Source organism: Streptomyces sp. NPDC097640 (genome assembly GCF_040302705.1).
Lineage (GTDB): Bacteria > Actinomycetota > Actinomycetes > Streptomycetales > Streptomycetaceae > Streptomyces.
Window position 1 is genome coordinate 54,116 of record NZ_JBEOSB010000028.1, and the last position, 101,723, is coordinate 155,838.

Here is a 101,723-nt window from a genome sequence, read left to right on the forward strand (position 1 = left end):
CGAGGACTCGGCGACCGCGGCCAGATGCCCGGCGGCGATCACGGTCACCGCGGTCGAGGCGACGGCCGCCGTCAGGCCGTACAGGCGCTCGTCGGGCGAGGCGTGGCTGCGCAGCTGGAGGATCAGCACCAGCAGCAGCCAGACGCCGAGCGTGCCCATGAGCACCGTCGGGGCGTGCGAGCGCTCGGTGGCGAGCAGGCCGATGTCCGCGGCCAGGCCGCCCGCGAAGGCCAGCGCGATGCCCTGCCGGGCGGGCCACATCCCGTTGAGCCGGAACCAGCCCGCCGCGGTGACCGCTTGGAGCAGCACCACGACGACGGCGACGGCGGGCCGGGCCAGCGGCGCGGTGGCCGCGAGGAGCGCGGCGAGCACGGCGGTCAGGGCGGCGGGGGTCAGCCCCGGGGAGAGGATCATCGGGCGGCCCTCGGCGCGGGCCTGCTCGGCGGCGGTGAGCGGCTTGGCGGGGGTCTCGGGGGTCTCGGGGGCCGCGGCGGGGGCGGTGGCCCCGGCGGGCTCGGCCGGAGCCGAGCGCGGTGGCGCGGCGGCGGCCCGGGACGCGGCGGCCCGGGGCTCGGCGGGGCGGGTGGCGGCCGAGAACTGCATGGTGGCGTCCGAGGCGGCGGCGTACGGCTCCTGGTGCCCCTGGTACGCCTGCTGGCCCTGGTACGCCTGTCCCTGGTAACCCTGCTGGACCTGGTTCTGGCCCTGGTTCTGGTAGGCGGCCTGGCCGCCTTGGTGGTGCCACTGCTGCTGGTACGCCTGCTGCTGGTATCCCTGTTCCGGGTACGCCTGCTGCCCGTCGTACGCGGACCCGTCGTACCCCTGCCAGGCGCCGGGCTGCTGCCCCTGCTGGTCGTACTGCCCCTGCTGGCCGTACTGGCCCTGGGGGGCGTAGGACCCGTACGCGTCCTGCTGCGCCTGTCCTGCGTATCCCTCGTAATCTCCGTAGCCCTGGTACGGCGGCTCGGCCGACCCGTTCGGCCCATAAGGGTCGTACGGATTGCTCCCGGGTTGCTGCGGCTGGTTGCTCATGACGTCGGGGTCACCCTCCTGCGAACGGCGGGAGCACCTCGACCGTGCCGCCCTCGGCCAGTTGGACCGTCTTGTGATCACGGGTGCCGACGGGGTCGCCGTCGACCAGGAACGAGCACCGCCCCAGCACCCGCGCGAACTCCGGTCGCGCGGTGTGCCGCTGCCGGGCGGCGTCCAGGGCGTCGGCGAGCGTGGCCGCGGCGTACGGCTCCTCGGCGGTGCCGGCGGCCGCCTTGGCCGCGGCCCAGTACCGGATGGTGCCGGCCGGCGGCCCCGCCGTGTTCTTCATCGCCATCGCGATCCCTCTCCCGTCATCTGCCGCCCCCCATGATGACGGGGTCGGGCGGCAGACCGGTAAATCCCCGGGTGCGCTCCGGGGCGCTCGCTTAGGGTTTCGGTGTGCTGGTCCGACTTATACGGGCGTACCTGAGGCCCTACACCCGATCGATCGCTCTGATCGTCGCGCTGCAACTCGTGCAGACGCTGGCGACGCTCTACCTGCCAACGCTCAACGCCGACATCATCGACGACGGTGTCGTGAAGGGTGACACCGGTTACATCCTTGAGATCGGCGGTGTGATGATCGCCGTCACGCTGGTGCAGATCGTCTGCTCCATCGGCGCCGTCTACTACGGCGCCCGGACGGCGATGGCGCTCGGCCGCGATGTGCGCGCCGCCGTCTTCGACCGCGTGCAGTCCTTCTCCGCCCGTGAGATGGGCCACTTCGGCGCGCCCTCGCTCATCACCCGCACCACCAACGACGTGCAGCAGGTCCAGATGCTGGCCCTGATGTCGTTCACCCTGATGGTCTCGGCGCCGATCATGTGTGTGGGCGGCATCATCATGGCGCTCAACCAGGACGTGCCGCTCTCCGGGCTGCTGCTGCTCATCGTCCCGACCCTGGGCATCATCGTCTCGCTGATCGTCCGGCAGATGCGCCCGCTCTTCCGGGGCGTCCAGGAGCGCATCGACACGGTCAACCGGGTGCTGCGCGAGCAGATCACCGGCATCCGCGTCATCCGTGCCTTCGTCCGCGACGAGCACGAGCGGGGCCGTTTCACCGAGGCCAACACCGAGCTGCTGGATGTTTCGATGCGGGCCGGCCGGCTGATGTCGCTGATGTTCCCGGCCGTGATGATGGTGGTGAACCTCTCCAGCGTCGCCGTCGTCTGGTTCGGCGGGCACCGCATCGACAGCGAGGACATGCAGATCGGCGCGCTGACCGCGTTCCTCAGCTATCTGATGCAGATTCTGATGGCCGTGATGATGGCCACCTTCATGTTCATGATGGTGCCCCGCGCCGAGGTGTGCGCCGAGCGCATCCAGGAGGTGCTGGAGACCGAGACCAGCGTCGCCCTGCCGCTCAAGCCCGTCCCGCCCCTGGAGCGCCGGGGCCTGCTCGAGCTGCACGGCGTGGAGTTCCGCTACCCGGGCGCCGAGGAGCCCGTGCTGCGCGAGGTCTCGCTCGTCGCCCGGCCCGGCCAGACCACGGCCGTCATCGGCTCCACCGGAAGCGGCAAGTCCACCCTGCTGGGTCTGGTGCCCCGCCTCTTCGACGCGACCGACGGCAGTGTGCACCTGGACGGCGTGGACGTACGCGACATGGATCCGGTCCTGATGGCCGAGGCCATCGGCCTGGTGCCGCAGAAGCCGTACCTCTTCTCCGGCACCGTCGCCTCAAACCTGCGGTACGGAAAGCCGGACGCGACCGACGACGAGCTGTGGCAGGCCCTGGAGACCGCCCAGGCCCGCGAGTTCGTCGAGCGCATGGAGGGCGGTCTCGAGGCCTCCATCGCCCAGGGCGGCGGCAATGTGTCCGGCGGCCAGCGGCAGCGGCTGGCGATCGCCCGCGCGCTGGTCCGCAAGCCGTCCGTCTATCTCTTCGACGACTCCTTCTCGGCCCTGGACTACGCCACGGACGCGCGGCTGCGGGCCGCGCTCGCGGATGAGACGGAGGACGCGACGGTGATCATCGTCGCCCAGCGGGTGTCCACCATCCGGGGCGCGGACCGGATCGTGGTCCTCGACGAGGGGCGGGTCGTGGGCACGGGCACGCACACCGAGCTGATGGAGAACAACCAGACGTACCGGGAGATCGTGCTCTCCCAGCTCACCGAGCAGGAGGCCGCGTGAGCGTGTCTTGGCGCGCTGTGCGGGCTGGACTGAGGAGCCGCGCAGCGACGAAGGAGCGAGCAGTGACGAGGGAAGCCCGCGCGTTGGAGCGCGCCGAGACTGAGCGGGTGGGAGGGGCATGAGCGAGAAGAGCGCTCCGGCACCCAGCACCCCGGAGCCCAGTACCCCGGCGCCCAGCGCCGCGGCGGCGCCCCGGAGAGGCCCCGCGCCGGCGGCCGGCCCCGCGCGCTTCATGGGCGGCCAGCCGGCCGAGCGCAGCATGGACTTCAAGGGTTCCAGCCGCCGTCTGCTGGCGACCCTTCAGCCCGAGCGCGGCCTGTCGATGGTGGTGCTCGCGCTGTGCACGGTCAGCATCGCGCTGTCGGTGCTCGGCCCGAAGATCCTCGGCCAGGCCACGGACCTGATCTTCGCGGGCATCATCGGGCGGCAGCTGCCCGCCGACGCGACCAAGGCGGAGGCGGTCGAGGGGCTGCGGCGGCAGGGCCAGGACACGGTGGCCGACATGGTCGCGTCCATGGACGTGGTCCCCGGCCAGGGCATCGACTTCGGCGCGGTCGGGACCGTGCTGATGTGGGTGACCGCGATTTACGTGATCTCCTCGCTGTTCAATCTCTTCCAGGCGCGCGTCGCCACGGTCGTGGTGCAGCGCGCGGTCTTCCGGATGCGCGAGGACGTCGAGCGGAAGCTGGCCCGGCTGCCGCTGTCGTACTTCGACAAGCAGCCGCGCGGCGAGGTGCTGTCGCGGGCCACCAACGACATCGACAACATCCAGCAGACGCTTCAGCAGACCCTCAGCCAGCTCATGGCCTCGCTGCTGACCATCGTGGGCGTGCTGGCCATGATGTTCTGGATCTCGCCACTGCTGGCGCTGGTCGCGCTGGTGACCGTGCCGGTCTCGGTGGTGGTCGCGACGAAGGTGGGCAAGCGGGCGCAGCCGCAGTTCGTGGCGCAGTGGAAGACCACCGGCAAGCTCAACGCCCACATCGAGGAGATGTACACCGGCCACTCGCTGGTGAAGGTCTTCGGCCGCCAGAAGGAGTCCGCCGAGCTCTTCCGGGCGCAGAACGAGAAGCTGTACGAGGCGGGCTTCCGCGCCCAGTTCATCTCCGGGATCATCCAGCCCGCGATGATGTTCATCGGCAACCTCAACTATGTGCTGGTCGCCGTGGTCGGCGGGTTGCGGGTGGCGAGCGGGGCGCTGTCGATCGGCGACGTCCAGGCCTTCGTCCAGTACTCGCGCCAGTTCAGCCAGCCGCTCACCCAGGTCGCCTCCATGGCCAACCTGGTGCAGTCGGGTGTCGCGTCCGCCGAGCGGGTCTTCGAGCTGCTGGACGCGCCGGAGCAGGAGGCGGACGCGTCCCCGTCGGCGCGGCCGGAGCAGGTGCGCGGCCGGGTCGAGTTCGAGGACGTCTCCTTCCGCTACGAGCCCGACAGGCCGCTGATCGAGGACCTGTCGCTGTCGGTGCGGCCGGGCCAGACGGTGGCCATCGTCGGCCCGACCGGCGCGGGCAAGACCACCCTGGTCAATCTGCTGATGCGGTTCTACGAGGTCAGCGGCGGGCGGATCACGCTGGACGGGGTGGACATCGCCGCCATGAGCCGGGAGGAGCTGCGCTCCAACATCGGCATGGTGCTCCAGGACACCTGGCTCTTCGGCGGGACGATCGCGGACAACATCGCGTACGGGGCGGAGGGCGCGTCGTTCGACAAGATCGTCGAGGCGGCCAGGGCCACGCATGTCGACCGCTTCGTACGGACCCTGCCGGACGGCTACGACACGGTGATCGACGACGAGGGCTCCAACATCAGCGTCGGCGAGAAGCAGCTGATCACCATCGCCCGGGCGTTCCTGGCGGAGCCGGCGATCCTGGTCCTGGACGAGGCGACGAGCTCGGTCGACACCCGTACGGAGGTGCTCATCCAGCACGCGATGGCCTCCCTGCGGACCGGCCGCACCAGCTTTGTGATCGCCCACCGCCTGTCGACGATCCGCGATGCGGACGTGATCCTCGTGATGGAGGCCGGGCGGATCGTGGAGCAGGGCACGCACGAGTTGCTGCGGGCGGCGGGCGGAGCGTATGCGCGGCTGTACGAGGCCCAGTTCGCGGAGCCGCTGGCCGAGGCGGAGTGAGCCGGGCCGGGCCGGGCTTGCTGTGGGGGAGCGAGCCGGCCCGGCCGTCACGCGCGGCTCGTCGCCCAGGCGGCGATCCGGTCGAGCAGCTCGGCGTCGGCCGCGTTCTCCGCGTGGCCGAAGCCCGGCTCGATCCACAGCTCTGTGGATGACGGATCCGCCGCCTCCGCCAGCGACCGCGGGTGGTCCAGCGGGAAGTACGGGTCCCGGTCGCCGTGGACGATCAGCAGGGGCGTGGGCGCGATCAGTGGGGCGGCGGCGACCGGCGGGAGCGGCTCGGGGTCCCAGCCGCGGGCGTCGATGCGGGTGCGCAGCCCGTAGCGGGAGACCAGCCGCCCGGCCGGCCGGGTGATCGCCCAGTGCACCCGGCGCATCGGGGCGGTTCCCCGGTAGTACCAGCGGGCAGGTGCGCTCACCGCCACTGCGGCGTCCGTGTGCGCCCCTTCGCGCTCCCCCGCGCCCCTTTTCGCTTCGAGTGCCCCCGCGCCCGCCCCTGCCTCGGTGCCCGCCCCGTACAGCGCCGCGTGCCGCAGCACCACCGAGCCGCCCATCGAGAACCCGACCGTGGCGACCCGCCGGTGTCCGAGCCGGCGCGCCCACCGCACCGCGGCGGCCAGGTCCAGGACCTCCCGGTCGCCGACCGTGGAGCGCCCGCCGGACCGGCCATGGCCTCGGAAAGAGAAGGTCACCACGGCCGCGTGCCCGCCCAGCGCCGCCGCGGCGCGCCGCAGCGCGGGGCGCTCCAGGGCGCCCGTGAAGCCGTGCGCGACCACGATCGCCGGGCCGCTCACGCCCGCGGCCGGAGCGGATGGGGACGGCTCGGCCGGGGGCTCCGCAGGGGGCTCGGCAGGGGGCGCGGCGAGGGGGCCGAACGGCTCATACGCGGCCTCGATCGCCACCCCGTCGTCCGTCAGCAGCACGGCCCGCTGCCAGGTCTCCTGCCTGGTCTCTTGCCTGCTCCGGCGCCCCCGGTCGGTGATCAAGGAAACAGAAGACGGCGCGGATGCAGCCTTAAGCCCACGTGTCATGTGGGTTATTCTTCTGGGAAGAGGATCCGGGCAAAGCAGCCCCCGGGTCCTTTTGTGCATTCAGGCGCGTTCCGCGCGTTTGAGCGCACACGCGCTCCAGGGCGCGGAGCCGCAGCCGACACGACGTAGTGCCGAGCCGCAAGAAGTGCAGTACGAGCCAGTCAGGTACGAAGCAGTAGCCGCATACTCCCCCAGGCTCGGGCCTGGGAGGTGCCCCCTCTCGCAGGGACCGAGGAGGAACCGACGTAATGGGCGAGCGAAGCGTGTCCGACCGCAAGACGACGGCCAGGGCGGGTGATGACCGATGAGTTCCCTCCTGCTGCTGACCAACGCGCTACAGCCCTCCACCGAGGTGCTCCCCGCGCTGGGACTCCTGCTGCACAGCGTGCGAGTGGCTCCGGCCGAGGGCCCGGCTCTGGTCGATACCCCCGGCGCCGATGTGATCCTGATCGACGGCCGGCGTGATCTGCCCCAGGTGCGCAGCCTGTGCCAGCTGCTGCGCTCCACCGGGCCCGGCTGTCCGCTGATCCTCGTGGTGACCGAGGGCGGCCTCGCCGCCGTCACCGCGGACTGGGGCATCGACGATGTGCTGCTCGACACCGCGGGCCCGGCCGAGGTCGAGGCCCGGCTCCGGCTGGCGATGGGCCGTCAGCAGATCACCACGGACGACAGCCCGATGGAGATCCGCAACGGCGACCTGTCGGTCGACGAGGCCACGTACAGCGCGAAGCTCAAGGGCCGTGTGCTGGATCTCACATTCAAGGAGTTCGAGCTCCTCAAGTACCTTGCGCAGCACCCCGGCCGGGTCTTCACCCGGGCGCAGCTGCTCCAGGAGGTCTGGGGCTACGACTACTTCGGCGGCACCCGCACGGTCGATGTGCACGTACGGCGGCTGCGGGCCAAACTCGGCCCGGAGCACGAGTCCTTGATCGGCACCGTACGGAACGTGGGCTACCGGTTCGTCTCCCCGGAGAAGGGCGACCGCGGCACCGAAGAGGCGAAGCGGAGGGCGGACGCCGCGAGGGCGGAGCGCGAGGAGGCTCCGGCCGACGGGGCGGCGCTCGCGGAGAACGTGAAAGCCGGTGCCGCACGCTCGGCCAACACATAGCTGGACCCGCGTAGACTGCCGCGCGTGGCCAAGGTGACGCGGGATGATGTGGCAAGGCTGGCGGGGACTTCCACCGCGGTCGTCAGTTACGTCATCAATAACGGACCAAGGCCGGTCGCCCCGGCCACGCGCGAGCGGGTACTCGCCGCGATCAAGGAGCTCGGCTACCGGCCGGACCGGGTCGCGCAGGCGATGGCCAGCCGGCGGACGGACCTCATAGGGCTGATCGTCCCGGACGCGCGCCAGCCGTTCTTCGGCGAGATGGCGCACGCCGTCGAACAGGCCGCCTCCGAGCGCGGAAAGATGGTGCTGGTCGGCAACTCCGACTACCTCGACGAGCGCGAGGTGCACTATCTGCGCGCCTTCCTGGGCATGCGGGTGTCCGGGCTGATCCTCATCAGCCAGGGCCTGAGCGAGAACGCCGCCGCCGAGATCGAGGCGTGGGACGCCCGTGTGGTGCTGCTGCACGAGCGCCCCGAGGCGATCGACGACGTGGCGGTGGTGCTGGACGACATCGGCGGCGCGCAGCTGGCCGTGCGGCATCTGCTGGAGCACGGATACGAGTACGTGGCGTGCATCGGCGGCATCGAGATCACCCCGACCGTCGGCGACCCTGTCACCGACCACGTCGAGGGCTGGCGCCGGGCGATGCTGGAAGCCGGGCGGTCCACGGAGGGACGGCTCTTCCAGGCCCCGTACAACCGCTACGACGCCTACAAGGTCGCCCTGGGGCTGCTGTCGGGCCCCGACCGTCCGCCGGCCATCTTCTGCGCGACGGACGACCAGGCGATCGGCGTCCTGCGGGCGGCGCGCGAGCTGCGCCTCGAGGTGCCCGGTGAGCTGGCCGTCGCCGGCTTCGACGACGTCAAGGAGGCGGCGCTGACCGACCCGCCGCTGACCACCGTCGCCTCCGACCGGCCCGCGATGGCCCGCGCGGCGGTCGACCTGGTGCTGGACGACGCGGTGCGGCCCGCGTCCTCGCGGCGGGAGCGGGTGCGGCAGTTCCCGTCGGCGCTGGTGGTACGGCGGTCCTGCGGCTGCGCGTAACCTCCGCGCGATCCGGCCCGGCCGTCCTTATCTCGGGCATACCGACTTCTGTCGGGCTTCTCAGCGGGCACTCAGAAAGTTCTCATACTCGCTGAGCACAGTCATAGGCATGACGGAGAACACGCCCCGCAGCGGCGATCACGAGCCCCCGCAGCACCCGCAGCCCCCGTACGGCGGGCACTCGTACGGCGCCTGGTCCGGTGGCTACCCCACGCCGCCCCCGCACGCGCCCCAGCAGCCCGTCACCACCCCGTCGGGGATCACCGTGTGGCCCGGGAGCGCTGACGGGAGCGGAGGCGGGAGCGCTGGCGGGAGCGGCGGTCGCCGCAAGCGGCGCGTCTCCAGGTCCGCCCTGCTGATCGCGGCGGTGGCGGCGGTCTCGGCGCTCGTGGGCGGCGGGGCGGCGGCGCTGGTCACGAACGCGGCCCAGAAGTCGGACAGCTCCACCACGACCACCGTCGTCAACGCCACCTCCAGCAAGGTCGGCGGGGTCACCGCCGTCGCGACGGCGGTCAGCCCGAGCATCGTGGAGATCAGCGCCACGTCCAACAGCGGTCAGTCCACCGGCTCCGGCGTGGTCATCACCAGCGGCGGCGAGATCATCACCAACAACCACGTCGTCGCCGGCGCCGACACCATCAAGGTCACCTTCAGCGACGGCAGCAAGAGGAGCGCGACGGTGGTCGGCACGGACAGCGGCAAGGACCTGGCCCTGATCAAGGTCTCGGGCGCGAGCGGACTCAAGCCCGCCACGCTCGGCGACTCCAGCGCCGTCCAGGTCGGCGACCAGGTCGTGGCCATCGGCTCGCCCGAGGGGCTGACCGGCACCGTCACCAGCGGCATCGTCTCCGCGCTCGACCGCGATGTGACCGTCTCGACGGACGAGAGCCAGGGTCAGGGTCAGGGGCAGGGGCAGGGGCCGGGCGGCAACGGTCGCGGGCAGTGGCCGTTCGAGTTCGGCGGCGGCCAGTACAACGGCGACGTCGGCTCCTCGACCACCACCTACAAGGCCATCCAGACGGACGCCTCGCTCAACCCCGGCAACTCCGGCGGCGCGCTCATCAACATGAAGGGCCAGATCATCGGGATCAACTCCGCCATGTACTCGTCCGCCGCCAACCAGGGCTCCAGCAGCGCGGGCAGCATCGGCCTTGGCTTCTCCATCCCCATCAACACCGTCAAGGCCGACCTCGACAACCTGCGCAGCGGCGGCAGCACCAGCAACAGCTGACCGGCCCGCGCCCGTCCACCTGGGATCATCAGGCCCGTCCCCGTCCGCCCGTGCGAGGCTGAAGGCAGCGGATCCACCCACCGCTCCGCCCTACCGCTGCCGCGTTCCGTCGACTCCGAGTGAGGAACCCGTTCCATGAGCCCCGCCGAGCACGGCGACCAGCCCGCCCGCATCCTGATCGTCGACGACGAGCCGGCCGTCCGCGAAGCCCTTCAGCGCAGCCTCGCCTTCGAGGGCTATGTGACCGAGACGGCCCTGGACGGGCTCGACGCGCTGGAGAAGGTCGGCGCGTACGACCCCGAGCTGATCGTGCTCGATGTGCTGATGCCCCGTATGGACGGGCTGACCGCCGCCCGGCGGCTGCGCGCCACCCAGGTGACCGTGCCCATCCTGATGCTCACCGCGCGCGACACGGTCGGCGACCGGGTCACCGGGCTCGACGCGGGCGCCGACGACTACCTCGTCAAGCCGTTCGAGCTGGACGAGCTGCTGGCCCGGATCCGCGCCCTGCTGCGCCGCAGCTCGTACGCCGCGGCCGCGGGGGCCGTCCCCGAGACCGGGGACAACGAGCTGACCTTCGGCGATCTGCGGATGAACCTCGCCACGCGCGAGGTGACCAGGGGCGGGCGCCGGGTCGAGCTGACCCGCACCGAGTTCACGCTGCTCGAGATGTTCCTGGCCCATCCGCGCCAGGTCCTCACCCGCGAACAGATACTCAAGGCCGTCTGGGGCTTCGACTTCGAACCGTCGTCCAACTCGCTGGACGTGTATGTGATGTATCTGCGCCGCAAGACCGAGGCGGGCGGTGAGCCGCGGCTCGTGCACACCGTGCGCGGCGTCGGCTACGTGCTGCGCGCGGCCGGGGGCGGCACACCGTGACGAACCGCTTCCGCAGGCTTCCGCTCCGCTCGCGGCTGGCGCTGCTGACCGCGGTGGCGGTGGCGGTGGCGGTCGCGGTGGCGGCCTTCGCGTGCTGGTTCCTCACCCGCCAGGAGCTGACCGGCGCGCTGGACCAGAAGCTGCGCGACAGCGTGTCCCCGGACCGCATCCAGCGACTGGTCGGCCTGTCTTGTTCGTCCCAGCCGCAGACCACCGACCACCTGGGGCCCGGCGCCGCCGGGGTGCAGTTCGTCAGTCAGGACGGCGAGCGGTGCGTCATCGGCTCGACGGCGGTGAAGGTGACGGACCAGGACATCGCCGTCGCGGACGGTCGGCTGCGGGAGGTCATGCGCAACGGCACGACCACATCCGGCGACGCCGTCCGCGTCTACACGAGGCAGATGCCGGTCCGGGTGGACGGCGGCCCCGGCGTGCTGACCGTGTCCGTCTCCCGTCCCCTCGACGAGGTGACCGGTCCCCTCAACACCCTGGCGCTGGTCATGCTCCTGGTCGCGGGCGCCGGTGTCGTCGGGGCCGGGGCGGCCGGCCTGTGGATCGCCAGGACCGGGCTCAAGCCCGTGGACCGGCTGACCGAGGCGGTCGAGCATGTGGCCCGCACGGAGGACCTGGCCGTACGCATCCCCGCCGAGGGAGACGACGAGATCGCCCGGCTGTCCCGCTCCTTCAACTCCATGACCGCCGCCCTCGCCTCCTCCCGCGAACGGCAGCAGCAGCTGATCGCCGACGCAGGCCACGAGCTGCGTACGCCGCTCACCTCGCTGCGCACCAACATCGAGCTGCTCGCGCGCAGCGAGGAGACCGGCCGTCCGCTGCCGCCCGACGACCGCAAGGCGCTGATGGCCAGCGTCAAGGCGCAGATGACCGAGCTGGCCGCGCTCATCGGCGACCTCCAGGAGCTGTCCCGCCCGGACGCCCTGCCCGGCACCGGACCGCTCCAGGTGGTCGGGTTGCACGAGGTGGCGGGGGCCGCGCTGGAGCGGGCGCGGCTGCGCGGCGCCGACCTCACCATCAACGCCTCGCTGGCGCCCTGGTACGTACGGGGAGAGGCGGCGGCGCTGGAGCGGGCACTGGTCAATCTGCTCGACAACGCGGTGAAGTTCAGCCCTTCGGGTGGTGTGATCGACATCGTGCTCAAAGACGGCGACTTCACGGTCCGCGACCATGGCCCCGGCATCCCCGCCGACGAACTGCCGCATGTCTTCGAACGGTTCTGGCGCTCGCCGTCCGCCCGCGCCCTGCCCGGCTCCGGCCTCGGCCTGTCCATCGTGGCCCGCACCGTCCAGCAGTCCGGCGGCCAGGTGGGGCTCCAGCCCGCGCCGGGCGGCGGGACGGTGGCCTGGCTCCGGCTCCCGGGCGCGCCCACGGAGCCGCCGGAGGGACTGGAGCCGTCGGGGCCCTGACTTCCTCACGCCCCGACCACGCCCCGACCACGCCCCGACCTCTCAGCCGACGTACACGCCTGACTCAGCGTGCGCACAGGCTCGGGCGCGAGGTTGGAGCCCATGCATGAGACAGCCCGGATTCTGGTCGTGGACGACGACCCCGCGGTGCGCGACACGCTCTCCAGAACCCTGAGATCCGAGGGGTACGCGGTCGACACCGCCCAGGACGGCCTGGAAGCCCTGGACCGTCTCGGACAGGACCCGCCCGATCTGGTGCTGCTCGATGTGATGATGCCCGGCCTGGACGGGCTGACGGTCGCCCGCCGCATCCGGGCCGGCGGCGACACCGTGCCGATCATGATGGTGACCGCGCGGGACTCGATCGGCGACCGGATCGTCGGCCTCGACAACGGCGCCGACGACTATCTGACGAAGCCCTTCGCGGGCGAGGAGCTCCTGGCCCGGGTGCGCGCCCTGCTGCGCCGCGGCGCCCATCGCCCCGTGCCCTCCCCCGCCCTCGCCCCTGTCCTCGTACCGGCGGCCGGTGCCGCGCCGCAGCCGCCCTCCCGCCTGTCCTTCGAGGACGTGATGCTGGACCCGGGCACCCGCCAGGTCACCCGGGCCGGGCGGCTGCTGGAACTCACCAAGACCGAGTACGCGCTGCTGAAGCTGTTCCTCACCCGCCCCCGCCAGGTGCTCACCCGGGCGGTGATCCTGCGCGATGTGTGGGGGTTCGACTTCGAGCCGGCCTCCAACACCCTGGACGTGTATGTGATGTACCTGCGGCGCAAGACGGAGGCGGGCGGCGAGCCGCGGCTGCTGCACACGGTGCGGGGGGTCGGCTATGTGCTGCGCGCCCTGGTGGGGGAGTAGCGCCGGATGCCGGATGCCGAACGCCGGGCGGGCTGGATGGTTCTCATCCAGCCCGCCCGGCGTTCGGCGTGGTGTCAGCTCCCCGCGAGCGGGGCGGGGAACTGCCCCGTGTCGGTGGGTTCCGCGAGTCCCGTGCCGTTTTGCGAGCCGTGCAGCCGCGCGTACGCCCCGTCCAGGGCCAGCAGCTCCCGGTGTGTACCCGTCTCCACCACCCGCCCGTGGTCGAGGACGAGGACGCGGTCGGCGTCCGGGGCCAGGTTCAGATCGTGCGTGATCATGATCGTCGTACGGTTGGACATCAGCCGCCTCAGCGGCCTGACCACCCGCCGCGCGGCCAGCGCGTCGAGCCCGGTGGTGGGCTCGTCCAGGACCAGGACGGGCGCGTCCCGCAGCATCGCGCGGGCGATCGCCACGCGCTGGAGCTGGCCGCCGGACAGCCGCGCGGTGTGCGGGTCGATGCGGGTGTCGTAGCCCTCGGGCAGGGCGGTGATGAAGTCGTGGGCCGCCGCGTCGCGGGCCGCCTGGACGATCTCGTGGTCCGTGGCCCCCGGCCGGCCGCAGGCGATGTTCTCGCGGATGGTGTCGTGCAGGATGAGCGTCTGCTGCGGCAGGAGCGTGACGTTCTCGCGCAGGAAGGTGAGGGGCATGGTGTGCAGCGGCACCCCGTCCAGGCGTACGGAGCCCTCGGCGGGGTCGTAGAAGCGCAGCAGCAGCTTCGAGACGGTCGACTTGCCCGCCCCGCTCGCGCCGGTGATCAGCACGAACTCCCCCGGCCGGGCCGTGAGCGAGACCGCGGCCAGGGTGCGCTTCCCGGCGCCCGGGTAGCGGAAGCCGACCCCGGTGAACTCCACCGTGCCGTGCACCCGCCAGGGTGCGACGGCCGCTCCCGGCGGCGGGTCGGCCACGGCGGGCTCGGCGTCGAGGATGTCCAGCAGCCGCTCGGCGCCCGCGGTGGCGGCGGTGAGGGTGAGGCCGAGCTGGCCGAGGTTGCGGATCGGCGGGTAGAGGTAGCCGAGGAAGGCGGCGAACGCCAGCAGCTGTCCGATGGTCATCCGGTCCTGGGAGATCTCCCAGGCGCCGAGCCCGATGACGGCGAGGACGCACAGCGTCTCGATGACCTCGACCAGCTGCTCGTACAGCTCGCTCATCCGCGCCCCGGCCACCGACGCGCGCATCCAGGCGCGCGCCTCCCGTCGCAGCCGCTTCTCCTCGGCGGCCTTCCGGTTATAGGCCTGGGTCAGCACGATGTTGCCCAGCGACTCCTCGACGACCGAGGTGATCGCGCCGTCGGCGACACGCTCCTCGCGCGCCACGGTCTTGATCCGCCCGGAGAAGCGCCGGGCCGCCAGCCAGAACAACGGCGCCAGCACAAAGGTGGCCAGCGCCAGATCCCAGCGCAGCCAGAAGGCGGCGGCGGCGAAGAAGACCGTGCTGAACAGGGCGGACACGGTGCCCACGACGCCGGAGACCACCATCTGCTCGATGGCCTCGACGTCCCCGGTGAGGCGCTCGACCAGATCGCCCTGGCGGTGGCGCTGGAAGAAGTGCGGCGGCAGGTCCTGGACATGGCCGAAGACGCGGGCGCGCAGGCGCAGCACGAAGCGCTCCGCGGTCCACACCGCGAGCGAGTTGCCGGTGTATCCGACCGCCGCGCCGATGACCGCCACGGCGAACCACTGCCCGGCGGGGGACCAGAAGGCGCTGAGCGAGCCCTCTTGGAGGGCGTGGTCGGTCAGGTCGGAGAACAGCAGGATCGCGGCCGTCTCGGCGAGCGCGGCGGCCACCACGCAGGCGCAGATCAGCACCAGCCAGCGGCGGTCGCCCCGGGTCAGCGGCCAGAAGCGGCGGAAGGCCTGGCGCGCGGGCAGCTGGGGGGTGGTCTGCTCCGTCGGCTCGTCCTCGCCCGCGCCGCCCTCGTAGGCGTACGGCTCGGCGTGGTCGGCGTGGCGGCCGTACGGGCGGGGCCGCCCGGAGCGCCGGTGGCGGCCGCGCCCGGGGGCGGGCTCGGCGCCGACCGCCCGCAGCTGCATCGTCGGCTGGTCCGGCGGTTGTCCTGAGGGTCGTCCTGAGGGTCGTACTGGGGGTCGTACGGGGGGCACTGTCGAGGTCACTGTCTCTTCCGCTCCTGGCGTCGGCCGGCTTCCGGGCCGGCTAGCCGGCCCGCCTCGGCCGTGCCGGGGCCGGACATGGCCGAGGCGGGCCCGTGGCACAGTGCCGCGGGCCCGCCTCCGGTATGTGGGTCAGCCACCGATCGGGCGCCGGTGCTGGTGCTTCTTGTGCTTCTTGGGCGCCGGCTTCGCGGGCTGGTGCTTCTTGTCCTCGGGCTTGCGGGCGGGCTTGACCGGAACGACCTTGCGAATGCTCATGGTGATTTCCTTTCGGGTTTTTCTTTTTCGGTGTCTCGCCGTTCGGCTTCGACACGGAAAACATTAGGAGGGGTTTCCGTGAGCGGGATCGGAGGAGCCTGTGTGTTTGCCAAGACCCGCATGAATGAATTCTCAGGCGATTCCTGGAACCGTGGGCCGGACGGCTGCGTCCACGCGTGTACGCGCACGTCGAAGGGGCCGGTGGCGTGTGCCACCGGCCCCTTCCGTGACCTGTCCCGACCTGGGTTCAGATCGGCCCTGCCTGCGCTCAGCCCTCGATCGGGCGGCGCGGGGGCTTCTTCGGGCCCTTCTTCGGCTTCGGCAGCGGCTTCGGGAGCGGCTTGCGCGAGTGCTTGGGCTTGGGCAGCGGGGCGACCTTCTTGAAGCTCATTTCAATTTCCTTTCCCATGTTCCTCTTCCGCACCTGTCCGGCGCGACAAGAAAGACACTACCGAGGAATTCGGCAACGGAAAGCCAAATGCGATGAGACCTGGTTAAGGAAACAATGAGCTTCCTTCATGTGCCGTTTGAGAATCCTCATCGAGGATCAGCGGTCCGCCCGGCGGGCGGTGCCCACGGCCAGCCCGGAGCCCGTCAGGTCGGCCCGGATGCCCTCGCGTTCGACGGTGATGTTCCGCAGCCGCAGGCCCTTGGCCTGCTTGGGGAGGTGGAAGGAGAACGCGACCCGCTCCGACAGCTCCCGAACCGGCAGCCGCATCAGGGCCCGGGCCGCCACCGGGTCGACGCCCGCCCCCTCCAGCGCCTCGGGGTGGTCCGAGACCAGGTCCACGAGGTTGGCCCGCATCAGCCTGTCCGTGAACCCCGGCCGTTCCATGATCCGGCTCAGCGCCTTGTCGTCCCGCAGCGCCAGGCGGGTGGCCTCGGGCGTGACGCCGAGCTGCCGCGCCACCGACTCCACCTCGAGCAGCGCCCGCGCCTTCGTCCTGTCGCGGCTGATCCGTTCCGCCGCCTCCGAGTGCAGCCGCAGCCGGGCGGGCCGTCCGGGCCGGTAGGTGGCGATGCCGGGGACGTCGAGCCACATGCCGCTGACGCTGGTGGCGACCCCGCGGTCGCCGTCCCGCCGGAGGTGCGCCAGGGCGTGGATGCGCACCTGCCATCCGGCCACGGGCAGCTCGCCGGCCGCCCGCACCGCGTTGCCGTCCAGCGCGCTGAACCGCACGTGCGAGGCGCCTATGTCGCGCTCCAGGTCGTCGAAGGAGAGCAGTACGTCCCCGTCGACCTGGGCCGCCCTGGCCCCGTCGACGGGCAGCGGCAGGTCCCCGAACAGGCGAATGTCCGTGGCCTCGGCCCGTATCTTGGCGAGCGACACCTGGTCGGCCGGTACGTCCCGGAGGGTGACGTCCACCCCGTCCAGGCGCTTGCCCAGCACCTGGGTGAGGAACGGGAACCCGTGGATGTTCACCTCGGGCGCCGCCGCCAGCCCGAGCTTCCGCTGGAGCGTCTGCTCCGCCCGCTGCTCGGCGTACAGCACGGCGCAGCGGTCCACGAGCACCAGCAGCGCGGCGCCCAGCAGCAGCCCGATGGCCACCTTTCTGGCGCGCGGTACGCGGGCGAACCCCCGGTGCACCTTTCGCTCCGGGGCCGGGTGGTCGCTTTGGGGGGATTGGCTGGACTGCGGTGAGAACATGCGCACGGGGGATCGCATCACTCCATCCCAACACGCACGCCCGGCTTGAACGCAAGCTCTGCCGGAGGTTCGTGGCGAACAGCACGGAGCCGCCGGCGTCAGTCCGGGCCCGCGTCGTCGGGCGTGCCGTGCGCCAACTCCGCCAGCACGTCGAGCGCGTGGGAGAGGGTGTCCGTGGGCGGTGAGGAGAGGGCGAGCCGTACGGCGTTGGGCGCGTGGCCCGGCCCGACGGCGAACGCCCCGGCCGACGACATCGCCGAGTCGGTGCACTGGGCGACCTCGCAGCCGGCGCACGTCAACATCAACACCATCGAGCTGATGCCCGTCGCCCAGAGCTTCGCGGCGTTCCAGGTGCAGAGGGCCTGAGGGCCTGAACGGGCGGGGCGAGTAGCGTGTCGTCCATGGCCCGTTCCAGCCCCACCCGTCGGCTCGTCGTCGGCGCCGACACCTACCTGTGGTCGGTGCGCCACCTCCACGAAGGCGGCAAGCGGCCGGACATCTCGACCTGCCGGGAAACCCTGTCCCTCCGCCGGGAAGGCAGCAGCGGCCGCCTGGTGCTCGCCTTCCACGAGCCCCCGGGCATCGGCCCCACGAGCACGGTCGGTGACCCCGACCGCGGCGGCTGGCTGAACCTCCACGAGCCGGGCGTGGTCCGCGCCTTCCTCGACGCGGCCCTCGCCCAGGGCTGGCAGCCCGGCGCGAAGTCGGGACAGGAGATCGACGGCTGGACCCTCTTCCCCGAGGCGCTGCGCGCCCGCCGCGCCCAGAGCGACGGCGGGGCGGGCACCCCCTAGCTGCCGCCGTCGCTGCCGGGGGCCGGGAGTTGGGCTTCGAGTCCGGCGAGGAGGGCGCGAAGGCCGCGTTCGAGGGTCTGCTCGGGGGCGGCGGCGTAGTCGGCGGCGTACGGCTCCGCCAGGCGCGCGCGAAGGCGGGGGAACTCCTGGGCGACCTCCGCCGCCTTGGCCATGGTGGCCCCGATGAGTTCCTGCGCGTCCTGGCCGTCCCGGGTCAGGCGCCGGTTGAGGGAGACCATGGCCGCTCCGCCGAGCGCGTTGCCGAGTACGTAGGTGAAAACGGCCGCGGCGACCTGGTCGGCGTCGCCGGGGGCGAACCCGGCCCGCTCGTACAGGGCGAGGCAGTGGTCGTCGTACCGTGCCTTGCCCGGGCCGTGGAAGAGGTACGAGCCGAATGCCTGCACCAGCCACGGGTGGCGCTCGAACATGGCGTGCAGATCGACGGCGAGTGACACGGCCGCGGAGCGCCAGTCGGCCGCGTCCGGTTCCGGCAGCCCGATCTCGTGCCAGACCAGGTCTCCGGCCAGCAGGACGAGATCGTCCTTGTTCTTGACATGCCAGTAGACCGCCGTGGCCGCGCTGTCCAGGCGCTTGCCGAGGCTGCGCATGTTCAGGCCCTCGAGGCCTTCCTCGTCGAGCAGTTCGACGGCGGTGCGAACGATCTGATCGCGGGTGAGCGTGTTGCGTGGCATGGGCCCACGATAGGGCGGCCCCGGTCTCTTGCACAAAGTTCAGGAACCTTCTTGCACTTAGTTCAAGTCCCTGGCTAATCTGTACTTGCACTTAGTTCAAGAACTTGGGCGCCGAGACCGGCGCACCGTCCCGAGGGGGAACCAGCCATGAACGCCTTCATCGCCGCCCTACAGCTGTCCGTCGCCGGCGCCTTCGTCAGCATCCCGGTCGTCCGGGCCCGCTTCGGGGCGATCGCCACCTCCGCCGCCAAGGCCGAGCTGAACCGTCAGGGCGTGCGCACCACCGTGCTGGAGGAGAACGGGATGCGCTTCGACGCCGGCGGCCACGAGACCTGGGCTCCGGTGTCCATCGCCGCGGTCCTGGCCGCCGCCGCGGTGCTGAACCTCATCGGCAACTCCTGGGCCGGAATGCTCAGCTGGATCGTTCTGGGCCTGGTCCTGGCCATCAACTGCGTGATCCTCTACAGCAACCTGACCGCCACCGCCTCGGTCCAGGCCGCCTTCGCCCGCAAGGGCGACCCGGAGCTGGCCCGCATCGACGTCGCCGCCTTGCTGAAATCCGCGGAGTCCGGCTTCCCCCGCTGGGTCTGGGTCCTCCAGAACGCCCGCCACGTCATCGTCTTCGGCGCCGGCGGCCTCGCCCTCGCCGCCCTCGCCCTCGTCTGACCCCGCCTCGTGACCCCCCCCGTGATCCCACCCCGGTGCCCGCCCCGCCGCGCGAAAAGCGATGGTGGGGCGGGCTTTCAGGGGTGAGGATGCCGCCATGAACAAGAAGCGGCTCACGTATATACCGGCTCCGGAGGGCGTCGCACCCGGGACGGGCTACACCAACGTCGTCATGGGCTCCGGCCGCCTGGTCGCGGTGTCCGGGCAGGTGGCGTTCGACGCGCAGGGCGAGCTCGTCGGCGCGGGCGACCCCGCGGCGCAGGCCCGGCAGGTCTTCGAGAACCTGCGTCGCTGCCTGGCGGCGGCGGGCGCCACCTTCGACGACGTCATCAAGCTCACCTACTACGTCACCGACGTGGCCCACCTGCCCGCGATCCGGACCGTACGCGACACCTTCGTCGACATGGCGCACCCGCCCGCCAGCTCCGCCGTCCAGGTCGCGGCCCTGTTCCGCCCCGAACTGGTCCTGGAGGTCGAAGCCTTCGCGCTCGTGGCCGAGCCGCCAGCGGGCTCAGGGCTCAGGTGAGGGCGGCGACCAGCAGGGCGAAGGCGGCGATGATCACGGCGACGCGGACGTAGTGGTAGCGGTCCCAGCGGTTCATCTGCTCCTTCCAGTCCTCGGGCCGGTTCTCGGGGGTCCACGTCTTGCCCTGGTTGTTGATCGGGACGAGCAGCAGGATCGACATGATCACGCTGAGGATCAGCAGCGCGCCGGCGGTGACGACGAGGCCGGCGCCGTGGTGGTGCCATCCGGCGACGGCCCAGACCGCGACGAGGACGAGCGAGCCGATGTACCAGAAGGGCATCACGGCGCCGAGCATCCGGCCCCCGTGGGCGCGGCCGAGTTGGCCACTGTCCTCGGGGAGTGCGTTGAAGATCCGGTTCATGACGAAGGCGACGGAGAACTCCACCCCCACCATCACTCCGACGACCACGGTGGTGAAGACCTCGAGCGCGTCGAGCATGACGACCCCTCCTGGGATCTAGCGTTGATAGCTGATGTGGCAACGCTAGTACTACCGCAGCTTGATTGTCTAGCGGTGCTAGGATCGAATCATGTCGGTACAGGAACGCAAGCAGCGCGAACGGGTGGAGCGTGAGCGCCTCATCGTGGCGACGGCCCGCGAACTCGCCGAGCAGCAGGGCTGGGACGCGGTCACCACCCGCCGGCTCGCCGAGCGCATCGAATACAGCCAGCCCGTCCTCTACAGCCACTTCCGCGGCAAACGGGAGATCATCGGCGCCGTCGCCCTCGAAGGCGCCGCCGAATTGGCGGGGGCCGTGCGGGCCGCGACCGCCGCCGCGGACGGCCCGCGCGCGCGGGTCGCCGCCCTCGCCCGCGCCTACCTCGACTTCGCCGAACGCAACCCGGCGGTCTACGACGCCATATTCCAGCTCGACGGCGGCCTGGCGTACGCACAGGAGGACACCCCGGAACCTCTCAAGGACGCCTTCGCCGCCCTGCTGGAGACCCTCGACGAGGTCGCCGGGGACGGCGTCCACCCGGGGCTGTTCACCGAGACGTTCTGGGCGGCCCTGCACGGGCTGGCGACCCTGACCCGGACGGGACGGCTGCCGCCGGAGGACGCCGAGTGGAGGACGGAGCTGCTGGTGGACCGGCTCGCCATGCTCTGACGCATCGCAGCCCCGGCGGGCACGCAGCCGGGGCCGCGATGCTCATCGATCACGACCCGATACGCGCCCTAGACGGCCGCCCGCCAGCCCAGCGCCGGGCCCAGCCGGGTGGCGATGTCGGTGAGGATCTGCACGTAGTCGTCGTGCTCGAAGGTGAACGGCAGCGCGAACGCCACCTCGTCGACCTCCCGGAACCCGGCGTGCGCGTAGAGCCGTTCGGCGATCTCGGCCGAGGTCCCGACCAGATCGGGCGCGAACATCATCCGCGCCGGCCCCTGCGGCGCGGCGGTGCGAGGCGTCCGCTTCCGGGCGTACGCCTCGTACTTCGCCCGCTGCTCCGGCGACGCGGTGTCCGTCGGGATGACGACGAGCCCCTGGGACACGCGGGCGCGGTCGCCGTCGGGGTGGTGGGCGCGGAAGGCCCGGATGTGCGACAGCTGGATCTCGGCGAAGTCCTCGGACTCCTCCGCCTTGACGACGCTGCTGGTCAGGAAGTTCATTCCGTGCTCACCGGCCCACTTCGCCGACCGCAGGCTCCCGCCGCCGTACCACAGGCGGCGGCCCAGGCCGGGGGAGTGCGGCTGGACCCGATTGGAGAAGGCCTCGAAGCCCTCCACGCCGCTGAAGCCGGTGGCCGGTTCGCCGCGCACGAAGCCCAGCAGCCGCCGTACGCGCTCGAAGCTGAAGTCCTCGCTGTCGGCGGTGTCGGGATACAGGGCTCCCTTGACCCCGTCGTAGCGCATCGGCGGACCGACGCTGACCCCGGGGTTGAGGCGGCCCCCGGACAGGAGGTCGACCGTCGCCAGGTCCTCGGCGAGCCGGAGCGGGTTCTCCCAGCCGAGCGGGATGACGGCCGTGCCCAGCTCGATGCGGCTGGTGCGCTGCGAGGCCGCGGCCAGGACGGCGACGGGGGAGGAGATGCCGTACTGGAGATGGCGGTGGCGCACCCACGCGCTGTCGAACCCCAGCCGCTCGCCCAGCTCGATGATCTCGAGGGTGGACTCATGGCCCCGGCGGGGGTCGGCCTCGTCGAACAGCCCGATGGTCAAGAAGCCCAGCTTCCGCAACGGCTCCGAGGTCAGCGGCACAGGGCCCTCCATCGTCCGCGGTGTGCTCTGCCGTACACCGACGCCGTCCCGATTCTCGCAGCCGGTTGTTGCACGGGCCTGTCTAAAACATGTCCGGGCCCGCCGGGGACGCGGTGGCGGTCAGGTCGGCGAGCAGCCGCAGCGCCGCCTCGGACGGTGAGCCGGGCTCGGCGTTCATCACGGCCACCCGCTGCCCGTCGTCCTCCGGGAGCGCCAGCAACTCGCACATCAGCGTCATGGTGCCCACCACCGGGTGGCGGTAGGTACGGGTGGCGGTACCGCAGTCGCCCACCGTGTGCGCGACCCACAGCGTGGCGAACTCCGTGCTGCCCACGGTCAGTTCGCCGATCAGCCCGGTCAGCGCGGGGTCGCCCGGGTATCGCCCGGCGATCAACCGCAGGTCGGCGACGGTGGCGCGGGCCTTGCGGATCCAGTCGGCGTACAGCTCGCGCGTGTGTGGGTCGAGGAACAGCATCCGGGCGATGTTGGGGCGCTCGGCGGGGCGGTTCGGCGAGTCGAAGTCGAGGTGTCCGGCCATCAGGGCGTGGGCCATCGGGTTCCACGCGAGGACGTCACAGAAGCGCCCCATGACCAGCGCGGGCACATCCCCGAACGACTCGATCATCACGCGCACCCCCGACCGCACCCGCTCCGGCCTCGCCGCCCGGCGGCGGGCCCGCGGCTTCGGCCGGGCCAGCGAGTACAGATGCGTGCGCTCCGCCTCGTCCAGCCGCAGCACACGGGCGACCGCGTCCAGCACGGCGTCCGAGGCGTTGGGGCTCTGCCCCTGTTCGAGCCGCGTGTAGTAGCCGGCGCTCACCCCGGCGAGCTGCGCCAGCTCCTCACGCCGCAGCCCGGGCACCCGGCGGCGCCCCCCGTACGAGGGAAGCCCCGCGTCCTCGGGCCGCAGCCGCGCCCGCCGCGACCGCAGGAACTCCCCCAGCTCCTCACGCGTGTCCATACGCCCCAGTCTCGTGGACCCGCGCCCGCGGTGCCTGCACCTGTCAGGTGTAGTCACCACAGGTGTATCCCCGGCAGGGGCCTGGGTACGGCCCGCCGCCCCCCGCAGTCTGAGCGGGTGAAGATTCTTGTGATCGGCGCGACGGGAACCATCGGCGGCGCGGTCGCCGACGCGTTGGCGGAGCGCCACGAGGTGGTGCGCGCCTCGCGCCGCGGCCCGGTACGCGTGGACATGGCGGACACCGCGTCGATCGACGCCCTGTTCGCGGCCGTCGGGGACGACCACCTGGACGCGGTGGTGTGCTGCGCCGCGAGCGGGGGCCTCACCCCGCTGGACGCGGCGTCGGACGACCGGTTCTGGAGCGGGCTCGACGGCAAGCTGATCGGGCAGGTCACCCTCGTACGGCGAGCGCTCGCCCATGTACGGGACGGCGGCTCCGTGACCCTCACCAGCGGGCGGTTCACCGAGCCCATGCCCGGCAGCTCGCTCGGCTACCTGGTCAACGCGGGCCTGGAGGCGTTCGTGTACGCGGCCGCCACGGAGATGCCGCGCGGCATCCGCCTCAACGCGGTCAGCCCCGGCTGGGTCCGCGAAACCCTCGTCACCCTGGGCATGGACCCGTCCACCGGCACCCCGGCGGCGGACGTCGCCCGCGTTTACGTGGACGCGGTGGAGGGCGACGCCCATGGTGGGAAACTTTCTGTGCCGAGGATCGGAGGGACGGTTGCTGGAGGATTCCGGAGCGCCGCGGCACGCGTGGCGGATTGAGAGCCGGGAGTACGCCCGGCAGGAGCAGCGTCGTGGCCGCCGGTTCGCCTTCACACACCTGGTCCCGGCCCGCACCGCGCTTGTCGTCGTCGACATGGTGCCGTTCTTCGTGTCGGAGAATCCGTACTGCCGCGGCATCGTCCCGAACATCGCCCGCCTCGCCGACGCTCTTCGTACGGCCGGCGGCACCGTCGCCTGGGTCCTGCCGGAAGTGGGCGAACGGACGGCGGTGGCCGACGAGTTCCTCGGCCCCGAGGTGGCCGAGTCGTACCGCACCTCCGGGGGCACCGGGCCGCCGGCCGAGCGGCTGTGGCGGGACTTCACCGTGCAGCCCGGCGATCTCCTGGTGGAGAAGTCCGCTGCCAGCGCGTTCTTCCCGGGGCGCTGCCCCCTGCCGGAGCTGTTGAAGGACCGCCGGATCGACACCGTCCTGATCACCGGCACTGTCACCAACGTGTGCTGCGAGTCATCCGCGCGCGATGCCGGCACGCTCGGCTTCCGGGTCATCATGGTCGCCGACGCGAACGCGGCACGCCGGGATGAGGACCACAACGCCACCCTGTACACGATCTATCGGTCGTTCGGCGACGTCCGGCCCACGTCTGAGGTGCTGGACCTGATCCATTCCCAGCCACGGTCGTGTTAGCGGGATGTTAGTGGGGCGGCAGTGGTGCGGTAGTGGGCCCGGTCAGAGTTGTTGTCGTACCGAGCAGACGACGACACCAACCGCCCCTGGGGGACCCGAAATGCGCTCCAACACCACTGCCCGCATCGCCCGCCGCCGCTCCTTCCGCGTCGCCGCCGCGGTCCTGACCGCGGCCGCCGCGCTGACCCTGACGGCCTGCAACGGTGACGCGAAGTCCGCGGGTCCGGCTGACACGGCCCCGGCCGGGTCCAGCAGTTCTTCCGGTGGTGCGCAGGGTTCCGACGCGAAGGGCAAGGGTGGCGAGCAGGCGGCCGCCGAGGGTGGCGGCAGGGCGCACGCGGGTGTCGAGCGGTGCCGGACCGAGAACCTGGAGGCCGCGTTCGCCACGGGTGAGGACGCGCTCCCGGTGCCGGAGGAGGACGGGGGCTCGACGACCGCCTCGATCGTGCTGATCAACAAGAGCACCAGCTCCTGCCGGATCGGCGGTTTCCCGGGTGTGGATCTGACCTCGATCAACGGCGGCGAGCGCTGGTCGCTGGCCCGGTCCTCGGAGAAGTGGAACTCCTTTGAGCTGGAGGGCGGCCAGAGCACCTCGTTCACCCTCAACCTCGCCTTCACCAACGAGGAAGAGGGCTTCTACCAGCCGGCCTGGGTCGAGATCACCCCGCCCAACGAGACCAAGTCCCTCAAGATCGAGTGGCCCTGGGAGAACGACTCCCTCGTCGACCAGCGCGGCGCCACCCGCCCCGCCACCTTCGTCAACCCCATCGGCTGACCAGCCCACATCCGTGCCATCAAGGTCCGCTGCTCCGGTGCGCCACACCAGGGCAGCGGACTTATTGCTGCCGGCCGCACCAGTTCAAGCGACTCCGCATCGTCGCTGCTCAGTCTCGGAAGGGCTGCTTCACCCAGCCCTGGTCCCAGTTGGATACCTGGTGGGTGCTCCCGCGAAGCTCCTGGAAGTACCACTGCCCGTCGCGCTTCACGAACCGGTCGGTGTAGTCGACCGTGAGGATCACGGCGTCCTGCACGTCGGCGTCGTCCGTGTGCGCGATGGTGCACAGGCACAGAAGCCGGAAGTCACCGGTCGCTGACAGGCCGTCCTCGGCGAGTTCGACCTGCGGGTTGATGATGTAGTGCTGGGCCCACGGGATCTTCTTCGGGAGGTTCTTGAAGTGTTCAGCGATCTCGGCGTGGCCGGTGCTGCTGCCTCCCTCGCCGTCGACCACCCAGCGGCCGTCGGGCGTGAAGAGGGATGCGATGCCCTGGGCGTCGTAGGAGTTGTCGCAGTGGGCGGCGTACCGGTACTTCAGTTGCTCGACGGCGCGAGCGTCTTCGAGCCGGTTCAGGCGGGCCTCAAGCGCGGCCAGGGCCCGGAGGGCTTCGTTGGCATCAGACATGCCACCGAGGCTAAACCCTGACATCAATGTAAATGTCAAGCTATGGGTGCGCGCGATTGACTCAGGCGCTCTGGCTGGCGACCGCCAGGTAGGCGCGGATGGCGTCGCGATTTCGCGTCAGCGTGTCGATGCGCCGCTCGATCTCGCCGAGCTCCCGCGCCAGGTTCGTTGCGAGCGCCGGGTCGACCATGGGGCGCAGCTCGGCGCCCGCGCCGACGAAGCAGGGCACGATCTCGCGGATGACCTCGGTGCTCAGCCCTGCCTGGAGCAGGTCGCGAATCTGCTGGACGCGCTGGACCGAGCTTTCGGGGTAGTCCCGATAGCCGTTGGGGAGACGGCCGGGGTGGAGCAGGTCCTGCTGTTCGTAGTAGCGCAGGAGCCGGGTGGCGACTCCGGTGCGGCGGGAGAGTTCACCGATCTTCATTGTGGTGTACATCACCCCATTTCGGCTTAACCTTGACATTGATGTCTAAGTTTAGCATCGGTCACGTAAAGCCCAGGTGCGAGATGCCGGGCGGCCCATGAGGCGGGCCTGGCGGGTCCTGGCCGCAGGTGGCCGCCGCCACCAGGCCCCGACATTCGTCCGGCGGCCGAGATCGCCAAACGCGAGAGCCGCGACTCAACTCAGGTGAGGAAGAACTTCCGGACGTCCTCGGCGAGCAGCTCGGGCACCTCCATCGCGGCGAAGTGGCCGCCGCGCTCGAACTCCGACCAGTGCCTGATGTCGTACAGCCGCTCGGCCAGCGGCCGCACCGACAGCGTGATGTCGTGCGCGAACACCGCCACGCCCACCGGCACCGGGCACGGCAGGGGCCCACCCCGCGGAGCATCGTGGTGCAGTCGCGCCGAGGACGCCGCGGTGGCCGTCAGCCAGTACAGCGAGATGTCCGTGAGCATCCGGTCGTCGCTGATCTGCGAGCGCGGGTCGGTCCAGTGGGCGAAGCGCTCGGCTATCCAGACCAGCTGGCCGACCGGTGAGTCGGTCAGCGCGTAGCCGATGGTCTGGGGCGTGAGGGCCTGGAGGGCCTGGTACGGCGGGCGGTTGGCCATCAGCTGCCTGACCTTGTCCAGCCGGGCCTCATCCGTTTCGGACAGTTCGACGCCGGCGTCCGGGTCCGGCCGGGTCGGCAGGTAGTTGATGTGGGCCCCCACGACCTGCTCGGGTGCCACCGCGCCGAGCGCCAGGGAGATGCCCGCGCCGAAGTCGCCGCCCTGCGCGCCGTAGCGCTCGTATCCGAGACGGCGCATCAGCTCGGCCCAGGCCCGCGCGATCCGGACGGCGCCCCAGCCGCCCTCATGGGTCGGCCCCGAGAAGCCGTACCCCGGGATGGACGGAATCACCAGGTGGAAGTCGCGCGACAGCGGCTCGATCACGTCCAGGAACTCCAGGAACGAACCCGGCCAGCCGTGGGTGAGGATCAGCGCGAGCGCGTCCGGCTTCGCGGACCGGACGTGGACGAAGTGGATGTTCTGGCCGTCGATCTCGGTGGTGAAGTGCGGAAGCTCGTTGAGCTCGGCTTCCTGCGCGCGCCAGTCGTAGCCGGTACGCCAGTACTCGGCCAGCTCCTTCAGCCGGGCCAGCGGAAAGCCGTAGTCCCACCCGGCGTCGGCGACCTCGTTGGGCCAGCGGGTGCGGGAGAGGCGGTCGTTCAGGTCGTCGAGGTCGGCCTGGGGGATGTCGATGCGGAACGGCTTGATCATGGTCTTCGCTCCAGGGAGATTCGTTCGCCACATAAACGTTTGCGGCACTAACGAAGGTAGACTGTTAGTGGAACTAACGCAAGAGACGGAGGATCTCCCATGAGCCCGACCCCCGAACCCGTCCCGGCCCGGCTGCGCGCCATCCCCAGCCGCCTGCTCGCCGGGGCCGCGCTCGTCGCCGACCGGCTCGTCAGCGAGCGCCTGGCCGCCGAAGGCGCTCACAAGTGGCACTTCGCCGCACTGGTCGCGCTCGCCGAAGCCGGCGCCGCCAGCCAGGCCGAACTCGGCCGCCGCACCTGCATCTACCGCAGCGACATGGTCGCCGTCCTCAACGAGCTGGCCGACGCCGGATGCATCCGCCGCGAACCCGACCCCGTCGACCGCCGCCGCAACGTCATCACCCTCACCCCCACCGGCCGCCGCCGCCTGGAGCGCCTCGATACGGTCATCGCGGACACCCAGCGCGAACTCCTCGCCCCCCTCACCCCCGCCCAGCGGAACGAACTCCCCCGCCTGCTGGCCGCCCTCACCGAGCACCACCGCCCCCCGCACCCCCGGGGTCAGGAGCCGCGCGGGGCTGCCAGGCCGGATTCGTAGGCGAAGACCACGAGTTGGGCCCGGTCCCGGGCGCGGAGCTTGGTCATGGCCCGGTTGATGTGGGTCTTCGCCGTCATCGGGCTGATCACCATGCGGCCCGCGATCTCGTCGTTGGACAGGCCCTGCGCGACCAGCACGACGGCCTCGCGCTCGCGGCTGGTCAGCTCCTCAAGACCGGTGCCGACGCCGGTGGTGAGCGGCATGGTCACGTACCTGTTGATCAGCTTGCGGGTGATCGACGGTGCCAGCAGGGCGTCGCCGCGCGCCGCGACGCGGACGGCGTGCAGGAAGTCGTCCGGCACGATGTCCTTGACGAGGAATCCGGCGGCACCGGCGCGCAGCGCGTCGAAGATGTACTCGTCCAGGCCGTAGTTGGTCAGGATGACGACATGCACCCCGGCCAGCGCCGGGTCGGCGGCGATGCGCCGGGTCGCCTCGATGCCGTCGACGCCGGGCATCTGGATGTCGATGAGAGCGACGTCGGGCAGATGCTCCCTGGCCAGCTCCAGGGCCCGTTGCCCGTCGGCGGCCTCCGCCACCACCTCGATGTCCTCCTCGAGGTCGAGGAGCGCGCGGAATCCGCTGCGGATGAGCGGCTGGTCGTCGACCAGCAGGACACGGATCACGAGGTCCGGTCCACGGGGAGGTGGGCCTGGACGGTGAAGCCGCCCTCGCCACGCGGTTCGGCGCGCAGCCGGCCGCCGAGGGCGGTGACCCGTTCGCGCATGCCGAGCAGCCCGACGCCGGGCGTCGGGGCGACACCCGGCGTTGCCTTGCCGTCGTCGTCGATGTGGACCACGAGGGCGTCGGGACGGCAGTCGATCCGGACCGACGCGGTGGCGGCGTCCGCGTGACGGGCGATGTTGGTGAGCGACTCCTGAACGATCCGGTAGACGGTCCGGCCCACCGCGGACGGCATGTCGTGCCGTTGCCCCTCGATCGTCAGCGTCGCGTCCAGCCCGAACGTACGGGCCCGCTCCACCAGTTCCGGAACGTCGTCGAGGTCGCGCGGCGGGGCCGTGTCGTCGTCGCGCAGCGCCTCCAGCGTCGCGCGCAGCTCCCGGGTCGCCTCACGTCCGGCTTCCTGGATCGCCAACAGGGCCTCCGGCACCTGTTCGCCACGCTTGCGGGCCACATGGACGGCGACCTCGGCCTGCACCTTGATCACCGAGATCTGATGGGTGAGCGAGTCGTGCAACTCCCGCGCGATCCGCAGCCGCTCCTCGTCGGCGCGGCGCCGCGCGGTCTCCTCACGGGTGCGCTCGGCCTCCTCCGCTCGCCGCTCGGCCTGCCGCAGCGCCTCCCCCGCCGCGCCGGCCGCGATCAGCCAGGCCAGTTCGAGCGCACCCCGGGCCCGCGCGAACGCCTCGCCGGTGTCGTGCAGCCCCGAGGCCATGGCCGCGAGGGGGAGAGTGGCCAGCACGGTCACGCTCGCCGCCACCGCGATGGTGCGGCGTCCGGCCCGCACGGCCGCGTACACCGCGAACAGGTACGCGACGGCAGGCACGTCGAACCCGGCCGCCTGGTAACCCACCGCGCACAGCCCGGTGACGGCCAGGACGGGAACCGGAGCCCGGCGGCGCGCGACCAGCGCGAGACCGCCGGCCGCCAGCAGCGCGTACCCGAGCAGGTCGAGGCTTGTGAGCGAGTGCCGTCCCGACTGCCCGGTGACCAGCAGCGTCGCCGCCATCCCGGCGGCGAGCACCCAGTCCATGACACCGACCCCGACCCTCATGCGCGAACCCTAACCGGGTGGCCGCGCGGGCGATTCCTGCGCACGGACGATCGGCCGACTACCGCGAACGCGGTACTTCCGCGGCTTCTCCGGCGTCCGCGGTAGCCGCTACGGCGTCGATGGCAGCGCGGATTGCCTTCGCCTGCCGGACGACCGGGGACGGGTCCGACGGACATGCTCAGGAAACGTCCACGTGAAGTATGAAGAGGGAGTACCCCATGTCCGTCCGACGTACGTTTGCCGTGGTCGTCGCGGTCCTCGGCGGAGCTGTCGCGCTCGCCGCCCCGGCGGCCGCCGACGCCTCGGCCCAGCCGATCGCCGCCAGTGTGTACACCCTGAGCGCCGGGCGGCTCGGTGCCATCGCGGCGGCGCTGCTGGCGCTGACCGGCGCGGTCACCGGTGGCCTGGCGCTGGCCCGCTCCACCGGCCGTACCAGCACCGGTCCCGGGCGACGCGGAGCCACCATGGCCCTGGGCGGGGCACTGATCGGCATGGCCCTCGGCGCCGTGGTGGCGGCGACCGCCTCCGGCGGCCTCGGCACCGGCAACGGACTGGGTGGGGCCATCGTCGCGCTGATCGTGGGGGTGATCGGAACTGCCCTCAGCGGGCTGGCTCTGACCCGTTCCCGCCGCGCCGGCTGATCTACGCAGCGATGTCGAACGCGCTGCGGTGCGGGGTGAGCTCGAACCACAGCAGCTTTCCGCTGATGCCGAAGACGTCGTCGGCGAGCGGGTAGCCGCCCCAGTTGTCCGCGCAGAGCCGGACGATGAGCAGGCCGCGGCCGTTGGTGTCGTCGACCTTGGCGGCGGCTTCGGTGAGGGCGGTGAAGCGGTCGAGGCGTCCGGGCGGGGTGTCGAAGGGCGCGGGGATGAGTGGGTTGGTGTCCCAGATGCTGACCCGGAGGCGGCTCTCGCAGAGGTGGCGGAGACGGAGTTGGGCGGGGCCGTCGGAGTGGCGGAGCGCGTTGGTGACCATTTCGCTCGTGAGGAGCTCCGCGGTCTCGGCCAGTTCAGCCATGCCGTGGCCGGAAAGGACCGCCCGGAGAGTGACCCGCGCGACCCGGGCGGCGCGGGGGTCGTTGGGCAGGCGGAGGGTGTAGGTCCAGGGCTGGTCGGTGTCGTCGGATGCGCCGGGGTTGGGGCTCTGCGGCGAGACGGTTGCCATGCGTGTCTCTCCCTCGGTCGGGTGGAGTTGAGTGGCTTGGCTCACACGGTAGAGCAGTTGGTGGTAGATCTAGCCGGAGTTCGGTGAGATGGCTCTCGATTAGACCCGTGTGGGTTACAAGGGGGATCAATGGCGACGACCAATAGCCCGACGCTCAAACCGCGACGACTTGGGGTCGAGCTGCGCAAGCTTCGTGAGCGCGCCGGCCTGTCCTCAACTGCGGCAGCGGCTGTCCTCGGTGTGCAGCAGGCTCGGGTGAGCATGATCGAGGCCGGCCGGTACGCGGTAAGTGGAGACCGGGTACGGGCGATGGCCCGGAGCTACGCCTGTGCCGATGATGAACTGGTGGATGCTCTGGCAGACATGACCGGTGGACGCACCCGCGGCTGGTGGGACGAGTACCGGGAGTATCTCCCGGCGAGCTTCGCGGACATGGCCGAGGTGGAGCACCAGGCCCGGGGGCTGCGCGTGGCGCTGGTCATCCACATCCCAGGCTTGCTCCAGACCGTGGACCACGCCCGCGCGGTGATCCGGGAGGCGGCTCCGCCGCTGCGGGCATACGAGGTGGAGCACCGGCTGACCCACCGGATGAAGCGGCAGGCGATCCTCTACGGCGATGATCCGGTGCCGTACACCGCTGTTATCCACGAGGCCGCTCTGCGGATGGAGTTCGGCGGAGTGAGCACAGTCCGAGCGCAGCTCGAACACCTCATCACGATGGGCGAGATGGACAACGTCACCGTCCGGGTGATTCCGTTTGGTGGCGGGACCTTCCCCGGAACAGGACAGTCATTCGACTATGTCCTTGGAGCTGTGCCGCAGCTTGACACAGTGCAGCTCGACTCCGCTCAGGGAACCCAGTTCATGGACGCTGAAGCCGAGTTGGTCAAGTACCGGGCTGTCTTGGAACGGATGGAGGCGACGGCGCTCACGTCGGCCGAGTCGCGGGACTTCATCCACGGCATCATGCGCACCATGTGAAAGGTGAGAAACGTGTCCACGTACCAGTGGCGTAAGTCCTCCTACAGCGCGGACGCGGGCAACTGCGTGAACGTCGCCGCTGACAGCGGCGTCATCGCGATACGCGAGAGCGACGACCCCGACGTCGTCCTGACCACAACCCCCGCCGCCCTGCGCAGCTTCATACGCGGCACCAAGGCGGGGCGGATCGACCACGTCAAATAGCGCGCAAAAGCGCGCCCGCGCAAGACGCGGCCCGGCGCCCAACGGGATACCGCTGGGAGCCGGGCCGCGTGGGGCTTGACGGGTTACTTGACGATCTTGATGCGGTCCGCCGCCGGCGGGGCCAGGGGCGAGCCCGCCGAGGAGTTGGCGCCCAGGTACGCCGTGAAGGCGTCCAGGTCCGACGCGCCGACCAGCTTGTTCTTGCCGTCCTTGAAGGCGGGGAAGCCGTCGCCGCCGCCCGCGAGGAACTCGTTCATCGCGACGCGGTAGGTCTTGGCCGGGTCGATCGCCTCACCGTTCAGCTTCACCGAGTCGGCGACGACGCGGTCGGCGCCGGTCTTGGTGAGGTCGAGGGTGTAGGTGAGGCTCTTCGAGACCTGGAGGATCTTGGGGGAGGCCTCGTTCGAGCCGCTGACCTGCTGCTTCAGGGCGGTGATGAGCTGCTCACCGGTGAGGTCGATGACGTTCATCATGTTGGTGAACGGCTGCACGGTGAACGCCTCGCCGTACGTCACGACCCCGTCCCCCTCGCTGCCGGACGCCGCGTAGGCGAGGTCGGAGCGGATGCCGCCGGGGTTCATGAGGGCGAGCTGGGCGCCGCCCTTGTCGGCGGGGGAGAGCGCTTCGAGCTGGGCGTCGGCGATGACGTCGCCGAGCGGTGACTCGTACGCGGTGGAGCCGCGGCCCGGGATCTCGGCGGAGATGTAGCCGACGGGCCGGTTGGCGATCGGCGCGGCCAGCGTGTTCCAGCGGCTGATGAGCGAGGTCATGTCGGCGGCCTTGGGCTGCTGCCGGTCGACGACGTGGTTGGCCGACTTCACCTTCGTGCGCACGATGTCGCCGGTGGCGCGGTCGTAGGTGAGGGTGGTGTCGGTGTACAGGCGGCCGAAGGAGGCGGCCGAGGTGACCGTGCGCGGCGCGCCGGAGGGGTCCGGGATGGTGCACGCGTAGGCCGCGTGCGTGTGGCCGGTGACCAGGGCGTCGACCTTGGGGGTGACGTTCTTGGCGATGTCGACGATCGGGCCGGAGATGCCGGAGCCCGGGCCGCCGCTGTCGCAGTCGTAGTTGTACGAGGAGGAGGCGGGCAGCCCGCCCTCGTGGATCAGCGCGACGATCGACTTGACGCCCTGGCGGTCGAGTTCCTTGGCGTACTTGTTGATCGTCTCGACCTCGTCATGGAACTTCAGGCCCTTGACGCCCTCGGCGGTGACGATGTTCGGGGTGCCCTCGAGCGTGACGCCGATGAAGCCGATCTTGACGCCGTTGTGCTTCCAGATCGTGTACGGCTTGAGGATCGGCTTGTCGGTCTTCTCGTCCGTGACGTTCGCGGCGAGGTACGGGAAGTCGGCGCCGGGGAAGGTCTTGCCCTTCTCGTAGCAGCCTTCCGTGGGGTGGCAGCCGCCGTTCTGGATCCGGTTCAGCTCGGCGCGGCCCTCGTCGAACTCGTGGTTGCCCACGGCCGTGACGTCCAGGTCGAGCTTGTTGAGCGCCTCGACGGTCGGCTCGTCGTGGAAGAGCCCGGACAGCAGCGGGCTGGCGCCGATCATGTCACCGCCGGCGGCGGTGATGGAGTACGGGTGGCCCTTGCGCGCGGTGCGCAGGGAGTTGGCGAGGTATTCCACGCCGCCCGCGGGGACGGCCTTGGTGGTGCCGTCCGGCTGGGTCTCGGTCACGGTGCCGGAGGAGCCCTGCGGGGGCTCCAGGTTTCCGTGGAGGTCGTTGAACGACAGCAGCTGCACATCGACGGTGCGGGCTGGGTTCGGCTTGGCGGGGGCGCTGGTGTTCGCGCCTGCCGTGTCCGCGAAGGACATGATTCCGGCTGCGGCGGCCAGCACCGCCGCCGCGGCGGTCAACCGGCGGGCCGCGCGGCGCCGTTGGGCTATCGCTGGCATGTGGTCCCCTCTTGTACGGGTCTGTGCAGTGGTCGAGCGTCGGCGGCAGCATACGGTCAACGCGCGTAGCGGGGCAGGGGGGCCGAGGTTACGAGCTGATTGCGCGTGGGCAACCGGTGAAGGGTTCAGGTGGATGGTTCACCCGGTTCACCCGTTCGGCGGTATCGCGGGGTGTGCCCGCCGGAAGGGTGTGCGGGTCGGCCTGGCCGTAGGCTCGAGAGCATGAATGACGTGCTGAACGAGGGGGCCGTCCCCCGCCGGATCGATGTCCTCGACGAGGTGACGCCCGCCGTGGCGCAGGACGTGCTGCGGCTCGTCGAGGAGTCCGCGCGCACCGACGGGCAGCAGGCCGTGTCCGAGCAGGGACGGCTCCAGCTGCGGGGGCGGCGGGAAGGGGTGCGGCATCTGCTGCTGTGGGAGGAGCCGGACGGGAAGATCGTGGGGTACGCGCAGCTGGAGGACACCGACCCGGTGGAGGCCCCGGCCGCCGAGCTGGTCGTGCACCCCGCGCACCGGGGGCAGGGGCACGGGCGGGCGCTGGGCGTGACGCTGCTGCGCGAGTCCGGCAAGCGGCTGCGGGTGTGGGCGCACGGCGGGCACTCCTCGGCGCGCCATCTCGCGCAGGTGCTGGGGCTGACGCTGTTCCGCGAGCTGCGGCAGATGCGCCGGCCGCTGGGTCCGCTGGAGGGGCTGGACATCCCCGAGCCGGTGCTGCCGGAGGGCGTGACCGTACGGGCCTTCCGTCCGGGTCAGGACGAGGCCGGCTGGCTGGCGGCGAACGCGGCGTCCTTCGCGCACCACCCCGAGCAGGGCTCGCTGACTCTCCGCGATCTCGAGGACCGGATGGGGGAGCCGTGGTTCGACCCCGAGGGCTTCTTCCTCGCCGAGCGGGGCGGGGAGATCGTCGGATTCCACTGGACCAAGGTGCATGCGCAGGAGCGGCTGGGCGAGGTGTACGTGGTCGGGGTGCGGCCCGACGCGCAGGGCGGCGGGCTCGGGCGGGCGATGACCGCGATCGGGCTGCGGCACCTGGCGGGGCAGGGGCTGCCGAGCGCGATGCTGTACGTCGACGCTGATAATTTCCCCGCTGTCGCCGTATACGGGCGGCTGGGCTTTACGACGTACGAGACCGATCTCATGTACCGCACGGAGACCTGACCGGAGACCTGACCGGGCCCCGGGCCGGGGCGCGTGGGCGGATCGGGGGCGCGTCGGGGGCGCGTCGGGCCGTGGGTCGCCTGCGGGATGGATCGCGATTTCCTACGCGCCATGTCTCCGTTACCGGCGATTCAAACTCGGTTGCGAGCATCGCTGAATGCAGCCCGCCGCGCCGACCCCCTCGAACCGGAGGCTCCGTGCCGCTTCAGCACCGTCTTCCGGGAAGCCGTTCCCGCCTCCGGCGCGGAACAATGAGGACATGAACCACTCCAGCGGTCAGGCATCCGTCCACGAGCAGACCCACCCGCAGCACCAGCCTCAGCCCTCGGTCGGTTCGATCGCGGCGCACCGGCCGCATGCCGTCGCCGCGCCGCCGGTCCGGAATCTCGACCCGGACCTCGACGGCGACCTGGATTCGTACGAGGTCGACGACGCCGAGGGCGTGGAGGGCGAGGAGCAGCTGCCCCAGGGGCGCTTCCTCGACCGTGAGCGCAGCTGGCTGGCGTTCAACGAGCGGGTGCTCGAGCTCGCCGAGGACCCGAACACGCCGCTGCTGGAGCGGGCGAACTTCCTCGCGATCTTCGCGAGCAACCTGGACGAGTTCTTCATGGTGCGGGTCGCGGGCCTCAAGCGGCGCATCGCGACCGGCGTCGCCACCCGCTCCGCCTCCGGGCTACAGCCCCGCGAGGTCCTTGACCTGATCTGGAACCGGTCGCGCGAGCTCATGGCCCGGCACGCGGCCTGCTTCCAGCAGGACGTCTCGCCCGCGCTCGGCGACGAGGGCGTGCATCTGATCCGCTGGCGTGATCTCACGGATGACGAGCAGTCCCGTCTCTTCACGCTCTTCCGCCAGCAGATCTTCCCGGTCCTGACGCCGCTGGCCGTGGACCCGGCGCACCCCTTCCCGTATATCTCCGGGCTCTCCCTCAACCTCGCGGTCGTGGTGCGCAACCCGGTGAGCGGGCATGATCACTTCGCACGTGTGAAGGTCCCGCCGCTGCTCTCGCGGTTCCTGGAGGCGTCGCCGCAGCGGTACGTCCCGCTGGAGGACGTGATCGCGGCGCACCTGGAGGAGCTGTTCCCCGGCATGGAGGTGCTGGCGCACCACATGTTCCGGGTGACCCGCAACGAGGACCTGGAGGTCGAGGAGGACGACGCGGAGAACCTGCTCCAGGCCCTGGAGAAGGAGCTGCTGCGGCGCCGCTTCGGGCCCCCGGTGCGCCTGGAGGTCGAGGAGTCCATCGACCCGTACGTCCTTGACCTGCTGGTACGCGAGCTGAAGATCTCCGAGGCCGAGGTCTATCCGCTGCCGGGGCCGCTGGACCTGACCGGGCTGTTCGGGATAGCCGCGCTGGACCGGCCGGAGCTGAAGTACCCGAAGTTCGTGGCCGGGACGCACCGGGACCTCGCCGAGGTCGAGTCCGCCTCCGCGCCCGACATCTTCGCGGCGATGCGCGAGCGGGACGTGCTGCTGCACCACCCGTATGACTCCTTCTCCACCTCCGTCCAGGCCTTCCTGGAGCAGGCGGCCGCCGACCCCGACGTGCTCGCGATCAAGCAGACGCTCTACCGCACCTCCGGCAAGTCGCCGATCGTCGACGCGCTCATCGACGCCGCCGAGTCCGGCAAGCAGGTGCTGGTCCTCGTCGAGATCAAGGCCCGCTTCGACGAGCAGGCGAACATCAAGTGGGCGCGCAAGCTGGAGGAGGCCGGCTGCCATGTGGTCTACGGCCTGGTCGGGCTGAAGACCCACTGCAAGCTGTCGCTGGTGGTCCGCCAGGAAGGCGAGACGCTGCGCCGCTACTGCCACGTCGGCACCGGCAACTACCACCCGAAGACGGCCCGGCTGTACGAGGACCTGGGGCTGCTGACCGCCGACCCGAAGGTCGGCACCGACCTGTCCGACCTGTTCAACCGGTTGAGCGGCTACTCCCGGCGGGAGAACTACCAGCGGCTGCTGGTCGCCCCCAGGTCGCTGCGCGACGGGCTGATCAGCCGGATCAACCGGGAGATCACCCACCACCGGGCGGGGCGGCCCGCCTACGTACGGATCAAGGTCAACTCGATGGTCGACGAGGCCATCGTCGACGCGCTCTACCGGGCCTCGCAGGCGGGTGTGCCGGTGGATGTGTGGGTGCGCGGCATCTGCGCGCTGCGGCCGGGGGTCCCCGGGCTCTCGGAGAACATCCGGGTCCGCTCGATCCTGGGCCGGTTCCTGGAGCATTCGCGCGTCTTCGCGTTCGGGAACGGCGGGGAGCCCGAGGTGTGGCTCGGCAGCGCCGACATGATGCACCGCAATCTGGACCGGCGGATCGAGGCGCTGGTGCGGGTCACCGACCCCGCCCACCGCGCCTCACTCAACCGTCTGCTGGAGACCGGCATGTCCGACTCCACCTCCTCCTGGCACCTGGGCCCGGACGGCGAGTGGACGCGGCACGCGACGGACGCGGACGGACAGCCGCTGCGGAACGTACAGGAAATGCTCATAGACGCCCGGAGGCGACGGCGTGGTACAGCGACATGATCTGTCGTCGCCGGTCGGGGTTACGAGGGCCGGCCGGCCGCAAGGCGCTCCACCCGCCGCTGCCTTCGGCCCTGGGGGGTACGACATGACGGACGGTGTGATGGGGGCCGAGGCAGCGGCTGGGCCGGCGGCTGGGCCGGCGGTCGGGCCTGCGGTCGGGCCTGCGGTCGGACCCGCGCTCGCGGCGGCGACGGCGGGCGATGTGCTGTCGTGGTACTTGAACGCCCAGGCCGGGGACTTTCTGCGCAGCCTGCGGCAGCAGCGGGAGAGCGGGGTGGACGCCGAGGAGGCGGCCGAGGCCGCCCGGCTGCTGCGCCGCTGCGCGCGGCGGATCAGCGGCACGCTGTGGGTCTACCGCCCGCTCGCCGACACGGCCTGGGCCGATCACCTCCGCTCCGAGCTGGTGTGGCTGTCCGCCACGCTGGCGCTGGAGCACGCCTACGCGGCGCGCCTGAACCGGCTGCGCGGCGCGCTGCACCGGCTCTCGGGCGCGGGCGCCCCGGCGGATGAGGCGATGGACGGGCCGGTGGACGCGGCGGGGGATGTCCGGGCAGATGGGGCGGCGGGGGAGGCGGCGGGGCAGCGTTCGCCCCGCGCGGCCCGCCGCAGCGTCTCCCTGACGGCCGACGCCCCGCAGGACCCGCCGCCGGACGCGGGCGGTGACGCCGTACGGGACATGGCTCAGCCCCCGGCCCCCGCGGCACCGGCGCAGCGCGAGGCCGGGACGACGGCGGCGACCGGGCAGCGGGGCGGCGGGGGGAAGAAGGAGCCGGGCGGTGGCGCGGACGAGGCCAGGGGCGGGGCGCTGACGGTCGGGGCCGCGCGGGCCGGGGCCCTTCTGGAGCGCCAGCTCACCCTCGCGCGGACCCGCGCGCACACCGCGGCCCTCCAGGCGCTCGGCTCCTCCCGCTTCCACGCGGTGGCCGACGCCGTCGCGCTGCTGGCCTCCGAGGTGCCCCTCGACGCGGCCTCCGCGACCCGCCCCGCCGAGCTGTCGCTGCCCCCGCTCGCGGAGCTGGCGCACCGGCGGCTGGTGGAGGCGGCCGAGACGCTGCCGCTGGGCCGGGCCGGGCATCCGTACAACGCGGAGGCGCTGGTCCACGGCCTCGCCGCCACCCCGGCCGCCGACGCCCCGCCCGCCAGCGAGCGGCAGGACGCGCCCTGGCACCAGGTGCGGCAGCTGGTGCGGCTGCGGCGCTACGCGCTTGAGGTGCTCGACGCGGGGCAGCGGCCGGAGGGCACCGGGCCGGTGGACGCCGACCCCTCGCTGTCCGTACGGCTGCTGGCCGCCGGGCAGGCCCTCGAACGGCACCGGGACGCGTCCGAGGCGGCGGCCGCCGCGGCCGCCGCGGCCCGGACACCTAGGATCGCCCCCGCCACCGCCTACGCCCTCGGCGTGCTGCACGCCGACCAACGACACGAGGTCGAGGCCGCCCGCTTCGCCTTCGGGCGGATCTGGCACCGGCTGGTGGTCTCGGCGTCCTGACGGACCGAGCTGGACAGGCTGGACAGGGAGGTCGGCGCATGGCTGAGAACTCGGTGATCCGCGCGGCGGGGTGCGTCCTGTGGCGGCGTTCCCCGCGCGACGGCCGGCCGGAGATCGCGCTCGTCCACAGACCGCGCTACGACGACTGGTCGCACCCGAAAGGCAAGCTCAAGCCGGGCGAGGAGCCGCTGGACGGCGCGCTGCGCGAGGTGCTGGAGGAGACCGGCGTGGTCTGCGTCCCGGGGGCCGCGCTGCCCACCGTGCGCTACCTGGCCAAGGGCCGCCCCAAGGAGGTCGATTACTGGGCGGCGGAGGCGGCTGAGGCGGCTGACGGTGGGGCCGACGCGGAGTTCGTACCCAACGACGAGGTCGACCGGCTCGCATGGCTCCCCCCGGACGCGGCCCGTGAGCGGCTGACACATGACCACGACCGGGTGCTGGTCGATGCCTTCCTGGACACGCTGCGCTCACGGACGGCTCCGCGCCCCGGCGAGGCGGAGTGAAAGATCCGGGTGGGCCGGTCCCTCAGGCCGCCCCCGCCCCCGTCTCCGGCCGCCGCCGACGCCGCGCCTTGTCGGCCAGCGCCGGCGGCACGTAGTAGCTGTCGGCCCGGTTCAGGTCCGTGCCGGGCGGCACGATCTCGTCGATGCGGTCGAGGACGTCCTCGCTCAGCTCCGCGTCCGCCCCCGCGAGCAGGTCCTCCAGCTGCTCCATCGTGCGCGGCCCGATGATCACCGAGGTGATGGCCGGGTGGGACCGTACGAACGCGATGGCCAGGTGCGGCAGCGAGAGCCCGGCGTCGGAGGCCAGCTCGGCGAGTTCGCTGACGGCCTCCAGCTTGCGCGCGTTCTCCGGCAGCGAGGGGTCGAACTTGTGCTTCTCGATGGCCGCCCGGCCGCCGGTCAGGTCGATGTCGGAGGCCTTGGTGTAGCGGCCGGACAGCCAGCCCGCGGAGAGCGGGCCCCAGGTCAGGACGCCCATCCCGTACTTCTGGGCGGTCGGCAGCACCGCCGCCTCCACCGAGCGGGCCAGGATCGAGTACGGCGGCTGCTCGCTGCGGAAGCGGACATGGCCGCGCCGCTCGGAGGCCCACTGGGCCTCCACGATCTGCTCCGCCGGGAAGGTGGAGGAGCCCACGGCCCGCACCTTGCCCGCCCGGACCAGGTCGGACAGGGCCGCGAGCGTCTCGTCGATGTCGGTCGTCGGGTCCGGCCGGTGGATCTGGTAGAGGTCGATGTAGTCGGTGCCGAGGCGGCGCAGGCTGTTCTCGATCTCGCGGACGATCCAGCGCCGTGAGTTGCCGCTGTGGTTCTCGTCCGGGCCCATCGAGCTGTGGACCTTGGTCGCCAGGACGACCTCCTCGCGGCGCCCCTTGAGCGCCTTGCCGACGATGTCCTCGGACTCGCCGGAGGAGTAGACGTCGGCGGTGTCGACGAAGTTGATGCCGGCGTCCAGTGCGCGGTGGATGATCCGCACCGAGTCGTCGTGGTCCTGGTTGGCCCAGCTCCCGAACATCATCGCGCCCAGGGCGTATTCGCTGACCGAGATGCCGGTGCCGCCGAGAATTCTGCGCTTCATGGGATTCCGCCTCACGTGGATGGGTTCGCTGGCTGCGTTCGCCTTATGCGTTGGCTTCGGTGACAGCCTTCAGCCCGTGCCGTGGAGGGACCAGGCCCGGTTCAACCTCGGTCCGGCAGAACCACCTGGATGGGTGCCTTCCGGGTACCCGCGCGGATAATGGAGCGATGGGCGATGCCGAACCGGAGATCAAGGCCTTCCTGAGAGTGCGGCGCGCGGCGCTCGACCCCGCGGAGCTGGGGCTGCCCGACGGCGTCGTACGGCGCCGGGTGCGGGGGCTGCGCCGTGAGGAGGTCGCGCAGCTGGCGGGGATCAGCGTCGACTACTACACGCGCATCGAGCAGGGCCGCGCCCCGACCGTGTCCGACTCGGTGGTGGACGGCCTGGCCCGGGCGCTGCGGCTGACGCCGCCCGAGCACACGTATCTGCGCAACATCACGCTGCCCGGGCGGAACGGCCGGACGCTGGACGCCGGTCCCCGGCCGCGCGTGCGGCCCGAGGTCCGGCTGCTGCTGGACGCCATGGACGAGGCCGTGCCCGCGTTCGTCTTCGGGCCGGGCGGGGACATCCTCGCCTGGAATCTGCTGGGCGGCCGGGTCTCCTTCGACTACGCCGCGCTCCCGGAGCGGGAGCGCAACTCCTCCCTGCTGGTCTTCCTCCACCCGGACGCGAAGGCCCTGCACCCGGAGTGGGACAAGGTCGCCGACGAGACGGTGGCGAGCCTGCGGGCGGAGGTCGGGCGCCACCCCGACAGCCTCCGGGTGTGCCAGGTCGTCCATGAGCTGCTGAACCGGAGCGAGGAGTTCCGGCAGCGGTGGGAGACCCAGACGGTGCAGGAGCGGACCAGCGGCACGAAGCGGATCCGGCACCCGGTGGTGGGGGACCTGGAGGTGACGTACGAGGCCTTCGTGCTGCCCTCGGACCCCGGCCAGGTGCTCTGCACCTACGCGGTGCGGAAGGGGTCCCCGACGGCCGAGGCGCTGCGGGTGCTGGCCCGCGCGGTGCCGGTGGGGTAGCGGAGTAGCGGGGGAGTGGGGCGGCGCTACTCGCCGCCCTCCCGGGTACGGGTGAACACCCGCTCCCGGGCCGCCTCAAGCCCCGTCGCCACCGCGCCCAGCAGCACCGCGTCCTCCCCGAGCGCGCTCGCCGCCACCCTCGGCCGCAGCGGCCCGATCCGCTGGAGCGTCGGCTCCACCGTCCGCAGCAGCAGGTCCGCGCTGTGGCCGACGCCGCCACCGAGCACCACCAGGTCCGGGTCGAGCACGGCCGCGACGGCCGCGACCACATGGGCCAGCCGCTCGGCCTCCTGCCGTACGGCCTCCAGCGCGGGCGCGACGCCGTCCCGCGCCGCGTCGAAGACGGCCTTGGCGGTCAGCGGCTCGGACCTGGTCCCGGACATGCCGAGCTCCCGGGCGGCCCGTACGACCGCCTCGGCCGCCACCGCGCCCTCAAGACCCTGCCGTTCCGGAGCGCTGTCGGGGCCGCCCACCCGGGGCAGCAGCGGCAGGAAGCCGATCTCCCCGGCGGCCCCGTGCGCGCCGGTGAACAGCCGCCCGTCGGCGACCACGCCCATGCCCAGGCCGGTGCCGACCAGCACGTAGACGAAGAGCCTGCTGCCCTTCCCCGCGCCGAAGGTGTACTCGCCGAGCGCCGCCAGGTTCGCGTCGTTGTGCACCGACAGGGGCGTGCCCAACTCCTCGCGCATCCGGTCCAGCAGGCCCGCGCGCCCCCACCCCGGCAGGTTTCCGGCGTAGCGCACCCGCCGCCGCTCGGGGTCGTACACGCCGGGTACGCCGACGACGGCGTGCGCGACCAGGGCCGGGTCCACCCCGGCGTCCGCGACGACCCGGTGGGCCGCGGCGACGGTGAGGTCCGCCATGGCGGCGGCGCTGCGGCCGCGGTTGCGCACCTCGGCGCGCGCGACGACGGTGCCGTCCAGGTCGGCGGCGGCCACGCGCAGCCAGGCCCGTCCGATGTCCAGGCCGAGGACGTAGCCGGCGGTCGGGTCCGGCTCGTACAGCACGGCGACCCTGCCCCGCTCCGGCGGCGCCTGCCGGCCCGCCTCGCGTACGAGACCGGCCTCTTCGAGGGCGCCCAGCGCGCTGGAGACCGTCGGTTTGGACAGGCCCGTGTCGCGGGCGAGTTGGGCCCGGGAGGCGGGGCCCTGGGCGCGCAGCCGGGCCAGCAGCAGGCGCTCGTTGTTGCTGCGCAGCCGCTGTCGGTTCCAGGGCTGTTCCGACCCTTGACTCATCAAGTAAGGCTCCTTAACTTAATCACACTCGCACGGCGAGCCAGGGAGGTCCAGATGGCTGGAGGACCAGCGCTGAGCAAGACCCCGCCGGGCGGGGGGAGCGGCGGGGGCGGCGGAGGCGGGGACGGCGGGGGTGGCTTCGTCCGCCGTATCGGGCTGTTTCAGGCCACGGCCATCAACATGAGCCAGATGTGCGGCATCGGCCCGTTCGTGACCATCCCGCTCATGGTCGACGCCTTCGGCGGGCCGCAGGCCGTCATCGGGTTTCTCGCGGGCGCGGTGCTGGCGCTGGCGGACGGGCTGATCTGGGCCGAGCTGGGCGCCTCGCTGCCGGGGGCCGGGGGCAGTTATGTCTATCTGCGCCAGGCCTTCCAGTACCGCAGCGGCAAGCTGATGCCGTTTCTGTTCGTCTGGACGGCGATGCTGTTCATCCCGCTGATCATGTCCACCGGCGTGGTCGGTCTGGTGCAGTACCTCGGGTATCTGTGGAGCGGCATGACGCAGACGCAGGGCGACCTGGTCGGGCTCGGCGTCATCGTCCTCGTCGTGGCGCTGCTGTGGCGCGGCGTGGAGCACATCGCCAAGATCACCGCCGTGATGTGGGGCGTCATGATCTGCTCGGTGGTGCTGGTGATCGCCGCGGCGCTCAGCGACTTCGACGCGGACAAGGCCTTCACCTACCCCGCGCACGCCTTCGACCTGGGGTCCGGGGCGTTCTGGACCGGCTTCGCGGCGGGGCTGACCATCGGCATCTACGACTACCTCGGCTACAACACCGCCGCGTACATGGGCGCCGAGATCAAGGACCCCGGCCGCACCCTGCCGCGCGCGATCGTCGCCTCGATCCTCGGCATCATGGGCATCTACCTGCTGCTCCAGATCGGCACCCTCGGCGTCGTCGACTGGCATCAGATGCTCGATCCGAACTCGGTGGCGTCCAAGTCCGTCGCGTCCGCGGTCCTGGAGGAGACCTGGGGGAAGGGCGCGGCCGATGTCGTCACGGTCCTCATCCTGGTCACGGCCTTCGCCTCCGTCTTCGCGGGGCTGCTCGGCGGCTCCCGCGTCCCGTACGACGCCGCCCGCGAGCGCGTCTTCTTCCGCCCGTATGGCACGCTCCATCCGCGCCACCGGTTCCCCGTGCTGGGCCTGGCCACGATGGGCGTGGTCACCGCCGTCGGCTTCCTCATCGGCCGCCACACCGACCTGGCCACGCTCATCCAGCTGCTCACCACCGTGATGGTGATCGTGCAGGCGCTGGCGCAGATCCTCGCCCTGACGGTGCTGCGCCGCCGCCAGCCCTCGCTGCGGCGCCCGTACCGGATGTGGCTGTATCCCCTGCCGAGCCTGGTCGCGCTGGTCGGCTGGCTGGTGATCTACGGGTACGCGGACAAGAACTCGCCCGGGCGCCACCCCATCGAGTGGTCGCTGGCGTGGGTCGCGGCGGGGTGCGTGGCGTTCGTGCTCTGGGCGCGGTTCGAGAAGGTGTGGCCGTTCGGGCCCAAGGAGATCAGCGAGGAGTATCTGGGCCGGGGCGCCCAGGGAACGGGCACGGGTGCAGGCACAGGCACGGGACCGGGGCCGGGCGCGGGTACGGGCACGGGCGGGGTCACGAGCGTGGCGCCAGAGCCTCCCAGCTGACGGTCACCTCGCCCTGGCGCCAACGTCGCGGGCCGTCCACGAGCGGCCAGCCCGCGGCGCGCAGCGCCTCGGCGCTGCGTATCCAGCGCTGGCGCGCGCTCAGCGCGGCGTACGGGGCGGCGGCCGCCCAGGCGCGGTCGAAGTCGCGCAGGAAGGCGTGCACCGGCTCGCCCGGCACATTGCGGTGGATGAGCGCCTTCGGCAGCCGTTCTGCCAGGTCGGACGGGCGGTCCAGGGAGCCGAGCCGCGCCGCGAAGGTCACGGTGCGCGGGCCGTGCGCGGTGAGGGCGACCCACACATGCCGCCGCCCTATCTCGTCGCAGGTCCCCTCCACCAGCAGCCCGCCCGGCGCCAGGCGCGCGCACAGCCGCCGCCATACGTCGGCGACCTGGCCCTCGTCGTACTGCCGCAGCACATTGGCCGCCCGGATCAGCGCGGGCCGCGCGCCGTCCGGCAGCGGCACCTCGAACCCGCCGTGCGCGAAGTCCAGCCCCTCCCGGCGGTAGGGGCGGGCGGCGGCGACGCGGTCGGGGTCGATCTCGACCCCCACGACCCGGGCGTCCGGCCGCACCGTACGCAGCCTGACCAGCAGCTCGACGGCGGTCCACGGCGCGGCCCCGTACCCCAGGTCGACGGCGACGGGCGCCTCGGCGCGGCGCAGCGCGGGGCCGTGGGCGGCGGCGATCCACCGGTCCATGCGGCGCAGCCGGTTGGGGTTGGTGGTCCCCCGGGTCGCCGACCCGATGGGCCGGCCCGGCGGTGGGGAGGGCTGCGGGGGGACGCGGACAGACATGCGGTGAGCCTAAGCGCCGGAGCGCCCGCCCCCGGCACGGCCGCCCGAGAACCTCTGCCCCCAGAACCCCCGCCCCCGGAGCATCTGCCCCCCAGAACGTCACGCTTTGGCAAAGCGGAAATGGGAACGAGAGGTTCCGGTGTTGTGGGGTTGGCAGGGCACGTCCGGATTCCGCTACCCGAGTCAGCCCCGGCAAGGAGGATCGCGCGGTGAGCCAGCCTATTTCCCGGCTCGGCGGCTTGCGAGGCCGTTCGTACGGAGTTCTCGGCAAGCCGCACCATCAGCGCCTGAGACGCGTCGGGCGCCGGCCACGCCGGATCGCGATGCTCAGCGTGCACACCTCGCCGCTGCACCAGCCCGGCACCGGTGACGCGGGGGGCATGAACGTTTACATCGTGGAGCTAGCCAAGCGGCTGGCCGCCATCGACATCGAGGTGGAGATCTTCACCCGCGCCACCACCGGCGCCCTCCCGCCCACCGTCGAGCTCGCGCCAGGCGTGCTCGTACGGCATGTGGACGCGGGGCCGTACGAGGGGCTGGCCAAGGAGGATCTCCCGGCCCAGCTGTGCGCGTTCACCCACGGGGTCATGGGGGCCTGGGCGGGGCACCGCCCCGGGTACTACGACCTCGTCCACTCCCACTACTGGCTCTCCGGCCACGTCGGCTGGCTGGCCGCCGAGCGCTGGCGGGTGCCGCTCGTCCACGCCATGCACACCATGGCCAAGGTCAAGAACGCCGCCCTCGCGGAGGGGGACACCCCCGAGCCCGCCGCCCGGGTCATCGGCGAGGAGCAGATCGTCGGGGCCGCCGACCGGCTCATAGCCAACACCGCCGAGGAGGCGGCCGAACTGGTGCGCCACTACGGGGCGGACCCCGAGCTGGTCGCCGTCGTCCACCCCGGGGTCAACCTCGAACGCTTCCGGCCCGCCGACGGCCGCGCCGCCGCCCGTGCGCGCCTGGGCCTGCCGCCCGACGCGCTGATACCCCTGTTCGCCGGGCGCATCCAGCCGCTGAAGGCGCCCGACATCCTGCTGCACGCGGTGGCCCACCTGCTGGACGAGGACCCGCGCCTGCGCGAGCGGCTCGTCGTCCCGGTGGTCGGCGGGCCGAGCGGCAGCGGGCTGGCGAAGCCGGAGGAGCTGCACAAGCTCGCGGCCCGGCTCGGCGTCAGCGATGTGGTCCGCTTCCGGCCGCCGTGCGCGCAGGACGAGCTGGCGGACTGGTACCGGGCGGCGTCCGTGCTGGTCATGCCCTCCTACAGCGAGTCGTTCGGGCTGGTGGCGGTCGAGGCGCAGGCCTGTGGCACACCGGTGGTCGCCGCCGAGGTGGGCGGCCTGCCCGTGGCCGTACGGGACGGGCGCAGCGGCATCCTGGTGTCCGGCCACGACCCCGCCGACTACGCCCGGGCGCTGCGCCGCCTCGCCGACGACCCCGGTCTGCTGAAACGTTTGGGCACCGGCGCCGCCCACCATGCCGAGCGCTTCGGCTGGGACAGGGCCGCCGCGGCGACGGCGGACGTCTACGCGGAGGCGATGCGCGGGTACCGTCGCCTACGATCGGTGCATGGGTGACGCCGAGGCCAGGAACGACACCAGGAACCAGACCGGGAACCAGGCCAGGAACCAGGCCGGGAACGAAGCCGCCAGGGCCGTGATCGAGCGGACGCTGCGCGATGCCGAGCTGGAGTGGGAGACCCCGTCCGACGGCACGTACGTCGTCACGCTGCCCGGCACCCGCAAGCTGTCCACGACCTGTTCGCTGCGCCTGGGCCGCCACTCGCTGTCGGTCAACGCCTTCGTCGTCCGCCGCCCGGACGAGAACCACGAGGCCGTGCACCGCTGGCTGCTGGAGCGCAACACCCGCCTGTACGGGGTGAGTTACGCGATCGACCAGCTCGGTGACATCTATCTGGTGGGTCGGCTGCCGCTGGCGGCGGTCACGCCGGATGAGCTGGACCGGGTGCTCGGCACGGTGCTGGAGAACGCCGACGGCAGCTTCAACACGCTGCTGGAGATGGGGTTCGCGAGCGCGATCCGCAAGGAGTACGCGTGGCGTACGGCGCGTGGCGAGTCCACGCGGAACCTGGCGGCGTTCGCCCATCTGACCCGCGAGGCCTGAGCGCGGCGCCCGGCCGCCCCCCCCGCACACCCTCACCCCCGCACACCCTCACCCCCTCCCGCGACCTGCGCTGACAAGTCGCCCGGAATTTCTGGCGATTCGCCGTAAAGAATTCCGGCCGTCGAGGTCTCTTCCTGGTCAACCGGTCGCCGACCGGGAAGCGTCAAGGGAGACAAGACGGTGTTCATGGACAATCCGTGGCTGATGATGACAACGGTCGTGACTATGGGGGTGCTGCGGCTGATAGGGGATGTCATCCGCTGGCTGGCGGCGCGCTCGGGCGAACGGGTCCGCGCGCGCATGCTGGTCGAGTTGATGACCAGGTCGGGGCCGGGCACCGTGCTCACCGATCACCGTGCGGACGGCGCGGCGCTGACCGTCCGCTCCGGTTCGGCCGGCTCGGCCGGTTCGTCCGGCTCCTCCCCTGAACCGGCCGCCGGCGCCCCGGGGAGAGGGGCCGGGCATGAGTGAGGCGGTCGAAGGGACCACGGCCGACGAGGGGTTCGAGGAGTTCGAGGAGTTCTACGCCCGCACCTACCCCTGGCTCGCCGCCCGCGCGGTGATGCTCAGCGGCAATCGGCAGAACGCCGAGGACGCCGTCCAGGAGGCGTTCATCGAGGCGATGCGCCGCTGGCCGACGGTGCGGGCGTGCGCCTCACCGGAGGGCTGGGTCGCGACCACCATGCGCCGCAAGCTCTCGCGCGACGGCCGGCGCTGGTGGTTCCGGTGGAAGCCGACCGAGCTCACCGTACCGGCCGCCACCGGCGCCACCGTGGAGGAGACCGCGGAGGCGCTGGCCGCGCTGCGCGCGCTCGGCATGCTGCCGCCGCGCCAGCGCCAGGTGGTCGTGATGCACTCCCTGGAGGGCATGAGCTACGCGGAGATCGGCGCCGCACTCGGCATCAGCGCGGGGAGCGTCGGCAGCAATCTGCACAAGGCCCGCGCCCGGCTCAGCTTGTTACTTGACGTCTCCCCGGAGCTCGGCCGGCCCGGCGACTCCCTGGTCCCCGGCGTACGGACAGACCCGCTGTCCACGGCGCTGCGCGGCGCCGCCGAGTGGCTGCTGGACGGATTGCGGGGGCGGAGATGATCGCCACCGCGCTTGCCACCGCGCTCGCCGCCGCCACTGCCGCCGCCCGTGCCGTGCTGGCCTTGGCGCTGCTGGTCGTCTTCTACGCCCTGGTCGCGCTGCTGGTGCTGGTGTGGCTGGCGTTCCTGGTGCTGGGGTTATGGAGCGCCGGGGCGCCGGAGAGCCAGGCGCCGCCGACCTCGGTCATCCTGGCGTGCGCCGCCTTCGCGCCGATCGTGTGGGGCATGGTGTGGGCGGTGGTGCGCACCGCGCGGCCCGCCGCGCCGCCGGAGGACACGGTGTGGGTGAGCCGGCGCAGGGCCCCCGCGCTCTGGGCGGCCGTCGATGAGCTGGCCGGGAGCGTGGGCACCGCCCCGCCGGACGCCATCCGGCTGACCGCCGAGGTCAACGCCTCGGTCACCGAGCACGCCTCGTTCCTCGGGCTGCTGCCCGGCCGCCGCACCCTCTACCTCGGCCTGCCCCTGCTGGCGGGGCTGCCGCCCGCCGAGCTGCGCGCGGTGCTCGCGCACGAACTGGGCCACTTCTCCCGCCGCCACGGCCGCTTCGGCACCCTCGCCCACCGCGGCACGGCCGGGCTGGCCGCGGCCTGTGACGCGGTCCGGAGCGCGGCGGCTGCCAACGACCTGGTGCGGCTGTACGCGGGCGGCCCGCTGCTGCTGCTCCGCGGCTATACGCGCGTCTTCCGCCTGCTCACCCGGCCGGTCCGGCGGCGGCAGGAGATCGAGGCCGACCGCGAGGCCGCCCGGGCGGCCGGGGCGCGGACCGTCGCCGACGCCCTGCGCTCCGCTGCCGCGCTGGAACAGGCCTGGCTGGAGTTCGGCGCGGGCTTCCTCACCCCCGTACGCCGGGCCGAGGGGCGCGTACCGGACGATCCGTTCCGCGCCTTCGCCCACATGGTGGAGGCCCCGGAGCTGCGCGAGCCGTTCGCCGCGCTCCGGGCGAGGGCCGCCGAGCGGCCCGCCGACCGCGACGACCCGCACCCCGACCTGGCCACCCGCCTCTCCCGCCTGGCCCGCCTCCCCGACCGGCCCGCCGGGGGCGGCGTCGGCGTCGGCGTCGCCGAGCCGCTCGACGTGCCGTCGGGGTACGCGGTGGAACTGGGCCGAACGCTGTATCCCGGCCTGGGAACAGCTCGGACGATGCCGTGGCGGGAGTGGCTCGGGCTGCTGGCCGAGCACCGGGCGACGCGGCTGTTGACGCCGCTGGCGGAGGCGGTCCGTACGGTCGAGAAGGCCGCGGGGATCAGCGGATCGTCCGGGCTGACCATCCACCAGGTCCTGCGCCTGCTCGACAGCGGACGGCGGATGCCGCTCGCCCGCGCCCTGGGCGGCCGTGTGCCGGACGTCGAGAGCCCGGCCGGGCGGGATCCGCTGGGCCTGCTCTCTCAGGCGCTGTACGTGCTGATCGGGGCGCAGTTGGTCGCGCGGGGGAGCGCGCACTGGACGATGAACTGGACCGGCCCGGGCGCCCTCGTGCCGCCCGAGGGCCTCGCGCCCGGGACGATCCGGGACTGGGCCGACACCGCCGTACGCGAGCCGGGCCAGACCCAGCGGCTCGCCCTGTACCTGGCCGCGCTGGGGGTGAACGACCGGGCGCCGCTGCCGGGGGTGGCCTGGGACGCGGCGCGGGAGCCGGTGAAGAAGGCGGCCATCAGCATCGCCCCCGGCGTGGACGAGCCCGCCCGGCGGCGTATCTCCGGCATCCGGGTGCTGGCGCTCACCGTGCTGCTGGGGCTGACGGGTGTGTCCTGGATGCTGTGGGCCGACCGCGAGGAGCGGCCGTCCCCGAGGCCGGCGTGGCAGACGGTGAACCCGACCGCCACCTATGACCCGGTGCCAGGCGGCACCGGCCTGCCCGGGGAGATGCCGGGCGGAGCCTCGGGTGGAATCTCTGGTGGTATCTCGGGTGGAATCCCGACCCGCTTGCTGCCCACGGGCCCGATCTGGACGCCGGGGCTGTCGCTGCGGCCGAGCTTCGACCTCGAGTCGCTGGTGCCCAGGCGCCCCACCCCGTGACCCGCCCGGCGCCTCAGTCGGCCGGGATCGCCCGCATCAGCGCCGCGTACCCGGCCGCGGCCAGCGTCCCTGTCACCGCGCACGCCGCCCAGAGCACATCCGCCCCGTAGTGGTCGATCACCGTCCCGCCCGCGAGCGGGGCGACGAGCGCCGCGAGCGACCAGGAGAGCACATACACCCCCTGGTAGCGGCCGCGCCCGTGGGTCGGCGAGAGCCGGGCCACGAGCCCCATCTGGATCGGGGTGTTGATGATCTCGCCGATGGTCCAGACGCACACGGTCAGGGCGTACATCCCGACGGACCCGGCGAAGGCGGTGAGCCCGAAGCCGTAGCCGATCAGCAGCGCGGCGCCGACCAGCAGCCGGGTGGGCTCGCGGTGCTCGACGAACCGGGTGACCGGGATCTGCAGGGCCACGATGAGCACCCCGTTCGCGGCGAGCGCCAGCCCGAAGTCCGAGCTGGACAGGCCGCTCGCGCCCATCGCCACGGGCAGCCCCACAAACCCCTGCTGGATGATCGTCGCGATCAGGAACGACAGCCCCACCACGGCCATGAACCCCCGGTCGCGCAGCACGGCCCCGAGCCCGGCCTCCGGCTCGCCCACCGCCGGCCCCTTCGCCCCGTCCGCCCCGTCCGCCCCGTCCGCCCCGTCTTCCCGCACCGGGCGGGACTCCGGCAGCTTGACGAAGACGACGACGGCGCACAGCAGCGTCATGATCGCCTCGCCCAGGAACAGCGCCAGATAGCCGTGCTCGGCGATCAGCCCCGCCACGGTCGCGGAGAACGCGAAGCCGAGGTTGACGGCCCAGTAGTTGAGCGAGAAGGCGCGGATCCGGTCCTTGGGGGCGACGATGTCGGCCATCATGGCCTGCACCGCGGGCCGCGACCCGTTGTACGCCATACCGACGAGGAAGGCGACGGCGGCGATCGCGGCCGGATCCTGCACGAAGCCGAGCACGGCGACGCTGACCGCCGTGGCGCTCTGCGAGATGAGCAGCGTGGGACGCCGCCCCAGCCGGTCCGTCATGACCCCGGCACCCAACGCCGACACCGCCCCGCCCAGCCCGTGCAGCGCGCCGACCAGACCGGCGTACGTGGCCGAGTAGCCGCGGTCCACGGTCAGGTACATGGCCAGAAACGGAGCGACGAAGCCGCCCAGCCGGTTCACCAGCGTGGAGGTCCACAGCCACCAGAACGCCCGCGGCAGCCCCGAGACGCTCTCCCTCGCTGCCTGCCTCATCCGGGCGACGGACGGTACGGCGACGGACATCGGGCGACCCCCCAGTGCGCGGAATGTAAGCGGCGCAACCGCTAGCCGCAAATTACCGACCGCGTCCCCCCGCGCGCCACCGGATTGACCGGGTGCGTCAATCGGGGCGTTCATGCGGGTCAAGTAGGGTCAAGTAGGCTCGACGCCATGGCCGACGCACCGTACAAGCTGATCCTCCTCCGCCACGGCGAGAGCGAGTGGAACGCGAAGAACCTGTTCACCGGCTGGGTGGACGTCAATCTCAACGAGAAGGGTGAGAAGGAGGCAGTCCGCGGCGGTGAGCTGCTCAAGGACGCCGGCCTGCTCCCCGACGTGCTCCACACCTCCCTCCAGAAGCGCGCCATCCGCACCGCGCAGCTCGCCCTGGAGGCCGCCGACCGCCACTGGATCCCGGTCCACCGCTCCTGGCGCCTCAACGAGCGCCACTACGGCGCGCTCCAGGGCAAGGACAAGGCCCAGACGCTCGCCGAGTTCGGCGAGGAGCAGTTCATGCTCTGGCGCCGCTCGTACGACACCCCGCCGCCGCCGATCGAGGCCGACTCCGAGTGGTCGCAGGCCGACGACCCGCGCTACGCGACCATCCCGCCGGAGCTGCGGCCGCGCACCGAGTGCCTCAAGGACGTCGTCGAGCGCATGCTCCCGTACTGGTACGACGGCATCGTCCCGGACCTGCTGGCCGGCCGCACGGTCCTGATCGCCGCGCACGGGAACTCGCTGCGCGCGCTGGTCAAGCACCTCGACGGCGTCTCCGACGCCGACATCGCGGGCCTGAACATCCCCACCGGCATCCCGCTCTCCTACGAGCTCGACGCCGACTTCCGCCCCCTCAACCCGGGCGGCACCTACCTCGACCCGGAGGCCGCGAAGGCCGCGATCGAGGCGGTCAAGAACCAGGGCAAGAAGAAGTAAGCGCCCACGAACAAGCCCCCTACCTGCGGGTTCTCCGCCGGTAGGGGGCTTTTCGCTACCTCTGGGCCGTCGCTGGGCCGTGTTCGGTCATGAGCGAGGCTTCGTGAGAATCTCGGCCTTCACCTGGAAGGCCACCAGGAACGCCGTCACGGCAGCGACCGCCATCGGTGCTGTGACCTCCCCATCCCCACGCGCCGGCTCCGCACCGGAAGCGCTTTCCTTCGCCGCCCCACGGATGCGGCCCGCAGGCGCGAACGGTTGTCTGCGAGATCGTCCCGGAGACCCATGACACTCCAGGAAACTGGCCCCATGACACAGTCGCCGTATGAGCACGTGATCCCACCACCTGTCACACCATTACGCGGGGACGAACCGATCATCGGGGTGCCAGGTATGGCCGTCGCCGACTTCTGGCGCTTCGCCATGCCCGACCTCAAGGTCAACAACACCCGCGGCTTGTTCGCCGAGTTCCTCGTCCACCATGCGGTCGGGTCCCGCCGGCCCCGAGTGGAATGGGTAAGCCATGACGTGGAAACTGGCGACGGACTGCGCATCGAGGTCAAGACCAGTGCCTACGTCCAAGCATGGGAACAACGCCGCCACTCCGACATCCGCTTCAGCGGACTGCGAGCCCGCACCTGGACACCTATGGCCGGATACTCCGGCACGAAGTCCTACAACGCCGACGTCTACGTGTTCGCCGTCCAGACGGCACGCGACCACGCCGCCTACGACCCGCTCGACACCGCCCAGTGGGAGTTCTACGTCCTCGCCCGCCCCACCCTGGAAAAGCTTGACGTAGACAGCCTGGGACTGGCAGCCGTCCGCACGGCGGCAGGCGAACCGGTCGACGTTCACGCTCTCGCCGACCGCATCCGGAGCCTCGACCCACGCCCCAGCAGGGACGCTGGGGCCTCCGACCATGGGCGATGAGTCGCTTGAATGGGCAAGGGTCCAGGCCGGCGGCTCTCAATATTGATTTCATTCGCGCAACTTTCATGAATGAAAGTATCCTCAAAGCAAGTGTCCATCCCAGCTGAGCCAGGAGGCGAGATCGCCATGGACGGATTTGTGGGGCGCCGGGCCGAACTCAACCTCCTGGACGAACTGTTGGCCCCCGTGCGCACCGGAGGGCGCGGTGGGCGAAGAGGCCGCGCCGTGCTCATCCGGGGGCGTCGGCGCGTCGGCAAGTCCCGCCTGGTGGAGGAATTCCTGGAGCGGACCGGACTTCCGCACGTCTTCTTCACCGCCGTCGGCGGCTCCAGGAAGGAAGACCTCGCGGGCTTCACCGCCGAGCTAGCCGCCTCCACCCTCCCCGAGGCCGCGCGCTTCGGGGACTTCGCCAGCCCCCAGACCTGGGACGCCGCCCTGAGCCTGCTCGCCGGCGCGCTGCCCACTGACACACCGAGCATCGTCGTCCTCGACGAGATGCCTTACCTCGTACGCGAGGACCCCAGCTTCGAGGGCGCGCTGCAGAAGACATTCGACCGGACCCTGTCCAAGCTCCCCGTACTGCTCATCCTCATCGGCTCCGATTTGGCCATGATGGAGCAGCTCAACACCTACGGACGGCCCTTCTACCAGCGCGGAACCGAGATGGTCGTCCCCCCGCTCAATCCGGCCGAGGTCGCCGCCATGCTCGACCTGCCCCCGGCCGATGCCTTCGACGCCTACCTGATCAGCGGCGGACTGCCGCTGATCCTCGAGGAATGGCCACACGGCGCCGGACTGTGGGACTACCTGGGACAGGCCCTGCGCCGCCCGACCTCGGCCCTGCTCGTCAGCGGCGAGCGCACTCTGGCCGCCGAGTTCCCCACCGAGGCACAAGCCCGTACCGTGCTCGGCGCCATCGGTCACGGGGAACGCACCTTCACCCTGATCGGACGCGCCGCCGGAGACCTCAACCCCGGCTCCGTCAAGCGCTCCCTCGAACTGCTCACCACACGCCGCATGGTCGCCGCCGACGCACCGCTGTCCACCCGGCCCAGCCGCGAGACCCGCTACCGGATCGACGACCCGTACCTGCGATTCTGGCTCTCCTTCATCGGCCCGGCCATCCCGACGATCGAACGCGGCCGCGGCGATCGCGTCCTCGCGACGATCCGCACCAGCTGGACATCCTGGCGGGGCCGCGCCATCGAGCCCGTGATCCGCGACGCCCTCTGGCGCTTGGCCGACGACCGTCTTCCCGAAGGCACCGACGCCATCGGGGGCTACTGGACCCGCACCAACGACCCCGAAATCGACATCGTCGGAGCCGACCGCTCCCCCATCGCCAAGAAGATCACGCTCGTCGGTTCGGTCAAGTGGCTGGAGAGCAAGCCCTTCGACTCTCGCGACCTCGCCCGCCTCATCACCCACCGCTCCCAGCTGCCCGGCGCCGACGACACCACCCCCCTGCTCGCCGTGGCCCGCAGCGGCTGCACCGCCGAAGGCATCCCACACCTGACTCCGGACCAACTCATCAGAGCCTGGACATGACAACCCGGCAGCCCAGGTCAGGGGCTCCGGGGCAAGAAGAAGTAAGCCGACGCCAGTAAGCCCCCGACCTGCGAGTTCTTCGCGCGTAGGGGGCTTGCTGCTGGGCCGGGGCCGGTCACCATGTGTCGATGACCGGCGCTTCGGGTTCGTGCTGCCGCCAGGCCTCACTGAGGCGCGCCAGCCGGTTCGAGGCGGCGATGCCGCGCAGGGACGCGACCTTGCCGTCGCTGACCTCGAACGCCACGGCGCCCACGACCCGGTCGTCGACCACGGCGAGGACGGCCGGGGCGCCGTTGACCGGCGCGATGTGGAACACGGGGGAGCCACCGAGCAGCCGCCGCTTCGCCGGAGTGGGCTTGAAGCCGGCCAGCACGTAGGAGGCGATGCGCTCGCGCGTCCTGTACCGCAGCAGCCGCCTGGCCAGTCCGGCGCCGTCCGAGACCGCGGTCGCGTCGGCGGTGAGCATCGCCACCAGCCGTTCGGTGCGCCCGGAGGCGGCGGCGGCGAGGAACTCCTCGACGATCCGGCGCGCGGACGCGGGGTCCACCTCGCCGCCGTGGCGCTCGGCGGCGACCCGGCGCCGGGCTCGGTGGACATGCTGCTGGCTCGCGGACTCGGCGATGTCGAGGATCCCGGCGATCTCTGCGTGGGGGTACGAGAAGGCCTCGCGCAGGACGTAAGCGGCCCGCTCGACCGGCGAGAGGCGCTCCATGAGGGTCAGTACGGCCAAGGACACCGATTCGCGCTGCTCGAAGGTATCGGCAGGGCCGAGCATCGGGTCACCCTCGAGGAGTGGCTCGGGCAGCCAGTCTCCGGCAGCGCGCTCATGGCGTGCCTGCGCCGAGCGGAGCCGGTCGAGGCAGAGATTGGTGACGACCTTGGTCAGCCAGGCCTCCGGCACCTCGATACGTTCCCGGTCCGCGGCCTGCCAGCGCAGGAACGCGTCCTGCACGGCGTCCTCGGCGTCGGCCGCCGAGCCGAGCAGACGGTACGCGAGCGAGGCCAGCCGGTCCCGGCTGGCCTCGAACCGGTCGATGGCCGCGCTGTCCATGCGGAGCAGCCTATGCGGCGGCCCTCACACCGGCCCGGTCAGGCGCGGTGGCCAGGTGACGCTTGCGCTTCGGCATGCCGAAGGTCGGGTGGGCGATGCCCCACCCGGCCCCGTTGAGCACGCCGGACTTGAGCCGCGCGGCGGCCCGGCCGCCCAGGTACCAGGACTTCGACCGGGCGTCCCCGTCCACCATCTGGAAGATCGCGTCCCGCCGCCCGAGGCTGATGTGGTTGCCGTAGTACTTCAGCCCGGTGGTCGGGACCTCGCCGCCCGTCAGGCGCGCGATGATCGCGGCGGTCGCCTGCATGTTGGTGAGGCCGGCCGAGGCGCAGGACATCGGCAGCGGCCGGCCGTTGTCGCCGATCGCGTAGGCGCAGTCACCGGCGGCGTAGACGTCCGGGTGCGAGACCGAGCGCATGGTGCGGTCGACGACGATCTGGCCGGTCTCGGCGACCTCCAGGCCGCTGGCTGCCGCGATGGGATGTACGGCGAACCCGGCCGACCACACGGTCACGTCGGCCGGGATGGACGTACCGTCAACGGCGATCGCCCGTGTCGGCTCGACGGCTTCGACGCCGGTGTGCTCGTGGACGGTGATGCCGAGCCGGTCGAAGGCCTGGCGCAGGTGACGGCGGGCCTTCGGGGAGAGCCAGGCGCCCAGCTCGCCCCGGGCGGCGAGCGCGACCGAGAGGTCGGGCCGGGACTCGGCGAACTCGGTGGCGGTCTCGATGCCGGTCAGCCCCTCACCGACGACCAGCACGGTGCCGCCCTCGCCCAGGCCGGCCAGACGCTCGCGCAGACGCAGCGCGGCGGACCGGCCGGTCACATCGAAGGCGTACTCGGCCACACCGGGGACGCCATGGTGGGCCACGGAGCTGCCGAGCGCGTAGAGAAGCGTGTCGTACGCGAGCGCGCCGTCGCCGTCCTCGCCGCCGTCACCGTCCTCGCCGGTCACGGCGACGGTCCTGCGCTGGGGGTCGACGCCGGTGACGCGCGCCAGGCGCAGCCGCACCCCGGTGCCCGCGAATACGTCGGCGAGCTTGCGGAACGCGAGGTCCTGGCCGATCGCGAGCTGGTGGAGCCGCATCCGCTCGACGAAGTCGGGCGCGGCGTTGACGACGGTGATCTCGGTGTCGGCGGGGGAGAGGCGGCGGGCCAGGCTTCCGGCGGCGAAGGCCCCGGCGTATCCGGCGCCGAGTACGACGATGCGGTGCTTCATGGCGTTGCTCCTGTCTCGTTCGCGTGCCCCTTGAACGAGATGGCGCCCCGATTGCTGACAGGAGCCGGGTGTGACGCGGGTCACCGCACGTGAGGGACTGGTCGTCCACGACAGCCATGGCTTCATTCCGCCGGGATCGCGCACAGCCCGGCATGCGCGAGCTTCAGGGGGCTCCTAGGGTTGGAAGGCAAACTGCCGGCGCGTGGGGGCCTCCCGCGTCCTGTGGGTGGCGCGTGTCGGCTCCGCGTAGCACCGAAAGGCGGTCGGACATGGCCACTACGTCGGATACTCCCGTCCTCGACACCATCGCCGCCATGACCATCGACTCGATCGAGCGCTGCGGCCTCGACGAGAGGATGCTCATCCTCACCCGCATCGCCGCACTGGTGGCGATGGACGCACCGCCGATCTCCTACCTGGCCCACATCGACCCCGCCGTCAAGGCCGACCTGACCGTTGAACAGCTGCAGGACGTGCTCGTCGCCATCGCTCCCGTCGTGGGTACGGCGCGCGTCATGGCGGCTGCGGGCCACATCACCAAGGCGCTCGGCTTCGCCATGGCGGTGGGCGAGTCCGAAGCCGAGGCGATCGCCCAGGCCGACGCCCGGAGCCGCAGCAAGTCCTGAGCTTGCGCGGCCGCAACCCGAAGGGCCTTCGACCGGTATCCGGTCGAAGGCCCTTTGGCATGAGGTGAATGCGATGAGGTGAGGGCGTCAGCCGCAGTTGCCGCCGCATGAGCAGGATCCGCCGGACTGGCAGCCGCAGGAACAGCCGGAACCGCAGCCGCAGGCGCCGAGGATGGGCAGCGGGGGGCGGTGTTCGGCCGCCGGCCGGGTGGGGTCGGCGGGGGTGGGAGTGGGGAAGTCGGCCATGAGTCGCCTCCAGGGAGGTCTCGGGAGGGTGCACCTCCTGCCCATGGTGCCGGTCCCCCGGCCCCTGCCCGTAGCGGCGCATGGGCGGCGCGCGGATGCACGGGGCCCGCCGCGCGGTGGGCGCGCGCCCGGCGCGTGAGGGCGCACAGCGCCGCCCTCACGCCCCGAACCGAACCGAACCGAACCGGACCGAACCGGACCGGACCGGACCGAACCGAACCGAACCCGACCGGACGGGCGGTCACGCGCCCTCGGGCGCCTCCGCCTGCGCGATCTCGTCGGCGTGCTCGCCGGTGACCAGGTACACCACACGCTTGGCGACCGAGACCGCGTGGTCCGCGAACCGCTCGTAGTAGCGGCCCAGCAGCGTCACGTCGACGGCCGTCTCTATGCCGTGCTTCCAGCGGTCGTCCATCAGGTGCTGGAAGAGGGTGCGGTGCAGCAGGTCCATCGCGTCGTCGTCCTCCTCCAGCTGGAGCGCGAGGTCGACGTCCTTGGTGATGATCACCTCGGCGGCCTTGGCCATCAGCCGCTGCGCCAGCTGGCCCATCTCCAGGATGGTCGCGTTCAGGTCACGCGGAACGGCCGAGTCCGGGAAGCGGAGCCGGGCCAGCTTGGCGACGTGCTGCGCCAGGTCGCCGGACCGCTCCAGGTCGGCGCTCATCCTCAGGCTGGTCACCACGATCCGCAGATCCGTGGCGACCGGCTGCTGCCGGGCCAGCAGGGTGATGGCCCGCGCCTCCAGGTCGCGCTGAAGGTTGTCGACCTTCTCATCTGCGGCGATGACGCTCTCGGCGAGCTTGAGGTCCGCGTCGAGTATCGCCGTCGTCGCCCGTCCGATCGCAGAGCCGACCAGCCGGGCCATGTCGACCAGGCCATCCCCGATCGAGTCGAGCTCCTCGTGGTACGCGTCCCGCATCACTGACCTTCTCTCGCTGTTGATCTCGCTGTTGGATCTCGGTGGACTCTGACTCGCCGCCCCCCAGGCTTCCACGTTCCGGCCAAAACGCGTCGGGCTCCGGCATCCGGAGTGAACCGCCACTGACTCCCCGGTGAACTCTGGGAAACGTCTCCCTGAGGGTGCCCGTCTGGGGCTGTGGAGCTGTCTCGCGCCGCGCATAACCTGGATGCATGAACGTGAACGCGGCGATCGCCGCACTGGCGGCGCTCGCCGGGCTGTGCACCGGCGTCATCGCCATGCTGGCGTTCCGCTGGAGCGAACGCGAACAGGCGAAGCCTACGCGCTCCTCGCTGCACACCGATGCCGTGCTGCCGCCCGGCGTGGACACCGTGCTCTCCGTACTCCGCTCCTCGGCAGTCGTCCTCGACGAGGCGGACGCCGTGGTCAAGGCCAGCTCCGCGGCGTACGCGCTCGGGCTGGTCCGCGGCGGGAAGCTGGCCGTGGAGCCGATGCTCCAGATGGCTCGCGACACCCGGCGGGACGGGGAGATACGGCAGATCGAGCTGGACCTGCCCCGGCGCGGCACGGGCCGCGGCGAGGCCCTCGCGGTGTCGGCCAGAGTCGCCCCGCTGGGCTCCCGGCTGGTGCTCCTGCTGGTCGAGGACCTCACCGAGGCCCGCCGGATCGAGGCCGTGCGGCGCGACTTCGTCGCCAACGTCAGCCATGAGCTCAAGACCCCGGTCGGCGCGCTGTCCCTGCTGTCCGAAGCGGTGATGGACGCGTCCGACGACCCCGAGGCGGTCACCCGCTTCGCCGGGCGGATGCAGATCGAGGCGACCCGGCTGACCAGCCTGGTCCAGGAGCTCATCGACCTCTCCCGGGTACAGAACGACGACCCGCTGGAGGACGCGGAGCCGGTCCGCGTGGACGAGCTGGTCGCCGAGGCCATCGACCGGTGCCGCCACCAGGCGGGCACCAAGCAGATCACCATGGCCACCGGCGGCACCGCCGATCTGCATGTGTGGGGCAACCGCGGCCAGCTGGCCGCCGCGCTCGGCAATCTCGTCGAGAACGCGGTGAACTACAGCCCGGCCCGCACCCGCGTCGGCATCGCCGCCCGCCGGCTCCCCGCCACCGCCGGCGATCAGATCGAGGTCGCCGTCACCGACCAGGGCATCGGCATCTCGGAGAAGGACCGCGAGCGGATCTTCGAGCGCTTCTACCGGGTCGACCCGGCCCGCTCGCGGCAGACTGGCGGGACCGGCCTCGGGCTCGCCATCGTCAAGCATGTGGCCGCCTCGCACGGCGGGGAGGTCACTGTGTGGAGTGCCGAGGGACAGGGCTCCACCTTCACCCTGCGGCTGCCGGAAGCCGGCTCGGTACGCGACCGCGACCGATCCCGCGACCGCTCGTCGCGAGAGCCGTACGAGACCAACGCTGACCTCGATGGAGAGGACCAGGACCGGCCGTACGAGACCAATTCCTGTGATCACCTTTCTGCCCCGGAGGTCCTTCCGTGACCCGAGTTCTGGTCGTCGAGGACGAGGAATCGTTCAGCGACGCGCTGTCGTACATGCTTCGCAAGGAGGGATTCGAGGTCGCCATCGCGGCAACGGGACCCGAGGGGCTTGACGAGTTCGAGCGCAACGGCGCCGATCTGGTGCTGCTCGACCTGATGCTGCCGGGCCTCCCCGGCACGGAGGTGTGCCGCCAGCTGCGCGGCCGCTCCAACGTCCCGGTGATCATGGTGACCGCCAAGGACAGCGAGATCGACAAGGTCGTCGGCCTGGAGATAGGGGCCGATGACTATGTGACCAAGCCCTTCTCCTCGCGCGAGCTGGTGGCCCGCATCAGGGCCGTGCTGCGCCGCCGCGGGGAGCCGGAGGAGGTCACCCCGGCCGCGCTGGAGGCGGGGCCGGTACGGATGGACGTGGACCGCCACGTGGTGACGGTCAGCGGCGGCAAGGTGGATCTCCCGCTGAAGGAGTTCGACCTGCTGGAGATGTTGCTGCGCAACGCGGGCCGGGTGCTGACCCGGATGCAGCTGATCGACCGCGTGTGGGGCGCGGACTACGTGGGTGACACGAAGACGCTGGACGTCCACGTGAAGCGGCTGCGCGCGAAGATCGAGCCGGACCCGGGCGCGCCCCGGTACCTGGTGACGGTTCGCGGCCTGGGCTACAAGTTCGAGCCGTAAACCGTGAGCAAGCCGTAAGCCACACGCCGCTGGGGCCCTGGAAGTCGCTTCCAGGGCCCCAGCGGCGTCTGTACGTCGGTGGCCTACTGGTTGGGCGCCGGCTCGCCCGAGGCGATGCCGTTGGACGGCGCGTTGCTCTCGCCCGCCCCACCGGAGGGCTTGTTCGTGGCCTCGCCGGACGGCTTGTCGGTACCCGTCCCGGTGCCGGACGGCGTGCTGCCCGGCTTGCTGCTCTGCTTGCCGGCCGGGGTCGTCGGCGTCGTGTTCGTGGGGGTCTCGGCCGGCAGCTGCGAGGGGCCCCAGCCCTCGAAGTAGTGCTTCGCCGGAACCACGAACGCGGTGATCGGCACGTCGCCCGTCTTGCTGAGGTCGAAGACGACCCGCTGCGCGTCGCCGTCCCTGGCGGCCTCGCGCCCGTTCGCGATGACCGCGGAGGGGTTGCCCTTGCCGCCCAGGAGCACCGAGCCGCCGGCCGGGACGACGACCGGACCCGTGCCCTTGGCCGGGGACACCTTCACCGTGGAGCTGGTCCCGGGGAGGGTGATGGCCTTGATGGTCTGGGCGGAGCCGCCGTTGTTGAAGATCTTGGCCGTGACGACGGCCGGGCCCTTCGCCTCGCGCTCCGGCTGGGTCACGATGCTGGCGTTCTGGATCTTGATATCCCCGACGGACGTCGCGGCGTTGTCCGGCTTGACCTCCAGCGTCTGCGCGTCGTTGCCGGCTGCGCAGGCGGAGATCGAGGCGACCGGGACCACGAGGGCGGCGGCGAGGACGCCGCGTCGAAGGCTGCTGCTCACGGCGGCGGCATCTCCTAGGGCTAGGTAGGGCTGTGTAAAAACTGGATCAGCGGGCTTAGGTTACCGATCCCCCTGCCCGGGGCCGCACCCGACCCACCCGGTGCCACGCCCCGCCGCCGTGGCGCCGTCCGGTGATCCGATCTTCGGCTCGTCTTCGGCTCGTCTTCGGCCCGTCTTCGGTCCGCCGGGTTCACTTCTGAGCGCGCGTGTCCCGCTTCTGACTCCCGTCTCCGATGTGCGTGACGAATATCGGCCCGGTGTCGGTAGAGGCGATTATCGGTAAGGAATGTGTGGACGTCCGAGAATTGATCAACACTGTTGATCCACCCTTGATCCATCCTTGATCCACTCGGGCGTGATCAATTCGGGAAACGGGATGGGATCAGCCGCTCCGGGCCCGAACGGAGTAGCGGAAGTCCTTCGACCGGACTCCGGCATAACGGGACGTAAGGTCACTCTTGGGGGGCTGTCGGGGGGTGTAACGTACGGGTTTCGCCGTGCCCGCGCAGCCGCTCCCACCTGCGAATACCCGCTTCCGCAGGCCCCGCCCAGCACGTTCCGCCTGCTGTTGTCAAGCCCCGAGATATGCCCTGACCTGCGAAAACGCCATTCAGAAGAAGGCGTTCCCGTGTTACCCTGGATAGCCACGGAAGGGGTACCTGTCACATGACGTTCAAGGTTGGCGACACCGTGGTCTATCCCCATCACGGGGCCGCGCTGATCGAGGCCATCGAAACTCGCCAGATCAAAGGCGTGGACAAGACCTACTTGGTGCTGAAGGTCGCTCAGGGTGACCTGACGGTTCGTGTGCCGGCGGACAATGCGGAGTTCGTCGGTGTGCGTGATGTGGTCGGCCAGGACGGGCTGGACCGGGTCTTCGAGGTGCTGCGCGCGCCGTACGCCGAAGAGCCGACGAACTGGTCCCGTCGCTACAAGGCAAATCTCGAGAAGCTCGCCTCCGGCGACGTTATCAAGGTTGCCGAAGTGGTGCGCGACCTGTGGCGTCGAGAGCGGGAGCGCGGACTTTCCGCCGGTGAGAAGCGCATGCTTGCCAAGGCACGCCAGATCCTGGTGAGTGAGCTCGCCCTCGCGGAGAACACCAACGAAGACAAGGCCGAGGCCCTGCTCGACGAGGTCCTCGCGTCCTGACACATAGATGCCGCGGTGCCCGAGTGACTCAGACCTAGCGTGACCTAGCGTGACCTAGCGTCTGTCGTGTCGCCGGGCGCTGCGGCATGTGCGCATGCCGGTGCTTGCCGCCAGTGATCCGGCTGCTGGTCCCGCTGCCGCCGGCTCCGCGCCGACGGTGCTGGTGTGCCGGGCCCGGGCAGCTGGCTCGACCAGTCGTCACGGAAGGGGCTGGTCGGGGCATCGCGCCCGGCACGCTGTGGCCATACCCACTTCGGTTGAGGAAGCAAACCTGAACGCCAACTCAATGTCCGCATCAGGGCAGTCCGTGAATCCCGAGGGCGCCGAGAGCCCCGCCCGCCCCACCCGTACCGCCGCCGTCATCCCGGCGGCGGGCCGCGGGGTGCGGCTCGGGCCCGGCGCGCCGAAGGCGCTGCGCCCGCTCAGCGGCACGCCGATGCTGGTCCATGCCGTACGGGCGATGGCCAGGTCCCGTTCCGTCACGCTCGTGGTCGTGGTCGCCCCGCCCGACGGGGCCGATGAGGTCCGCCGGCTGCTCGACGCCTACCCGCTCACCGGGAACACCGACGTGGTGGTGGTGCCCGGCGGCGAGACCCGTCAGGAGTCGGTCCGGCGCGGCCTGGCCGCCGTCCCCGAGGACGTCGCGATCGTCCTCGTCCATGACGCGGCGCGCCCGCTGGTCCCCGTGGACACCGTGGACGCGGTCGTCGCCGCCGTACGGGAGGGGGCGCCCGCCGTCGTACCGGCGCTGCCGCTCGCCGACACCGTCAAGCAGGTCGAGCCGCGCACCGGCGACCGGGCGGGCGAGCCCGAGCCGGTGGTCGGCACCCCGGAGCGCGCCCGGCTGCGCGCCGTACAGACCCCGCAGGGCTTCGACCGGGCCACGCTGGTCGCCGCGCACGAGAAGATCGTCCTGGAAGGCGACGGTGCGACGGACGACGCCGGGATGGTGGAGCGGCTCGGGGCCGAGGTCGTGGTGGTGCCCGGCCACGAGGAGGCGTTCAAGGTGACCCGGCCGCTGGATCTGGTGCTGGCCGAGGCCGTGCTCGCCCGGAGGAGGGCCACCGATGGCTTCTGACCTGACCGGGCTGCCGCTCGTGGGCATCGGCACGGATGTGCACGCCTTCGAGAAGGGCCGCGAGCTGTGGTGCGCGGGTCTGCTGTGGGAAGGCGATGAGTACGGGGGGTATGGCCTGGCCGGGCACTCCGACGGCGATGTCGCCGCGCACGCCGCCTGCGACGCGCTGTTCTCCGCCGCCGGGGTCGGCGACCTGGGGGCCCACTTCGGCACCGACCGCCCCGAGTGGGCCGGGGCCTCGGGGGTCACGCTGCTGGCCGAGGCCGCTCGGATCGTCCGGAGCGCGGGCTTCGAGATCGGGAACGTGGCGATCCAGGTGATCGGCGTGCGCCCGAAGATCGGCAAGCGGCGGGACGAGGCGACGAAGGTGCTCTCGGCGGCGGTCGGCGCCCCCGTGGCCATCTCGGGCACCACCACTGACGGCCTGGGCCTCACCGGCCGCGCCGAGGGCCTCGCGGCGATCGCCACGGCCCTGGTGGTGCGAGCGGGCTAGGCGGCCTGGCCGCCTGCGGTGAGCGGGGGAAAGTCGCTCCGCCGAACGGTTCTCTCGCGGGGATTTGACGGTGTGTCGGGCGCCCATCGGGTACCGGACACACCGTACGCATCTCGTGTACGTATCGCGCGAGGGAAGGAACCGCCGTGTCAGCCGCACTCTCCGACGATCTCAAGCGTCTCCTCGACACCCCCGTCTTCGTGACCGTCGGGACCATCCAGCCCGACGGCAGCCCGCAGCTCTCACCGGTCTGGGTGATGCGGGACGGCGACGAGCTGCTGATCTCGACCACCATGGGGCGGCAGAAGCAGAAGAACATCGCCCGGGAGCCACGGGTGTCGGTCGTGGTGCAGCCCTCCGAGGAGCCGTACACGTACGCGGAGATCCGCGGCAGCGCCGCCTACAGCACCGAGGGCGCCGACGCCCTGATCGACGAGCTGTCGCTCAAGTACACCGGGAAGAGGTACGCCGAGTTCAACCCGGCGGCCGCGGAGGACGCCCAGCGCATCGCCGTACGGATCACCCCGCTCAAGATCGTCGGCAGGGTCTGAGCCGGCCGGAGCGTCCCAAGTGTCACGCTTCTGTGTCCCTGCGGCCATAAGGTCGCGGGGCACTGCCCCCTTCCGTCTACCCTTGATGCGTGACTATTCGCCTGTACGACACCAGCGCCCGGCAGATCCGTGACTTCACCCCGCTCACCCCGGGCTGTGTCTCGATCTACCTGTGTGGCGCGACCGTGCAGGCCGCCCCGCATATCGGGCACATCAGGTCGGGCCTCAACTTCGACATCATGCGCCGCTGGTTCGCCTACCGCGGCTATGACGTGACGTTCATCCGCAATGTCACCGACATCGACGACAAGATCATCGCCAAGTCGGCCGAGCAGAACCGCCCGTGGTGGGCGATCGGCTACGAGAACGAGCGCGCCTTCAACTCCGCGTACGACGTCCTCGGCTGCCTGCCCGTGACCTATGAGCCCCGGGCCACCGGCCATGTGCCGGAGATGATCGAGATGATGCGGGGCCTGATCGAGCGGGGCCACGCCTATGCCGCCGAGGGCAGCGTCTACTTCGACGTGCGCTCGTACCCCGGCTATCTCCAGCTCTCCAACCAGGAACTTGACGGGCTGCGCCAGCCCTCCGGCGAGGGTGAGTACGGCAAGCGCGACCCGCGCGACTTCGCCATGTGGAAGGCGGCCAAGCCCGGCGAGCCGAGCTGGGAGACCCCGTGGGGGCGCGGCCGGCCCGGCTGGCACCTGGAGTGCTCGGCGATGGCCCACAGGTACCTGGGCTCGGCCTTCGACATCCACGGCGGCGGCGTCGACCTGATCTTCCCGCACCACGAGAACGAGATCGCGCAGGCCAAGGCGTTCGGCGACGACTTCGCCGCGTACTGGGTGCACAACGCCTGGGTGACCATGAGCGGCGAGAAGATGAGCAAGTCGCTCGGCAATTCGGTGCTGGTCTCCGAGATGGTCAAGCACTGGCGCCCCATCGTGCTGCGCTACTACCTCGGCACCCCGCACTACCGCTCCATGATCGAGTACAGCGAGGAGTCGCTGCGCGAGGCCGAGTCCGCGTTCGCGCGCATCGAGGGCTTCGTACAGCGGGTCACCGAGAAGGCGGGGAAGGTCGTCCCGCCCGCGCCCGAGGTGCCGCCCGCGTTCGCGGAGGCGCTGGACGACGACTTCGGCGTCCCGCAGGCGCTCGCGGTCGTCCACACCACCGTCCGCCAGGGGAACTCCGCCCTGACCGCCGACGACAAGGAGTCGGCGGTCGCGCGGCTGGCCGAGGTGCGTGCCATGCTCGGCGTGCTGGGCCTCGACCCGCTCGACGAGCACTGGGCGGGCGGCCCGGACCGGGGTGAGGATCTGCACGGCGTGGTCGACTCGCTCGTACGGCTGGTCCTCGAGCAGCGGCAGGCCGCGCGGACCCGTAAGGACTACGGGACGGCGGACGCCATCCGCGATCAGCTCCAGCAGTCGGGGCTGGTCATCGAGGACACCCCGAGCGGGCCGCGCTGGGAGCTCGGCTCGCGCTGACCCGGGCCCCGACCCGCCCCGCCCCGACCGACGCGGTGTGCCGACCGGCACACCCACCACGACATGACACAAGCAGGCAGCCGCCGGACCAGGCCCGGCGGCACAGCCGCGCGAAGCCGTGAGGCCCCCAGGGCCGGGCGGCCGGCGGGCGGCCACGGATGAGAAACAGGTGAACCCCCATGGCCGGCAACAGCCAGCGCAGGAACCGCCGCACCGCCAACAAGAAGGGCGCGACGGTCGGCAGCGGCGGCAAGCGGCGCCGGGCCCTGGAGGGCAAGGGCCCCACCCCGCCCGCCGAGATGCGCAAGGGCCACGCCAAGCAGCGCGTCGCCAATGCGCGCGTCAAGCAGGCGGCCCGCCGTCCGGCCCCCCGGCGCGGCGGCAAGGGCACGAATGAGCTGGTGGTGGGCCGTAACCCGGTCGTCGAGGCGCTGCGCGAGGGCGTGCCGGCCAGCACGCTGTACGTCCAGCAGTTCATCGACAGCGACGACCGGGTGCGCGAGGCGCTGAAGCTGGCGGCCGACCGCGGCGGCATACACCTCATGGAGGCCCCGCGCCCCGAGCTGGACCGGATGACGAACGGCCTCAACCACCAGGGGCTGGTGCTCCAGGTGCCGCCGTACGAGTACGCGCACCCCGAGGACCTGGTCGCGGCCGCGGCCGACGAGGGCCAGGACCCGCTGATCGTCGCCCTCGACGGGGTCACCGACCCGCGGAACCTGGGCGCGGTGGTGCGGTCGGTGTCGGCGTTCGGCGGCCATGGTGTGGTGGTGCCGGAGCGGCGTGCGGCCGGGATGACGGCGGGGGCGTGGAAGACCTCGGCGGGCACCGCGGCGCGTACGCCGGTGGCGCGGGCGACCAACCTCACGCGGGCGCTGGAGGCGTACAAGAAGGCGGGCCTGATGGTGGTCGGCCTGGACGCGGACGGCGACACCGAGGTGCAGAACGCCGAGGTGCTGGAGGGCCCGGTGGTGATCGTGGCCGGCAGCGAGGGCAAGGGGCTGTCCCGGCTGGTCGCCGAGACCTGCGACGTACTGGTGCGCATTCCGATGCCCGGCGGCGCCGAGTCGCTCAACGCGGGCGTCGCGACGGGCGTCGTGCTGTACGAGGCGGTCCGGCACCGGATGTGAGCCGACCGGGTGTCCGGCAGGGCTTGTGTGATCATGACTTGACGGGCCTCGGACACCCCGGGGCGGTCACGGCAGTGTCCTATCCGCGCGTCACTCGGTTAGATGAGCGTGGAGACCAGAACACCCCGCACGCCCACGGGGGGACGCGCACCGGGTTTTGACGACGAGCCACAGCTGGCCATGGCCAAGGTGCCGAGCGATCCGGCGCAGGTCACCGTCAATCCCGCGAGCTTCCGGGTACAGCTCGCCACCCCGGTGGTGAGCAGCGCGCTGTCGGACACCACGCGGCTCGCCCGCGTCCCGGCCGCCGCCAGGCGCAGCCCGCCCGTGGTCTGGAGCGGCCGCACCCGGCCCGGCGGCGACGTGGCCGCCACCCGGCTGCTCCAGGCCGTGCGGTACGCGGGGGAGGGACTCGCGGAGACGGGCGCCGTCGGCGGGGACCGCGGCGAGGAAGCGGCCGCCACACAGGTGCTGCCGCGCCTCACCTTCGACGACGGCCCGCCCACGGTCGTCGGCCCGCGCCGCAGCCCGCATGACGAGGCCGTGCCGCCGGCCGACCGGGCCGGGGCCGGGGCGCGGCACGGGGCGCCGCGGGAGCCGCGCGCACCGCAGGGGCGGGCCGCCCGCGGCGCGGATGTGCCGCGCCCGCGCCGCCACTCCGACACCGCGCGGCACCAGGCCTACTACCCCGGCCGCCGGATGAACCTGGGCGTCGTGCTGCTCCCGCTGCGCATCTTCCTCGGCCTCATCTCCGTCTACGCCGGCATGGGCAAGCTCTCCGACCCGGTCTACTTCGACGGCGGCGAGCGCGGCTCGATGGTCACCTGGCTGCGGTCGCTGCACCCCTGGCCGATCGCGGAGCCGCTGCGCGACCTCGCGCTCGGGCACCCGGTGGGCGCGGGCCTGACGGTGGCCTTCCTCCAGGTCGTGGTGGGGGTGCTCACGGTCCTCGGGCTGTGGCAGCGGCTGGCGGCCTTCTTCGGCGCGACGCTGTCGGCCGCGCTGATCCTCACCGTGAGCTGGCGGACCGTGCCGGTGTACGACGCGCCGGACATCATCTACCTCGCCGCCTGGAGCCCGCTGATCATCGCGGGTGCCCCGGTGTACTCGGCGGACGCCCGGCTCGCGGGCGAGGCGTGGCGGCGGCTCGGACCGCGGGTGGGGGTGTGGGAGCTGCGGCGGCGGGTGCTGCGCCGGGGCACCTTCATGGCGCTGATCGTGGCCGGGCTGACGCTGCTCCTCGGCTCGATGCTCGGCGGCGCCGTACGGGCGTCGGAGACGGTGCGCGGCCCGGAGCCGAGCGACGTCCCGACCAACAACCTGCCCGGCTCGCCGCTGCCGCGGCGGGCCGACCAGAGCCCCACCGGCGCCACCCGCGGGCCCCTCGGCGGGGGCGGGGCGCCGTCCCCGCGCGCGCCCGTGACCAGCCCGACGCCCCCGTCGGCCGCCTCGTCGACGGGGGCGCCCAGCGCGTCGGCCCCGGCCGCCGGCTCCGCCCGCCCCAGCCACTCCCCGGGCGGCGCGCGGACCGCCCCGCGGCGGCCGGGCCGGCCCGTCGCCCCGGAGACTCCGGAAGGGCCGTCTTCGGCGGGCGGCCGGGTGGGCCGGGGCGGCCTGGGGATCGGCGAGGGCGAGACCTGGCCCGAGACGGTCACGGGCAGCGGCGGCACGTCGGGCGACGCCTACGGCTACACCGAGGGCGCCACGGAGGGCAGCAGCGGCGCACTCGGCGGCCTCCTCGGCTGACGCCCACACCAACACCGACACCTACACAGACATCGACCCGGCTCAGGCAATGCCTGGGCCGGGTCGGCTGCTGCCGGGGCTCGGTGGCTCAGCACGCTCCTGCGGCGGCCGCCCCAGGAGCGGCGCTCACGCCTGCTGCGCGGCGGAGGCCTGGCCCAGCGAGCCGTGCGGCGGGGACCCGGCGGCCAGCTCCTTCGCCGCCTCGGTCAGGTCCTTGGCGGTGTCGATGGCGCGCCAGTACGCGCCGTGGGGCAGCGGGAACCCCGCCAGGCGGCGCTCGCGGGCGAGCCGGGGGAAGGTGGTGCGCTCGTGGTCCCCCCGGTCGGGGAGCAGCTCCGTGAAGGCGGCGGAGAAGACGTAGACGCCGGCGTTGATGAGGTACGGCGACGGCGGCGCCTCGATGAAGTCGAGGACGTGGCCGAACTCGTCGGTCTCCACCGCGCCCCAGGGGATGCGCGGGCGGGCCAGGGCGAGCGTGGCGACCGCGTCCCGCTCGCGGTGGAAGTCGGCCATCTCGCGGAGCGAGAAGCGGGTCCAGATGTCGCCGTTGGTGGCGTACCAGGACCGGTCGGGGTGCGGGAGCGACGCCGCGGCGAACTTCAGACCGCCGCCGCGGCCGAGCGGCTCCTTCTCGACGACCGTGGTCACCCGCAGCGGCAGGTCCGCCGACTCCAGCCAGTCCTGGAGCACCGCCGCGAGGTGACCGCAGGAGACCACGGCGTCGGTGACGCCCTCTGCGGCCAGCCAGGCGAGCTGGTGGCCGATGATCGGGGTGCCGGTGCCGGGGATCTCGACCATCGGCTTGGGGCGGTCGTCGGTGTAGGGGCGCAGCCGTGAGCCCTGGCCTCCGGCCAGGACGACGGCTTGCGTGGGGCGGGCCGGCAGCGGGTGCCGCGCGGCGGTGCGGGCGTCATCTGTCATGGGCCGCACGATATGCGGGACCGCCGAGGACATAAGGGTGGGGGCCGCGAGCCGCGTCAGGGGCGGGACCGGGCCACGCCGGTCGCGTACGAGGTGTCGCAGACCGGGCGGGCGTAGGCCTGGGCGCGGTCCGTGCCGCCGTACTTGGCGACCGCGGCGCGGCCGAGGGCGCGGGCGATGGAGGCGCAGTGCCTGGCCAGCGAGGGGCGCTCGGAGGTGGCGACCTGGAGGTGGGTGAGCGCCACGCCCGGGTCCTTCTCCTGGAGTTCGGCGAGCAGCCGGTCGCGCAGCACCTCGTGCGGGGCGCGGTGGACGGCGCGGGTGGACGCCTTGTCGGAGGAGGCGGTGAGGATCTGCGACTCGGACGCCGGGGATGCCCACGGGACGCGGGTGACGGCGAGCGTCCCGGAGAGGACGAGGACGACGGGGAGGACGAGGGCGAGAGTTCTGCCGATGCGGCGTGCTGCGGTGTTCAAGGACGTTCCTCGCGGTTCGTGGCCGTGCTCGACGGTCGGTGCGTACGGGACTGGGGTACGCGGCGATCGTAGCGAGGAGCGATGATTTGGCGACATTTAGTCACCGTTTCGGGGGACGCGATACCCCTGGAAGTGGAATGCGCCTTGACGGGTTGGGGTGAAATGCCCGATATGGAAGGGTATTTATCTGTCGGGGTATTTGTCGATACAGCAACAGATGCCCGCTCATGTCGCCGCGACAAACGGCGGCGCCGCCCGTCCGCACGAGGCGGAGGGGCGGCGCCGCGGAGTCGTTCGCCGGTCGGCGACCGCCGGCTGAACTCGCTCAGTCGGTCAGGCGCTCGCCGGTGGACGTCGAGAAGACGTGGGACTCGCCCGCCCGCGGGACGACGTGCAGCGTGGAGCCCTTGTCGGGCACCGAACGGCTGTTGACGCGCACGACGAGGTCCTTGGTCTCGCCGCCGACCTCGACGGTGCCGTAGACGTAGCCGTCGGCGCCCGTCTCCTCGACGACGTTCACGGAGACGGCGAGGCCGGCCGGGGCGTCCTTGCTCTCCTTGGCGAGGGCCTTGGCGGCGGCGCCGTTCTCCTCGACCACGTCGAAGTGCTCGGGGCGGACGCCGACGGTGACCGTGCGGTCGCCCTTGTCCGCCGCCGCGCTGAGCGCCTCACGGCTGATCGGGACGACGCTGTTGCCGAACTTCACGCCGCCGTCGGTGATCGGCACCTCGATGAGGTTCATCGCCGGGGAGCCGATGAAGCCGGCCACGAAGAGGTTGGCGGGCTTGTCGTACATGTTGCGCGGCGAGTCGACCTGCTGGAGCAGCCCGTCCTTGAGCACGGCCACCCGGTCGCCCATGGTCATGGCCTCGACCTGGTCGTGGGTGACGTACACGGTGGTGATGCCCAGCCGGCGCTGGAGGCTCGCGATCTGGGTACGGGTCTGCACACGGAGCTTGGCGTCCAGGTTGGACAGCGGCTCGTCCATGAGGAAGACCTGCGGCTCACGCACGATGGCGCGGCCCATCGCGACACGCTGCCGCTGACCACCGGAGAGCGCCTTGGGCTTGCGGTCCAGGTACTCGGTCAGGTCCAGGATCTTGGCCGCTTCCTCGACCTTCTGCCGGATCTCCGTCTTGTTGACGCCGGCGATCTTCAGCGCGAAGCCCATGTTCTGGGCCACGGTCATGTGCGGGTACAGCGCGTAGTTCTGGAACACCATCGCGATGTCCCGGTCCTTGGGCGGGAGGTGGGTGACATCGCGGTCGCCGATCCGGATCGCGCCGCCGTTGACGTCCTCGAGGCCGGCGAGCATCCGCAGGGAGGTGGACTTGCCGCAGCCGGAGGGGCCGACGAGAACGAGGAACTCGCCGTCCTCGATGTCGATCTCGAGCTGATCGACGGCGGGCTTCTCAGTGCCCGGGTAGATCCGGGTCGCCTTGTCGTACGTAACCGTGGCCATGCTGATCTGGTCCCTTCACCGGCAGGAACGTGCCGGACGATCCGAGTAAAGGCAGGGGTCTAGTCCACTCTCATGGACTGGCCGCGACCTTACTTCGGGGTGGGGCTCCCTGTCTCTACCTGTGCGGATCAAAGTTTGGACCGGCGGGGAATTTCGAACGGATCACCCCCGCGCCGTGGGTACACTGCTGTGGACGCGCCGACTTAGCTCAGCTGGTAGAGCACCGCTCTTGTAAAGCGAAGGTCGTCGGTTCGAGCCCGACAGTCGGCTCCACGCGCGCACGGCCCTTCGTGGCGGATCACGGAGGGCCGTTCGTCTCGCTCCGTGAGCATCCCCGCGCCCACCGCCCGCCGCGGCTGTCAACAAATTGCCAGCCTCGCCCCTCCTTGATCGCCCACCGTGGCCTTCCGGATGCGCTGCGCGTTCGTGACGGGGGCCTCGGGGGCGGAGTTTCCCGGTCGGTGTGCAACTTGCTGACAATCCCGTGGTGCCGCGTCATTGCGTTAAGCAGAAGTGGCGCAAAGGTGAGCGATTTTACCTGATCTTTACGAACTGAAGTGCGTTGACTGGCTTGCTGAGGGCGAACTAACCTCGCGCCGCAGGGGCTTGTGCGGCCTTTCCGGTCACAATCCACCCACTGGACAAGGGCTTCTCGGCTGCGGAAGGGAAGAGTTACTCGTGAGTTGAGAACCGGTGGGTCACGGTGGCGCGGAAGTTCGGTATGCGGAAGTTTCGTGATTCTGGTTGGCGGCGATGTCATTGCAGATTCAATTACGGGGCGGCCGCCGACCGCCATCGCGGCCGTTCTTGGTCACCTTGGACGGTCGGCAGCAACCGACGGGTATGCGACGGACGTGTCGTGTGCCGCATGGGGGAGTCATGGCTGAACTGTCCAGTCTGAAACTGTCCAGTAAGTCCAGTACGACCAGTGCGACCAGCGCGACCTGTATGAAGGAAGAGCCGGTGGTGTCCGTACTCGGCGCCCCGGCACAGTCCCCGCCGATGGTGCAGGCCACCGACGGCCCCGCCGTCAGACAGGCCATCGGGCAGCTGCTGACGCGCGCCAGGCACAGCATCAGCCTGATCGTGCCCGGTACCTTCGAGCGGGCCAAACCCATCCTCCCGCAGATGGCCCGGTTCACCGCCGTCGCCAACTCCGGGGTCACCGTACGTGTGCTCTGCGCCCCGCAGGTCCTGGCCCCGCTCGGCATCCTCGCCGCCGCGCGGCGCGGCCCCCTGGGCTATGAGGTCCGGGTCGCGGACGTCGATCTCCAGGGGACCGTGATCGCCGACGGCAGGGCTGCCTTCGGCCGGTCCGGCGGCGAACACGGCGGACGCTACGCGACCTTCAACACCGACCCCGCCTCGGTCCGCGCGCTGGACCTGATGTTCGCCGGGGCCTGGGGCAGCGCGATGCCGCTCGAGGAGCACCAGCGCCTGGCCGAGCGGCTGCGCTCGGACTCCGTACGGATGATCCTGGAGCGTCTGCGAGAGGGCCACACGGACGATGTGGCGGCGCGCCAGATCAGGGTCTCGCTGCGCACCTATCGCCGCCATGTCGCGGCGATCATGCGTGACGTCGGGGCCAACTCCCGCTTCCAGGCCGGGGTGCGCGCCGTCGAGCTGGGGCTGTTGTCGGACGTCGACTGACGTGACCGGGCACGAGGAGGGCCGCACCGACAGCGAGCGGGCCGATGAGGCCATCGCCCAGGAACTCCTGGCGGTTCGCGCGCTCATAGCAACCACGGTCGTCGAAGCCGCCGCCGCCGAATCCGCCGCCGCCGAATCCAGGGCCGGCGATTCCGCTGCCGCCGATTTCGCTGCCGCCGGATCCGTGACCGGTGAATCCGTGACCGGCGAATCCGCGACGGGTGAATCCGCCACCGGCGATTCCGGGATCGGTGATTCCGCTGCCGCCGAGGGCTCCGGGCGACCGCTCGGGAAGTCCTGGGTCGCGGCGGTGGAAACGGACGAGGGAGAAATTCGAACGGCTGCCGAAGAGCTGATCCGGGAGGCCGGGGGGAATGTCGACGTGGTGCTCGCGGCGGAGGCCGCGCATGTCGGGGCGCTGCATTCCGTACTGAGCGAATGGCTCCGTTCCGGCGGCGAGGACGTGAGAACACGCGTGCTGTGCGCCCAGAACTCGCTCGACTGGAATTTTGTGCGGCGGCACGCCCGGGACGGACGGCCCCTGGAGGTCCGGGTCGCCCGGATTCCGCTGCTCGCCGCGTTCATCGTCGACGGCCGCGCCGCGCTGGTGTGCGCCGACTCGGCGGTCGGACGCCGGGCCTCGGCGATCCGGGACCCGGGGGTCATCGAGACCCTCCAGACCCTCTTCGACGGGATCTGGCGCAACGCGGTGGTGGTGAACGAACAGGTCGATCTGGGCGGCCACGCCCGGATGGAGATGGTGCGGCCGATCCTGGAGTGGCTCAGGCTCGGCGTCACCGACGAGGTCGCCGCGCGCGAGCTGTCGGTCTCGGTGCGCACCTATCGCCGCTACGTCGCCGAGATCATGGCCCTGCTGGGCGCGAGCTCCCGGTTCCAGGCCGGGGTGCGCGCCGCTGAGCTGGGGTTATTGCCGACCAACCCGCCCGGTGACGCCCCGCGGGAGCCGCCGCGGGACGCCCCGCGCCACCGGCGCTGAGCCGGTGGCGGGGCGGGGCAGGCCGTGGCCGGTTGAGGTGCTGGCAGCTTCCTGTAGCCGCATTGCGGGTGCTCTGGGCGGACAGCTAGACATGATGAACTGACCTGACGAAAGCCGTGGTTGCGGACGGTCCTGGCGCATGGGAGTGACCGGCCCGACAAGGAGGCACTCTTATGGCGATCTCAACTCCTGAAAAGGTCCTGACGAGCCACCGGAAGGCGACGCGCGGAAAGGCGGCCCAGGCGGCCCAGGCGGCCCAGCCGGCGCCGGTGGCGCCGACCGTCGCGGAGCGGACCTCTCCGGAGCAGCTGCTGAGCGGGGTCGGCGTGCTCGACAAGGCCTCGCTCCTGCTCGGCGTCCTGGAAGCGGGCCCGGCGTCCCTGGCCAGGCTGGTCTCCGCCACCGGCCTCAAACGCCCCACCGTGCACCGGCTGGTGCTCGCCCTGGAGCGGCTTCGGCTGCTGGCCCGGGACGCGCAGGGCCGGTTCATCCTGGGGCCGAGGCTCGGGCTGATGGCCCTGGAGGCGTGTCGGGACCACCTGGCGACATCGGCGGAGCCGGTGCTGTGCGAGCTGCGCGATCTGACCGGCGCCAGCGCCCGGCTCTACCGCCGCCGCGGATACATGCGGATCTGTGTCGCCGAGGCCCCGGTGGACGGCAACCCGGTCGCGCAGGACCGGGTGCCGGTCGGCGCCTCCCTGCCGATGAACGCCGGTCCCGTCGCCCAGGTGCTGCTGGCCTGGGAGCGGCCCGAGGACCTGTACGAGGGGCTGCGCGGCGCGCAGTTCACGGCCGCCACCCTCTCCGGCGTACGGCGCCAGGGCTGGGCGCAGAGCGTCGGCGGGCGGGAGCACGGGATAGCCGCGGTGGCCGCCCCGGTGCGCGGCCCCGGCGGCCGGGTGGTCGCCGCGCTGTCGATCTCCGGGCCCGTCGGGCGGATGTCCGGCACCCCGGGCCGGGTCTACGGCAGCGCGGTGATCGACGCGGCCGTCCGGCTGGGCAGCGGATTCCAGCGCTGACGCGCGGGGGGCGCTGACGCGCGGGGGGCGCTGACGCGCCGCCGGCACGGAGGGCTGAGCCGGGGCGCTGCGGTCCGGGCGCTTCGTGTCGTGGCGCCCGTCGGCTCCGGCCCCTCACCAAGGCCCCTCACCAAGGCCCCTCACCAAGGCCCCTCACCAAGGCCCCGCCGCGGGGCCCGCGCCCCTGCCGCGGGTCTTCCGCCCCCTGTCGCGGGGTGGATGCCGCTGCGGGATGCTGTCCGCATGCCGACGCCCGCCGAGCAGCAGCTCGCCCCCATGACCCTTGAGGACTACACCGTCCGGATGGCCCGGGCGGCCCGTACCGCCGCCGACGCCGGGCTGGCCGGGCTGGTGGTCACCCCCGGTCCGGACCTGACGCATCTGTGCGGCTACCGCCCCCCGGCGGTGACCGAGCGCCTCACCGCACTCCTGCTCGTCCCCGGGCAGACACCGCGGCTGCTGGTGCCCCTGCTGGAGCGGCCCGACGCGCTGGCCGCGACCGGCGCCGGGGCGATCGAGGTGACCGGCTGGACCGACGGCAGCGACCCGTACCGGACGGCGGCGGACACGCTGCCGCCGCGCGGCCGTTACGGCATCTCCGACGAGACCTGGGCCGCCCACCTGCTCGGCCTCCAACGCGCCCTCCCCGACACCTCCTACTCCGCGATCGGCGAGGCGCTGCCCATGCTGCGCGCGGTCAAGGACACCCACGAGGTGCAGCGGATCGCGGCGGCGGGGGCGGCGGCCGACGCGGCTTACGAGGAGATCGTGCGGGTGCGCTTCGCCGGGCGGCGGGAGCGCGACATCGCCGCCGACCTCAGTGAGCTGCTGCTGCGACACGGGCACAGCCAGGTCGACTTCACGCTCGTGTGCTCCGGCCCGAACGGCGCGAATCCGCACCACGAGGCCGGGGAGCGGGTCATCGAGGAGGGCGACATGGTGGTGCTGGACTTCGGCGGTCTCAAGGACGGCTACGGCTCCGACACCTCGCGCACCGTGCACGTCGGCGAGCCCACGAAGGAGGAGCGCAAGGTCCACGAGGTCGTACGGGAGGCGCAGCAGGCGGCGTTCGAGGCGGTCCGCCCGGGGGCGGCCTGCCAGGACATCGACCGGGCGGCGCGCCAGGTGATCACCGAGGCGGGCTACGGCGAGTACTTCATCCACCGCACCGGCCACGGCATCGGCGTCACGACGCATGAGCCGCCGTATATGACGGAGGGCGAGCAGCTCCCGCTGGTGCCGGGGATGTGCTTCTCGATCGAGCCGGGGATCTATCTGCCGGGGCGCTTCGGGGTGCGCATCGAGGACATCGTGACCTGCACGGAGACGGGCGGGCGGCGGCTGAACAACACGGCGCGGGAGCTGCGCGTGGTGGCGTAGCGGGCCTGGGCCGGGCCTCGGGCTTGTGCCCGCGCCCCGCCGGGCCCGTCCCGCTCTCCCCACGTGGAGCGGGGCGGGACCCGGCGGGACGGGGTGATCAGGGGACCAGGACGACCTTGCCCATCGTGGCGCGGGTCTCCAGGGCCCGGTGGGCGGCGGCCGCCTCGGCGAGGGGGAAGCGGTGGACGGCCGGGACGAGGCGGCCGGCCGCGGCCTCGGCCATGGAGCGCTCTTCGAGGGTGCGGATCGGGTCCGGGCCGCCAGCCCTCTCCAGCATCGGCGGGCCGAGCACGAGCTGGGAGGTGATGCCGCGCGCCGCCAGCTCCTCCTCGCCGAACTCCAGCGGGCCGCCACCGCCGGTGAGCAGCCCGCCCGAGGACCAGCCGAAGACGAGGTGACGGCCGCCGGGGCCGAGCAGGTCCACGCCCGCGCGGCCGGGGTCGCCGCCGACGCCGTCGAACAGCACGGTCGCGGGGCGGCCGCCGAGGGCGGCGCGGACCTGGTCCGGCCAGGCCGGGTCGGTGTAGTCGACGGCGATGTGGGCGCCCAGCTCGCGTACCCGCGCCACCTTCTCCGGCCCGCCCGCGAGCCCGACGACCGTGGCGCCGACGTACCCGGCGTACTGGACGATGAGCTGGCCGATCCCGCCCGCCGCCGAGGTGACGACCGCGACGTCGTCGGCGGTCAGCTCGGCGAACTGGAGGATTCCCATGGTGGTCCTGCCGGTGCCGATCATGGCGACGGCCTGGGCCTCGTCCAGGTTGGCGGGCACCTCGTGCAGCTTGCCCGCGGCGACCACGGCCAGTTCGGCGTAGCCGCCGGGGACCATCCCGAGGTGGGCGACGACGCGTTTGCCCAGCCACGCCGGGTCGGTGCCCTCGCCGAGCGCCTCGACGGTGCCCGCGACCTCACGGCCGGGGATGGTCGGCAGTTCGGGCGCGGAGTGCACGGCGGAGGTCAGGCCCTGGCGCAGTGCGGTGTCGAGGAGGTGGACACCGGCGGCGGCCACCGCGATCCGGACCTCGCCGGGGCCGGGGAGGGGATCGTCGGTCTTCTCGAGGACCAGGTTCTCGGCGGGGCCGAAGGCGTGCAGACGGACGGCATACATGGGGTCTCCCAGGGGTTGCGGGCTGTCGTACGGCCACCCTCCAACCTCAACCAAACGTTAAGTCAAGGAGTGTTGAGCGGCGCGGAGACGTGACGGCCCTCACCGCGACCTCCACCGCGACCCCGGCCTGTGCGCCACTCGTCGAGCGCGAGGGCGGCGGCGGTGAGGGCGCTGTTGAACGACACCTCGCAGAGCACTCCCGGCGCGGCCACCTGGTCGCCCGCCAGATAGACCCCCTCGCCCCGGTCGACCGCCGGCCGGTTGTGCCAGGTGGTGCCGGGCGCGTCCACCGCTCCCGTACGCCCGTTGGCCGTGGACTCCCGCCGCCAGACCGTGCGCTCGCGCCAGCCCGGGAAGCCCAGGTCCAGCAGGCGTTCGGCGCGGGCGACGCCGTCCGCCCTGGTCTCGTCCGGGGCGATGGGCAGCTGGCCCTGGATCAGCTGCTCGCCGGGCGGGGCCAGGGAGGGGTCCTGGGCCGTGAAGCGCTCGATCCAGCCGGGGGAGTCGAGGTCGGAGACGGCGAACGCGTCGCCGCGCCGGGTGCGTACGGCGAGGTCGAGCAGCACCGTGCGGCCGCTGTCCCAGGTCAGGGAGGCGTCGCCGAGGAGCGCGCGGGCGGCGGGCAGCGCGGTCGCGACGATCACCGGGCCGCCCTGGTCGGTGGGCAGCGTGTCCACGCGGGAGCCGGTCTCGATCCGTACGCCGCGCTTCCAGGCGTAATCGGCCATGCGTTCGATGGTCGTGCCCCAGCCGCCGCGCACATAGTGGGCCTCCGGCGGCACCTTGGCGGCGCGCCGGAAACGCTCCTGGACGAACGCGGCGGACAGCCGGCCGGGGGCGTGGTGGAAGAGGGCGACGGCGGCGTAGTTCGCGGCCGCGCGCGCCCCGGCCGCGCCGACCACGCCCGTCGCCCAGGCGGTGAAGTCGAGGTCGACCGGCGCCCGCCTGGTCAGCAGCAGCCTGAGCATGGCGGCCGGGGGCATGCGGCGCAGCCGGCCCCTGCGGTGGAAGCGCAGTCGGGCGGCTTCCAGGGGCGGGAGGCTCGCGAGCGGGCCGAGCAGCCCGCGCTGCCTCAGCCACGGCCAGTGCGGCCCGCCCGCGTAGAAGGCGTGCGGGCCCTCGTTGACGCGGTACGGGCCGGGGGCGGTGCGGGCGCGGCCGCCGAGCGTGTGGTGGGCCTCGTGGAGGGTGACCGGGGCCCCGGCCTCGGCGGCGGCGATGGCCGCGGTGAGGCCCGCGAGGCCGCCGCCGATGACGGTGATGCGGTGCATGGGCAGCACTCCTTCCCGTGCTGCGATCCGGATGGGATCGGATCGCTTCCTCCGTACGACGACGCGGTGGCGCGAGATGTGACATCGGGCCGCTGTCCGGCCGTTGTCAGTGGCGTGGTTCACGATGGAGAGCGGGCCACGGCGAGCGCGAATGGACGGAGCGGTGATGGCAGGGCGCGGCAGGAGCGGGACGGCGGCGGGCGCGGTGCGGGCGGCGCGGCGGCCGGAGGTGACGCTGCCCGGGCTGCGGCCCTACGAGGGCGGGGAGCTGGAGCCGGAGGGGGACTACGACGGGCTGGAGTTCGAGGACGTGGACTTCGCCGGGCAGCGGGCGGGCGGCGCCCGCTTCCTGGACTGCGGGATCCGCCGCTGCGCGTTCGACGAGGTCCGGCTGTCCCGGGCCAGATTCCTCGACTGTGTGCTGGAGGGCGTGCGGGGCGTGGGCACCGATGCGTCCGAGGCGCGGCTGCGGGATGTGGAGCTGGTCGACGCCCGGCTGGGCGGGGTCCAGCTGCACGGCGCGGTGCTGGAGCGGGTGGTGGTGCGCGGCGGGAAGATCGACTATCTGAATCTGCGGACGGCCCGGCTCACGGACGTCGTCTTCGAGGGGTGTGTGCTGGCGGAGCCGGACTTCGGCGGGGCGGTGCTGGAGCGCGTGGAGTTCGTGGACTGCGCGCTGCGCCGGGTGGACTTCAGCCAGGCGCGGATGAAGGACGTGGATCTGCGCGCGGTCGCGGAGCTGGACATCGCGCGAGGCGTGGAGGATCTGGCGGGCGCGGTGATCAGCCCGACCCAGCTGCTCGACCTGGCCCCGGTGCTCGCGGCCCGGCTGGGGCTGCGGGTGGAGGACGCGGCCCGGACCGGGGATCAGAGGCGGGGGTAGCGGGCCTGTAGGTCCCACACCGCGGGGTTGTCGGCCAGCCCCTCGTGCATATCGGTGAGGTCCGCGATCAGGTCGTGCAGGAAGTCGCGGGCCTCCCGGCGCAGCGCGGCGTGGTTGAAGGTGAGCGGGGGCTCCTCGGCCGGCGCCCAGTCGGCCGTGACGTCCACCCAGCCGAAGCGCCGCTCGAAGAGCATCCGGTCCGTCGACTCGGTGAAGTCCAGCTCGGCGTGGACGGGGCGCGCGGAGCGGTTGCCGCGCGGGTCGCGGTCGAGCCGCTCGACGATGTCGCACAGCGCCCAGGCGAAGTCGAGCACGGGCACCCATCCCCAGGCTGTGGACAGCTCCCGGTCCGCCTTGGTGTCGGCGAGGTAGACATCGCCGCAGAACAGGTCGTGGCGCAGGGCGTGCACGTCCGCGGTGCGGTAGTCGGTCTGCGGGGGGTCGGGGAAGCGGCGGGAGAGGGAGTAGCCGAGGTCGATCACACGGTTGATGGTGTCACGGCACCCGCACCCGCCGTGCGGTGCCGTCCCCGTCCTGCCGGGGCGGGACGGCACCGCACGCGAGCACACGGCTCAGTGGCCGCGGGCGATCCACTCCTCCAGGTGCGGAGCCTCGTCACCGATGGTGGTCGGGTCGCCGTGGCCCGTGCGGACGACGGTCTCCGGCGGCAGCGACAGCAGCCGCTCCCGGATCGACTCGATGATCGTCGGGAAGGACGAGTACGAGCGGCCGGTCGCCCCGGGGCCGCCCTGGAAGAGCGTGTCACCGGAGAAGACGGTGGTCAGCGTGGGGGCGTGGAGGCAGACCGCGCCGGGGGAGTGGCCGGGGGTGTGCAGCACCCGCAGTTCGGTGCCGGCCACGGTGAGGACGTCGCCGTCGGCGAGTACCCCGTCCGGCTTGCGGTCCGGGTGGCGCATGCGCCACAGCACCTCGTCGTCCGGGTGCAGCAGGATCGGCGCGCCCGTGCGGTCGGCGACGTCCGGGGCCGCGTCGATGTGGTCGTCGTGGCCGTGGGTGCACAGGATGCCGAGCAGCCGCCGGTCCCCGACCGCCTCGATGATCGCGTCCGCGTCATGGGCGGCGTCGATGACGTACACCTCGCTGTCGTCGCCGACCAGCCAGACGTTGTTGTCCACCTCCCAGGTGGAGCCGTCCAGGGAGAAGGTGCCGGAGGTGACCAGGTGGTCGACGCGTACGGGCGGTGGGGTCATCAGAGCGTCACCACCGAGCGCAGCACCTCGCCGCGCTGCATCTTCGCGAACGCCTCCTCGACGTCGTCGAGCCCGATCGTCTCGCTGACGAACGCGTCGAGGTCGAGCCGCCCCTGGAGATACAGGTCGATCAGCATCGGGAAGTCGCGGGAGGGCAGGCAGTCCCCGTACCAGGAGGACTTGAGCGCGCCGCCGCGCCCGAAGACGTCCAGCAGCGGCAGCTCCAGCTTCATCTCCGGGGTGGGCACCCCGACCAGCACCACGGTGCCGGCCAGGTCACGGGCGTAGAAGGCCTGCCGGTAGGTCTCGGGGCGGCCGACCGCGTCGATCACGACATCGGCGCCGTTGCCGCCGGTCAGCTCCCGGATGGCCTCGACGGCATCGGCCGTCTTGCCGTTGACCGTGTGGGTGGCGCCCAGCCCGCGCGCCTGCTCCAGCTTCCGGTCGTCCACGTCCACCGCGATGATTTTCGACGCCCCGGCCAGCAGGGACCCGGCGATCGCCGCGCCGCCGACGCCGCCGCAGCCGATGACGGCGACCGAGTCGCCGCGCCCCACCCCGCCGGTGTTGATGGCCGCGCCGAGGCCGGCCATCACGCCGCAGCCCAGCAGGCCGGCCGCCGCGGCCGATGCGGCCGGGTCGACCTTGGTGCACTGCCCGGCGGCGACGAGCGTCTTCTCGGCGAAGGCGCCGATGCCCAGGGCCGGGGAGAGCGGGGTGCCGTCGGTGAGCGTCATGGGCTGGTTGGCGTTGTGGGTGTTGAAGCAGTACCAGGGGCGGCCGCGGCGACAGGCCCGGCACTGGCCGCACACCGCACGCCAGTTCAGGATCACGAAGTCACCGGGGGCCACGTCCGTGACGCCCTCCCCGACGGACTCCACGACGCCCGCCGCCTCGTGGCCGAGCAGGAACGGGAACTCGTCGTTGATGCCGCCCTCCCGGTAGTGCAGGTCGGTGTGGCATACGCCGCAGGCCCGTACCTGCACCACCGCCTCGCCGGGACCGGGGTCCGGAACCACGATCGTCTCGATCCTGACCTGCTCGCCTTTGCCCGGGGCGATGACACCGCGTACGTGTTGAGTCATAACAGCAGCGTAAGCGCCATCAGCGGTGCGTACGGAAACGGGCCGCACCGGGGTACGGTGCGGCCCGTCGCCGCTTCGGCGCTCTTGGCGCGCGCCTACTTCGGGTGCTTCGGGTGCTTCAGGTGATTCAGTTCACGCTGATCCCGGTCCAGGCGGCCGCGACGGCCTTGTACTCGGCGCTGTTCGCCCCGTACAGGTCGGTCGCCGCGCTGAGCGTGGCGGTGCGGGCCTGTGCGTACTTGGAGGTGGAGGTCAGGTACGTGGTCAGCGCCTTGTACCAGATCTTGGTGGCCTTGTCCCGGCCGATGCCGGTGAGCGTGGCGCCGTTGGACGTCGGGCTGTTGTAGCTGACGCCGTTGATGGTCTTCGCGCCGCTGCCCTCGGACAGCAGGTAGAAGAAGTGGTTGGCGGGCCCGGAGGAGTAGTGGACGTCGATGTTGCCGAGCGTCGAGGACCAGTAGTCCCGGGACGCCCCGTCCTTGCTGGGCTTGTCCATGTAGCGCAGCGGGGTGCCGTCGCCGTTGATGTCGATCTTCTCGCCGATGAGGTAGTCACCGACGTCGGCGGAGTTGGCGGAGTAGAACTCCACGGCGGTGGCCATGATGTCGGAGGTGGCCTCGTTGAGGCCGCCGGACTCGCCGCTGTAGTTGAGCTTGGCGGTGGCCGCGGTCACGCCGTGGCTCATCTCGTGGCCGGCCACGTCCAGCGCGGTGAGCGCGTTGGCGTTGCCCGAGCCGTCGCCGTACGTCATGCAGAAGCAGGAGTCCTGCCAGAACGCGTTGACGTAGTTGTTGCCGTAGTGGGTCCGGGAGTACGAGCCGACGCCGTCGTTCTTGATGCCGTTGCGGCCCAGCACCTCCTTGTAGAAGTCCCAGGTCTCGGCCGCGCCGTAGTGCGCGTCGACGCCGGCGGTCTGGCGGCCGCCGCCCCACACGTCGTCGGCGTCGGTGAACAGGGTGCCGGTGCCCGACGTGCCCTGGTTCAGGTCGTACGTCTTGTGGTTGCCGCGCGTGCTGTCGGTGAGGCTGTAGGTGCTGCCGCTCTTGGTGGTGCCGAGCGTGACCGTGCCGCTGTACTTGCTGGTGCCGGTGCCGGTCTTGACAGCCTCGTCGGTGAACAGCTTCTCGCCGGTGGCGGCGTCGGTGATGACGTGCAGCTCGCTCGGGGTGCCGTCCTTCTGCATGCCGGTGACGACGGTCTCCCAGGCCAGAACCGGCTTCCCGGTCGCCGCCCAGATGACCTTGCGCGGCGACTTGCCGGCCTTGTCGTCGGTGGGCGCCGCCTTGAGGGCGGACTTCTTGGCGTCGGCGGACGGTACCTCCGCGGCCGTGCTCGCCACGGATATCCGGGCCGAGGTCGCCTTGGTCACGCTGCGCGCGCCGCTCGTCTTCTCGTGGACGACGAGGTCGCCGCCGAGGACGGGCAGGCCGTCGTAGGTGCGCTCGTACCGGGTGTGGACGGTGCCGTCCGCGTCCTTGACGACGTCCCGGACGACCAGCTTCTCCTTGGCCCCGAGGCCGAGGTAGTCGGCCTGGGCGGAGGCGTCGGCCTGCGCGGCCTGGATCGCGGAGGCGCGCTCCTGGGCGGAGAGCGGCAGCGCCGTCGCGCCGGCCTCACGGCTGAGCTCGGCCTGGGCGTTGGCCGGGCCGGTCTGCATGCCGATCACGACCATCGCGGCGGAGGCGACGAGGGCGGCCGCGCGGACGGACTTCTTGCGGGTGGCGGAAGCTATGGATCTCACTCGGTCTCCTAGCCTTGGGGCCGCTGGGTCGCGGCCCTGTGTAGGGGGTGCGGGCAGCCGTGGGTGGGCCGCCCGGTGGTGCGAGGAGTGGTGCGTGAGTGGTGCTTGCTTCGGTGGTGCCGACACCTGGCGCGCGGTCAGCTGACGCCGGCTAAAGCTGACGTGCATCTGACATGCGCGGTGACCGAGCAGAGATTGTCATCGAACGATCGGTTCGGACAGGTCTGAAACAAGAATTTGACTTTGCGTTGTCTCTGGCGGAAGCGATTCCGGTCAGGTTTCCGCCACTTACCCGTGCCTGGAAGATGAGGGCTTGTCACTTTTCGTGCGGTCGTCCATGGCCCCCCGACCGGACCCGCCCTGACCGGCCGACCAGCTCGCGAGCACCGCCAGCTTCTCCGCGGCGGCCGAACCCGGAACCGCCGCGTAAGTGACCAGGAGTTGGTCAGGATCGCCAGGGAGCGCCAGCGTTTCGTACGACAGTTCCAGATCGCCCACGACCGGATGGCGCAGCCGCTTGAGCCCGTGTGTCTTCTCCTTGACCGGGTGATCGGCCCAGAGCCGGCGGAATGTCTCGTTCTTCATCGCCAGCTCGCCGATCAACGACGCCATCAGGGGATCGTCCGGGTGCCGCCCCGCGTCGATCCGCAGATAGCCCACCGTCTCCGCGGCCACGGTGGGCCACTCCGCGTAGAGCTCGCGGGCCGCCGGGTCCAGAAAGGTGTGCCGGGCCGCGTTGCGCTCCCCCTCGGGCATCGCGGAGAACCCCGACACCGCGTCCGCGAGGGCGTTCCAGGCCAGGACGTCCATGCGCCGGCCGAGAAGGAACGCGGGCGTGCCGGTCATGGTCTCCATCAGCGTGTGCACGCCCGTACGCACCCGCTGACCGCCCGCCCGGCGCCCCACCGCGCCAGGGCCCCGGCCCCGCCGCGGCCGGGCCAGATCCCGCAGATGGGCGTGTTCCGCGTCGTTCAGCCGCAGCACCCGCGCCACCGCGTCGAGCACCGCGTCGGACACATTCGTCCCGCGCCCCTGCTCCAGCCGGACGTAGTAGTCCACGCTGACCCCGGCCAGCTGGGCCACCTCCTCCCGGCGCAGCCCCGGCACCCGGCGGCGCCCATGGGAGATCAGCCCCACGTCGTCGGGGCGTATACGGGCGCGCCGTGAGCGGAGGAAGTCACCGAGAGCGTCATCAGCCATGCCCCGAGAGTAGGTCAGGCCCCTGCCGCCAACCTGGTACTGGCAGACCCAGGAAAAGCGTCACCCTGGGTACGGCGGCGCGGCGGCCGCAGTCTTGAGGACGTGCCGGGAGGCACGAAACCACCGCACGACACCTCAGGAGCATCCGAGATGAACCACGCAGACTCGCGCCAGAACGACCTCGCCGGGCGTACCGCCGTCATCACCGGGGCCGCCAGCGGCATGGGCGCCGCGACCGCCCGGCTGCTCGCCGCCCGGGGCGCCCGGGTGGCGCTGTGGGCGCGGCGCGCCGACCGGCTGGAGGAGCTGGCCAAGGAGATCGCCGCCGAGGGCGGCCAGGCCCTCGCGGTCCCGGTCGACGTGACCGACGAGGCCGCGGTCGCCGCCGGCGCCGCCCGGGTGCACGACGCCTTCGGCCCGGTGGACCTGGTGATCAACGGCGCCGGGGTGATGCTGCCCAACCCGATCGACGCCGGCCGGACCGACGAGTGGACCCGCATGGTGGACACCAACCTCACCGGCGCGCTGCGCGTCGTGGGCGCCTTCACCCAGGACCTGCTCGCCGCGGCGGCCGACGGCAGGCCGGCCGACCTCGTCAACATCTCCTCCATCGGCGCGCACGTGCCGTTCCCCACCTATGCGGTGTACTCGGCGACGAAGGCCGCGCTCACCCAGCTGTCGGCGTCGCTGCGCACCGAGTTCGGCCCGCGGAACGTGCGCGTCACCAACATCGAGCCGGGGCTGACCGAGAGCGAGCTCGGCAGCCACGTCGACAACGCGACGGCGACCGGCCAGCTGGACGACATGTTCGCCGCCCTCGGAGGGCTCTCCTCCGAGGACATCGCCGACCTGATCGCGTACATCACCAGCCGCCCGGCCCATGTGAACCTGCGCCAGGTGATCGTCCTGCCGACGCGCCAGGCGTGACGCCGGCCGCCCCTGCCCTTGTCCTCTACCCGGCGCCGCCCTCGCCCGGCGGGGCGAGCAGCCGGCGCAGCGCGGCCGACACCTCGTGGGCGAGCTCGGCGTCCACGGGTGCGTGCCGGCTCATCAGCCGGTACCACATCACTCCGAAGGCGAGGTCGACCGCGAGGTCGAGCGAGGCCGCGCCCTCGCTCAGCTTCCCCGCCCGTACGGCCCGCTCCAGTACCTCGCGCAGCGCCCGGCGGCGCTCCGCGAGCAGCCCGGCCTGCAGCCGGTCGGCGAGTTCGGGGTCGCGCTGGGCCTCGGCCATCAGTCCGGCGACGGCCTGGCCGGTCAGCCGCGCGGTCATGGTGTACGCGCCGACGAGAAACGTCTCCAGATCGCGCAGCGGATCGCCGGTGTCCGGGAGGAGGGTCGGGGCCTCGCGCACCGTCAGGTCGCGCAGGGCCTCCAGCAGTACGGCCTCCTTGGTCGGCCACCAGCGGTAGACCGTCTGCCGTCCGACCCCGGCGGCCTCGGCAATCCCCTTGATCGTCAGCGGCTGGAAGCCGTCGCGCCGGCACAGCTCCAGCGCCGCGGCCAGGACGGCCCGCCGCGCCTGCTCACTGCGCGGTCTGCCGCGCGCCGGGGTGTCCGTCATGGAGCGCACTTTACAAGACACCGTGCCTCGAATTAAATTTAACGAGGCACCGTGCCTCGTAAATGGTTTGAGGAGCAGTGGGTAATGACAGAACGAATCGTGATCATCGGCGGCACATCGGGCATCGGGCTGGCCGCGGCCGAACGGCAGTTGGCCGAGGGCCGCGAGGTCGTGATCACCGGGCGGAACGCGGACCGCCTGGCGGCCGCCCTGGAGAAGCTGGGCGGGTCCGCCACCGGCCAGCCCGTGGATGCTTGCGACGAAACGGCGATGCGCGCCTTCTTCGCCGGCCTCGGCAAGGTCGACCATGTCGTGATCACCGCCACCGGCGCCTCGGCGGGCGGCCCCTTCAAGGACCTGACGGTCGACGCACTGCGCACCGCGGTCGAGGGCAAGCTCGTCGCCCAGACGATCGCCGCGCAGGCGGCGCTCGATGTGCTCGCCCCTGAAGGCTCGCTGACCTTCATCACCGCGGGATCGTCCGGCGCGTCGCTGCCCGGCACGGCGGGGCTGGCGGCGGTCAACGCGGCCGTCGAGGCGATGGTCCCGGTGCTGGCCGTGGAACTCGCGCCGGTACGGGTCAACGCGGTGTCCCCCGGCGTCATCGCCACCCCGTGGTGGGACTGGATGCCCGCCGAGGCGCGGCAGCAGGCCTTCGACGCCTACGCCAAGGTCACCCCGGCCGGGCGCGTGGGCGCGGCGGAGGACATCGCCGACGCCATCGGCTATCTGATCGGCAACAGCTACACCACGGGCACGGTCTTGTCGGTCGACGGCGGCCTGCGGCTCAACGCAGCGGCTCTGTGACGGCCCGTTCCTCGGCCGCGCGCCGGACCGTACTGACGACGGCCGGGGCTGGCGAGGTGTGGTCCGCCTTTGTGCTGGAGCTCAAAGATGACCCCCTGACCTGGGGGAATGCTAAGCACTCCTCGTACGGGTGATGTCTGGCCAATACACTCCCTGCTGCTCGCCTAGGCTGAGAGTGTCGCTCCGTACGAAGGAGGTCCACCGTGGCACTGATGGCTCCCGAGCTCGCACCGCACACGGACACCGACGGGAACACCGTCTCATCGGTCGAGGACGCCTTCGTGGCGTTGAGCGCGGCAGCCCCTGAGGGATGGCGCGTGGAACTGATCGAAGGGAAAATCCACGTGGTGCCTCCCGCCAACGGTGAGCACGAAGAGATCGTGTCCGAAGTAACGGGGCAGATGCGTGACCACCGGAAGGACCTGGGGCGTTACACCGGAATCGGGCTGCTTGTCCCCGGTGCATCCCCAACTGGCAAGATCATCCCTGACCTTGTGATTGCTCCCAAGGGGAGCTTCAGCGACGCGCTGGAGTATCACGACCCCAGCCCCGCGCTGCTCGTCGGCGAGATCACCTCGGACTCGACCGCCGAGAACGACCGAGGGCCGAAGCTTCGCGGGTACGCCCAGGCGGGCATCCCCTGTTACCTCCTGATCGACAGGGAACGAGGCCACGTGGTCGTGCACACCGAGCCCTCCGGGCAGCGGTACGGCCGGCGGACCGAGGTGGAGATCGGCAAGACGGTCGCCCTGCCGTATCCCTTCGAGTTTGAGCTGGATACGAGCGAGTTCTGATCCATGGGTAATTACCTGTTGTGGCCCTGTAGTTGCCGTGAATGCCCTAAATTGGGTGGCGTGAACGGTCCCTTGCGCCGTCAGGGCGGAAACGGGACACAGGGACTGGAAGACATGTCGACCACCCCGGACCTGACTACCACTGTCTGGCGCAAGAGCAGCTACTCGAACGCCGACCAGGGGACATGCGTCGAGGTGGCCGACGGCCACCCCGGCATAGTTCCCATACGCGACTCCAAGCAGCCCCACGGCCCCGTCCTGATCTTCCCCGCCCCCGCGTGGTCCGCCTTCGTGGCGGAGCTCAAAGGCGCTGGCATCGCCATGCGCTGACCCCCGAAACGGCCGAGGGCCGCCCCAACGGCAGGGCGGCCCTCAGCGTCTTGCGCGCTACGTCGGTCAGACGTTGACGCCGAAGTCCTTGGCGATGCCCGCCAGGCCCGCGGCGTAGCCCTGGCCGACCGCGCGGAACTTCCACTCCGCGCCGTTGCGGTAGAGCTCGCCGAAGACCATCGCGGTCTCGGTCGCCGCGTCCTCGCTCAGGTCGTAGCGGGCGATCTCGGTGCCGCCGGCCTGGTTGATGATGCGGATGAACGCGTTCCGAACCTGGCCGAAGTTCTGGCTGCGGGACTCGGCGTCGTAGATGGAGACCGGGAAGACGATCTTCTCGACGTCGGCGGGGAGAGCCGCCAGGTTGACGTTGATCTGCTCGTCGTCGCCCTCGCCCTGGCCGGTGACGTTGTCACCGGTGTGGACGATGGACTGGTCCGGGGTGGACTTGTTGTTGAAGAAGATGAAGTGCTGGTCCGAGTAGACCTTGCCGCTCGGGTTCACGGCGATGGCGCTCGCGTCCAGGTCGAAATCGGTGCCAGTGGTGGTGCGGACGTCCCAGCCAAGGCCGACCGTGACGGCGGTCAGGCCCGGTGCCTCCTTGGTGAGGGAGACGTTGCCGCCCTTGGACAGGCTTACAGCCATGGGGAGTCCCTTTCGTGGTCGAGTCCTCGGTGCTTCGTACTCCGGACGAAGCTACCGTCACCCACCTCAACGCGGTCCGCCACCCACCGGTTCCACCTTCCTTTACCTTCTTTGCAAATCCTTAGCGCCGGGCGGTCCGGGCAAAAGCAGGTGACGGGCCCGCGGCGACGCGGGATCATGGGGGACATGTCCGGGCCTCATGTCATCCGTGGCTCGGTCTCCCTGCCGGAGGCCGAGCTCATGTGGCGTTTCTCGCGGTCGTCCGGGCCGGGCGGGCAGCACGTCAACACCAGCGACAGCCAAGTGGAGCTGCGCTTCGACCTGGCCGCGACCGAGGCGCTTCCGCCGGTGTGGAAGCAGCGCGCGCTGGAGCGGCTGGCGGGGCGGCTGGTCGGCGGGGTGGTGACCGTACGAGCCTCCGAGCACCGCTCGCAGTGGCGCAACCGCGAGACGGCGGCGGTCCGGCTCGCGTCGCTGCTGGCCGAGGCGACCGCGCCGCCGCCCAAGCCGCGCCGTCCGACCCGTATCCCACGCGGTATCAACGAGCGGCGGCTGCGGGAGAAGAAGCAGCGCGGCGACACCAAGCGGGGGCGGTCCGGGCGGGACTGGGGTTAGGACGGTCCGGTCGGGGTGGCGCGCTTCGAGCGCTTCGTGGAGGAATTGCTCGACTTCCTGCTGACGCGGCTGGATGAGGCGGGCTTCGAACGGCTCGTCGCCCATGAGCCCGAGCGGTTGTATGCCTCGCACATCTTCTCGGACGGCGGCCGATGCGAGACGCGGGTCGTGTCGTTCACCGGTTGCCGTGCCTGCTCGCAGATCACTCCGGGGTCGCTCGAGGTCGAAGCATGGCCGTGCCTGCCGGTCCGGACCCTGGCGCTGCGGTTCGCCGACGACCCGGACCATGCCTACGGGTGGCGACCGGAGTACGCCGTCTTCGCCTCCGGGAAGCTCGTCCGCCCGGTGGGCGATGTCGAATGGCCCTGGGGCCTGTCCGGCGCCTGAGCCGAACAGCCGACGGTGTGGCTACGGCAGGACGGAGCGGACCGCTTCCGCGGTGCGGCCGACCACCGTCGTGCCGTCGTCGGCCGTGATGATCGGACGCTGGATCAGGATCGGATGGGCGGCCAGCGCCTCGGTCCACCGGGCGCGGGCGGACTCCTCGCGCGGCCAGTCGGCCAGGCCCAGTTCGGCCGCCACGGACTCGCCGGTGCGGGTGATGTCCCAGGGCTCCAGGCCGAGGCGGCGCAGCACGTCCTCGATCTCCTGGGCGGTCGGCGGCGCCTCCAGGTAGCGGCGCACCGTGTACTGGGCGCCCTCGGCGTCCAGCAGGGCCAGCGCGGAGCGGCACTTGGAGCAGGCCGGATTGATCCAGATTTCCATGGTGCAGGACGTTACTCCAGCGTGCGGTAGCGGCTCCGGAAGTACATCAACGGGCCGCCGTCCGCGCTCGGGGTGCCCGCCGAGAGCACCCGGCCGATCACGAGCGTGTGGTCGCCGGCCGTCACCCGCTGCTCGGTGCGGCTCTCCAGGACCGCCAGCGCGCCGCCGACGAGGGGCGCGCCCGAGGCCTCGCCGCGTGAGTAGGGGATGTCTTCGAACAGCAGCCTGTCGCTGATGCGCCCCTTCAAGGCGAAGCGTCCCGCTATATGGCGCTGGCTTTCCGACAGGACCGATACCGCCCAGAGGGGCTGTCGGGCCAGTAGGTCGTCCATCCGCGAGCCGTTGCGAACGCTCACCATGACGAGCGGCGGGTCAAGTGACACGGACATAAACGCGGTTGCCGTCATGCCGACGTCCTCGCCGCGCGGCCCGTCCTCCGGGTCGTGGGCGGTCACCAGCACCACGCCCGCGGACAGCCGGGACAGGGCGGCGCGGAACTCGTCCTCGCTCACCCCACCAGCATGGGGGATGGCGGGCTGCGCGGGCGCGGAAGACGATGAGTGCGGCACGTATTGAACGCTAACGTCGGCCCGCCCGGTCCCGCATCGGACCCCGGGACCAGGCCGGTCCTAGGTCGCGGGCCGTATGTGCCGTACGCCCCGGGCGGCAGCCGGCCGCCTTCGGATGAGTGGCGAGGGGCGTTTCAGGATTTGCAATCACAAAAATAAGGAGCGCTCCCACGTTTGTCTCCAAGGCTTGAACACTGTCTGTGACATCACTCACACCAGGTAGTAATTGTTGACACTGTGTACCGAGTGGGCAGCTCGCTGTGATTCAGTGGCCATGGCATTCGGACGACGAGAAGGACGACAAGAAGCCAGGAGTTGCTGTCGAGGTCTCGGGGGAGTAGCGATCGATGGAGACCGAGTCGGAGCCGTACATCCGCCTTGCGACCCTGCGGCTGTTGCACCAGGTGGTCGCCGATCTGAACACCGCCCGCAGCCTCGCCGACACCGTGCAGACCGTCGCCGACGGGGTGATCGCCGGGCTCGGCTTCGAGCTCTCGGCCATCAATCTGGTCCGCCCGGACGGTGACCTGGTCGTCGCGGCCGTCGGCGGCAGCGCCGGGGCCGAGGCCCTGATGGCCGGCCGGGTCGGCTCGCGCGTCGCATGGGACCGCCGGCTGTCCATGGGGGACCGGTGGGGCGATCTGCGCTTCATCCCGTACAGCGAGGGGTGGGTGCTCGACGACGACGACGTTCCGGAGTGGCACACCCCCGGGCCCGCGCCCCGCTTCCCCGACGAGTGGCACCCCATGGACCGCCTGCTCGCCCCGATGTACACGGCGGGCGGCTCCGGCGGCGAGCTGATCGGCGTCATCTCCGTCGACAAGCCGCGCAGCGGCCGGCGCCCCGGCGCCTGGGGGCGCGAGGCCCTCCAGATGTACGCCTTCCACGCCGCCACCGCGATCGGCAACGCCCGCCTGCGCGCCAATATGCAGCGCGCGCTGCTGCGCCTGGAGCGTGAGCAACAGGCCCTGCGCGCCAGCGAGGAGAGCTTCCGGCAGGCCTTCGAGTACGCGCCCAGCGGCATGGCCATCGCCGAGATGGGCGGCGACCAGCAGGGGCGGCTGCTGCGCGCCAACGACGCGCTGTGCCGGCTGCTGGGCCGGCCGGCCTCCGCCCTGCGCCGCTGCTCCTTCTCCGACCTCGTCCACCACGAAGACGTCGGCACCCTCGTGCGTACCTCCGCCGAGGGCGGCCGCTCCGAGCTGCGGCTGGCCCGCCGGGACGGCAGCTATGTCTGGGTGAGCCTGCGCAACTCCGTGGTCGCCGACGCGGCCGACGGCCCGCGCTTTCTGCTCACCCACGTCGAGGACATCGAGGAGCGCAAGACCCATGAGCTACAGCTCGCCCACCGCGCCAGCCACGACTCGCTGACCGGCCTGCCCAACAGCGCCGAGCTGCGCGCCCGCCTCGGCAGCAGGCTGTGCGGCAGCCCGCCGGGGCCGGGGGAGTACGGGTCCGGGTACGAGTACGAGTACGGGTCCGGGTACGGGTCCGCGGGCGACGCCGCGGAGGCGGGCGGGTTCTCCCGCGGGTACGACGAGTTCGACGGGCCGGGGCTGTTCGACGGGCCAGGCGGGCCGGGCGGGCCGGGCTTCGGCGGCGGCATTCCGTACGAGCCGCATGTGCACACCATCGCGCCGCGGGGGGACGGCGACGTCGACGACGGTCACAAGGGGCTGGCCGTTCTCTTCTGCGACCTGGACGGCTTCAAGTCGATCAACGACCGGTTCGGCCATCACGCCGGCGACGCCGTCCTCATCGAGGTCGCCCGCCGGCTGGCCGCAGGGGTGCGGGAGGGGGACACCGTGGCCCGTCTCGGCGGCGACGAGTTCGTGGTCCTCGCGGACGGCCTCGGCCGGGCCGACGCCAAGGACCTGGCGGGCCGGCTGCGCAACGCCATCACCCCGCCGATCCGGGTCGACGGCCGGGCCGTCCGGGTCGGGGCCAGCTTCGGTATCGGCTGGGCCAGTTGCGGAATGACCGCCGAGGAAGTGCTGCACTCGGCCGACCAGCGGATGTATATCGAGAAGCGGTCCCGCGCCAAGGAGCGCCGCCGCGCCGGATGAGCGCTCTGGAACCGGGGTTGTGTTCGTCGCGGTAGGCTGCCCCGATGCGGCATTGCCGCCGACGGTGAATCGATCATGAATATTGGCCATCCGGACAGTGCATGCCCTGTTGCGGCCTTCCCGGCCCTGATATGAGCTGTCATGGCGCATACGCACCTGAGCGCCGTTGGCCATATGCACAGGGGAGTGACGAGAGGGATGACGGCCGGTAACAACGGCTCGGACGCGCCGGAGAACGACGACCCGTTCGCCTATCTGTACCGCTCGGAAGGCGGGCAGGGCGGAGAGTCCGGCTCCGCCCCCCGGGCCGGCGGCTACGGCTACCCGGGCCCGGCCGCCCCGCAGCAGCCAGGGGTCCCCCGCACCTCGTACAACCACGTCCGCGCGGTCGGCGAGCGTACCTACGGGCAGCAGAACCAGCAGCAATACCAGCAGGGCCAGCAGGGGCAGCAGATCCCGAATCAGCAGGCCCACTACGCCGCCCCCGAGACCCTTCCCGGCGGAGGGGGCTCCCGCCGGGCCGCCCCCTCGCGCGGCGCCGGCGGCCGCGGCCCCAACAACAAGGGGCTGCTCATCGGCGCGATCGCCGTCGTCGCCGTGGTCGTGGTCGGCATCGGCATCGCGATGATCACGAACAACGGCGACAACAAGGACGACAAGGCCGGCCCGACCAACTCGCCCACGGCGAGCACGAGTGCCGAGCCCAGCGAGACCCCCGGGGCCTCCAAGGATCCGTCCGAGCTGCCCAGCGAGGACGCGTGGGGCCTGCGTCTGGAGGGCGGTGCCGGCCCCGCCACGGACATCCCCGGCGCCAAGGGCGAGGGCGGTAAGTACGTCGGCGGGCTGAACACCCCCGGCGCGTCCGTGACCTGGAACGTGGACGTCGCCAAGGCGGACCAGTACCGGGTGTACGCGAGGTACGGCGTGCCCGGCGAGAACCAGTCGCTCTCGCTCACCGTCAACGGGGAGCGGTCGACCCGGCCGATGAATATGAAGAACTTCATCCCGGACGCGAAGAAGGGCGACTGGGAGAAGAGCTGGACGAGCACCTGGTCCCTGGTCAACCTCAAGGAGGGCGCCAACACCGTCAAGGTGTCCTGTGAGGCCGGTGACAAGTGCGAGGTCATCCTCGACCAGCTGTGGCTCACGGGTAAGGACGGCTGACGGCCGTCGGCTGAGGGCGGTCAGGCCGCCGGGTCCTCGGTGACCTCGATCCGCCCCAGCAGCTCCTCGTAGGTGCCGCGGTCGAACTCGCCCGCCGCCGGGGCCCGTACGGCCGCCGCCGACAGGGCCACCGCGCGCGCCAGCCGGTCCGGCCACGGGGCCCCCTCGACCAGGCCGGACAGCAGCCCGGCCACCGCGGAGTCCCCCGCCCCCGTCGGGTTGCCCGCGAGGCGGCGCGGCGGGGCGGCCCGCCAGGTGCCCTCGGCGGTGACCGCGAGCATGCCGTCCGCGCCGAGCGAGGCGGCCACCGCGTGCGCCCCGCGCCGCCGGGCGTCCCGCGCGGCGGGCAGCGGCTCGGTGGAGCCGGTGAGCCCGGCGAGCTCGTGGGCGTTGGGCTTGACGATGTCGGGGCGCGCGGCGACGCCGCGGCGCAGGGGCTCGCCGCTGGTGTCAAGCAGCGTGGGCACGCCCGCCGCGCGTGCCTCCCGGATGAGCCGCGCGTACGTCCCCACGGGGACGCCGGGCGGCAGGCTGCCGCACAGCGCCACCGCCGACGCCTCGCGCAGCAGCTCGGCGTACGCGCCCAGGAAGGCGGCCCACTCGGGGGTGGTGACGATCGGGCCCGGCTCGTTGAGCTGGGTGGTGTCGCCGGAGTCGGCGTCGACGACGCCGACGGTGCGACGCGTCGTCCCGGCGATCGGCACCAGGGCGTCCGTCACCGCGCCGCCGAGTTCGGCGAGCCGCTCCCGCAGGACGGTCCCCGTCACGCCTCCGGCGAAGCCGGTGACGACGGCGCGGTGGCCGAGGGCGGCCAGCACCCGGGCGACATTGAGGCCCTTGCCGCCGGGCCGTTCGGTGACCTCGGTGACGCGGTGGGTGGTGTGGGCGCGCAGGCGCGGCACCTGATAGGTGATGTCCAGGGCGGTGTTGAGCGTGACCGTCAGGATCACCCTGGCATCCCCTTCGTCCGTCCCCGCCCGGCCCGAATCCCCGGCGTTGCGGCACACGCACGCGCGAACATCTGTGCGCCCGCGTGTGCCGCCACATGTGTGCCTGTGTGAGCCGCGTGTGTGCGGCTGTGAAGGATCATGCCAAAACGGCGGCGGCGGGCCCAGTCCCCCGGGGAGACCGGCCCGCCCAACCGGGGTGTCGAATCAGCCCACTTCGGGATCGATCACCCAGGCGCCATGGCGCATCACGCCCACCACCGCGAAGTCCTCGCCGAGGACCACGAGATCGGCGTCCTTGCCCGCCTCCAGCGAGCCCACCCGGTCGTCCAGGCCGAGGACCTTCGCGGGGGTGGCGGACAGCGCCCGTACGGCCTCGGGCACGCTCAGCCCGTCCAGGGTCACGGCCCGGGCGAAGGCGCGGTCCAGGGTCAGGGTCGAGCCCGCGATGGAACCGGCCGTCGGGCCGGTGCTGATCCGCGCGACCCCGTCGGTGACCTCGACCTCCATCGGGCCCAGCGGATAGATCCCGTCGCTCATGCCGGCCGCGCCCATCGCGTCCGTGATGAAGGCGACCCGGCCGGCGCCCGCGCGGTGGAAGGCGAGCCGCAGCGCGGCGGGGTGCAGATGCGTGCCGTCGTTGATCAGCTCGACGGTGACCCGCTCGTCCTCCAGCAGCGCGGCGACCGGCCCCGGCTCGCGGTGCAGCAGCGGCGGCATCGCGTTGAACAGGTGGGTCGCCACGGTCGCGCCCGCCTCGACGGCCTCGAGCGCGGCGTCGTACGCGGCGTCCGTGTGGCCGACGGCCGCGATGACGCCGCTGTCGGCCAGCAGCCGTACGGAGTCCAGGCCGCCGGGCAGTTCGGGCGCCAGGGTCACCATCTTCGCGGTGCCGCGGGCGGCGTCGACGAGCTTGCGCACATCCGCCGGGTCCGGGTGGCGCAGCAGCGACGGCTGGTGGGCGCCGCAGCGGTGCGGGGAGATGAACGGGCCCTCGAAGTGGACGCCGGCCAGCTCGCCCTGTTCGACCAGCTCGGACAGCGCCGCGGCCTGCCGGGCGAGGTCGTCGAGGTCGCCGGTGACGGTGGAGGCGAGCAGGGTGGTGGTGCCGTGGCGGCGGTGCGTACGGGCGACGGTGAGGGCTTCCTCGGCGGTGCCGGACGAGAAGGACGCGCCGCCGCCGCCGTGCACATGCATATCGACGAAGCCGGGGACGATCCAGTGGCCGGTCAGGTCGAGCGCCGGGCCGCCAGGGGCCGCCTCGCCACCCGCCGCCGGTGCGCTGCCACCCGCCGCCCTGTCCGCGCCCGCCTCGACGATGTGCCGCCCTTCGACCGTCACCCGCCCGTTCTCGACCACCCCGGTCGGCAGCACCACTCGGGCGCCCCTGAGAACCGTTCGAGCCGTTCGAGCCGTTCGTCCGACCATCAGGCGCTTACCTCCGTGGAGAGAAGATCCCAGGCGAGCAGACCCGCGCCCAGGCATCCGGCGGTGTCCCCAAGGGCCGCCGGGACGATAGAGGGCAGCTTCTGGAACGTGATCCGCTCCTCGACCGCCGTGCGCAGCGGCGCGAACAGGGTCTCGCCGGCCTCGGCAAGCCCCCCGCCGATGATCAGTATTCCGGGGTCCATCAGGGTGACCCCGGTGACCAGGCCGTCGGCGAGCGCGCCCACGGCCTCGTGCCATACCCCCACGGCCCGCGGGTCGCCGGACTCGACGGCCTTGGCGCAGTCCGCGGCGTCGGTCTCCATGGCGTCGCCACCGCTCGCCCGCGCCCAGGCGCGGCCCACCGCGGAGGCGGAGGCGAGCGTCTCCAGACAGCCCGACTGCCCGCATCCGCACGCCGGGCCGCCCGGCCGTACGACGATGTGGCCGATCTCGCCCGAGGAGCCGTTGGCGCCGGGGTCGACGCGTCCGCCGATGCCGATGGCGCCCGCGATGCCGGTGCCCAGCGACACGAACAGAAAGCGGTCGGCCCCTTCGCCCGCTCCTATCCGCCCCTCGGCGAGCCCGCCCATCCGTACGTCGTGGGCGAGCGCGACCGGCGTCCCGGCGAGCCGTTCGGCCAGCAGGGCGCGCAGCGGCACATCGCGCCAGCCGAGGTTGGCGGCGAAGACGGCGATGCCGCGGGCCTCGTCGAGGACCCCGGGCACGCCGACCCCGGCCGCCGCGGCCGGCCCGCCGTACCGCTGCTCGCCGATCGCGCGCAGCTCGGCGGCGAAGTCGAGGATCCCGGCGACGACGGCCTCCGGGCCGCGCTCCCGGCCCGTGGGCCGCCTGGCCTCGTGGAGGAGCGTGCCGTCCGCCCCCACGAGGGCGGCCTTCATACCGGTGCCGCCCACATCGAGGGCGATGACGTGTCTCACGGGAACAGTTTCGCGCGATCCCCTGCGAGAGGTCTAGTCCACTCGCCGTTCAGGCGGTGCTCTAGGCTCCGATTGTCTGCGCAAAGGTGAAGTTCGATACCTAAGCGATATCCGTATGGTGTAGACCCTGTGGAGGAATGCGGGGCAGACTCGCTCGACCCTCCTGGGGACCGGCCAGGAGGGCGGTCAAACCACGAGGGTGGGGAAGAGCAGTGCAGCGTCGGCGATTCATGGGTCTGACGGCGGCGGGTGCCGCGGCGGCGGCGATATCGCCCGCGCTGGCGGCGTGCGGAACCGGAAGCGGCGGCTCTGGCCAGGTCACCCTGAAGGTGGTGGCGGCCGACTACGGCGACAGCTCGGCCAACAGCTCGCAGAAGTACTGGGACAAGCTGGCCCAGGCGTTCGAGGCCAAGCACAAGGACATCAAGGTCGATGTCACGATCCTGAGCTGGACCGAGATCGACAAGCGCCTCGGCGAGATGGTCAAGAAGGGCGAGGCCCCGGACATCGCGCAGATCGGCGCGTACGCCGACTTCGCCGCCGAGGGCAAGCTCTACCGCGCCGACCAGATGCTCTCCATACCCACCCAGGCCGGGTTCATCGACTCCATCGCGCGGGCGGGCGAGGTCAAGCGGGTGGCGTACGGGCTGCCCTTCGTCTCGAGCGCCCGGCTCTTCTTCTACAACAAGGGGCTGTTCGACCAGGCCGGCATCACCTCGGTCCCGGAGACCTGGACCGAGCTGAAGGAAGCCGCCGTCCAGCTCAAGGCGATCGGAGTGAAGATCCCCTACGGGCTGCCGCTCGGCCCCGAGGAGGGACAGGGCGAGGCCCTGATGTGGCTGCTCGGCGGCGGTGGCGGCTACAGCGACTCCAACGGCAGCTACACCATCGACTCGACCCAGAACATCAAGACCCTCGAGTGGCTGCGCGACGAGCTGGTCGCCAAGGGCCTCACCGGCCCCGACACCCCGGCCCGCACCAACCGCCAGGACATCTTCGACGCCTTCACGCGCGGCGAGGTCGGCATGCTCAACGGCCACCCGACCCTGATGCAGCAGGCGGACGGCCACGGCATCAAGTACGGCACCGCGCCGCTGCCCGGCCGTGACGAGAAGTCCACCTCCACCCTCGGCGTCGCCGACTGGATCATGGCCTTCAAACAGAACGGCAACCGTAGACAGGCGGGGCTCTTCCTGGACTTCCTGTACGACCGGAAGAACGTGCTCGACTTCACCACCCAGTACGACCTGCTGCCGGTGACCACCAAGGCCTCCGAGGAGATGCGCAAGGAGGCCCAGTACAAGCGGCTGTGGAAGTTCCTCGACGAGCTGGGGACGGCGCAGTTCTACCCGGTGGACAAGACGTCCTGGGCTACGGTCAACCAGAACCTGAAGAACAAGATCGGCGCGGCGGTGGCCAAGGGCGGCGACCCGGCGGGCGTGCTCAGCGAGGTCCAGCGCGAGGCCGACGCGATGGAGAGCGCGGCGAGCTAGCGATGGAGCACGGCGGGCAGGATGCGCAGGGGGACGGGCGCGGCGAGAACGAGTACGAGTACGGGGACGAGCGTACCGAGGGGCGTACGGACGGGCCGGGCGAGGCGCCCGGCGAGGCGGCCGGCCTCTCCGAGCGGGACCGGGCCGTGCTCGCCGTGGAGCGGCACGGCTGGCCGGGCCCCGGCGCCAAGGAGCGGGCGATACGCGAACGGCTCGGCATCTCGCCGACCCGCTACTACCAACTCCTCAACGCTCTGCTGGACGACCCCCGCGCCCTCGCCCACGACCCGGTGACCGTCAACCGCCTGCGCCGCGTGCGCGAGGCGAGGCGCGGACGCCGCTGAACGAATCCGGATCGCCCCACCTTTCCCACCGCCCCGGCGATAGGGTCGGCCGCATGGGCAGCCATAGCCACCCTCTTCCCGTACCCACGACAGCGGCCGGCCGTGAAGGCCTCGACGCGATCCTCCAGCGGCCCGGGGAGGCCGTCGTCGCACTCGACTTCGACGGCACCCTCGCCGACATCGTCCCCGACCCCGACCAGGCGCGCGCCCACCCCGGCGCCGTGCCCGCGCTCTCCCGCCTCGCCCCGCGGCTGGGCTCGGTGGCGGTGATCACCGGCCGTCCCGCCGCCCTCGCCGTGGAGTACGGCGGCTTCGCCGAGGCCGCGGACCTCGACCACCTCGTGGTCCTCGGCCACTACGGCGCCGAGCGCTGGGACGCCGCCGCCCGCGAGGTCACCGCCCCGCCCCCGCACCCGGGCGTCGCGGCGGCCCAGGCCGGCATCCCGGACGTACTCGCCGCGGTCGGCGCCGCGCGCGGCGCCACCGTGGAGGAGAAGGGGCGCGCCGTCGCCGTCCACACCCGCCGCGCCGCCGACCCGCAGGGCGCCTTCGAGGCGCTGCGCGAGCCGGTGCGGCGGCTCGCCGAGCGGCACGGGCTGATCGTGGAGCCCGGCCGCCTGGTGCTCGAACTGCGCCCGCCCGGCGTGGACAAGGGCGTCGCCCTCACCGAGCACGTACGCGAGACCGGGGCCTCGGCGGTGCTGTACGGGGGCGACGACCTGGGGGACCTGGCCGCGTTCGCGGCGGTGGAGCGGTTGAGGGGGCAGGGGGTGCCGGGGGTGCTGGTGTGCAGCGGCAGCAGCGAGGTCACCGAGCTGGCCCGGCGGGCCGACCTGGTGGTCGACGGCCCCGCGGGCGTCGTCGCCCTGCTGACGGCGCTGGCGGTTGCGGTCGACGGCTCCTAGCCCGCGCCCTCCGGGGGTCTTTGTCCCCTACCCGCCCCTTCCCGAACCGGGGGCAAGCCCCCGGACCCCCGGCACGCCCTTCGGGCGTGTCCTCAATCGCCGGACGGGCTGGCTGTGCTTTGCCCTCAAGCGCCGGACGGGCTAGCCAGCCCGTCCGGCG

General features: G+C 71.9%; 103 protein-coding genes and 1 tRNA gene (1 of these 104 cut by a window edge). 60 read left to right on the plus strand and 44 right to left on the minus strand.

What is annotated here, in order from left to right; genetic code table 11:
* Together ABTY62_RS35265 and ABTY62_RS35270 are read right to left on the minus strand one after the other, a co-directional pair.
* Positions 1-1,032 carry the 5' portion of a hypothetical protein gene (locus ABTY62_RS35265; protein ID WP_352133479.1) on the minus strand. It extends 315 nt beyond the left edge of the window, so 1,032 of the gene's 1,347 nt are visible here — the first part of the coding sequence; its start codon is at positions 1,030-1,032; its stop codon lies off the left edge, out of view.
* Between the two features lie 10 nt (positions 1,033-1,042).
* Positions 1,043-1,327 (minus strand): MoaD/ThiS family protein, encoded by a 285-nt coding sequence (locus tag ABTY62_RS35270; protein WP_311724569.1) that lies wholly within the window; start codon positions 1,325-1,327, stop codon positions 1,043-1,045.
* Between the two features lie 104 nt (positions 1,328-1,431).
* Between ABTY62_RS35270 and ABTY62_RS35275 the strand changes: the two genes are divergently transcribed.
* Positions 1,432-3,165 carry an ABC transporter ATP-binding protein gene (locus ABTY62_RS35275; RefSeq protein ID WP_352133480.1) on the plus strand — a complete coding sequence of 578 codons (1,734 nt, stop codon included), beginning with the start codon at positions 1,432-1,434 and terminating at the stop codon, positions 3,163-3,165.
* A 232-nt stretch (positions 3,166-3,397) separates the two neighbouring features.
* The gene (locus tag ABTY62_RS35280; RefSeq protein WP_352133574.1) at positions 3,398-5,296 is read left to right on the plus strand and encodes an ABC transporter ATP-binding protein; all 1,899 of its coding nucleotides are present in this window, start codon (positions 3,398-3,400) and stop codon (positions 5,294-5,296) included.
* 47 nt (positions 5,297-5,343) lie between these two features.
* On the opposite strand, the gene ABTY62_RS35285 is transcribed toward ABTY62_RS35280, so the two are convergent.
* A complete protein-coding gene (locus tag ABTY62_RS35285; RefSeq protein ID WP_502997581.1) occupies positions 5,344-6,213 on the minus strand; it encodes an alpha/beta hydrolase in 870 nt (289 codons plus the stop codon).
* A 415-nt stretch (positions 6,214-6,628) separates the two neighbouring features.
* Between ABTY62_RS35285 and ABTY62_RS35290 the strand changes: the two genes are divergently transcribed.
* The 6 genes from ABTY62_RS35290 (at position 6,629) to ABTY62_RS35315 (ending at position 12,865) form a co-directional block, all read left to right on the plus strand.
* Positions 6,629-7,432 (plus strand): response regulator transcription factor, encoded by an 804-nt coding sequence (locus tag ABTY62_RS35290; RefSeq protein WP_352133482.1) that lies wholly within the window; start codon positions 6,629-6,631, stop codon positions 7,430-7,432.
* A 24-nt stretch (positions 7,433-7,456) separates the two neighbouring features.
* Complete coding sequence (locus ABTY62_RS35295; protein WP_352133483.1) at positions 7,457-8,479, plus strand: LacI family DNA-binding transcriptional regulator; 1,023 nt, start codon at positions 7,457-7,459, stop codon at positions 8,477-8,479.
* Positions 8,480-8,588: 109 nt separating this feature from the next.
* Entirely contained in the window at positions 8,589-9,710 is a 1,122-nt protein-coding gene (locus ABTY62_RS35300) for a S1C family serine protease (RefSeq protein WP_352133484.1), read from the plus strand.
* A gap of 135 nt (positions 9,711-9,845) precedes the next feature.
* Positions 9,846-10,589, plus strand: a complete 744-nt coding sequence (locus ABTY62_RS35305) for a response regulator transcription factor (RefSeq protein ID WP_352133485.1) — start codon at positions 9,846-9,848, stop codon at positions 10,587-10,589.
* Entirely contained in the window at positions 10,586-12,010 is a 1,425-nt protein-coding gene (locus ABTY62_RS35310) for a sensor histidine kinase (RefSeq protein ID WP_352133486.1), read from the plus strand. The genes ABTY62_RS35305 and ABTY62_RS35310 overlap by 4 nt, the downstream gene beginning before the upstream one ends.
* A gap of 102 nt (positions 12,011-12,112) precedes the next feature.
* The gene (locus tag ABTY62_RS35315; RefSeq protein WP_352133487.1) at positions 12,113-12,865 is read left to right on the plus strand and encodes a response regulator transcription factor; all 753 of its coding nucleotides are present in this window, start codon (positions 12,113-12,115) and stop codon (positions 12,863-12,865) included.
* Positions 12,866-12,939: 74 nt separating this feature from the next.
* On the opposite strand, the gene ABTY62_RS35320 is transcribed toward ABTY62_RS35315, so the two are convergent.
* The 5 genes from ABTY62_RS35320 to ABTY62_RS35340 all read right to left on the minus strand — a co-directional run bounded on the left by ABTY62_RS35320 (position 12,940) and on the right by ABTY62_RS35340 (position 17,181).
* Positions 12,940-14,895 (minus strand): ABC transporter ATP-binding protein, encoded by a 1,956-nt coding sequence (locus tag ABTY62_RS35320; protein ID WP_352133488.1) that lies wholly within the window; start codon positions 14,893-14,895, stop codon positions 12,940-12,942.
* Positions 14,896-15,105: 210 nt separating this feature from the next.
* Positions 15,106-15,231, minus strand: coding sequence for a hypothetical protein (locus ABTY62_RS35325; protein ID WP_311724559.1), 126 nt, complete (start codon positions 15,229-15,231; stop codon positions 15,106-15,108).
* Between the two features lie 268 nt (positions 15,232-15,499).
* On the minus strand, positions 15,500-15,622 hold the full coding sequence (locus tag ABTY62_RS35330; RefSeq protein ID WP_311724558.1) for a hypothetical protein: 123 nt from the start codon (positions 15,620-15,622) through the stop codon (positions 15,500-15,502).
* Positions 15,623-15,778: 156 nt separating this feature from the next.
* Complete coding sequence (locus ABTY62_RS35335; RefSeq protein ID WP_352133489.1) at positions 15,779-16,819, minus strand: LmeA family phospholipid-binding protein; 1,041 nt, start codon at positions 16,817-16,819, stop codon at positions 15,779-15,781.
* A 158-nt stretch (positions 16,820-16,977) separates the two neighbouring features.
* Entirely contained in the window at positions 16,978-17,181 is a 204-nt protein-coding gene (locus tag ABTY62_RS35340) for a hypothetical protein (RefSeq protein ID WP_352133490.1), read from the minus strand.
* 99 nt (positions 17,182-17,280) lie between these two features.
* On the opposite strand from ABTY62_RS35340, the gene ABTY62_RS35345 reads away from it, so the two are divergent.
* Positions 17,281-17,673, plus strand: coding sequence for a hypothetical protein (locus ABTY62_RS35345; protein WP_352133491.1), 393 nt, complete (start codon positions 17,281-17,283; stop codon positions 17,671-17,673).
* Here ABTY62_RS35345 and ABTY62_RS35350 read toward each other — a convergent pair.
* The gene (locus tag ABTY62_RS35350; protein WP_352133492.1) at positions 17,670-18,365 is read right to left on the minus strand and encodes a TetR/AcrR family transcriptional regulator; all 696 of its coding nucleotides are present in this window, start codon (positions 18,363-18,365) and stop codon (positions 17,670-17,672) included. The two genes, ABTY62_RS35345 and ABTY62_RS35350, sit on opposite strands and share 4 nt — an antisense overlap.
* A 147-nt stretch (positions 18,366-18,512) precedes the next feature.
* Here ABTY62_RS35350 and ABTY62_RS35355 point away from each other — a divergent pair, with 147 nt between their 5' ends.
* Positions 18,513-19,031, plus strand: coding sequence for a hypothetical protein (locus ABTY62_RS35355; RefSeq protein WP_352133493.1), 519 nt, complete (start codon positions 18,513-18,515; stop codon positions 19,029-19,031).
* A 97-nt stretch (positions 19,032-19,128) separates the two neighbouring features.
* Positions 19,129-19,557, plus strand: coding sequence for a RidA family protein (locus tag ABTY62_RS35360; protein WP_352133494.1), 429 nt, complete (start codon positions 19,129-19,131; stop codon positions 19,555-19,557).
* Here ABTY62_RS35360 and ABTY62_RS35365 read toward each other — a convergent pair.
* Positions 19,550-19,996 carry an anthrone oxygenase family protein gene (locus tag ABTY62_RS35365; protein WP_352133495.1) on the minus strand — a complete coding sequence of 149 codons (447 nt, stop codon included), beginning with the start codon at positions 19,994-19,996 and terminating at the stop codon, positions 19,550-19,552. The genes ABTY62_RS35360 and ABTY62_RS35365 overlap by 8 nt on opposite strands.
* Positions 19,997-20,087: 91 nt before the next feature.
* Between ABTY62_RS35365 and ABTY62_RS35370 the strand changes: the two genes are divergently transcribed.
* Entirely contained in the window at positions 20,088-20,666 is a 579-nt protein-coding gene (locus ABTY62_RS35370) for a TetR/AcrR family transcriptional regulator (RefSeq protein WP_352133496.1), read from the plus strand.
* A gap of 68 nt (positions 20,667-20,734) precedes the next feature.
* Here ABTY62_RS35370 and ABTY62_RS35375 read toward each other — a convergent pair whose 3' ends face one another.
* Positions 20,735-21,754 (minus strand): LLM class flavin-dependent oxidoreductase, encoded by a 1,020-nt coding sequence (locus tag ABTY62_RS35375; protein ID WP_352133497.1) that lies wholly within the window; start codon positions 21,752-21,754, stop codon positions 20,735-20,737.
* Positions 21,755-21,836: 82 nt separating this feature from the next.
* Positions 21,837-22,715, minus strand: a complete 879-nt coding sequence (locus ABTY62_RS35380) for a helix-turn-helix transcriptional regulator (protein ID WP_352133498.1) — start codon at positions 22,713-22,715, stop codon at positions 21,837-21,839.
* A gap of 117 nt (positions 22,716-22,832) precedes the next feature.
* On the opposite strand from ABTY62_RS35380, the gene ABTY62_RS35385 reads away from it, so the two are divergent.
* The 3 genes from ABTY62_RS35385 (at position 22,833) to ABTY62_RS35395 (ending at position 24,904) form a co-directional block, all read left to right on the plus strand.
* Positions 22,833-23,483 carry a short chain dehydrogenase gene (locus tag ABTY62_RS35385; protein ID WP_352133499.1) on the plus strand — a complete coding sequence of 217 codons (651 nt, stop codon included), beginning with the start codon at positions 22,833-22,835 and terminating at the stop codon, positions 23,481-23,483.
* Positions 23,440-24,129: an isochorismatase family protein gene (locus ABTY62_RS35390; RefSeq protein WP_352133500.1), complete on the plus strand. Its 690-nt coding sequence runs from the start codon at positions 23,440-23,442 to the stop codon at positions 24,127-24,129. Before ABTY62_RS35385 ends, ABTY62_RS35390 begins: the two co-directional genes overlap by 44 nt.
* A gap of 100 nt (positions 24,130-24,229) precedes the next feature.
* Positions 24,230-24,904: a DUF4232 domain-containing protein gene (locus tag ABTY62_RS35395; RefSeq protein ID WP_352133501.1), complete on the plus strand. Its 675-nt coding sequence runs from the start codon at positions 24,230-24,232 to the stop codon at positions 24,902-24,904.
* 109 nt (positions 24,905-25,013) lie between these two features.
* Here ABTY62_RS35395 and ABTY62_RS35400 read toward each other — a convergent pair whose 3' ends face one another.
* The 3 genes from ABTY62_RS35400 to ABTY62_RS35410 all read right to left on the minus strand — a co-directional run bounded on the left by ABTY62_RS35400 (position 25,014) and on the right by ABTY62_RS35410 (position 27,230).
* On the minus strand, positions 25,014-25,529 hold the full coding sequence (locus ABTY62_RS35400; protein ID WP_352133502.1) for a nuclear transport factor 2 family protein: 516 nt from the start codon (positions 25,527-25,529) through the stop codon (positions 25,014-25,016).
* A 61-nt stretch (positions 25,530-25,590) separates the two neighbouring features.
* On the minus strand, positions 25,591-25,953 hold the full coding sequence (locus tag ABTY62_RS35405; RefSeq protein WP_502997582.1) for a MerR family transcriptional regulator: 363 nt from the start codon (positions 25,951-25,953) through the stop codon (positions 25,591-25,593).
* Between the two features lie 200 nt (positions 25,954-26,153).
* Positions 26,154-27,230, minus strand: a complete 1,077-nt coding sequence (locus tag ABTY62_RS35410) for an epoxide hydrolase family protein (RefSeq protein ID WP_352133504.1) — start codon at positions 27,228-27,230, stop codon at positions 26,154-26,156.
* 99 nt (positions 27,231-27,329) lie between these two features.
* Between ABTY62_RS35410 and ABTY62_RS35415 the strand changes: the two genes are divergently transcribed.
* Entirely contained in the window at positions 27,330-27,827 is a 498-nt protein-coding gene (locus ABTY62_RS35415) for a MarR family winged helix-turn-helix transcriptional regulator (RefSeq protein ID WP_352133505.1), read from the plus strand.
* On the opposite strand, the gene ABTY62_RS35420 is transcribed toward ABTY62_RS35415, so the two are convergent.
* Both ABTY62_RS35420 and ABTY62_RS35425 read right to left on the minus strand, forming a co-directional pair.
* On the minus strand, positions 27,791-28,453 hold the full coding sequence (locus ABTY62_RS35420; protein ID WP_352133506.1) for a response regulator: 663 nt from the start codon (positions 28,451-28,453) through the stop codon (positions 27,791-27,793). The genes ABTY62_RS35415 and ABTY62_RS35420 overlap by 37 nt on opposite strands.
* On the minus strand, positions 28,450-29,562 hold the full coding sequence (locus ABTY62_RS35425; protein WP_352133507.1) for a sensor histidine kinase: 1,113 nt from the start codon (positions 29,560-29,562) through the stop codon (positions 28,450-28,452). Before ABTY62_RS35425 ends, ABTY62_RS35420 begins: the two co-directional genes overlap by 4 nt.
* 218 nt (positions 29,563-29,780) lie before the next feature.
* Between ABTY62_RS35425 and ABTY62_RS35430 the strand changes: the two genes are divergently transcribed.
* Complete coding sequence (locus tag ABTY62_RS35430) at positions 29,781-30,203, plus strand: DUF6223 family protein (protein WP_352133508.1); 423 nt, start codon at positions 29,781-29,783, stop codon at positions 30,201-30,203.
* Between the two features lies 1 nt (position 30,204).
* Here the strand turns inward: ABTY62_RS35430 and ABTY62_RS35435 are convergent, their stop codons facing one another.
* Complete coding sequence (locus ABTY62_RS35435) at positions 30,205-30,726, minus strand: ATP-binding protein (protein ID WP_352133509.1); 522 nt, start codon at positions 30,724-30,726, stop codon at positions 30,205-30,207.
* Positions 30,727-30,855: 129 nt separating this feature from the next.
* On the opposite strand from ABTY62_RS35435, the gene ABTY62_RS35440 reads away from it, so the two are divergent.
* Positions 30,856-31,707 carry a helix-turn-helix domain-containing protein gene (locus tag ABTY62_RS35440; protein ID WP_352133510.1) on the plus strand — a complete coding sequence of 284 codons (852 nt, stop codon included), beginning with the start codon at positions 30,856-30,858 and terminating at the stop codon, positions 31,705-31,707.
* Positions 31,708-31,719: 12 nt separating this feature from the next.
* The gene (locus ABTY62_RS35445) at positions 31,720-31,911 is read left to right on the plus strand and encodes a DUF397 domain-containing protein (protein WP_352133511.1); all 192 of its coding nucleotides are present in this window, start codon (positions 31,720-31,722) and stop codon (positions 31,909-31,911) included.
* Positions 31,912-31,994: 83 nt separating this feature from the next.
* Here the strand turns inward: ABTY62_RS35445 and ABTY62_RS35450 are convergent, their stop codons facing one another.
* Positions 31,995-33,722 (minus strand): bifunctional metallophosphatase/5'-nucleotidase, encoded by a 1,728-nt coding sequence (locus ABTY62_RS35450; RefSeq protein WP_502997583.1) that lies wholly within the window; start codon positions 33,720-33,722, stop codon positions 31,995-31,997.
* Between the two features lie 303 nt (positions 33,723-34,025).
* Here ABTY62_RS35450 and mshD point away from each other — a divergent pair, with 303 nt between their 5' ends.
* From mshD to ABTY62_RS35470, 4 genes are all read left to right on the plus strand, one after another.
* Entirely contained in the window at positions 34,026-34,961 is a 936-nt protein-coding gene (gene mshD / locus ABTY62_RS35455) for a mycothiol synthase (protein WP_352133513.1), read from the plus strand.
* 259 nt (positions 34,962-35,220) lie between these two features.
* Complete coding sequence (locus ABTY62_RS35460; protein WP_352133514.1) at positions 35,221-37,485, plus strand: RNA degradosome polyphosphate kinase; 2,265 nt, start codon at positions 35,221-35,223, stop codon at positions 37,483-37,485.
* 85 nt (positions 37,486-37,570) lie between these two features.
* Positions 37,571-38,971, plus strand: a complete 1,401-nt coding sequence (locus tag ABTY62_RS35465) for a CHAD domain-containing protein (RefSeq protein ID WP_352133515.1) — start codon at positions 37,571-37,573, stop codon at positions 38,969-38,971.
* A 38-nt stretch (positions 38,972-39,009) separates the two neighbouring features.
* Positions 39,010-39,474 (plus strand): NUDIX hydrolase, encoded by a 465-nt coding sequence (locus ABTY62_RS35470; RefSeq protein WP_352133516.1) that lies wholly within the window; start codon positions 39,010-39,012, stop codon positions 39,472-39,474.
* Between the two features lie 22 nt (positions 39,475-39,496).
* Here ABTY62_RS35470 and ABTY62_RS35475 read toward each other — a convergent pair whose 3' ends face one another.
* Positions 39,497-40,549 (minus strand): aldo/keto reductase, encoded by a 1,053-nt coding sequence (locus ABTY62_RS35475; protein ID WP_352133517.1) that lies wholly within the window; start codon positions 40,547-40,549, stop codon positions 39,497-39,499.
* 167 nt (positions 40,550-40,716) lie between these two features.
* Here ABTY62_RS35475 and ABTY62_RS35480 point away from each other — a divergent pair, with 167 nt between their 5' ends.
* Entirely contained in the window at positions 40,717-41,565 is an 849-nt protein-coding gene (locus ABTY62_RS35480; RefSeq protein ID WP_352133518.1) for a helix-turn-helix transcriptional regulator, read from the plus strand.
* Between the two features lie 26 nt (positions 41,566-41,591).
* On the opposite strand, the gene ABTY62_RS35485 is transcribed toward ABTY62_RS35480, so the two are convergent.
* On the minus strand, positions 41,592-42,800 hold the full coding sequence (locus tag ABTY62_RS35485) for an ROK family transcriptional regulator (protein WP_352133519.1): 1,209 nt from the start codon (positions 42,798-42,800) through the stop codon (positions 41,592-41,594).
* 54 nt (positions 42,801-42,854) lie between these two features.
* Between ABTY62_RS35485 and ABTY62_RS35490 the strand changes: the two genes are divergently transcribed.
* Positions 42,855-44,438 carry an APC family permease gene (locus ABTY62_RS35490; RefSeq protein WP_352133520.1) on the plus strand — a complete coding sequence of 528 codons (1,584 nt, stop codon included), beginning with the start codon at positions 42,855-42,857 and terminating at the stop codon, positions 44,436-44,438.
* Here the strand turns inward: ABTY62_RS35490 and ABTY62_RS35495 are convergent.
* Complete coding sequence (locus tag ABTY62_RS35495; RefSeq protein ID WP_352133521.1) at positions 44,407-45,231, minus strand: class I SAM-dependent methyltransferase; 825 nt, start codon at positions 45,229-45,231, stop codon at positions 44,407-44,409. The genes ABTY62_RS35490 and ABTY62_RS35495 overlap by 32 nt on opposite strands.
* Before the next feature lie 209 nt (positions 45,232-45,440).
* On the opposite strand from ABTY62_RS35495, the gene mshA reads away from it, so the two are divergent.
* From mshA to ABTY62_RS35520, 5 genes are all read left to right on the plus strand, one after another.
* A complete protein-coding gene (mshA, locus tag ABTY62_RS35500) occupies positions 45,441-46,802 on the plus strand; it encodes a D-inositol-3-phosphate glycosyltransferase (protein ID WP_352133522.1) in 1,362 nt (453 codons plus the stop codon).
* Positions 46,795-47,349 (plus strand): type III secretion system chaperone family protein, encoded by a 555-nt coding sequence (locus tag ABTY62_RS35505; RefSeq protein ID WP_352133523.1) that lies wholly within the window; start codon positions 46,795-46,797, stop codon positions 47,347-47,349. Before mshA ends, ABTY62_RS35505 begins: the two co-directional genes overlap by 8 nt.
* Positions 47,350-47,535: 186 nt before the next feature.
* The gene (locus ABTY62_RS35510) at positions 47,536-47,820 is read left to right on the plus strand and encodes a hypothetical protein (RefSeq protein WP_352133524.1); all 285 of its coding nucleotides are present in this window, start codon (positions 47,536-47,538) and stop codon (positions 47,818-47,820) included.
* The gene (locus ABTY62_RS35515) at positions 47,813-48,439 is read left to right on the plus strand and encodes an RNA polymerase sigma factor (RefSeq protein ID WP_311724519.1); all 627 of its coding nucleotides are present in this window, start codon (positions 47,813-47,815) and stop codon (positions 48,437-48,439) included. The genes ABTY62_RS35510 and ABTY62_RS35515 overlap by 8 nt, the downstream gene beginning before the upstream one ends.
* Positions 48,436-50,454, plus strand: a complete 2,019-nt coding sequence (locus tag ABTY62_RS35520; RefSeq protein WP_352133525.1) for a M48 family metalloprotease — start codon at positions 48,436-48,438, stop codon at positions 50,452-50,454. Before ABTY62_RS35515 ends, ABTY62_RS35520 begins: the two co-directional genes overlap by 4 nt.
* A gap of 13 nt (positions 50,455-50,467) precedes the next feature.
* Here the strand turns inward: ABTY62_RS35520 and ABTY62_RS35525 are convergent, their stop codons facing one another.
* Complete coding sequence (locus ABTY62_RS35525) at positions 50,468-51,724, minus strand: MDR family MFS transporter (protein ID WP_352133526.1); 1,257 nt, start codon at positions 51,722-51,724, stop codon at positions 50,468-50,470.
* Positions 51,725-51,871: 147 nt separating this feature from the next.
* On the opposite strand from ABTY62_RS35525, the gene ABTY62_RS35530 reads away from it, so the two are divergent.
* From ABTY62_RS35530 to ABTY62_RS35540, 3 genes are all read left to right on the plus strand, one after another.
* Entirely contained in the window at positions 51,872-52,633 is a 762-nt protein-coding gene (locus tag ABTY62_RS35530; protein ID WP_352133527.1) for a phosphoglyceromutase, read from the plus strand.
* Between the two features lie 393 nt (positions 52,634-53,026).
* Positions 53,027-53,566 carry a hypothetical protein gene (locus tag ABTY62_RS35535; protein WP_352133528.1) on the plus strand — a complete coding sequence of 180 codons (540 nt, stop codon included), beginning with the start codon at positions 53,027-53,029 and terminating at the stop codon, positions 53,564-53,566.
* A 126-nt stretch (positions 53,567-53,692) separates the two neighbouring features.
* A complete protein-coding gene (locus ABTY62_RS35540; protein ID WP_352133529.1) occupies positions 53,693-55,114 on the plus strand; it encodes an ATP-binding protein in 1,422 nt (473 codons plus the stop codon).
* Between the two features lie 115 nt (positions 55,115-55,229).
* Here the strand turns inward: ABTY62_RS35540 and ABTY62_RS35545 are convergent, their stop codons facing one another.
* Positions 55,230-56,165 carry a sigma-70 family RNA polymerase sigma factor gene (locus ABTY62_RS35545; protein ID WP_352133530.1) on the minus strand — a complete coding sequence of 312 codons (936 nt, stop codon included), beginning with the start codon at positions 56,163-56,165 and terminating at the stop codon, positions 55,230-55,232.
* Positions 56,166-56,175: 10 nt separating this feature from the next.
* Positions 56,176-57,384, minus strand: coding sequence for an NAD(P)/FAD-dependent oxidoreductase (locus ABTY62_RS35550; RefSeq protein ID WP_352133531.1), 1,209 nt, complete (start codon positions 57,382-57,384; stop codon positions 56,176-56,178).
* A gap of 269 nt (positions 57,385-57,653) precedes the next feature.
* Here ABTY62_RS35550 and ABTY62_RS35555 point away from each other — a divergent pair, with 269 nt between their 5' ends.
* A complete protein-coding gene (locus ABTY62_RS35555) occupies positions 57,654-58,010 on the plus strand; it encodes a carboxymuconolactone decarboxylase family protein (RefSeq protein WP_352133532.1) in 357 nt (118 codons plus the stop codon).
* Positions 58,011-58,497: 487 nt separating this feature from the next.
* Here the strand turns inward: ABTY62_RS35555 and phoU are convergent, their stop codons facing one another.
* Positions 58,498-59,175, minus strand: a complete 678-nt coding sequence (gene phoU / locus ABTY62_RS35560; protein WP_352133533.1) for a phosphate signaling complex protein PhoU — start codon at positions 59,173-59,175, stop codon at positions 58,498-58,500.
* A 212-nt stretch (positions 59,176-59,387) separates the two neighbouring features.
* Here phoU and phoR point away from each other — a divergent pair, with 212 nt between their 5' ends.
* Positions 59,388-60,677 (plus strand): two-component system sensor histidine kinase PhoR, encoded by a 1,290-nt coding sequence (gene phoR, locus ABTY62_RS35565; protein ID WP_352133534.1) that lies wholly within the window; start codon positions 59,388-59,390, stop codon positions 60,675-60,677.
* The gene (gene phoP, locus ABTY62_RS35570) at positions 60,674-61,354 is read left to right on the plus strand and encodes a two-component system response regulator PhoP (RefSeq protein ID WP_232268924.1); all 681 of its coding nucleotides are present in this window, start codon (positions 60,674-60,676) and stop codon (positions 61,352-61,354) included. Before phoR ends, phoP begins: the two co-directional genes overlap by 4 nt.
* Positions 61,355-61,437: 83 nt before the next feature.
* Here the strand turns inward: phoP and ABTY62_RS35575 are convergent, their stop codons facing one another.
* A complete protein-coding gene (locus ABTY62_RS35575) occupies positions 61,438-62,151 on the minus strand; it encodes a DUF461 domain-containing protein (RefSeq protein WP_352133535.1) in 714 nt (237 codons plus the stop codon).
* Positions 62,152-62,817: 666 nt separating this feature from the next.
* Here ABTY62_RS35575 and ABTY62_RS35580 point away from each other — a divergent pair.
* The 7 genes from ABTY62_RS35580 (at position 62,818) to ABTY62_RS35610 (ending at position 69,788) form a co-directional block, all read left to right on the plus strand.
* Positions 62,818-63,300: a CarD family transcriptional regulator gene (locus tag ABTY62_RS35580; protein ID WP_003953493.1), complete on the plus strand. Its 483-nt coding sequence runs from the start codon at positions 62,818-62,820 to the stop codon at positions 63,298-63,300.
* A 286-nt stretch (positions 63,301-63,586) separates the two neighbouring features.
* Complete coding sequence (gene ispD, locus ABTY62_RS35585) at positions 63,587-64,378, plus strand: 2-C-methyl-D-erythritol 4-phosphate cytidylyltransferase (protein ID WP_352133536.1); 792 nt, start codon at positions 63,587-63,589, stop codon at positions 64,376-64,378.
* Positions 64,368-64,871 carry a 2-C-methyl-D-erythritol 2,4-cyclodiphosphate synthase gene (gene ispF, locus ABTY62_RS35590; protein ID WP_352133537.1) on the plus strand — a complete coding sequence of 168 codons (504 nt, stop codon included), beginning with the start codon at positions 64,368-64,370 and terminating at the stop codon, positions 64,869-64,871. Before ispD ends, ispF begins: the two co-directional genes overlap by 11 nt.
* Positions 64,872-65,017: 146 nt before the next feature.
* Entirely contained in the window at positions 65,018-65,422 is a 405-nt protein-coding gene (locus tag ABTY62_RS35595; RefSeq protein WP_352133538.1) for a PPOX class F420-dependent oxidoreductase, read from the plus strand.
* Between the two features lie 89 nt (positions 65,423-65,511).
* The gene (cysS, locus tag ABTY62_RS35600; RefSeq protein WP_352133539.1) at positions 65,512-66,912 is read left to right on the plus strand and encodes a cysteine--tRNA ligase; all 1,401 of its coding nucleotides are present in this window, start codon (positions 65,512-65,514) and stop codon (positions 66,910-66,912) included.
* A gap of 179 nt (positions 66,913-67,091) precedes the next feature.
* Positions 67,092-68,042, plus strand: coding sequence for a 23S rRNA (guanosine(2251)-2'-O)-methyltransferase RlmB (gene rlmB, locus ABTY62_RS35605; protein WP_352133540.1), 951 nt, complete (start codon positions 67,092-67,094; stop codon positions 68,040-68,042).
* A 102-nt stretch (positions 68,043-68,144) separates the two neighbouring features.
* Entirely contained in the window at positions 68,145-69,788 is a 1,644-nt protein-coding gene (locus ABTY62_RS35610; protein WP_352133541.1) for a DoxX family membrane protein, read from the plus strand.
* 126 nt (positions 69,789-69,914) lie between these two features.
* On the opposite strand, the gene ABTY62_RS35615 is transcribed toward ABTY62_RS35610, so the two are convergent.
* The 3 genes from ABTY62_RS35615 to ABTY62_RS35625 all read right to left on the minus strand — a co-directional run bounded on the left by ABTY62_RS35615 (position 69,915) and on the right by ABTY62_RS35625 (position 72,647).
* On the minus strand, positions 69,915-70,709 hold the full coding sequence (locus tag ABTY62_RS35615) for a nucleotidyltransferase family protein (protein WP_311724503.1): 795 nt from the start codon (positions 70,707-70,709) through the stop codon (positions 69,915-69,917).
* A 56-nt stretch (positions 70,710-70,765) separates the two neighbouring features.
* The gene (locus tag ABTY62_RS35620; protein WP_352133542.1) at positions 70,766-71,185 is read right to left on the minus strand and encodes a hypothetical protein; all 420 of its coding nucleotides are present in this window, start codon (positions 71,183-71,185) and stop codon (positions 70,766-70,768) included.
* A 325-nt stretch (positions 71,186-71,510) separates the two neighbouring features.
* Positions 71,511-72,647 (minus strand): ABC transporter ATP-binding protein, encoded by a 1,137-nt coding sequence (locus tag ABTY62_RS35625; protein ID WP_352133543.1) that lies wholly within the window; start codon positions 72,645-72,647, stop codon positions 71,511-71,513.
* Positions 72,648-72,844: 197 nt separating this feature from the next.
* On the opposite strand from ABTY62_RS35625, the gene ABTY62_RS35630 reads away from it, so the two are divergent.
* The 5 genes from ABTY62_RS35630 to ABTY62_RS35650 all read left to right on the plus strand — a co-directional run bounded on the left by ABTY62_RS35630 (position 72,845) and on the right by ABTY62_RS35650 (position 77,693).
* Positions 72,845-72,920: transfer RNA gene (locus ABTY62_RS35630), tRNA-Thr, on the plus strand.
* Between the two features lie 675 nt (positions 72,921-73,595).
* Positions 73,596-74,297 carry a hypothetical protein gene (locus tag ABTY62_RS35635; protein ID WP_352133544.1) on the plus strand — a complete coding sequence of 234 codons (702 nt, stop codon included), beginning with the start codon at positions 73,596-73,598 and terminating at the stop codon, positions 74,295-74,297.
* Between the two features lies 1 nt (position 74,298).
* A complete protein-coding gene (locus ABTY62_RS35640) occupies positions 74,299-75,294 on the plus strand; it encodes a helix-turn-helix transcriptional regulator (RefSeq protein ID WP_352133545.1) in 996 nt (331 codons plus the stop codon).
* A 326-nt stretch (positions 75,295-75,620) separates the two neighbouring features.
* Positions 75,621-76,313 carry an IclR family transcriptional regulator gene (locus tag ABTY62_RS35645; protein WP_311724643.1) on the plus strand — a complete coding sequence of 231 codons (693 nt, stop codon included), beginning with the start codon at positions 75,621-75,623 and terminating at the stop codon, positions 76,311-76,313.
* A gap of 276 nt (positions 76,314-76,589) precedes the next feature.
* The gene (locus ABTY62_RS35650) at positions 76,590-77,693 is read left to right on the plus strand and encodes a M24 family metallopeptidase (protein WP_352133575.1); all 1,104 of its coding nucleotides are present in this window, start codon (positions 76,590-76,592) and stop codon (positions 77,691-77,693) included.
* Positions 77,694-77,790: 97 nt separating this feature from the next.
* On the opposite strand, the gene ABTY62_RS35655 is transcribed toward ABTY62_RS35650, so the two are convergent.
* Positions 77,791-78,801, minus strand: coding sequence for a zinc-binding dehydrogenase (locus ABTY62_RS35655; protein WP_352133546.1), 1,011 nt, complete (start codon positions 78,799-78,801; stop codon positions 77,791-77,793).
* Between the two features lie 62 nt (positions 78,802-78,863).
* Positions 78,864-80,072 carry an FAD-dependent oxidoreductase gene (locus ABTY62_RS35660; protein ID WP_352133547.1) on the minus strand — a complete coding sequence of 403 codons (1,209 nt, stop codon included), beginning with the start codon at positions 80,070-80,072 and terminating at the stop codon, positions 78,864-78,866.
* 166 nt (positions 80,073-80,238) lie between these two features.
* On the opposite strand from ABTY62_RS35660, the gene ABTY62_RS35665 reads away from it, so the two are divergent.
* A complete protein-coding gene (locus ABTY62_RS35665) occupies positions 80,239-80,955 on the plus strand; it encodes a pentapeptide repeat-containing protein (RefSeq protein WP_352133548.1) in 717 nt (238 codons plus the stop codon).
* Here ABTY62_RS35665 and ABTY62_RS35670 read toward each other — a convergent pair.
* The 5 genes from ABTY62_RS35670 to ABTY62_RS35690 all read right to left on the minus strand — a co-directional run bounded on the left by ABTY62_RS35670 (position 80,940) and on the right by ABTY62_RS35690 (position 86,192).
* Positions 80,940-81,437 carry a hypothetical protein gene (locus ABTY62_RS35670; RefSeq protein WP_352133549.1) on the minus strand — a complete coding sequence of 166 codons (498 nt, stop codon included), beginning with the start codon at positions 81,435-81,437 and terminating at the stop codon, positions 80,940-80,942. The two genes, ABTY62_RS35665 and ABTY62_RS35670, sit on opposite strands and share 16 nt — an antisense overlap.
* 90 nt (positions 81,438-81,527) lie before the next feature.
* Positions 81,528-82,166, minus strand: coding sequence for an MBL fold metallo-hydrolase (locus ABTY62_RS35675; protein WP_352133550.1), 639 nt, complete (start codon positions 82,164-82,166; stop codon positions 81,528-81,530).
* A complete protein-coding gene (locus ABTY62_RS35680; protein WP_311724492.1) occupies positions 82,166-83,251 on the minus strand; it encodes an S-(hydroxymethyl)mycothiol dehydrogenase in 1,086 nt (361 codons plus the stop codon). The genes ABTY62_RS35675 and ABTY62_RS35680 overlap by 1 nt, the downstream gene beginning before the upstream one ends.
* 127 nt (positions 83,252-83,378) lie before the next feature.
* On the minus strand, positions 83,379-84,992 hold the full coding sequence (locus tag ABTY62_RS35685) for a M4 family metallopeptidase (protein ID WP_352133551.1): 1,614 nt from the start codon (positions 84,990-84,992) through the stop codon (positions 83,379-83,381).
* Between the two features lie 288 nt (positions 84,993-85,280).
* Positions 85,281-86,192 carry a helix-turn-helix transcriptional regulator gene (locus tag ABTY62_RS35690; RefSeq protein ID WP_352133552.1) on the minus strand — a complete coding sequence of 304 codons (912 nt, stop codon included), beginning with the start codon at positions 86,190-86,192 and terminating at the stop codon, positions 85,281-85,283.
* A 150-nt stretch (positions 86,193-86,342) separates the two neighbouring features.
* On the opposite strand from ABTY62_RS35690, the gene ABTY62_RS35695 reads away from it, so the two are divergent.
* Positions 86,343-87,119, plus strand: a complete 777-nt coding sequence (locus tag ABTY62_RS35695; RefSeq protein ID WP_352133553.1) for an SDR family oxidoreductase — start codon at positions 86,343-86,345, stop codon at positions 87,117-87,119.
* 25 nt (positions 87,120-87,144) lie between these two features.
* On the opposite strand, the gene ABTY62_RS35700 is transcribed toward ABTY62_RS35695, so the two are convergent.
* Entirely contained in the window at positions 87,145-87,756 is a 612-nt protein-coding gene (locus tag ABTY62_RS35700) for a TetR/AcrR family transcriptional regulator (RefSeq protein ID WP_352133554.1), read from the minus strand.
* Between the two features lie 84 nt (positions 87,757-87,840).
* Here ABTY62_RS35700 and ABTY62_RS35705 point away from each other — a divergent pair, with 84 nt between their 5' ends.
* The 3 genes from ABTY62_RS35705 to ABTY62_RS35715 all read left to right on the plus strand — a co-directional run bounded on the left by ABTY62_RS35705 (position 87,841) and on the right by ABTY62_RS35715 (position 89,687).
* Positions 87,841-88,563, plus strand: a complete 723-nt coding sequence (locus ABTY62_RS35705) for an SDR family oxidoreductase (protein ID WP_352133555.1) — start codon at positions 87,841-87,843, stop codon at positions 88,561-88,563.
* A gap of 212 nt (positions 88,564-88,775) precedes the next feature.
* Positions 88,776-89,357: a Uma2 family endonuclease gene (locus ABTY62_RS35710; RefSeq protein WP_352133576.1), complete on the plus strand. Its 582-nt coding sequence runs from the start codon at positions 88,776-88,778 to the stop codon at positions 89,355-89,357.
* A gap of 114 nt (positions 89,358-89,471) precedes the next feature.
* Entirely contained in the window at positions 89,472-89,687 is a 216-nt protein-coding gene (locus tag ABTY62_RS35715) for a DUF397 domain-containing protein (RefSeq protein WP_352133556.1), read from the plus strand.
* 66 nt (positions 89,688-89,753) lie between these two features.
* Here ABTY62_RS35715 and ABTY62_RS35720 read toward each other — a convergent pair whose 3' ends face one another.
* The gene (locus ABTY62_RS35720; RefSeq protein WP_352133557.1) at positions 89,754-90,329 is read right to left on the minus strand and encodes a TerD family protein; all 576 of its coding nucleotides are present in this window, start codon (positions 90,327-90,329) and stop codon (positions 89,754-89,756) included.
* Positions 90,330-90,515: 186 nt separating this feature from the next.
* Here ABTY62_RS35720 and arfB point away from each other — a divergent pair, with 186 nt between their 5' ends.
* Both arfB and ABTY62_RS35730 read left to right on the plus strand, forming a co-directional pair.
* A complete protein-coding gene (arfB, locus tag ABTY62_RS35725) occupies positions 90,516-90,944 on the plus strand; it encodes an alternative ribosome rescue aminoacyl-tRNA hydrolase ArfB (protein WP_352133558.1) in 429 nt (142 codons plus the stop codon).
* A 15-nt stretch (positions 90,945-90,959) separates the two neighbouring features.
* The gene (locus ABTY62_RS35730) at positions 90,960-91,331 is read left to right on the plus strand and encodes a hypothetical protein (RefSeq protein WP_352133559.1); all 372 of its coding nucleotides are present in this window, start codon (positions 90,960-90,962) and stop codon (positions 91,329-91,331) included.
* 21 nt (positions 91,332-91,352) lie between these two features.
* On the opposite strand, the gene ABTY62_RS35735 is transcribed toward ABTY62_RS35730, so the two are convergent.
* Positions 91,353-91,709, minus strand: a complete 357-nt coding sequence (locus tag ABTY62_RS35735; protein ID WP_352133560.1) for an arsenate reductase family protein — start codon at positions 91,707-91,709, stop codon at positions 91,353-91,355.
* Positions 91,710-91,720: 11 nt separating this feature from the next.
* Positions 91,721-92,221, minus strand: coding sequence for a flavin reductase family protein (locus ABTY62_RS35740; protein ID WP_352133561.1), 501 nt, complete (start codon positions 92,219-92,221; stop codon positions 91,721-91,723).
* A gap of 404 nt (positions 92,222-92,625) precedes the next feature.
* Here ABTY62_RS35740 and cdgB point away from each other — a divergent pair, with 404 nt between their 5' ends.
* Both cdgB and ABTY62_RS35750 read left to right on the plus strand, forming a co-directional pair.
* Complete coding sequence (cdgB, locus tag ABTY62_RS35745) at positions 92,626-94,344, plus strand: diguanylate cyclase CdgB (protein WP_352133562.1); 1,719 nt, start codon at positions 92,626-92,628, stop codon at positions 94,342-94,344.
* A gap of 198 nt (positions 94,345-94,542) precedes the next feature.
* Positions 94,543-95,508 carry a CBM35 domain-containing protein gene (locus ABTY62_RS35750; protein WP_352133563.1) on the plus strand — a complete coding sequence of 322 codons (966 nt, stop codon included), beginning with the start codon at positions 94,543-94,545 and terminating at the stop codon, positions 95,506-95,508.
* Positions 95,509-95,528: 20 nt separating this feature from the next.
* On the opposite strand, the gene ABTY62_RS35755 is transcribed toward ABTY62_RS35750, so the two are convergent.
* From ABTY62_RS35755 to ABTY62_RS35765, 3 genes are all read right to left on the minus strand, one after another.
* Entirely contained in the window at positions 95,529-96,458 is a 930-nt protein-coding gene (locus ABTY62_RS35755; protein ID WP_352133564.1) for a 1-phosphofructokinase family hexose kinase, read from the minus strand.
* A 204-nt stretch (positions 96,459-96,662) separates the two neighbouring features.
* On the minus strand, positions 96,663-97,883 hold the full coding sequence (gene nagA, locus ABTY62_RS35760; RefSeq protein ID WP_352133565.1) for an N-acetylglucosamine-6-phosphate deacetylase: 1,221 nt from the start codon (positions 97,881-97,883) through the stop codon (positions 96,663-96,665).
* A complete protein-coding gene (locus ABTY62_RS35765) occupies positions 97,883-98,821 on the minus strand; it encodes an ROK family protein (RefSeq protein WP_352133566.1) in 939 nt (312 codons plus the stop codon). Before ABTY62_RS35765 ends, nagA begins: the two co-directional genes overlap by 1 nt.
* 212 nt (positions 98,822-99,033) lie before the next feature.
* Here ABTY62_RS35765 and ABTY62_RS35770 point away from each other — a divergent pair, with 212 nt between their 5' ends.
* Genes ABTY62_RS35770 through otsB form a run of 3 tightly spaced genes read left to right on the plus strand, consistent with a single transcriptional unit; the run spans position 99,034 to position 101,563 of the window.
* The gene (locus ABTY62_RS35770; RefSeq protein ID WP_352133567.1) at positions 99,034-100,314 is read left to right on the plus strand and encodes an extracellular solute-binding protein; all 1,281 of its coding nucleotides are present in this window, start codon (positions 99,034-99,036) and stop codon (positions 100,312-100,314) included.
* Positions 100,315-100,316: 2 nt separating this feature from the next.
* A complete protein-coding gene (locus ABTY62_RS35775) occupies positions 100,317-100,658 on the plus strand; it encodes a DUF3263 domain-containing protein (RefSeq protein WP_352133568.1) in 342 nt (113 codons plus the stop codon).
* Between the two features lie 53 nt (positions 100,659-100,711).
* Positions 100,712-101,563: a trehalose-phosphatase gene (otsB, locus tag ABTY62_RS35780; RefSeq protein ID WP_352133569.1), complete on the plus strand. Its 852-nt coding sequence runs from the start codon at positions 100,712-100,714 to the stop codon at positions 101,561-101,563.
* The last annotated feature ends 160 nt before the right edge of the window (positions 101,564-101,723 follow it).

Bases quoted from the DNA above. Each gene is read 5' to 3' on its own strand.
- ABTY62_RS35515 (WP_311724519.1), top strand. From the start codon at position 47,813: ATGAGTGAGGCGGTCGAAGGGACCACGGCCGACGAGGGGTTCGAGGAG.
- ABTY62_RS35680 (WP_311724492.1), bottom strand. From the start codon at position 83,251: ATGACTCAACACGTACGCGGTGTCATCGCCCCGGGCAAAGGCGAGCAG.
- ABTY62_RS35615 (WP_311724503.1), bottom strand. From the start codon at position 70,709: ATGACAGATGACGCCCGCACCGCCGCGCGGCACCCGCTGCCGGCCCGC.
- ABTY62_RS35480 (WP_352133518.1), top strand. From the start codon at position 40,717: ATGGGCGATGCCGAACCGGAGATCAAGGCCTTCCTGAGAGTGCGGCGC.
- ABTY62_RS35440 (WP_352133510.1), top strand. From the start codon at position 30,856: ATGGCGACGACCAATAGCCCGACGCTCAAACCGCGACGACTTGGGGTC.
- ABTY62_RS35430 (WP_352133508.1), top strand. From the start codon at position 29,781: ATGTCCGTCCGACGTACGTTTGCCGTGGTCGTCGCGGTCCTCGGCGGA.
- ABTY62_RS35710 (WP_352133576.1), top strand. From the start codon at position 88,776: ATGGCTCCCGAGCTCGCACCGCACACGGACACCGACGGGAACACCGTC.
- ABTY62_RS35305 (WP_352133485.1), top strand. From the start codon at position 9,846: ATGAGCCCCGCCGAGCACGGCGACCAGCCCGCCCGCATCCTGATCGTC.
- ABTY62_RS35290 (WP_352133482.1), top strand. From the start codon at position 6,629: ATGAGTTCCCTCCTGCTGCTGACCAACGCGCTACAGCCCTCCACCGAG.
- ABTY62_RS35405 (WP_502997582.1), bottom strand. From the start codon at position 25,953: ATGAAGATCGGTGAACTCTCCCGCCGCACCGGAGTCGCCACCCGGCTC.
- ABTY62_RS35300 (WP_352133484.1), top strand. From the start codon at position 8,589: ATGACGGAGAACACGCCCCGCAGCGGCGATCACGAGCCCCCGCAGCAC.
- ispF (WP_352133537.1), top strand. From the start codon at position 64,368: ATGGCTTCTGACCTGACCGGGCTGCCGCTCGTGGGCATCGGCACGGAT.
- ABTY62_RS35410 (WP_352133504.1), bottom strand. From the start codon at position 27,230: ATGATCAAGCCGTTCCGCATCGACATCCCCCAGGCCGACCTCGACGAC.
- ABTY62_RS35345 (WP_352133491.1), top strand. From the start codon at position 17,281: ATGGCCCGTTCCAGCCCCACCCGTCGGCTCGTCGTCGGCGCCGACACC.
- ABTY62_RS35715 (WP_352133556.1), top strand. From the start codon at position 89,472: ATGTCGACCACCCCGGACCTGACTACCACTGTCTGGCGCAAGAGCAGC.
- ABTY62_RS35365 (WP_352133495.1), bottom strand. From the start codon at position 19,996: ATGCTCGACGCGCTCGAGGTCTTCACCACCGTGGTCGTCGGAGTGATG.
- ABTY62_RS35350 (WP_352133492.1), bottom strand. From the start codon at position 18,365: ATGCCACGCAACACGCTCACCCGCGATCAGATCGTTCGCACCGCCGTC.
- ABTY62_RS35435 (WP_352133509.1), bottom strand. From the start codon at position 30,726: ATGGCAACCGTCTCGCCGCAGAGCCCCAACCCCGGCGCATCCGACGAC.
- ABTY62_RS35610 (WP_352133541.1), top strand. From the start codon at position 68,145: ATGAGCGTGGAGACCAGAACACCCCGCACGCCCACGGGGGGACGCGCA.
- ABTY62_RS35510 (WP_352133524.1), top strand. From the start codon at position 47,536: ATGGACAATCCGTGGCTGATGATGACAACGGTCGTGACTATGGGGGTG.
- ABTY62_RS35490 (WP_352133520.1), top strand. From the start codon at position 42,855: ATGGCTGGAGGACCAGCGCTGAGCAAGACCCCGCCGGGCGGGGGGAGC.
- ABTY62_RS35495 (WP_352133521.1), bottom strand. From the start codon at position 45,231: ATGTCTGTCCGCGTCCCCCCGCAGCCCTCCCCACCGCCGGGCCGGCCC.
- ABTY62_RS35400 (WP_352133502.1), bottom strand. From the start codon at position 25,529: ATGTCTGATGCCAACGAAGCCCTCCGGGCCCTGGCCGCGCTTGAGGCC.
- ABTY62_RS35550 (WP_352133531.1), bottom strand. From the start codon at position 57,384: ATGAAGCACCGCATCGTCGTACTCGGCGCCGGATACGCCGGGGCCTTC.
- ABTY62_RS35690 (WP_352133552.1), bottom strand. From the start codon at position 86,192: ATGGCTGATGACGCTCTCGGTGACTTCCTCCGCTCACGGCGCGCCCGT.
- ABTY62_RS35360 (WP_352133494.1), top strand. From the start codon at position 19,129: ATGAACAAGAAGCGGCTCACGTATATACCGGCTCCGGAGGGCGTCGCA.
- ABTY62_RS35735 (WP_352133560.1), bottom strand. From the start codon at position 91,709: ATGGAAATCTGGATCAATCCGGCCTGCTCCAAGTGCCGCTCCGCGCTG.
- ABTY62_RS35315 (WP_352133487.1), top strand. From the start codon at position 12,113: ATGCATGAGACAGCCCGGATTCTGGTCGTGGACGACGACCCCGCGGTG.
- ABTY62_RS35470 (WP_352133516.1), top strand. From the start codon at position 39,010: ATGGCTGAGAACTCGGTGATCCGCGCGGCGGGGTGCGTCCTGTGGCGG.
- ABTY62_RS35775 (WP_352133568.1), top strand. From the start codon at position 100,317: ATGGAGCACGGCGGGCAGGATGCGCAGGGGGACGGGCGCGGCGAGAAC.
- cdgB (WP_352133562.1), top strand. From the start codon at position 92,626: ATGGAGACCGAGTCGGAGCCGTACATCCGCCTTGCGACCCTGCGGCTG.
- phoR (WP_352133534.1), top strand. From the start codon at position 59,388: ATGAACGTGAACGCGGCGATCGCCGCACTGGCGGCGCTCGCCGGGCTG.
- phoU (WP_352133533.1), bottom strand. From the start codon at position 59,175: ATGCGGGACGCGTACCACGAGGAGCTCGACTCGATCGGGGATGGCCTG.
- ABTY62_RS35505 (WP_352133523.1), top strand. From the start codon at position 46,795: ATGGGTGACGCCGAGGCCAGGAACGACACCAGGAACCAGACCGGGAAC.
- ABTY62_RS35535 (WP_352133528.1), top strand. From the start codon at position 53,027: ATGGCCGTCGCCGACTTCTGGCGCTTCGCCATGCCCGACCTCAAGGTC.
- ABTY62_RS35520 (WP_352133525.1), top strand. From the start codon at position 48,436: ATGATCGCCACCGCGCTTGCCACCGCGCTCGCCGCCGCCACTGCCGCC.
- ABTY62_RS35485 (WP_352133519.1), bottom strand. From the start codon at position 42,800: ATGAGTCAAGGGTCGGAACAGCCCTGGAACCGACAGCGGCTGCGCAGC.
- ABTY62_RS35355 (WP_352133493.1), top strand. From the start codon at position 18,513: ATGAACGCCTTCATCGCCGCCCTACAGCTGTCCGTCGCCGGCGCCTTC.
- ABTY62_RS35395 (WP_352133501.1), top strand. From the start codon at position 24,230: ATGCGCTCCAACACCACTGCCCGCATCGCCCGCCGCCGCTCCTTCCGC.
- ABTY62_RS35380 (WP_352133498.1), bottom strand. From the start codon at position 22,715: ATGGACACGCGTGAGGAGCTGGGGGAGTTCCTGCGGTCGCGGCGGGCG.
- ABTY62_RS35465 (WP_352133515.1), top strand. From the start codon at position 37,571: ATGACGGACGGTGTGATGGGGGCCGAGGCAGCGGCTGGGCCGGCGGCT.
- ABTY62_RS35655 (WP_352133546.1), bottom strand. From the start codon at position 78,801: ATGTATGCCGTCCGTCTGCACGCCTTCGGCCCCGCCGAGAACCTGGTC.
- ABTY62_RS35525 (WP_352133526.1), bottom strand. From the start codon at position 51,724: ATGTCCGTCGCCGTACCGTCCGTCGCCCGGATGAGGCAGGCAGCGAGG.
- ABTY62_RS35325 (WP_311724559.1), bottom strand. From the start codon at position 15,231: ATGAGCATTCGCAAGGTCGTTCCGGTCAAGCCCGCCCGCAAGCCCGAG.
- ABTY62_RS35270 (WP_311724569.1), bottom strand. From the start codon at position 1,327: ATGGCGATGAAGAACACGGCGGGGCCGCCGGCCGGCACCATCCGGTAC.
- nagA (WP_352133565.1), bottom strand. From the start codon at position 97,883: ATGGTCGGACGAACGGCTCGAACGGCTCGAACGGTTCTCAGGGGCGCC.
- ABTY62_RS35625 (WP_352133543.1), bottom strand. From the start codon at position 72,647: ATGGCCACGGTTACGTACGACAAGGCGACCCGGATCTACCCGGGCACT.
- ABTY62_RS35540 (WP_352133529.1), top strand. From the start codon at position 53,693: ATGGACGGATTTGTGGGGCGCCGGGCCGAACTCAACCTCCTGGACGAA.
- ABTY62_RS35665 (WP_352133548.1), top strand. From the start codon at position 80,239: ATGGCAGGGCGCGGCAGGAGCGGGACGGCGGCGGGCGCGGTGCGGGCG.
- ABTY62_RS35475 (WP_352133517.1), bottom strand. From the start codon at position 40,549: ATGAAGCGCAGAATTCTCGGCGGCACCGGCATCTCGGTCAGCGAATAC.
- ABTY62_RS35280 (WP_352133574.1), top strand. From the start codon at position 3,398: ATGGGCGGCCAGCCGGCCGAGCGCAGCATGGACTTCAAGGGTTCCAGC.
- rlmB (WP_352133540.1), top strand. From the start codon at position 67,092: ATGGCCGGCAACAGCCAGCGCAGGAACCGCCGCACCGCCAACAAGAAG.
- ABTY62_RS35650 (WP_352133575.1), top strand. From the start codon at position 76,590: ATGACCCTTGAGGACTACACCGTCCGGATGGCCCGGGCGGCCCGTACC.
- ABTY62_RS35425 (WP_352133507.1), bottom strand. From the start codon at position 29,562: ATGAGGGTCGGGGTCGGTGTCATGGACTGGGTGCTCGCCGCCGGGATG.
- ABTY62_RS35660 (WP_352133547.1), bottom strand. From the start codon at position 80,072: ATGCACCGCATCACCGTCATCGGCGGCGGCCTCGCGGGCCTCACCGCG.
- ABTY62_RS35675 (WP_352133550.1), bottom strand. From the start codon at position 82,166: ATGACCCCACCGCCCGTACGCGTCGACCACCTGGTCACCTCCGGCACC.
- ABTY62_RS35700 (WP_352133554.1), bottom strand. From the start codon at position 87,756: ATGACGGACACCCCGGCGCGCGGCAGACCGCGCAGTGAGCAGGCGCGG.
- ABTY62_RS35530 (WP_352133527.1), top strand. From the start codon at position 51,872: ATGGCCGACGCACCGTACAAGCTGATCCTCCTCCGCCACGGCGAGAGC.
- ABTY62_RS35705 (WP_352133555.1), top strand. From the start codon at position 87,841: ATGACAGAACGAATCGTGATCATCGGCGGCACATCGGGCATCGGGCTG.
- ABTY62_RS35635 (WP_352133544.1), top strand. From the start codon at position 73,596: ATGAAGGAAGAGCCGGTGGTGTCCGTACTCGGCGCCCCGGCACAGTCC.
- ABTY62_RS35415 (WP_352133505.1), top strand. From the start codon at position 27,330: ATGAGCCCGACCCCCGAACCCGTCCCGGCCCGGCTGCGCGCCATCCCC.
- ABTY62_RS35460 (WP_352133514.1), top strand. From the start codon at position 35,221: ATGAACCACTCCAGCGGTCAGGCATCCGTCCACGAGCAGACCCACCCG.
- ABTY62_RS35450 (WP_502997583.1), bottom strand. From the start codon at position 33,722: ATGTCCTTCGCGGACACGGCAGGCGCGAACACCAGCGCCCCCGCCAAG.
- ABTY62_RS35695 (WP_352133553.1), top strand. From the start codon at position 86,343: ATGAACCACGCAGACTCGCGCCAGAACGACCTCGCCGGGCGTACCGCC.
- ispD (WP_352133536.1), top strand. From the start codon at position 63,587: ATGTCCGCATCAGGGCAGTCCGTGAATCCCGAGGGCGCCGAGAGCCCC.
- ABTY62_RS35750 (WP_352133563.1), top strand. From the start codon at position 94,543: ATGACGGCCGGTAACAACGGCTCGGACGCGCCGGAGAACGACGACCCG.
- arfB (WP_352133558.1), top strand. From the start codon at position 90,516: ATGTCCGGGCCTCATGTCATCCGTGGCTCGGTCTCCCTGCCGGAGGCC.
- ABTY62_RS35370 (WP_352133496.1), top strand. From the start codon at position 20,088: ATGTCGGTACAGGAACGCAAGCAGCGCGAACGGGTGGAGCGTGAGCGC.
- ABTY62_RS35555 (WP_352133532.1), top strand. From the start codon at position 57,654: ATGGCCACTACGTCGGATACTCCCGTCCTCGACACCATCGCCGCCATG.
- ABTY62_RS35330 (WP_311724558.1), bottom strand. From the start codon at position 15,622: ATGAGCTTCAAGAAGGTCGCCCCGCTGCCCAAGCCCAAGCACTCGCGC.
- ABTY62_RS35580 (WP_003953493.1), top strand. From the start codon at position 62,818: ATGACGTTCAAGGTTGGCGACACCGTGGTCTATCCCCATCACGGGGCC.
- ABTY62_RS35340 (WP_352133490.1), bottom strand. From the start codon at position 17,181: ATGTTGACGTGCGCCGGCTGCGAGGTCGCCCAGTGCACCGACTCGGCG.
- mshD (WP_352133513.1), top strand. From the start codon at position 34,026: ATGAATGACGTGCTGAACGAGGGGGCCGTCCCCCGCCGGATCGATGTC.
- otsB (WP_352133569.1), top strand. From the start codon at position 100,712: ATGGGCAGCCATAGCCACCCTCTTCCCGTACCCACGACAGCGGCCGGC.
- ABTY62_RS35320 (WP_352133488.1), bottom strand. From the start codon at position 14,895: ATGCAGCTGCGGGCGGTCGGCGCCGAGCCCGCCCCCGGGCGCGGCCGC.
- ABTY62_RS35545 (WP_352133530.1), bottom strand. From the start codon at position 56,165: ATGGACAGCGCGGCCATCGACCGGTTCGAGGCCAGCCGGGACCGGCTG.
- ABTY62_RS35720 (WP_352133557.1), bottom strand. From the start codon at position 90,329: ATGGCTGTAAGCCTGTCCAAGGGCGGCAACGTCTCCCTCACCAAGGAG.